106 protein-coding genes, 2 tRNA genes and 1 pseudogene (1 of these 109 only partly in view) are annotated in these 112821 nt (G+C 66.4%); 53 read left to right on the forward strand and 56 right to left on the reverse strand.

Annotated elements, in window-relative coordinates:
* From C4S70_RS19085 to C4S70_RS09595, 3 genes are all read right to left on the reverse strand, one after another.
* Positions 1-297, reverse strand: a 297-nt coding sequence (locus tag C4S70_RS19085; protein WP_235003783.1) for a hypothetical protein, incomplete at its 3' end; no start/stop codon positions are given.
* A gap of 68 nt (positions 298-365) precedes the next feature.
* The gene (locus C4S70_RS09590) at positions 366-1466 is read right to left on the reverse strand and encodes an AAA family ATPase (protein ID WP_104007902.1); all 1101 of its coding nucleotides are present in this window, start codon (positions 1464-1466) and stop codon (positions 366-368) included.
* 313 nt (positions 1467-1779) lie between these two features.
* Positions 1780-4059, reverse strand: a complete 2280-nt coding sequence (locus tag C4S70_RS09595; protein ID WP_104008064.1) for an adenosylcobalamin-dependent ribonucleoside-diphosphate reductase — start codon at positions 4057-4059, stop codon at positions 1780-1782.
* A 119-nt stretch (positions 4060-4178) separates the two neighbouring features.
* Here C4S70_RS09595 and C4S70_RS09600 point away from each other — a divergent pair, with 119 nt between their 5' ends.
* Positions 4179-4610, forward strand: a complete 432-nt coding sequence (locus C4S70_RS09600; protein WP_104007903.1) for a DUF1489 family protein — start codon at positions 4179-4181, stop codon at positions 4608-4610.
* A 141-nt stretch (positions 4611-4751) separates the two neighbouring features.
* Here the strand turns inward: C4S70_RS09600 and C4S70_RS09605 are convergent, their stop codons facing one another.
* Both C4S70_RS09605 and secG read right to left on the reverse strand, forming a co-directional pair.
* The gene (locus tag C4S70_RS09605) at positions 4752-6395 is read right to left on the reverse strand and encodes a CTP synthase (protein ID WP_104007904.1); all 1644 of its coding nucleotides are present in this window, start codon (positions 6393-6395) and stop codon (positions 4752-4754) included.
* A 185-nt stretch (positions 6396-6580) separates the two neighbouring features.
* Positions 6581-6940: a preprotein translocase subunit SecG gene (gene secG / locus C4S70_RS09610; protein WP_104007905.1), complete on the reverse strand. Its 360-nt coding sequence runs from the start codon at positions 6938-6940 to the stop codon at positions 6581-6583.
* Between the two features lie 124 nt (positions 6941-7064).
* Here secG and nthA point away from each other — a divergent pair, with 124 nt between their 5' ends.
* The 10 genes from nthA (at position 7065) to C4S70_RS09660 (ending at position 15126) form a co-directional block, all read left to right on the forward strand.
* Entirely contained in the window at positions 7065-7679 is a 615-nt protein-coding gene (nthA, locus tag C4S70_RS09615) for a nitrile hydratase subunit alpha (protein ID WP_104007906.1), read from the forward strand.
* Positions 7676-8353, forward strand: a complete 678-nt coding sequence (gene nthB, locus C4S70_RS09620; protein WP_104007907.1) for a nitrile hydratase subunit beta — start codon at positions 7676-7678, stop codon at positions 8351-8353. The genes nthA and nthB overlap by 4 nt, the downstream gene beginning before the upstream one ends.
* A complete protein-coding gene (locus C4S70_RS09625; RefSeq protein ID WP_104007908.1) occupies positions 8350-8670 on the forward strand; it encodes a nitrile hydratase accessory protein in 321 nt (106 codons plus the stop codon). Before nthB ends, C4S70_RS09625 begins: the two co-directional genes overlap by 4 nt.
* A 310-nt stretch (positions 8671-8980) precedes the next feature.
* Positions 8981-9769 carry a 3-oxoadipate enol-lactonase gene (gene pcaD, locus C4S70_RS09630; RefSeq protein WP_104007909.1) on the forward strand — a complete coding sequence of 263 codons (789 nt, stop codon included), beginning with the start codon at positions 8981-8983 and terminating at the stop codon, positions 9767-9769.
* On the forward strand, positions 9769-10485 hold the full coding sequence (locus C4S70_RS09635; protein ID WP_104007910.1) for an alpha/beta fold hydrolase: 717 nt from the start codon (positions 9769-9771) through the stop codon (positions 10483-10485). The genes pcaD and C4S70_RS09635 overlap by 1 nt, the downstream gene beginning before the upstream one ends.
* Positions 10486-10581: 96 nt before the next feature.
* The gene (locus C4S70_RS09640; protein WP_104008065.1) at positions 10582-11781 is read left to right on the forward strand and encodes a TCR/Tet family MFS transporter; all 1200 of its coding nucleotides are present in this window, start codon (positions 10582-10584) and stop codon (positions 11779-11781) included.
* A gap of 88 nt (positions 11782-11869) precedes the next feature.
* Positions 11870-12961, forward strand: a complete 1092-nt coding sequence (locus tag C4S70_RS09645) for a Zn-dependent alcohol dehydrogenase (RefSeq protein ID WP_104007911.1) — start codon at positions 11870-11872, stop codon at positions 12959-12961.
* Positions 12962-13072: 111 nt separating this feature from the next.
* Complete coding sequence (locus C4S70_RS09650; RefSeq protein WP_200822748.1) at positions 13073-13372, forward strand: LysE family translocator; 300 nt, start codon at positions 13073-13075, stop codon at positions 13370-13372.
* A gap of 106 nt (positions 13373-13478) precedes the next feature.
* Positions 13479-14711: a mandelate racemase/muconate lactonizing enzyme family protein gene (locus tag C4S70_RS09655; protein ID WP_104007912.1), complete on the forward strand. Its 1233-nt coding sequence runs from the start codon at positions 13479-13481 to the stop codon at positions 14709-14711.
* Positions 14712-14823: 112 nt separating this feature from the next.
* Entirely contained in the window at positions 14824-15126 is a 303-nt protein-coding gene (locus C4S70_RS09660; RefSeq protein WP_104008066.1) for an ArsR/SmtB family transcription factor, read from the forward strand.
* Positions 15127-15135: 9 nt separating this feature from the next.
* Here the strand turns inward: C4S70_RS09660 and C4S70_RS09665 are convergent, their stop codons facing one another.
* Positions 15136-18090, reverse strand: coding sequence for a cyclic nucleotide-binding domain-containing protein (locus C4S70_RS09665; protein ID WP_235003798.1), 2955 nt, complete (start codon positions 18088-18090; stop codon positions 15136-15138).
* A gap of 255 nt (positions 18091-18345) precedes the next feature.
* Here C4S70_RS09665 and C4S70_RS09670 point away from each other — a divergent pair, with 255 nt between their 5' ends.
* A complete protein-coding gene (locus C4S70_RS09670) occupies positions 18346-18738 on the forward strand; it encodes a DUF3307 domain-containing protein (protein WP_104007913.1) in 393 nt (130 codons plus the stop codon).
* 9 nt (positions 18739-18747) lie between these two features.
* Here the strand turns inward: C4S70_RS09670 and C4S70_RS09675 are convergent, their stop codons facing one another.
* On the reverse strand, positions 18748-19209 hold the full coding sequence (locus C4S70_RS09675) for an Lrp/AsnC family transcriptional regulator (protein ID WP_104008068.1): 462 nt from the start codon (positions 19207-19209) through the stop codon (positions 18748-18750).
* 139 nt (positions 19210-19348) lie between these two features.
* On the opposite strand from C4S70_RS09675, the gene C4S70_RS09680 reads away from it, so the two are divergent.
* The gene (locus tag C4S70_RS09680) at positions 19349-22783 is read left to right on the forward strand and encodes an indolepyruvate ferredoxin oxidoreductase family protein (RefSeq protein WP_104008069.1); all 3435 of its coding nucleotides are present in this window, start codon (positions 19349-19351) and stop codon (positions 22781-22783) included.
* 83 nt (positions 22784-22866) lie between these two features.
* On the opposite strand, the gene C4S70_RS09685 is transcribed toward C4S70_RS09680, so the two are convergent.
* The 5 genes from C4S70_RS09685 to C4S70_RS09705 all read right to left on the reverse strand — a co-directional run bounded on the left by C4S70_RS09685 (position 22867) and on the right by C4S70_RS09705 (position 27035).
* Positions 22867-23520 carry an N-acetylmuramoyl-L-alanine amidase gene (locus C4S70_RS09685; RefSeq protein WP_104007914.1) on the reverse strand — a complete coding sequence of 218 codons (654 nt, stop codon included), beginning with the start codon at positions 23518-23520 and terminating at the stop codon, positions 22867-22869.
* A 5-nt stretch (positions 23521-23525) separates the two neighbouring features.
* The gene (locus C4S70_RS09690; RefSeq protein ID WP_104007915.1) at positions 23526-24254 is read right to left on the reverse strand and encodes a hypothetical protein; all 729 of its coding nucleotides are present in this window, start codon (positions 24252-24254) and stop codon (positions 23526-23528) included.
* A 41-nt stretch (positions 24255-24295) separates the two neighbouring features.
* Entirely contained in the window at positions 24296-25783 is a 1488-nt protein-coding gene (gene gatA, locus C4S70_RS09695) for an Asp-tRNA(Asn)/Glu-tRNA(Gln) amidotransferase subunit GatA (protein WP_104007916.1), read from the reverse strand.
* Between the two features lie 4 nt (positions 25784-25787).
* Positions 25788-26075, reverse strand: a complete 288-nt coding sequence (gene gatC / locus C4S70_RS09700; protein ID WP_104007917.1) for an Asp-tRNA(Asn)/Glu-tRNA(Gln) amidotransferase subunit GatC — start codon at positions 26073-26075, stop codon at positions 25788-25790.
* 171 nt (positions 26076-26246) lie between these two features.
* Positions 26247-27035 (reverse strand): C40 family peptidase, encoded by a 789-nt coding sequence (locus C4S70_RS09705; RefSeq protein WP_104007918.1) that lies wholly within the window; start codon positions 27033-27035, stop codon positions 26247-26249.
* A 173-nt stretch (positions 27036-27208) separates the two neighbouring features.
* On the opposite strand from C4S70_RS09705, the pseudogene C4S70_RS19090 reads away from it, so the two are divergent.
* Positions 27209-27647, forward strand: a pseudogene (locus C4S70_RS19090) (transposase); the annotation flags it as partial.
* A gap of 690 nt (positions 27648-28337) precedes the next feature.
* Positions 28338-31646 (forward strand): AMP-binding protein, encoded by a 3309-nt coding sequence (locus tag C4S70_RS09710; protein ID WP_104007919.1) that lies wholly within the window; start codon positions 28338-28340, stop codon positions 31644-31646.
* Between the two features lie 69 nt (positions 31647-31715).
* Here the strand turns inward: C4S70_RS09710 and mltG are convergent, their stop codons facing one another.
* Positions 31716-32876: an endolytic transglycosylase MltG gene (mltG, locus tag C4S70_RS09715; RefSeq protein ID WP_104007920.1), complete on the reverse strand. Its 1161-nt coding sequence runs from the start codon at positions 32874-32876 to the stop codon at positions 31716-31718.
* Complete coding sequence (gene fabF, locus C4S70_RS09720; RefSeq protein ID WP_104007921.1) at positions 32876-34141, reverse strand: beta-ketoacyl-ACP synthase II; 1266 nt, start codon at positions 34139-34141, stop codon at positions 32876-32878. The genes mltG and fabF overlap by 1 nt, the downstream gene beginning before the upstream one ends.
* A gap of 316 nt (positions 34142-34457) precedes the next feature.
* Here fabF and C4S70_RS09725 point away from each other — a divergent pair, with 316 nt between their 5' ends.
* Positions 34458-35318: a PilZ domain-containing protein gene (locus C4S70_RS09725; RefSeq protein WP_146064192.1), complete on the forward strand. Its 861-nt coding sequence runs from the start codon at positions 34458-34460 to the stop codon at positions 35316-35318.
* A gap of 32 nt (positions 35319-35350) precedes the next feature.
* Here the strand turns inward: C4S70_RS09725 and C4S70_RS09730 are convergent, their stop codons facing one another.
* The 4 genes from C4S70_RS09730 to fabD all read right to left on the reverse strand — a co-directional run bounded on the left by C4S70_RS09730 (position 35351) and on the right by fabD (position 38506).
* Complete coding sequence (locus C4S70_RS09730) at positions 35351-36094, reverse strand: 1-(5-phosphoribosyl)-5-[(5-phosphoribosylamino)methylideneamino]imidazole-4-carboxamide isomerase (RefSeq protein ID WP_104008070.1); 744 nt, start codon at positions 36092-36094, stop codon at positions 35351-35353.
* Positions 36095-36322: 228 nt separating this feature from the next.
* Entirely contained in the window at positions 36323-36556 is a 234-nt protein-coding gene (locus C4S70_RS09735; RefSeq protein WP_104007923.1) for an acyl carrier protein, read from the reverse strand.
* A 207-nt stretch (positions 36557-36763) separates the two neighbouring features.
* Positions 36764-37501: a 3-oxoacyl-[acyl-carrier-protein] reductase gene (fabG, locus tag C4S70_RS09740; protein ID WP_104008071.1), complete on the reverse strand. Its 738-nt coding sequence runs from the start codon at positions 37499-37501 to the stop codon at positions 36764-36766.
* A gap of 63 nt (positions 37502-37564) precedes the next feature.
* Entirely contained in the window at positions 37565-38506 is a 942-nt protein-coding gene (gene fabD, locus C4S70_RS09745) for an ACP S-malonyltransferase (protein WP_104007924.1), read from the reverse strand.
* Positions 38507-38654: 148 nt separating this feature from the next.
* Here fabD and C4S70_RS09750 point away from each other — a divergent pair, with 148 nt between their 5' ends.
* Positions 38655-39332, forward strand: coding sequence for a DNA alkylation repair protein (locus tag C4S70_RS09750; protein ID WP_104007925.1), 678 nt, complete (start codon positions 38655-38657; stop codon positions 39330-39332).
* Positions 39333-39355: 23 nt separating this feature from the next.
* Here the strand turns inward: C4S70_RS09750 and C4S70_RS09755 are convergent, their stop codons facing one another.
* From C4S70_RS09755 to C4S70_RS18815, 3 genes are read right to left on the reverse strand one after another with little or no spacing between them, the layout of a single operon-like run.
* Entirely contained in the window at positions 39356-39835 is a 480-nt protein-coding gene (locus C4S70_RS09755) for a DUF2948 family protein (protein WP_104007926.1), read from the reverse strand.
* Positions 39832-41100: a UDP-N-acetylglucosamine 1-carboxyvinyltransferase gene (gene murA, locus C4S70_RS09760; RefSeq protein ID WP_104007927.1), complete on the reverse strand. Its 1269-nt coding sequence runs from the start codon at positions 41098-41100 to the stop codon at positions 39832-39834. The genes C4S70_RS09755 and murA overlap by 4 nt, the downstream gene beginning before the upstream one ends.
* A gap of 5 nt (positions 41101-41105) precedes the next feature.
* Complete coding sequence (locus C4S70_RS18815) at positions 41106-41258, reverse strand: hypothetical protein (RefSeq protein WP_200822749.1); 153 nt, start codon at positions 41256-41258, stop codon at positions 41106-41108.
* An 88-nt stretch (positions 41259-41346) separates the two neighbouring features.
* On the opposite strand from C4S70_RS18815, the gene C4S70_RS09765 reads away from it, so the two are divergent.
* The 3 genes from C4S70_RS09765 (at position 41347) to C4S70_RS09775 (ending at position 45972) form a co-directional block, all read left to right on the forward strand.
* A tRNA-Thr gene (locus tag C4S70_RS09765) sits at positions 41347-41421 on the forward strand.
* Positions 41422-41885: 464 nt separating this feature from the next.
* Complete coding sequence (locus C4S70_RS09770) at positions 41886-45560, forward strand: PAS domain S-box protein (RefSeq protein ID WP_235003784.1); 3675 nt, start codon at positions 41886-41888, stop codon at positions 45558-45560.
* A 22-nt stretch (positions 45561-45582) separates the two neighbouring features.
* On the forward strand, positions 45583-45972 hold the full coding sequence (locus C4S70_RS09775) for a response regulator (RefSeq protein ID WP_104007929.1): 390 nt from the start codon (positions 45583-45585) through the stop codon (positions 45970-45972).
* A 42-nt stretch (positions 45973-46014) separates the two neighbouring features.
* Here the strand turns inward: C4S70_RS09775 and C4S70_RS09780 are convergent, their stop codons facing one another.
* Together C4S70_RS09780 and C4S70_RS09785 are read right to left on the reverse strand one after the other, a co-directional pair.
* Positions 46015-46338, reverse strand: a complete 324-nt coding sequence (locus C4S70_RS09780; RefSeq protein ID WP_160114864.1) for an Hpt domain-containing protein — start codon at positions 46336-46338, stop codon at positions 46015-46017.
* A gap of 53 nt (positions 46339-46391) precedes the next feature.
* On the reverse strand, positions 46392-47420 hold the full coding sequence (locus C4S70_RS09785; RefSeq protein ID WP_104007931.1) for a response regulator: 1029 nt from the start codon (positions 47418-47420) through the stop codon (positions 46392-46394).
* 330 nt (positions 47421-47750) lie between these two features.
* Here C4S70_RS09785 and C4S70_RS09790 point away from each other — a divergent pair, with 330 nt between their 5' ends.
* Entirely contained in the window at positions 47751-49790 is a 2040-nt protein-coding gene (locus C4S70_RS09790) for a sensor histidine kinase (protein WP_104007932.1), read from the forward strand.
* 261 nt (positions 49791-50051) lie between these two features.
* Here C4S70_RS09790 and C4S70_RS09795 read toward each other — a convergent pair whose 3' ends face one another.
* From C4S70_RS09795 to C4S70_RS09825, 7 genes are all read right to left on the reverse strand, one after another.
* Positions 50052-51041 (reverse strand): ABC transporter substrate-binding protein, encoded by a 990-nt coding sequence (locus tag C4S70_RS09795; protein ID WP_104007933.1) that lies wholly within the window; start codon positions 51039-51041, stop codon positions 50052-50054.
* A 64-nt stretch (positions 51042-51105) separates the two neighbouring features.
* Positions 51106-51951, reverse strand: a complete 846-nt coding sequence (locus tag C4S70_RS09800; protein ID WP_104007934.1) for an ABC transporter permease — start codon at positions 51949-51951, stop codon at positions 51106-51108.
* Positions 51948-52880: an ABC transporter permease gene (locus C4S70_RS09805; protein WP_104007935.1), complete on the reverse strand. Its 933-nt coding sequence runs from the start codon at positions 52878-52880 to the stop codon at positions 51948-51950. Before C4S70_RS09805 ends, C4S70_RS09800 begins: the two co-directional genes overlap by 4 nt.
* A gap of 33 nt (positions 52881-52913) precedes the next feature.
* On the reverse strand, positions 52914-53702 hold the full coding sequence (locus tag C4S70_RS09810; protein ID WP_235003785.1) for an ABC transporter ATP-binding protein: 789 nt from the start codon (positions 53700-53702) through the stop codon (positions 52914-52916).
* Positions 53699-54130 carry a VOC family protein gene (locus C4S70_RS09815; protein ID WP_104007936.1) on the reverse strand — a complete coding sequence of 144 codons (432 nt, stop codon included), beginning with the start codon at positions 54128-54130 and terminating at the stop codon, positions 53699-53701. Before C4S70_RS09815 ends, C4S70_RS09810 begins: the two co-directional genes overlap by 4 nt.
* Positions 54127-55578 (reverse strand): dihydropyrimidinase, encoded by a 1452-nt coding sequence (gene hydA / locus C4S70_RS09820; RefSeq protein WP_104007937.1) that lies wholly within the window; start codon positions 55576-55578, stop codon positions 54127-54129. Before hydA ends, C4S70_RS09815 begins: the two co-directional genes overlap by 4 nt.
* A gap of 103 nt (positions 55579-55681) precedes the next feature.
* Entirely contained in the window at positions 55682-56932 is a 1251-nt protein-coding gene (locus tag C4S70_RS09825) for a Zn-dependent hydrolase (protein ID WP_104007938.1), read from the reverse strand.
* 176 nt (positions 56933-57108) lie between these two features.
* On the opposite strand from C4S70_RS09825, the gene C4S70_RS09830 reads away from it, so the two are divergent.
* The 3 genes from C4S70_RS09830 (at position 57109) to preA (ending at position 60603) form a co-directional block, all read left to right on the forward strand.
* The gene (locus C4S70_RS09830) at positions 57109-57720 is read left to right on the forward strand and encodes a TetR family transcriptional regulator C-terminal domain-containing protein (RefSeq protein WP_104007939.1); all 612 of its coding nucleotides are present in this window, start codon (positions 57109-57111) and stop codon (positions 57718-57720) included.
* 176 nt (positions 57721-57896) lie between these two features.
* On the forward strand, positions 57897-59231 hold the full coding sequence (locus tag C4S70_RS09835) for an NAD(P)-dependent oxidoreductase (protein ID WP_104007940.1): 1335 nt from the start codon (positions 57897-57899) through the stop codon (positions 59229-59231).
* Between the two features lie 67 nt (positions 59232-59298).
* Positions 59299-60603: an NAD-dependent dihydropyrimidine dehydrogenase subunit PreA gene (gene preA, locus C4S70_RS09840; protein WP_104007941.1), complete on the forward strand. Its 1305-nt coding sequence runs from the start codon at positions 59299-59301 to the stop codon at positions 60601-60603.
* Positions 60604-60698: 95 nt separating this feature from the next.
* Here preA and C4S70_RS09845 read toward each other — a convergent pair.
* The 5 genes from C4S70_RS09845 to C4S70_RS09865 all read right to left on the reverse strand — a co-directional run bounded on the left by C4S70_RS09845 (position 60699) and on the right by C4S70_RS09865 (position 62893).
* Positions 60699-60783: transfer RNA gene (locus C4S70_RS09845), tRNA-Leu, on the reverse strand.
* Positions 60784-60879: 96 nt separating this feature from the next.
* Positions 60880-61311, reverse strand: coding sequence for a hypothetical protein (locus tag C4S70_RS09850; protein WP_104007942.1), 432 nt, complete (start codon positions 61309-61311; stop codon positions 60880-60882).
* Positions 61304-61540: a thioredoxin family protein gene (locus C4S70_RS09855; RefSeq protein ID WP_104007943.1), complete on the reverse strand. Its 237-nt coding sequence runs from the start codon at positions 61538-61540 to the stop codon at positions 61304-61306. The genes C4S70_RS09850 and C4S70_RS09855 overlap by 8 nt, the downstream gene beginning before the upstream one ends.
* Before the next feature lie 13 nt (positions 61541-61553).
* Positions 61554-62609, reverse strand: coding sequence for a permease (locus C4S70_RS09860; protein ID WP_104007944.1), 1056 nt, complete (start codon positions 62607-62609; stop codon positions 61554-61556).
* The gene (locus tag C4S70_RS09865; RefSeq protein ID WP_104007945.1) at positions 62606-62893 is read right to left on the reverse strand and encodes an ArsR/SmtB family transcription factor; all 288 of its coding nucleotides are present in this window, start codon (positions 62891-62893) and stop codon (positions 62606-62608) included. Before C4S70_RS09865 ends, C4S70_RS09860 begins: the two co-directional genes overlap by 4 nt.
* Before the next feature lie 156 nt (positions 62894-63049).
* Between C4S70_RS09865 and C4S70_RS09870 the strand changes: the two genes are divergently transcribed.
* The 10 genes from C4S70_RS09870 (at position 63050) to C4S70_RS09915 (ending at position 72472) form a co-directional block, all read left to right on the forward strand.
* Positions 63050-63928, forward strand: coding sequence for a TIGR01459 family HAD-type hydrolase (locus tag C4S70_RS09870; protein WP_104007946.1), 879 nt, complete (start codon positions 63050-63052; stop codon positions 63926-63928).
* A gap of 100 nt (positions 63929-64028) precedes the next feature.
* Positions 64029-64472 (forward strand): MaoC family dehydratase, encoded by a 444-nt coding sequence (locus C4S70_RS09875; protein ID WP_104007947.1) that lies wholly within the window; start codon positions 64029-64031, stop codon positions 64470-64472.
* A 162-nt stretch (positions 64473-64634) separates the two neighbouring features.
* Positions 64635-65099: a MarR family winged helix-turn-helix transcriptional regulator gene (locus C4S70_RS09880; protein ID WP_104007948.1), complete on the forward strand. Its 465-nt coding sequence runs from the start codon at positions 64635-64637 to the stop codon at positions 65097-65099.
* The gene (locus tag C4S70_RS09885) at positions 65092-65994 is read left to right on the forward strand and encodes an alpha/beta hydrolase family protein (protein WP_104007949.1); all 903 of its coding nucleotides are present in this window, start codon (positions 65092-65094) and stop codon (positions 65992-65994) included. Before C4S70_RS09880 ends, C4S70_RS09885 begins: the two co-directional genes overlap by 8 nt.
* A 48-nt stretch (positions 65995-66042) precedes the next feature.
* Positions 66043-66975 (forward strand): bifunctional riboflavin kinase/FAD synthetase, encoded by a 933-nt coding sequence (locus C4S70_RS09890; RefSeq protein ID WP_104007950.1) that lies wholly within the window; start codon positions 66043-66045, stop codon positions 66973-66975.
* Entirely contained in the window at positions 66972-67442 is a 471-nt protein-coding gene (locus C4S70_RS09895; RefSeq protein ID WP_104007951.1) for a YcgN family cysteine cluster protein, read from the forward strand. The genes C4S70_RS09890 and C4S70_RS09895 overlap by 4 nt, the downstream gene beginning before the upstream one ends.
* Complete coding sequence (locus tag C4S70_RS09900; protein WP_104007952.1) at positions 67442-68485, forward strand: threonine aldolase family protein; 1044 nt, start codon at positions 67442-67444, stop codon at positions 68483-68485. The genes C4S70_RS09895 and C4S70_RS09900 overlap by 1 nt, the downstream gene beginning before the upstream one ends.
* A 309-nt stretch (positions 68486-68794) precedes the next feature.
* Entirely contained in the window at positions 68795-70573 is a 1779-nt protein-coding gene (gene xsc / locus C4S70_RS09905) for a sulfoacetaldehyde acetyltransferase (protein WP_104007953.1), read from the forward strand.
* A gap of 4 nt (positions 70574-70577) precedes the next feature.
* Positions 70578-71324 (forward strand): sulfite exporter TauE/SafE family protein, encoded by a 747-nt coding sequence (locus tag C4S70_RS09910; protein ID WP_104007954.1) that lies wholly within the window; start codon positions 70578-70580, stop codon positions 71322-71324.
* A complete protein-coding gene (locus tag C4S70_RS09915; RefSeq protein WP_104007955.1) occupies positions 71321-72472 on the forward strand; it encodes an acetate/propionate family kinase in 1152 nt (383 codons plus the stop codon). Before C4S70_RS09910 ends, C4S70_RS09915 begins: the two co-directional genes overlap by 4 nt.
* A 199-nt stretch (positions 72473-72671) precedes the next feature.
* Here C4S70_RS09915 and C4S70_RS09920 read toward each other — a convergent pair whose 3' ends face one another.
* On the reverse strand, positions 72672-73523 hold the full coding sequence (locus C4S70_RS09920; RefSeq protein ID WP_104007956.1) for a phosphate acyltransferase: 852 nt from the start codon (positions 73521-73523) through the stop codon (positions 72672-72674).
* A gap of 36 nt (positions 73524-73559) precedes the next feature.
* Between C4S70_RS09920 and C4S70_RS09925 the strand changes: the two genes are divergently transcribed.
* The 4 genes from C4S70_RS09925 (at position 73560) to C4S70_RS09940 (ending at position 79359) form a co-directional block, all read left to right on the forward strand.
* The gene (locus tag C4S70_RS09925; RefSeq protein ID WP_104007957.1) at positions 73560-74693 is read left to right on the forward strand and encodes a citrate synthase; all 1134 of its coding nucleotides are present in this window, start codon (positions 73560-73562) and stop codon (positions 74691-74693) included.
* An 89-nt stretch (positions 74694-74782) separates the two neighbouring features.
* On the forward strand, positions 74783-77605 hold the full coding sequence (locus C4S70_RS09930) for a molybdopterin oxidoreductase family protein (RefSeq protein WP_104007958.1): 2823 nt from the start codon (positions 74783-74785) through the stop codon (positions 77603-77605).
* An 88-nt stretch (positions 77606-77693) separates the two neighbouring features.
* Positions 77694-78479: a 4Fe-4S dicluster domain-containing protein gene (locus C4S70_RS09935; RefSeq protein ID WP_104007959.1), complete on the forward strand. Its 786-nt coding sequence runs from the start codon at positions 77694-77696 to the stop codon at positions 78477-78479.
* Between the two features lies 1 nt (position 78480).
* Positions 78481-79359, forward strand: a complete 879-nt coding sequence (locus C4S70_RS09940; protein WP_104007960.1) for a dimethyl sulfoxide reductase anchor subunit family protein — start codon at positions 78481-78483, stop codon at positions 79357-79359.
* A gap of 233 nt (positions 79360-79592) precedes the next feature.
* Here the strand turns inward: C4S70_RS09940 and C4S70_RS09945 are convergent, their stop codons facing one another.
* Positions 79593-80405, reverse strand: coding sequence for an alpha/beta hydrolase (locus C4S70_RS09945; RefSeq protein WP_104007961.1), 813 nt, complete (start codon positions 80403-80405; stop codon positions 79593-79595).
* Positions 80406-80410: 5 nt separating this feature from the next.
* Positions 80411-81019 (reverse strand): 2-hydroxychromene-2-carboxylate isomerase, encoded by a 609-nt coding sequence (locus tag C4S70_RS09950; protein ID WP_104007962.1) that lies wholly within the window; start codon positions 81017-81019, stop codon positions 80411-80413.
* A gap of 106 nt (positions 81020-81125) precedes the next feature.
* Between C4S70_RS09950 and C4S70_RS09955 the strand changes: the two genes are divergently transcribed.
* Positions 81126-82145, forward strand: a complete 1020-nt coding sequence (locus tag C4S70_RS09955; protein WP_104007963.1) for a ribose-phosphate pyrophosphokinase — start codon at positions 81126-81128, stop codon at positions 82143-82145.
* A 16-nt stretch (positions 82146-82161) separates the two neighbouring features.
* On the opposite strand, the gene C4S70_RS09960 is transcribed toward C4S70_RS09955, so the two are convergent.
* The 5 genes from C4S70_RS09960 to argH form a co-directional block, all read right to left on the reverse strand.
* On the reverse strand, positions 82162-84783 hold the full coding sequence (locus tag C4S70_RS09960; RefSeq protein ID WP_104007964.1) for a TIGR02302 family protein: 2622 nt from the start codon (positions 84781-84783) through the stop codon (positions 82162-82164).
* A gap of 22 nt (positions 84784-84805) precedes the next feature.
* Positions 84806-86071: a diaminopimelate decarboxylase gene (lysA, locus tag C4S70_RS09965; protein WP_104007965.1), complete on the reverse strand. Its 1266-nt coding sequence runs from the start codon at positions 86069-86071 to the stop codon at positions 84806-84808.
* A gap of 92 nt (positions 86072-86163) precedes the next feature.
* Positions 86164-86487, reverse strand: a complete 324-nt coding sequence (locus C4S70_RS09970) for a DUF2834 domain-containing protein (RefSeq protein ID WP_104007966.1) — start codon at positions 86485-86487, stop codon at positions 86164-86166.
* 6 nt (positions 86488-86493) lie between these two features.
* Positions 86494-86676 carry a hypothetical protein gene (locus tag C4S70_RS09975; RefSeq protein WP_104007967.1) on the reverse strand — a complete coding sequence of 61 codons (183 nt, stop codon included), beginning with the start codon at positions 86674-86676 and terminating at the stop codon, positions 86494-86496.
* Positions 86673-88064, reverse strand: coding sequence for an argininosuccinate lyase (gene argH, locus C4S70_RS09980; protein ID WP_104007968.1), 1392 nt, complete (start codon positions 88062-88064; stop codon positions 86673-86675). The genes C4S70_RS09975 and argH overlap by 4 nt, the downstream gene beginning before the upstream one ends.
* A 22-nt stretch (positions 88065-88086) precedes the next feature.
* On the opposite strand from argH, the gene C4S70_RS09985 reads away from it, so the two are divergent.
* From C4S70_RS09985 to C4S70_RS09995, 3 genes are all read left to right on the forward strand, one after another.
* Positions 88087-88647: a TlpA family protein disulfide reductase gene (locus C4S70_RS09985; RefSeq protein WP_104007969.1), complete on the forward strand. Its 561-nt coding sequence runs from the start codon at positions 88087-88089 to the stop codon at positions 88645-88647.
* A 118-nt stretch (positions 88648-88765) separates the two neighbouring features.
* Positions 88766-89152, forward strand: a complete 387-nt coding sequence (locus C4S70_RS09990; RefSeq protein WP_104007970.1) for a hypothetical protein — start codon at positions 88766-88768, stop codon at positions 89150-89152.
* Positions 89149-90138, forward strand: a complete 990-nt coding sequence (locus tag C4S70_RS09995; protein ID WP_104007971.1) for a sterol desaturase family protein — start codon at positions 89149-89151, stop codon at positions 90136-90138. The genes C4S70_RS09990 and C4S70_RS09995 overlap by 4 nt, the downstream gene beginning before the upstream one ends.
* Positions 90139-90211: 73 nt before the next feature.
* Here C4S70_RS09995 and C4S70_RS10000 read toward each other — a convergent pair whose 3' ends face one another.
* The gene (locus C4S70_RS10000; RefSeq protein WP_104008073.1) at positions 90212-90463 is read right to left on the reverse strand and encodes an accessory factor UbiK family protein; all 252 of its coding nucleotides are present in this window, start codon (positions 90461-90463) and stop codon (positions 90212-90214) included.
* A gap of 97 nt (positions 90464-90560) precedes the next feature.
* On the opposite strand from C4S70_RS10000, the gene lgt reads away from it, so the two are divergent.
* The 5 genes from lgt (at position 90561) to C4S70_RS10020 (ending at position 94656) form a co-directional block, all read left to right on the forward strand.
* On the forward strand, positions 90561-91445 hold the full coding sequence (lgt, locus tag C4S70_RS10005) for a prolipoprotein diacylglyceryl transferase (protein WP_104007972.1): 885 nt from the start codon (positions 90561-90563) through the stop codon (positions 91443-91445).
* Positions 91442-92512 (forward strand): class I SAM-dependent methyltransferase, encoded by a 1071-nt coding sequence (locus tag C4S70_RS10010; RefSeq protein ID WP_104007973.1) that lies wholly within the window; start codon positions 91442-91444, stop codon positions 92510-92512. The genes lgt and C4S70_RS10010 overlap by 4 nt, the downstream gene beginning before the upstream one ends.
* Positions 92509-93264, forward strand: a complete 756-nt coding sequence (gene pgeF, locus C4S70_RS10015) for a peptidoglycan editing factor PgeF (protein WP_104007974.1) — start codon at positions 92509-92511, stop codon at positions 93262-93264. The genes C4S70_RS10010 and pgeF overlap by 4 nt, the downstream gene beginning before the upstream one ends.
* Before the next feature lie 135 nt (positions 93265-93399).
* The gene (locus C4S70_RS19320) at positions 93400-93525 is read left to right on the forward strand and encodes a hypothetical protein (RefSeq protein WP_268807782.1); all 126 of its coding nucleotides are present in this window, start codon (positions 93400-93402) and stop codon (positions 93523-93525) included.
* A gap of 348 nt (positions 93526-93873) precedes the next feature.
* A complete protein-coding gene (locus C4S70_RS10020) occupies positions 93874-94656 on the forward strand; it encodes a Hint domain-containing protein (protein WP_104007975.1) in 783 nt (260 codons plus the stop codon).
* Between the two features lie 2 nt (positions 94657-94658).
* Here the strand turns inward: C4S70_RS10020 and C4S70_RS10025 are convergent, their stop codons facing one another.
* Positions 94659-95159: an Lrp/AsnC family transcriptional regulator gene (locus C4S70_RS10025; protein ID WP_104007976.1), complete on the reverse strand. Its 501-nt coding sequence runs from the start codon at positions 95157-95159 to the stop codon at positions 94659-94661.
* A gap of 216 nt (positions 95160-95375) precedes the next feature.
* On the opposite strand from C4S70_RS10025, the gene trxB reads away from it, so the two are divergent.
* The 3 genes from trxB (at position 95376) to C4S70_RS10040 (ending at position 100069) form a co-directional block, all read left to right on the forward strand.
* Positions 95376-96320 carry a thioredoxin-disulfide reductase gene (gene trxB / locus C4S70_RS10030; RefSeq protein ID WP_104007977.1) on the forward strand — a complete coding sequence of 315 codons (945 nt, stop codon included), beginning with the start codon at positions 95376-95378 and terminating at the stop codon, positions 96318-96320.
* 77 nt (positions 96321-96397) lie between these two features.
* Positions 96398-98074 carry an adenylate/guanylate cyclase domain-containing protein gene (locus C4S70_RS10035; RefSeq protein WP_104007978.1) on the forward strand — a complete coding sequence of 559 codons (1677 nt, stop codon included), beginning with the start codon at positions 96398-96400 and terminating at the stop codon, positions 98072-98074.
* 273 nt (positions 98075-98347) lie between these two features.
* Positions 98348-100069, forward strand: a complete 1722-nt coding sequence (locus tag C4S70_RS10040) for a bifunctional sulfate adenylyltransferase/adenylylsulfate kinase (protein ID WP_104008074.1) — start codon at positions 98348-98350, stop codon at positions 100067-100069.
* A gap of 116 nt (positions 100070-100185) precedes the next feature.
* Here the strand turns inward: C4S70_RS10040 and ribD are convergent, their stop codons facing one another.
* From ribD to C4S70_RS10075, 7 genes are all read right to left on the reverse strand, one after another.
* On the reverse strand, positions 100186-101280 hold the full coding sequence (gene ribD, locus C4S70_RS10045; RefSeq protein WP_327315345.1) for a bifunctional diaminohydroxyphosphoribosylaminopyrimidine deaminase/5-amino-6-(5-phosphoribosylamino)uracil reductase RibD: 1095 nt from the start codon (positions 101278-101280) through the stop codon (positions 100186-100188).
* Complete coding sequence (gene nrdR / locus C4S70_RS10050; RefSeq protein WP_104007979.1) at positions 101277-101744, reverse strand: transcriptional regulator NrdR; 468 nt, start codon at positions 101742-101744, stop codon at positions 101277-101279. The genes ribD and nrdR overlap by 4 nt, the downstream gene beginning before the upstream one ends.
* Before the next feature lie 138 nt (positions 101745-101882).
* Entirely contained in the window at positions 101883-102938 is a 1056-nt protein-coding gene (locus tag C4S70_RS10055; protein ID WP_104007980.1) for a HesA/MoeB/ThiF family protein, read from the reverse strand.
* A gap of 11 nt (positions 102939-102949) precedes the next feature.
* The gene (gene dut / locus C4S70_RS10060) at positions 102950-103411 is read right to left on the reverse strand and encodes a dUTP diphosphatase (protein ID WP_380218735.1); all 462 of its coding nucleotides are present in this window, start codon (positions 103409-103411) and stop codon (positions 102950-102952) included.
* Between the two features lie 45 nt (positions 103412-103456).
* Complete coding sequence (coaBC, locus tag C4S70_RS10065; RefSeq protein WP_104007981.1) at positions 103457-104653, reverse strand: bifunctional phosphopantothenoylcysteine decarboxylase/phosphopantothenate--cysteine ligase CoaBC; 1197 nt, start codon at positions 104651-104653, stop codon at positions 103457-103459.
* Positions 104654-104754: 101 nt separating this feature from the next.
* Positions 104755-105591 (reverse strand): ChaN family lipoprotein, encoded by an 837-nt coding sequence (locus C4S70_RS10070; RefSeq protein WP_104007982.1) that lies wholly within the window; start codon positions 105589-105591, stop codon positions 104755-104757.
* Positions 105588-106466, reverse strand: coding sequence for an RNA polymerase factor sigma-32 (locus C4S70_RS10075; protein ID WP_104007983.1), 879 nt, complete (start codon positions 106464-106466; stop codon positions 105588-105590). Before C4S70_RS10075 ends, C4S70_RS10070 begins: the two co-directional genes overlap by 4 nt.
* A 62-nt stretch (positions 106467-106528) precedes the next feature.
* Between C4S70_RS10075 and cobU the strand changes: the two genes are divergently transcribed.
* Both cobU and C4S70_RS10085 read left to right on the forward strand, forming a co-directional pair.
* A complete protein-coding gene (cobU, locus tag C4S70_RS10080) occupies positions 106529-107083 on the forward strand; it encodes a bifunctional adenosylcobinamide kinase/adenosylcobinamide-phosphate guanylyltransferase (RefSeq protein ID WP_327315349.1) in 555 nt (184 codons plus the stop codon).
* The gene (locus C4S70_RS10085; RefSeq protein ID WP_104007984.1) at positions 107080-107658 is read left to right on the forward strand and encodes a histidine phosphatase family protein; all 579 of its coding nucleotides are present in this window, start codon (positions 107080-107082) and stop codon (positions 107656-107658) included. Before cobU ends, C4S70_RS10085 begins: the two co-directional genes overlap by 4 nt.
* Before the next feature lie 74 nt (positions 107659-107732).
* Here C4S70_RS10085 and C4S70_RS10090 read toward each other — a convergent pair whose 3' ends face one another.
* From C4S70_RS10090 to groES, 4 genes are all read right to left on the reverse strand, one after another.
* Positions 107733-108884, reverse strand: coding sequence for an alpha-D-ribose 1-methylphosphonate 5-triphosphate diphosphatase (locus C4S70_RS10090; protein WP_104007985.1), 1152 nt, complete (start codon positions 108882-108884; stop codon positions 107733-107735).
* Entirely contained in the window at positions 108881-109729 is an 849-nt protein-coding gene (locus C4S70_RS10095) for a DMT family transporter (RefSeq protein WP_327315352.1), read from the reverse strand. Before C4S70_RS10095 ends, C4S70_RS10090 begins: the two co-directional genes overlap by 4 nt.
* Positions 109730-110402: 673 nt before the next feature.
* Complete coding sequence (gene groL, locus C4S70_RS10100; RefSeq protein WP_104007986.1) at positions 110403-112043, reverse strand: chaperonin GroEL; 1641 nt, start codon at positions 112041-112043, stop codon at positions 110403-110405.
* 65 nt (positions 112044-112108) lie between these two features.
* Positions 112109-112420, reverse strand: coding sequence for a co-chaperone GroES (groES, locus tag C4S70_RS10105; protein WP_104007987.1), 312 nt, complete (start codon positions 112418-112420; stop codon positions 112109-112111).
* A 243-nt stretch (positions 112421-112663) separates the two neighbouring features.
* Between groES and C4S70_RS10110 the strand changes: the two genes are divergently transcribed.
* Positions 112664-112821: the 5' portion of an alpha/beta fold hydrolase gene (locus C4S70_RS10110; RefSeq protein ID WP_160114865.1), read on the forward strand. 742 nt of this gene lie beyond the right edge of the window; the window shows 158 of its 900 coding nt (coding positions 1-158); the start codon lies at positions 112664-112666; its stop codon lies beyond the right edge, outside the window.

Below are 112821 nucleotides of genomic sequence, written 5' to 3' on the forward strand. Positions count from 1 at the left end.
TGATCTGTGAACTTCCGGCGTTTCGCCATCTCGTATCCCTCCAATAGGTTTGGGATACACCTTAGCTCGCTGTCCGATTTTCTGGGACCACTTCACCTTGTCTGGAACGAACGCGACAACCGGGAGGCCTGTCGCCAGGGCGAGACGGCACAGAATGTCTTCATAGCGCTCCGCATCCCGATCAGCTTTGTATGGCCATGGCATTTCCGGCACCGGGCAAGACGGCAGAACTGGCGATGTCAGATCCAGGAAGATGGCACGCGGGCGGCTTTTGGGTCTTTCCAATGCGCCAGTCATGATGAATCCCTCTTCCCAAAACTCTCATGTGCGCCCGCCTTGAGTGGCGGCACGTCACAACCATTGCCTCAGTTCAGCATCGGTTTGCGGGCCAGCACCTCTACCCGATCGAGCATCCGGCACACCGTTCTCAGGCTCAGTCGGGCATTTGCGATCGCGCCACCGTCAAACAGATCCTCTAGGGCCGCAATGGCGGGCTCGGGCAACCCGCGCCGCGTCCCCTCGGCCAAGGCAAAATCGCGGAGCTGGTCCTTGGCGAGGTCCGGCAGGTCCAACACCACGCATCGGCTTTGCAACGGCTCGGGCAGGCCTTTCCGGCTGTTCGCCGTCATCACCCAGTTGACCCAGGACATGTCGCACTTGATCTGGAAGAACGGGCATTCCCACTGGGCCGCCGTCATGCGTTCCAGCAGCGGCAGAAGAGCGTCGGTGAGCGTATGCCGCACGCCCTTGTTCGAGTGCATTTCGCCCGCTTTCTCGATCTCATCCACGATCACCAAGGGCCTCGCGTGACGCGCGCTCAGCACGGTCTGCACAAGCTTGCCCGGCGAGGCACTTTCCCAGCCCTTCTGCAAGCCGACCAGGGAGAAAGTCGCCGGCTCTCCCGTCGCTTCGATCTTCACCGTGGGCACGGCGAGATGGTGCGCGAGGCGCCGTGCCCAATAGCTCTTGCCGATACCCGGCGCGCCGTTCAGCACCAGTGGCGCAAAGCGCACGCCGGGCAAGCCGTCGCGGGCCGATGCCCTCAATCCGTGCCAGACCTCCTCGGTCGCGCGCGCCATCCAGGGCATCTCGGCGTGCAGGGCCGCGGCAATCTCGTCGGCCTCGTGTTCGGTCACGATGCGCGTGACGGGCAGCCCACCACGTAGCGGCGTCAACCGCGCGCGGGTCTCCTCGGAGAGGTGATACATGCCGGTCGAAGATTGCACCCGCTCCACGTACCGCGCCGCACGGCGCTTGATCCGGGCGCGGTCATGGTCCTCGACCAGTGAATAGGGATTCACCAGGTCGTCCTCGGAGATCTTGCCGGCTTCATGGTCCCGGTCCTGCCTTTCCCTGCGCAAACCGCGCAAGAACCTGTGCAGTCGGTCTTCGACGTTCCGCAACTTCGGGATGTCGTCAACAAAGGTCAGGTCATGAAACGGGATGGTCGTTGTCGATCGGGTCATGGCGGAGTCCTTTCATCGCGCGGCACGCAGGCCGCACGGCAATCCAGCGCCTTGGGCAACTGGGCCAATGGGGGTGAAAGGTTCCGGAACCTTGAGAACGAATAAGGAACAAGTTTGCCGGTGGATCAAGTCAACCCAACCAGGCCGGCCCTCAACGGAAAGGGGCGGCCTCCTCGAGAGCCGCCCAATTCGAAATCATTGTATTTCAAACGCTTGGATTCTTGTGGCAAATATAGACCCTGTGGGTGGAAGGCAATTCGCCCCAAATGGCACTGAATTGCCTGTCATCTCACGCCCGGTCAGGCGGTCGCGCCTAGCCGCATTTGGAATAGCCGCAGCTGCCGCAGGTCATGCAGCCTTCGACCATGCGCATGTCATACTGGCCGCAGCTCGGACAGGCCCGGCCGCGGGGGGCGTCGGTGTTGACCACCTGCGCCTGCGGGTCGGATTTTAGCCCCATGCCTTCGCCCTCGAGGAAACCGATCGCGATCATGTGCTTCTCGATCACCCCGCCGATCGCGGCCAGGATCGAGGGGATGTATTTCCCCTGCATCCACGCCCCGCCGCGCGGGTCGAACACGGCCTTCAGCTCCTCTACGACAAAGGACACGTCGCCGCCACGCCGGAACACCGCCGAGATCATCCGCGTCAGCGCCACCGTCCAGGCAAAATGCTCCATGTTCTTGGAGTTGATGAACACCTCGAACGGGCGGCGGTGACCGTTGATGACGATGTCGTTGATGGTGATGTAGATCGCGTGCTCGCTGTCAGGCCATTTCAGCTTGTAGGTAGCACCCTCCAGCTCCTGCGGGCGGTCCAGGGGCTCGGACATATAGACCACTTCGCCCCCGTCCGCGGGCGTCAGCTTCGGCGATTCGCCCGGCGCGGCATCGCTCTTTTCGCTGACCGACAGGACCGAACCGGTCACGTCGTTCGGCCGATAGGTGGTGCAGCCCTTGCACCCCGTCTCCCAGGCCATCAGATAGACGTCCTTGAAATCGTCGAACGAGATGTCCTCGGGGCAGTTGATGGTCTTGGAGATCGACGAATCGACCCATTTCTGCGCTGCCGCCTGCATCCGCACATGATCCGCCGGCGTCAGCGTCTGGGCATTGACGAAATAGTCGGGCAATTCGCCATCGCCGAATTTCTCCCGCCACAGCCGAACGGCGTAGTCCACCACCTCTTCCTCGGTGCGCGACCCGTCCTTCTGCAGCACCTTGCGCGTGTAGGTATAGGCAAAGACCGGCTCGATCCCGGAAGACACGTTCCCGGCATAAAGGCTGATCGTCCCCGTGGGCGCGATCGAGGTCAGCAGCGCGTTGCGGATGCCATGCTTCCGGATCGCCTCGCGCACGTCCTCGTCCATATGCTGCATATTGCCCGAGGCCAGGTATTTCTCGGCATCGAACAGCGGGAAGGCGCCCTTGTCCTTGGCCAGATCGACCGAGGCGAGGTAAGCTGCCCGCGCGATCCGGTGCAGCCACTCCTCGGTCTGCGCCACGGCTTCATCCCCGCCGTAGCGCAGCCGCAGCATCAGCAGGGCGTCGGCCAGCCCGGTTACCCCCAGCCCGATCCGGCGCTTGTTGCGCGCCTCTTCCTGCTGCTGCGGCAGCGGAAACTTGGACACGTCCACCACGTTGTCCATCAGCCGCACGGCGGTGCGCACCAGTTCGGTCAGTTCTTCTTCGTCCAGCCGCGCGTCGTCGGTAAACGGATCCCGCACCAACCGCGCCAGGTTGATAGACCCCAGCAGACAGGCCCCATAGGGTGGCAGGGGCTGTTCGCCGCAGGGATTGGTGGCGGCGATCGTCTCGCAATAGGCGAGGTTGTTCATCCGGTTGATGCGGTCGATGAAGATCACGCCCGGCTCGGCATAATCATAGGTGGCCTTCATGATCCGGTTCCACAGATCCCGCGCCGGAACCGTGTGATAGACCTTGCCGTCAAAGACCAGCTCCCACGGCGCATCGTCCTTGACCGCCTGCATGAAGGCATCGGTGACCAGAATGCTGAGGTTGAAGTTGCGAAGCCGCGCGGGATCGGACTTGGCGGCGATGAAATCCTCGATATCCGGGTGGTCGCAGCGCATGCAGCCCATCATCGCGCCCCGGCGCGACCCGGCCGACATGATGGTGCGGCACATGGCGTCCCACACGTCCATGAAGCTGAGAGGCCCCGAAGCATCCGCCGCCACCCCGGCCACCGGCGCCCCGCGCGGGCGGATGGTCGAAAAATCATAACCGATCCCCCCGCCCTGCTGCATGGTCAGCGCGGCCTCCTTCAGCATCTCGAAAATGCCGCCCATGCTGTCGGGGATGGTGCCCATGACGAAACAGTTGAACAGGGTCACGTCGCGATTGGTGCCGGCGCCCGCGGTGATCCGGCCCGCCGGCAGGAACCGGAAATCTTCGAGCGCAGCATAGAACCGATCCTCCCACGCCTCGGGATCCGTCTCGACCGCCGCCATGGCCCGGGCGATTCGCCGCCAGGTATCCTCGACCGTCAGATCCAGAGGATGGCCCTCCTCGTCCTTCAGGCGGTATTTCATGTCCCAGATCTGTTCGGCTATGGGGGCGGCAAAGCGGCTCATCTGTTCCATCCCTGTCTTGGAAGAGGCACCCAAGATACATGCAATGGCCGCCCACCACAACGGCTTGAAGCCCGGTGCGGACGACCTACAATATGGGCCATAACCGGGGAGAAACAGCCGTGTCCGCCAGGATCCACCTCGTCAAACTCTGCGTCGGCGCCGACAGCGTCGAGGATCTGGCCGACTGGCAGACGCAGACGCGCGCGCGCGGCACGGACGGGATGCCGCGCCACGTCACCCGAATGTGGCCCAAACGCGAATCCGAACTTCTGGACGGCGGGTCGCTCTACTGGGTGATCCGGGGCGAAATCCTCTGCCGCCAGAGAATCCTTCGGCTGGACGAGGTGATCGGATCCGACGGCATCCGTCGCTGCGCCATCGTGCTGGACCCGGAAATCCACCGCACCCAGGCCGCCCCGCGCCGCCCGTTCCAGGGCTGGCGCTACCTCAAACCCGAAGACGCCCCGCGCGACCTGTCCCGGGGACGCGACAGCGACGACACCCTGCCCGAAGACCTCAACCGGGCGCTGGCAGAAATCGGCGTAATCTAGACGCGTGACCTCTGCCGGACAGGCATGCGCCGGTGACGCTCAGGCTGTCGCCTTCTTCATCTTGCTTGAAATACTCCGGGGGGCGCGGGGGGCAGCGCCCCCCGCCCCGGTCGGATCGCGCCAGCGATCCGAAACCCTTCCTCACACCAGCCGCGACATCTCCTTGGCCGCGCGGATGAAATCCGCGAACAACGGATGCGGCTCGAACGGCTTGGACTTCAGCTCGGGGTGGAACTGCACGCCGATGAACCACGGATGGTCGCTCCACTCCACGATCTCCGGCAACCGCCCGTCCGGCGACATGCCCGAAAAGACCAGGCCCGCCTTCTCCAGCTTCTCCCGATACTTGACGTCCACCTCATAGCGGTGACGATGGCGCTCCTCGATCCGCGTGGTCCCGTAGACCTGCGCCACCCGCGATCCTTCCTTCAGCACCGCGTCATAGGCCCCCAGACGCATCGTGCCGCCCTTGTCGTCATCGGCACTCCGGCGCACGGTGTAATTGCCCTGAACCCACTCCTTGAGGTGATAGACCACCGGCTCGAACCGCTTCTTGCCGGCCTCGTGGTCGAACTCCTCCGACCCCGCGGCGCTGATCCCGGCGGTGTTGCGCGCCGCCTCGATCACCGCCATCTGCATGCCCAGGCAGATCCCCAGATAGGGCACGTTGTGTTCGCGGGCGAATTGCGCGGCGCGGATCTTGCCCTCGGTGCCACGCTCGCCGAACCCGCCGGGCACCAGGATCGCGTCGAAATTCTCCAGATAGGGCGCGGGATCCTCCGACTCGAAGATCTCGGCATCCACCCATTCGATGTTCACCTTCACCCGGTTGGCGATCCCGCCATGGGTCAACGCCTCGGCGATCGACTTGTAGGCGTCTTCCAGCTGCACATACTTGCCGACGATGGCCACGTTCACCTCGCCTTCGGGGTTGGTGATGCGGTCCATCACGTCCTCCCACCGCGACAGGTCGGGGCGCGGCGCGGGCGAGATGCCGAACGCATCCAGCACCGCCTGGTCCAGCCCCGCCTCGTGATAGGCCAGCGGCGCCTGATAAATCGACTTCAGGTCATAGGCCGGGATCACCGCCTCGGGGCGCACGTTGCAAAAGAGCGCGATCTTGGCGCGCTCCTTGTCCGGGATCGGCTGTTCGGACCGGCAGACCAGAACGTCGGGCTGCAACCCGATCGAGCGCAGCTCCTTCACGCTGTGCTGAGTCGGTTTGGTCTTCAATTCGCCGCTGGCCGCCAGATAGGGCAGCAGCGTCAGATGCATGAAGATGCACTGCCCGCGCGGGCGTTCCTGCGCAAATTGCCGGATCGCCTCGAAGAACGGCAGCCCCTCGATGTCGCCCACCGTGCCGCCGATCTCGCACAGCATGAAATCGACTTCTTCGTCCCCGATGGCGATCCAGTCCTTGATCTCGTTGGTGACGTGGGGAATCACCTGGATCGTCTTGCCCAGGTAGTCGCCGCGGCGCTCCTTCTCCAGCACGTTGGAATAGATCCGCCCCGAACTGACCGAGTCGGTCTTGCGCGCCGCCACCCCGGTAAAGCGTTCGTAGTGCCCCAGGTCCAGGTCGGTTTCCGCACCGTCATCGGTGACGAATACCTCACCATGCTCGAAGGGGCTCATCGTGCCGGGATCGACGTTCAGATATGGGTCCAGCTTGCGCAGCCGCACCGAAAAGCCCCGCGCCTGAAGCAGCGCGCCCAGCGCCGCCGAGGCCAGCCCCTTGCCCAGAGAGGATACAACACCGCCGGTGATGAAGATGTAACGCGCCATATGTCTCGGCAGCCCCCGTGATTTGGTCGATGCGACAGTGGTCGATGCTTCGCTCTGTGATCGAGTCCCTTTGCTGTGACGCACACAGCATCACGGGACTCCATTGTTACGAGATTCGCAGGATCGGCGCAAGAGAACCGCAAGATGCTGTTGCGGCTCTCCTGCCCAATTCAAGGTCTTGTGGATCAGTCCGCGCGCGGAACCTGCGGCGCGGTTTCGCCCGTGGACGGCGGCAGCAGATCGCCGCCGGAGGGAACCGTGGGCACCACCGGTTCGGGCGCGGTTTCTTCTGCCGGGGCCACCCGGTCCAGCACCGAACTGCCAGCGGATTTCTGCGCCGCGATGATGGTCAGCGTCATCGAGGTTGCGATGAAGGCGATCGCCAGAGCCCAAGTCACCTTGCTCAGCGCCGTGGCGGCCTGCCGGCCGCTGACCACGCCGCCGCCGCCCATGCCGAGGCCGCCGCCTTCCGAGCGTTGCAGCAGAACGACACCGATCAGGCCCAGGGCCAGCAGCAGATGGATGATGAGAACGACGTTTTCCATGGGGTCTCGCGGCGTTTGCTTGGTTGGCGGGTATCTATGAGAGTTTGGCGTCCGGGGCAAGCCGCGATTGTCCGCGGCCAATCCGGCTCTGGACAGGGCGGCGTGCGCGGCCCAAACTGTCCCCATGCCACATGACGACCACGACCATCCCCACGCGCTGCTGCCGCCCGACCCGGCGCTCAGGGTGCGCGCGCTGGAAACCATCCTGACCCGCAAGGGGCTGATCGACCCCGCCGCGCTGGACGAGATCATCGACACCTATCAGAACCGCATCGGACCCCGGAACGGCGCGCTGGTGGTGGCGCGCGCCTGGTCCGACTCGGATTTCAAGGCGCGCCTGCTGGAGGACGCGACGCCCGTGGTGGCGGATCTGGGCTTTTTCGGCCGGCAGGGCGAGCATATCGTCGCGGTGGAAAACACGCCGCAGGTGCACAACATGGTCGTGTGCACCCTGTGCAGCTGCTACCCGTGGCCGCTCTTGGGCATCCCGCCCGCCTGGTACAAGTCCGACGCCTATCGCGCCCGGGCGGTGCGCGAGCCGCGCAAGGTGCTGGCCGAATTCGGCGTGACCTTGCCCGAAGGCACGGCGATCCGGGTCTGGGATTCCACCGCCGAGGTCCGGTATCTGGTGATCCCGATGCGCCCCGAGGGCACCGAGGGAATGAGCGTCGAAGAGCTTGCCGATCTGGTCACCCGCGACAGCATGGTGGGCACCGGCCTGCCCAGGGCGCCCGCATGACCCGCATTCACGACATGGGGGGCCGCTTTGGCCATGGCCCGGTCGAACCGGGGCAGCCGGACGATCCGGTCTTTGCACAGGATTGGCATGGGCGCGCGCTGGCGGTGACGCTGGCCGCCGGCGCGCTGGGGCAATGGAACATCGACATGTCGCGCCACGCCCGGGAACGGCTCTGCCCGCGCGACTATGTCAATTTCAGCTACTACGAGAAATGGCTGGCGGGGCTGGCGGATCTGCTGGTGGAAACCGGGGTGCTGACGCGGGACGACCTGCGCGGCGAAGGCGATGACGCCCCCCACCCGCTGGCCGCCCGCCGTCTGCGGGCCGAGGCCGTGGCGGGCGTGCTGGCCCGCGGCGGCCCCGCCGACCGGCCCTGCCCGGCGGAACCTGCCTTCATCGTCGGTCAGGCCGTGCGCGCAATGCGCCCGGCCGCGAACCGGCTGGTCGATGGGGGACATACGCGGCTTCCGGCCTATGCCGCGGGCGCGCTGGGCTATGTCCACCGCGTGCACGGATGCCACGTCCTGCCCGACAGCAACGCGCACGGGCTGGGCGAGGCGCCCGAGCCGCTCTATTCCGTGCGGTTCAGGGCCGGGCAGCTCTGGGCCGCGCCGGAGCACCCGGATGACGAAGTGTTCCTGGACCTCTGGCAATCCTATCTGGTGCCCGCATGACCGACCGCGCGCCCGAGCCCGTATTCACCCAGCCCTGGCATGCTCAGGTCTTTGCGCTGACGGTGCATCTGAACGAATCGGGCCTGTTTTCCTGGCCTGACTGGACGGCGCGGTTTTCGGACACGCTGGCCCGGCACGGACATGCGCGCGAACTGGATGGCGGGGATGACTATTTCAACGCCTGGCTGGAGACGCTCGAGCGGTTTCTGGCCGAGCTTGGACGGGCCGCGCCGGAAGATGTCGAGCGGCTGCGGGCCGCGTGGGAAGAGGCCTATTTGACCACGCCACATGGCGCGCCGGTGCGGCTGAGGGAGTGATACCGGCCGAAGACTGGTTGAACCGGACCTGCCGCAGATCCTGCAAGGGCAGGCCGGAGCGGGCACAGGGTGTTTCGGATTGGCGGAGCCAATCCGACCGAGGCGGGGGGCGTTGCCCCCCGCACCCCCCAGAGTATTTTCAGCAAGATGAAGGGAAAGGGGCGGTTCGTTCCATTGCCGGGAGATGGATCCGGGACGAGGGGCGCGCCTTCGAGCAGCCCGTGCCGGCAGAGTTTGCGGGCGGATCGGGATTTTCAATTCGGCCAAAAGGAGATTACCGTTCCCGCAAAGACAGGGGGAGGCACTACATATGAAAATGGCCGATCTGGGCGATGTCCAGCTTCACTATCGCGTCGACGGCGACCCGCACGGGGTTCCGATCGTGTTCGCCAACTCGCTGGGCACGGATCTGCGACTGTGGGATGCGGTGGTGCCGCTGTTGCCGCCTGGGCTGCGGATCATCCGCTATGACAAGCGCGGGCACGGGCTGTCGTCGCTGCCGCGCCCGCCTTATACGATGGGCGGGCTTGTGCGCGACGTGGAACGCCTGCTGGACATGCTCGAGGTGCGCGATGCGGTGTTCGTGGGGCTGTCCATCGGCGGCATGATCGCGCAGGGTCTGGCGGTCAAGCGGTTCGACATCGTGCGCGCCATGGTGCTGTCGAATACCGGCGCCAAGATCGGCACGCCCGAGATCTGGCAGCAGCGCATCGACGCGGTACGCGAAGGCGGGATCGAGGCGCTGGCCGATGCCACGATGGAGCGCTGGTTTTCGCGCGATTTCCGCGCCAGACCCGAGATGCTGTTGTGGCGCAACATGCTGACCCGGACTCCGGCTGACGGCTATATCGGGTGTTCGCAAGCGATCTCGGGCACGGATTTCTACACCCCCACCAGCGGGCTGCGCCTGCCCACGCTGGGCATCGCCGGGTCCGAAGATGGCGGCACGCCACCGGATCTGGTGCGCGAGACGACCGAGCTGGTGCCGGGGTCGAAGTTCCACCTGATCCGTCGCGCGGGGCACCTGCCCTGTGTCGAAAAGCCCGAGGAATACGCCCAGGTGCTGACCGAATTCCTGCGCGAGGTCGGGCATATCTGATGGCCGATTTCCTGCTGGTGCACGGATCCTGCCACGGCGCGTGGTGCTGGCGCGACGTGATCCCGGCGCTCGCGCGGCTCGGCCATTCCGCCCATGCGATCGACCTGCCGGGCCACGGAGACGACAGCACGCCGGTCGAGCAGATCACCCTGGACGCCTGCCGCGATGCGATCCTGGCCGCCAGCACGCCCGAGACGATCGTCGTCGGCCACAGCTGGGGCGGCTACCCCATCAGCGCCGCCGCCGAGGCCGCGCCGGATGCGATGCGCGGGTTGATCTATCTGTGCGCCTATGTGCCGGTGTCGGGGCTGTCGATGATCGACATGCGCCGGCGCGGACCGCGCCAGACCATCACCGGCGCCGTGATCCGCGACCCGTCAGGGCTGTCCTACAGGTTCGACCCCGCCCAGGCGCCGGATCTGTTCTACAACGACTGCCCGGCCGAGGTGGTGACCTTAGCGCTGCGCCGGCTGGGGTCTCAGGCGATCGACCCGCAGGACACGCCGTTGACGCTGGGCGCGAGCTTCGCGCGGGTGCCCCGGCACTATGTCCGCTGCACCGGCGACCGCTTGATCCCGCCCGAATACCAGGCCGCCATGGTCGCGGACTGGCCGCGGGAAACCGTGCACGAGATGGACACCGGCCATTCCCCCTTTTTCGCCGATCCGCGGGGGTTGGCGGATGTGCTCGACCGCATCGCAGGGGCGATGGGCTGACCTGCGGGGACGAACGGTAATTTCGCCTTTCTTTGGCCGGCGCGGCGCAATAGCCTGCGGCCGATTTGTTCAACCGATACCGGACGAATGCACCGATTGCGCCTGCCTCTTCTCTTTGTTCTCGCCACCGTGGTGATCGACGCCATGGGGATCGGGCTCATCATGCCGATCATGCCCGATCTGATTCGCGACGTGCGCGGCGGGGATCTGGCCGAAGCCGCGTTGTGGGGCGGGATCCTGTCCACCGCTTTTGCCGTCATGCAGTTCCTCTGCGCGCCGGTGATCGGCAACCTGTCCGACTCTTTCGGCCGGCGGCCGGTGATGCTGGTGTCGCTGTTCGCGATGATGCTGGACTATCTGGTGATGGCGGTGGCGGGGTCGATCTGGCTTCTGCTGGCGGCGCGGGTGGTCGGCGGCATCACCGCGTCGACGCAGGCGACGGCCTCGGCCTGGGTTGCCGACATGTCCGCGCCCGAACGCCGGGCCACCAATTTCGGGCTGGTGGGCGCGGCCTTTGGTGCGGGCTTCGTCCTGGGGCCGCTGCTCGGGGGGGCGTTGGGCGAACTGGGCACCCGCGCGCCCTTTTACGCCGCGGCGCTGCTGGTGGCCGCGAACTTTCTGCTGGGGCTTGCGGTGATGCCGGAAACCGTCACGCAGGACAGACGCCGCCGCTTCACCTGGGCGCGCGCCAACCCACTGGGGGCGCTGCGCCAGATGACCCGGTTGCCGGGCATCGCGCCGCTGCTGGCCGCCTATTTCCTCTATTCCGTTGCGCTTTATGTCTATCCGGCGATCTGGCCCTATTTCACGCAGGAAAGGTTCGGCTGGACGCCGCGGACGATCGGCCTGTCGCTGGGGCTGTTCGGGGTGGCGATGGCCCTCGTCCAGGGCGGTTTGATCCGGGTGGTTCTGCGCCGCCTCGGCGAACGGCGCACCGTGGTCTGGGGACAGGTCTTTGACATGGGCACCTTCGCCCTGCTGGCCTTTATCACCAGCGGCACGGCGGCGCTGATCCTGACGCCGCTGGCGGCGCTGGGCGCGGTGGTGTCGCCGGCATTGCAGGGGATCATGTCGCGCAAGGTCGGCGATGATGCGCAGGGAGAGTTGCAGGGCGTGCTGACAAGCGTGCATGCGCTTTCGATGATCGCGTCGCCCCTGCTGATGGCAAGCGTCTTTTCCGCCTTCACCCGCGCCGATGCGCCGGTCCATCTGCCCGGCGCGCCGTTCCTCGTGTCGATCCTGCTGCTGGCGGCCGGGCTGGCGCTGTTCGCGCGCAGCCGAAGTTCCGTAGCGTAATTGCGACGGCGCGGTGCCGTTTTGGCGCTTGCGATGCGGCCCTTGCCGCGCCACGCTGCGAGAAAACGAACGCCGGGAGACCCTTTCCATGCAGACCATCAAGGCAGCCGTTTGCCGCGAATTCGGTGCGCCGCTCGTGATCGAGGAGATCCAGATCGACGACCCCGGAATGGGTCAGGTCGAGGTCACTCTGGACGCGGTGGCGATCTGCCATTCCGACATTTCCTATGCCGAGGGCGCCTGGGGCGGCCACCTGCCCGCCGTCTATGGCCACGAGGCCGCCGGCACCATCACCGCCACCGGCCCCGGCGTAAGCGATTTCGAGGTGGGCGACCCGGTGGTGGTGACCCTGATCCGCGCCTGCGGATCCTGCCCGTCCTGCGCCAGCGGCAAGCCGACCATCTGCGAGAACCCCGCCGATGGGGTCAAGGGTCCGATTCGCACCGCCGATGGCGGGCCCCTGCTGCAGGCGATGGCCTGCGGGGCATTTGCCGAAAAGGTCGTGGTCGATCGCAGCCAGATCGTGAAGATTCCCGAAACAATGGACCGCGCGGTGGCCTGCCTGCTGTCCTGCGGGGTCATCACCGGGGTCGGCGCGGCGGTGAACGCGGCGGGCCTGCGGGCCGGGCAGGACGCGGTGGTGATCGGCGCGGGCGGCGTGGGGCTGAACGCGATCCAGGGCGCGCGGATCGCCGGCGCGCGGCGCATCGTCGCCGTGGACATGACCGAGGAAAAGCTGGAAATCGCGCGGGAATTCGGCGCCACCCACGGCGTGCTGGCGACCGATCCCAAGCCCTGGCGCGCGGCCTACAAGGCGCTGGGCGGGCGCGGTGCCGACGTGGTCATGGTCACGGTCGGGGCGGTTCCGGCCTACAATGACGCGGTGCGCTATCTGGGCTGGGGCGGCAAGGCGATCATGATCGGGATGCCGCACAGCGACGGCGTGGCCGGTTATTCGCCGATGGCCATGTCCTATCAGGGCCAGGGGCTGATCGGGTCGAAGATGGGCGACGTGGTGATCCAGCGCGACATCCCCTGGATGATCGACCTCTACCAGCAGGGGCGGCTGAAGCTGGACGAGCTGATCTCGGGCCGCTGGCGGCTCGATCAGATCAACGAGGCGATCGCCGACACCAAGACCGGCAGCGCCAAGCGCAACGTGATCCTGTTCGAAAGGTAGCGCGATGTTCGACTATTCCCTGCAGCACTGGACGGCCTTTCTGACCGCCGCCATTCTTCTGAACCTGTCGCCGGGGCCGGACGTCGCCTTCATTCTGCGCAGGCCGCCCGCGTGTTCCGGCAGGGGGTTCTCGTCGCCCTGTTCAACCCGAAGGTCGCGGTCTTCTTCCTGGCCTTTCTTCCGCAGTTCGTCGTCCCCGGCGCGGGGCCGGTCCCGGCACAGCTGTTCTTCCACGGGATCCTGTTCATCGCCGTCGCCGGACTGGTGGAGCCGGTGCTGGATCTGATGTTGCACAGGCTGATGGCGGGGCTGAGGCGCAAACCGTCTGTTGGCCAGTGGATAGACCGGGCGCTCGGAACCTTGCTGATCGGGCTGGGGGTCAAATTGTTCCTGTCCGGCAAACCGGAATGACCGGGCGCGGACCGGGGTGGAAAAAGGGGGCCAGCCCCCCTCGGCCCTGACGGGCCTCACCCCCCGGAGTATTTTCGGCAAGATGAAGAAACGAAGGGGCTGTGCGATGAAGCTGCAGGATCTTGATGTCATCGTCACCGCGCCGCCGGCGCCGGGCTGGGGCGGGCGTTACTGGATCCTGGTCAAGGTGACCACCGACACCGGCATCACGGGCTGGGGCGAATGCTATGCCTCGTCGGTGGGGCCCGAGGCGATGCGACACGTCATCCGCGACGTGTTTGACCGGCACATGGCCGGGGAAAGCCCGGAAAACATCGAACTGATGTTCCGCCGCGTCTATTCGAGCGGCTTCACCCAGCGGCCGGATCTGACCGTGATGGGGGCGTTTTCGGGCTTGGAGATCGCCTGCTGGGACATTCTGGGCAAGGACCGCGGGCGGCCGGTCTGGGCGCTGCTGGGGGGGCGGATGAACGGCCGGATCCGGGCCTATACCTATCTGTATCCCCTGCCCCACCAGCCGATGGGCGACTTCTGGACCTCGCCCGAGATGGCCGCGGAATGCGCGACCGAGATGGTGCGCCGCGGGTTCACGGCGGTGAAGTTCGACCCGGCCGGCCCCTACACGATGCGCGGCGGGCACATGCCGGCGATGTCGGACATTTCCGTATCAGCCGCCTTTTGCAAGGCGATCCGAGAGGCGGTGGGGGATCGGGCGGATCTGCTGTTCGGCACGCATGGGCAGTTTTCCACCGGCGGAGCGATCCGGCTGGGGCAGGCGCTGGAGCCCTATTCGCCGCTCTGGTTCGAAGAGCCCGTGCCGCCCGACAACATTGCCGAGATGGCGCGTGTGGCGCAGGCGGTGCGGATCCCCGTTGCCACCGGCGAGCGACTGACGACCAAGGCCGAGTTCGCCGCGGTACTGCGCGCGGGCGCGGCGACGATTCTGCAACCGGCGCTGGGGCGCGCGGGCGGGATCTGGGAGATGAAGAAGGTCGCCGCCATCGCCGAGGCGCACAACGCGCAGATGGCGCCGCACCTTTACGCCGGCCCCGTCGAATGGGCCGCGAACATCCATCTGGCCGCGTCGATTCCGAACTTCCTGCTGCTCGAGACGATCGAGACGCCATTCCACGACCGACTGGTCAAGGGCGCGATCCGGGTCGAGAACGGGTTCGTCACGCCGCCCGAGGCACCGGGGCTGGGCATCGAAGTGGACGAAGACCTGGCCCGCGCCCATCCCTATACCGGCGAGGGGCTGCACCTTCAGATGCAGGAAGAACCCTGCGATTACGTTAACGGGAACGCCTTTGCCGGCGGCGCGCCGCCAAGGGAAGAGTGACTTCACAATTCCGGGCCGCGCGTGATAGCATGGCGAAAATGGAATGTGACAGGGTGTTGCGACCGTGACCGTTGAGCCTTTGCCGAAAATGACCCCGGACGCCACCGACGAGATGGGGACCAGCGCAAGCGACGCCGCCGCCTATCTCAAGACGCTGGCGCATGAGGGGCGGCTGATGATCCTGTGTCACCTGGGCGCAGGGGAAAAATCGGTGGGCGAACTGGAGCGCCTGCTGGGCATTCGCCAGGCCGCCGTCAGCCAGATGCTGGCGCGTCTGCGCGAAGAAGGGCTTGTGCGCACCCGGCGGGACGGCAAGACGATCTATTATTCCCTGGCCGACGACCGGACCGAAAAGGTGATCGGATTGCTCTATTCCCTGTTCTGCGGGGCGGGGAAGGACGGGAAACCCGCCTGACGTCCGGTTTCAAGTCGGCACGTAGCCCGCCACCACCTGCAACAGCTTGAAGGCCACTGCGGCGTCGTTTTCCACGACAGCCATGAATTCCTCTTCGCCGATGCGCAGGCAGGTCAGGTCGGTCTTGGCCACCATGCTGAGCGCGCGCGGTTCCTTGCGGATCAGGCCCAGCTCGCCGACCAGAGACCCCGGCCCCACCACGGCAACCAACTCGTCCTCGCCGTCTTCATGCGGCAGATACAGGCCCGCCTCGCCTTCGATGATCATGTAGGCGCCGTCGGAGGCATCATCATCCTTGCGGAAGATCACGTCGCCGGCCTTGGCCTCGTACCAGCGCGCACCGAAGGCCAGAAGCCGCAACTGACGCCGGTCGAGCCCCGAAAACAGCGGCGTCTGTTCGAGCGCCCGCACCTTGCGCGCCAGATCGGCGCTGGCGGCGCCTTCCTCTTCTTCGCCGCCATGGACTTCTTCCGACACGATCCGCCCCTGCTGAATCTGGACGAACAGGTCGAAGGCCCGTTCGTTCGTCAACTCGGGTTCAAGATAGATCAATGTCGTCTCCGGCAGCAACCTGCGCAGATTCCGAAAGACCGCGATCTTGGTTTCCATGTCGAAACTGGCCAGCGCCTGATCGAGGATCAGGATATCGGGCCGCTTGATCGTGGCCCGGCAAAAGGCCAGCGGTTCGGCAAATGTGGCCGGCAGGTTCTGCCCGCCCAGCGCCACCGGCAGGTCATAGATCAGTTCGATCACCAGATCGCGCGCACCGTTTTCCGCCAGAACCTCCGTCACCAGCCGGCGGAGTTCCTCGGCGCGGGCGCCGGAGAGTTCGGACACCTTGCCGAACAGCGCGTTTTCCAGCACCGTCAGACCCGGTGCAAAGCGGTTGATGTCGAGCGGCTCGAACAGATCCCCCAGGCTCTGCAACAGCCGCGCCGCGTGGGCCTTGCGCTGGGTCAGGATCCGTTCCTTCATCTCGTCGGTGAAGGCCGGGCCGATCTGCTCGGCCGAAATGCGGATCGGGACCATCAGGATCGTGGCCAGATCCTCGTCGCTCAGTTCGGGTTCCTCTTCCTGCCCGTGCTTCTCGACCAGGTCCACGACCTTTTCGTAAATGTCCGCCTCCAGCCCCAGCCGGCGGAACAGCGGGTGGTCGGTGCCGTCGCGACCGAAGATCTGGCGCAGCATCTCGATCACGTCGCGCACGCGCTGCACGATGGCAACGTCCAGCCCCTGGCTGCGCAAGAGCGCCAGAAACTCGGTCTGTCGCGCCAGAACATCCTGCGTGATCGGACGGCGCGCGGTGGCGAACAACAGGTTTTCGGCCAGCGGCAGGGCCGGGTTGTACAGGTCCGGGTCGAAGAAATAGGCGTATTGGTCCAGCCCCGCCTCGCGCACGGCCTGTTGCACCTTGGGCCGCAGTTCGACCAGCCGCTGCGCCAGTTCGGGATGGTTCCTGGGGTCGAACCTTTCATCCAGCCCGCGCCGCAGCAGCGCCGTGGCCGGACCCAGGCCCGAAATCAGCCGCAGCCACCAGCGACGCAGTTCTTCGCTGTCCTCCACCCCGGCGAGGCGCGGATCGGTCCATTCGGCCGGCCAGGGATCGGGGCTGTTGCCGGCGCGCAGCGCCTCGCGGAAGGCGTCCGGGTCGGCCGGGTCGGACAGCGGGTGGAACCGCAGCGGCATCATCACGTTGTCGCCGAACGTGCCGCGAAACAGCACGGGATGCGACGATACATGGCCGATCCGCCGCGCGATCACCTGCTGGTGCAACTGGTTCAGGTCATACCCCGCCACCGTCACCTTGCCCGAAGAGGGCAACACCTCGCGCGTCAGCAGTTCCGCAAGAGCGCGACGGTCCTGCGCACCGGGGGCCGCGATCCCGATGACCGAACCGGCCGGCATGGTCAGGTTCAGATCGTCCAGAACGATATTGCCATCGACATCGCGCACCGAGACATGGTCCAGCACGATGTCGCCGTTCAGGCGCGGGCAGTCCTCGGGCTCGCCCTCGAACAGCTTTTCGTCGATCATGCCCGGCGGCGCAAAACGTTCGATGATCACCTCCCAGCGCACCGCCATGTCCTGGGTCTGGTTGTAATAGGCCAGAAGCTCCTTCCACGGCGAGCTGAGATCCTTGTAGGCGGCAAGTGCGGCCACCAGCGCCCCCAGAGACACCAGCCCTTCGATCACCAGAAAGCCGCCGACCGAATAGAAGAAGAACGGCGTCAGCTGGGTGATGAAGTTGTTGAGGAACTTCATGAAGAACTTTTTCTGGTAGATCTGGAACCGGATGTCGAAGATCCGGCCCAGTCGGTGCGTGATCAGCGCCCGCCGATAGCGCCAGCCGCCGTTCACCCGCAGCGTGCCCACGCCTTCGGCGGTTTCGCCGATTTCCGCGGCCAGGCTGCGCACCTCCTGGATGCGGCGCTTGTTCAGCTGGTTGATCTGGCGCTGCAGGCGCGGGATCAGCCAGGCCTGAAGCGGAATCAGCGCGACCGCCGCCAGCCCGAACCAGACGCTTTGCGCGAACAGAAAGAACAGGATGGTCAGCATCTGCCCTGCCTGCAGCACCGGCTGGCTGATCGCATCGCCCATCAGCCCGCCCATCGGTTCGCTCTCGGCTGTGATCATGCTGACCAGTTCGCCCTGGCTGACGCGCTCGAAATAGGGCTGGGGAAAACGCATGGTCCGCGCGATCAGCTGATAACGGAACCGGCGCAGCATCCGTTCGCTCAGCACGCCCTTCATGGTGTTGATGCGCATCTTGAGCAGCCCATGCGCCAGCACCGCGGCCAGAAAGGCGCCGCACAGCACCCAGAGGAAGGTGACCTGCGGCAGCTCAACGCCGAACAGATCCACCGTCGGGCTGGGCGAACCGATCGCGTCGTTGATGATCCGCTTGGGCAACTCCAGCGTCAGGTAGAGCAGAGGAAACAGCGCGACTGTCACGACCAGCAGGATCAACTGGTCGCGTTTCGAATATTTCCAGATGAAACGAAACAGGTTCTGTTCTATGGCTGACGCCCCGCGCGTTCCTCGTCCGCCGGCCCCCGACCGGCTGCCGCGGCAGCGTATCAAGCCGCGACCTGCAAGCGCAATCGCTTTCCCGCCCGCAAGCCCGGAGAATGCGCATCAGCGGAAAATGGTGTAACGCGTTTGCAGCGCCCCCTGATCCGTCCTAAGCTGCCCCGGTCGGACCGGACGAGGAGGATCGGCGTGCCTGACACGATCGTGACGCTGTTGCTGCTGATCTGCCTGCTGCAGATCAAGCACATGTTCGCAGACTATTTCATGCAGACCCGAAAGATGCTGGAGGGGCGCGGCCAGTATTTCCACATCGGCCGCGCCCAGCATTCGGCGATTCACGCGATCGGTTCGATCCTGTGTTTCCTGGTGATCGGGGCGCCGCTCATCTTTGTCGTGACGCTCGCGCTGGCCGAGTGGGTGGTCCATTTCCACATCGACTGGGGCAAGGCCCGCTATTGCGACGGCAAGGATTTCGATCCCTATCAGGCCGGGTTCTGGCGTGCCGCCGGCGTGGACCAGGCGCTGCATCAGCTGACCTATGTGGGGATGCTCTGGGCCTGGCTGCACTTTGTCGCGATGTAGCCGACGCGCCTAGGGCACCACCTGACCACCTTTCTTGACCATGCGCAGCACGACGTTGGTCTGGGCGCTGGCCACCGCGGGTTGGCGAAACAGGAAATCCTCGAGAAAACGGTTGTAGGCCGCCAGATCCCGGCAAAGCACCCGCATGTGATAATCCGCCTGTCCCGTGGTGGCATAGCATTCCTGCACCTCCGGCCGCTGCTCGACGGCACGGTTGAACTCGACAATGCGGTCGGGATCGTGGCGGGTCAGATGCACATGCACGATCGCCTGAAATCCCAACCCCACGGCCTCGGGGTTCACCACCGCGCCATAGCGTTCGATCACGCCCGCCTGTTCCAGCGTCCGCACCCGGCGCCACAGCGCCGAAACGGACATGCCCACCGACTCGGCCAGCTCGGCATTCGACAGGCGGCAATCCTGCTGCAACAGGGCGATGATTCGCCGGTCGCGTTCGTCCAGATCGTCCATTGCGGATTCGCTTTTCATCAAGTGGCCTCTGGATGAAATGATCTGCCAGTTTGCGTGGAAAATCCAGCAAATATGAAACATCTTTTCGGCTCATCCGCGGCAAACTGCCCGACACAGCCCTGACATGACCGGAACGCCCATGACCCGCCACGACGCGACGCTTCAGACCTATGCCCTTGACGACCGTTACCGCCTGACCCGTGGCCGCGTGTTCCTGACCGGCACGCAGGCGCTGGTGCGGATCATGCTGGATCAGGCCCGCCGCGACCGCGCCGCCGGACTGAACACCGCGGGCTTCGTGTCGGGCTATCGCGGCTCCCCGCTGGGCGGGGTGGACTTGGAAATGTGGCGGGCCAAGGAGAAGCTGGAGGAAAACCGCATCACCTTCATGCCGGCGGTGAACGAGGATCTCGGCGCGACGCTGGTACTGGGCGCGCAGCAGGCCAGCCTTGACCCGAACGCGCAGGTCGAGGGCGTGTTTTCCATGTGGTACGGCAAGGGGCCGGGGGTGGACCGGTCGGGCGATGCGCTGAAACACGGCAACGCCTATGGCTCGGCCCCCAAGGGCGGCGTGCTGGTGGTGGCGGGCGACGATCACGGCTGCGTGTCCTCGTCGATGCCGCACCAGTCGGACGTGGCCTTCATGGCGTGGTTCATGCCCACGCTGAACCCCGCATCGGTCGAGGAATACCTGGAATTCGGCGAATACGGCATCGCGCTCAGCCGGTTTTCCGGCACCTGGGTCGGGTTCAAGGCAATCTCGGAAACCGTGGAATCCGGCCGCTCGGTCGAACTGCGGCCCGACCGCCGGTTCATCCTGCCCAAACTGACCGACCTGCCGCCCGGCGGGTTGCACATCCGCGCCGTCGACCTGCCCAGCCCCGAGATCGAAACCCGCATCCAACACAAGCTGCGCGCCGTCCGCGCCTTTGTCGAGGCCAACCCGATCGACCGGCGGATCTACGACATCGACGACGCGCATTTCGGGTTCGTCACCACCGGCAAGGGGCATCTGGACCTGATGGAGGCACTGCGCCTGTTGGGGCTCGACGAAGCCACCTGCCGCCGCCTGGGCATCGACATCTACAAGGTTGGCATGGTCTGGCCGCTGGGGCTGCGCGACGCCATGCGCTTCGTCAAGGGCAAGCGCGAAGTGATGGTGATCGAGGAGAAACGCGGCATCATCGAGAGCCAGTTCAAGGAGTATTTCTATGACTGGCCCGGCGACAAGCCCGAGCGGATGGTCGGCAAATATGATGAAACGGGCGCGCCGCTGGTGCCCTGGACGGGCGAGCTGTCGCCGCTGCAACTGGTGCCGCTGATCGCACGCCGCCTGCATGCGTTCTTTCCCGAAGAAGGGCTGATGGAAAAGGCCGAGGCGCTGACGCGCGAGCCGCCGATCCTGCTGAACGTGCCGGGCGCGACGCGCACGCCATGGTTCTGCTCGGGCTGTCCGCACAACACGTCAACGCGGGTGCCGGAAGGGTCGCGCGCCAATTCCGGGATCGGCTGCCACGTCATGGCCAGCTGGATGAACCGCAACACCGCCGGTTTCGCGCAGATGGGCGGCGAGGGCGTGCCGCATGTGGCCGCGTCGAAATTCGCCGGGGGCGGTCACGTGTTCCAGAACCTCGGCGAAGGCACCTGGTATCATTCGGGGGCGCTGGCGATCCGGCAGGCGGTGGCGGCAGGGGCCAACATCACCTACAAGATCCTCTACAACGATGCCGTCGCAATGACCGGCGGCCAGCCGGTGGACGGCCCGGTGAGCGTGTCGGGCATCGCCCAGACCTGCCGCGCCGAGGGTGTGCAGCGGATCGCGCTGGTGTCCGACGACATCGGCAAGTTCGACCGCGCCGAATTTCCCGCCGGCACGACATTTCACGACCGGCACGAGCTGGACGCGCTGCAGCGCGAGCTGCGCGAGGTGCCCGGCGTGTCCGTCCTGATCTATGAACAGACTTGCGCCACCGAAAAGCGCCGCCGCCGCAAGCGCGGCAAGATGGAAGACCCCAAACGCTTTGCCGTCATCAACGAACTGGTCTGCGAAGGCTGCGGCGATTGCTCGGTCGCGTCCAACTGCCTGAGCGTCGAGCCGGTCGAAACCCCGTTCGGCCGCAAACGCCGGGTGAACCTGTCGAACTGCAACAAGGATTTTTCCTGCCTCGACGGGTTCTGCCCCAGCTTCGTCACCGTCGAAGGCGCCGAACGTCGCAAACCGCAGGCGGCGGGGTTCGACCTCCCTGCCCTGACCGCCGGACTGCCCACCCCCGAATTGCCACCACTCACGGACCCCTATGACCTGTTGGTCACGGGGGTGGGCGGGACCGGCGTCGTCACCGTCGGCCAGTTGATCACCATGGCGGCGCATCTGGAAGGTGCCGGCGCCACGGTGCTGGATTTCACCGGCTTCGCCCAGAAATACGGAACCGTGCTGAGCTATATCCGGCTCGGTTCGGCACCGGACGCGCTGAACCAGGTACGGATCGACCGTGGCGCGGCGCGGGCGGTGATCGGCTGCGACATCGTCGTGAGTTCCTCGCCCAAGGCGTCGGTCCACTATCGGCCCGGCACGCAGGTCGTGCTGAACCGTGCCGAGATGCCGACGGGCGATCTGGTGCTGCACCGCGACGCCTCGCTCCGCGTGGATGACCGCGAGGCGGCAATCGAGCGGGTGGTGGGAGCGGAGAACCTTTCGGCCTTCGATGCCAACGCGGCTGCGGACAAGCTCTTGGGGGATGCGGTCTATGCCAACGTGATGATGCTGGGGTTCGCCTGGCAGAAGGGGCTGGTGCCGGTCAGCGATGCCGCATTGATGCAGGCGATCCTGTTGAACGGCGTGCAGGTGGAGCGCAACCGCGCGGCCTTTGTCCTGGGGCGGGTGATGGCGGCGACGCCAGAACGGCTGGCGGGTTATCTCGGCCCCGAGCGGCCCGAACCGGAAACGCTAGAGCAGCTGATCGACCGCCGCGCGGCGTTCCTCGCCGACTATCAGGACGCGGCCTATGCCGCGCGTTATCGCCAGACGCTGGAGCGGTTCCGCGCCGCCCTGCCCGCGCCGGCCGACGAGGAGATCCTGCGCGCCGCCGCGCGGTCGCTGTTCAAGCTGATGGCCTACAAGGACGAATTCGAAGTGGCGCGACTGATGACCCGGACCGGGTTCGACGAGCAGCTGAAGGACCAGTTCGAGGGCGATTTCCGGGTGGTCTATCACATGGCGCCGCCACTTCTGTCCCTTGGCCGCGACGGGCGTGGGCGTCCGACAAAGCGTGCCTTTGGGCCCTGGATGGGGCGGGCAATGCGGATTCTGGCGGGGATGAAGCGTCTGCGCAGGACGCCGTTCAACCCCTTCGGCCACCATGCCGAGGCGCGTCTGCACCGCGACCTTCTGCGCTGGTTCGAAGCCGGGCTGGACCGCGCGGCGCGGGCGGTTGCCCAAGGCGAGCGGGACGCCGCGATGACGTTTCTGACCGCCCCGGATGACATTCGCGGATACGGGCCGGTGCGGGCCGAGGCCGCCGCAACGGCGCGGGACGCGGCGGACAGGGCGCTTGCAACGGCGCTTGGGGCCTGAAATCGCGCTGCATCCATCGAGGATGCAGCGCGATGCCTCCGGCGGGAGTATTTTTCGGCAAGATGAAGAGCGCAGGGCGCAAGTCAGGTCGACAGGACGGCCAGATCCTCGGCTCCGAGCGGGCCGAGCGCCCAGGGGCGGTAGCGCAGCCGAACGGTTTCGAGCAGGAGCTCGTCCGGGATCGTGTCGTCGTAGCCCGCGGCGCGGGCAAGACGGCGGAATTCGTCGAATCCGGGCGGCTCGTGCGACGCGGTTGTGCGCCCCGGGTTTCGGGCCAGGCCGAGGCGGGCCAGCCGCGCCCAGTCGAACCTCGGCCCCGGATCGCGTTTGCGCCCCGGGGCCATGTCGGAATGGCCGATGACGCCGTGGGGTGGGATGCTCCAGCGCGTCATGATGTCGGCCAGCAGGCGTTCAAGCGCGGCCATCTGCGGCTCGGCAAAGGGGTGATTGCCGAGATTGTCGAGTTCTATCCCGATCGAGCGGGAATTGACGTCGCCTTGGCCGCCCCATTCCCCGGCGCCGGCATGCCAGGCGCGCTCGCTTTCCTCCACCAGCTGCCACACGGTGCCGTCCATTCCGATCAGGTAATGCGCCGAGACCTCGGCCGCCGGGTCGCAGAGCCGTTCGAGTGCGGCTTCGGCGCCGTGCATGGCCGTATAGTGCAGGACGATCAGCGAGGGCCTTTGCCCGTCGCGGCGCGGGCCGAAATTGGGAGAAGGGCGCCAGCGCGGTCGCATCCGCGTCAGTTGCCGACCACGCGGAACGGGGCGGGATCCCAGCCGCAGGCATAGCCGTCCCCGTCCGGGTCCAGCCCGTGCCGGTCCCGTTCCGGGCCGCCCGCCGCGAGAAAGGCGATCTGCGCCTGATCCGGCGAGGGGTATTTCGCGCAGTTGCGCCGGGCCTTGGCTTCCAGATTGAAACCCGAGCGCGAATAGACCCGGTTGCCCACCGGGTTCGACGTGCCAAGCGCATAGGCCACGATGTTGGGCGTGGCCGCGCCGTTGCGCGCGGGCAAGGGCGTGGGCTGCACCTGCTGGTAGCTGGCCTTGTTGCGCTCGATCAGCGCGGCGTCTTCCTGGATGGAGCGCCGGGCCGTGACGGCGGAGAAGTCGTTTTCGTCCGACAGGCCGGGATTGGCCGTATCGGGCGCGACCGCCCCCGCCGCGTTCCCCGAAGCGGCCGACAGCGCCGCCGCCGTGGCCTGCGCGATATCGGCGGCGTCGTCCGTGGAACTGCTCCCCGCCGTCAGGGGCATCTGCTGCGACGCCCCCGGCGCGATGGTTTCGGATGACATGACCCCGGGCGGGATCAGGGGATCGCCGCTGACCGACGTGCCCTCGGCCAGCGCCGCCTCGCGCGCGCGCTGGGCCTGAGGCGAATTGTCGAACTCCACGCCTGCGGCGCTGTCGGGGATCTGCGGAGAACAGGCCGAAACAAGCGCCAGAGCAATAACCGTTCCCAAAACCCGCATGGCTTTCGTCCCGCCCCTTTCGGTCCTTAAGGTCATCGGTCCTACCACCACTTGGCCGGCTTGGCCGCAAACCCCGCGGCCTGTTCCAGCGCGTAGGCGGTGTTGAGCAGATCGCCCTCTTCCCACGGACGGCCGATCAGTTGCAGGCCCAGAGGCAGCCCCTGCGCATCCAGCCCCGCAGGCACCGAGATTCCGGGCAGGCCCGCGAGGTTGACCGTCACCGTGAACACGTCGTTGAGATACATCTTGACCGGATCTTCCTCGGCCATTTCGCCCAGACCGAAAGCGGACGAGGGCGTGGCTGGCGTCAGGATGGCGTCGATGCCGTCGGCAAAGGCGGTTTCGAAGTCGCGCTTGATGAGCGTGCGCACCTTGCGGGCGCGGTTGTAGTAGGCATCGTAGAAGCCCGCCGACAGCACATAGGTGCCGATCATGACCCGGCGCTGGACCTCGTGGCCGAAGCCTTCGGCGCGGGTCTTTTCGTACATCTCGGTGATACCATCGCCCTTGGCCAGCTTGGCCCGGTGCCCATAGCGCACCCCGTCATAGCGGGCGAGGTTGGACGAGGCTTCGGCCGGCGCGATCACGTAATAGGCCGGCAGCGCGTATTTGGTATGCGGCAGGCTGATATCGACGATCTCGGCGCCGGCATCGCGCAGCATCTCGGCGCCCTGCTGCCAGAGCGTTTCGATCTCGTCGGGCATGCCATCCATGCGGTATTCGCGGGGAATGCCGATCCGCTTGCCGCGGATGTCTCCGGTCAGCATCGCCTCGAAATCGGGCACGGGGATTTCGGCAGAGGTCGAATCCTTGTCGTCGGGACCGGACATGGCCTGCAGCATGATCGCCGCGTCGCGCACCGATTTCGTCATCGGGCCGGCCTGGTCGAGCGAGGAGGCGAAGGCCACGATGCCCCAGCGCGAGCAGCGACCATAGGTCGGCTTGATGCCGACGATGCCGGTAAAGGCCGCAGGCTGGCGGATCGAGCCGCCGGTGTCGGTGCCGGTGGCGGCCAGGCACAGATCGGCGGCCACGGCGGCGGCAGAACCGCCCGAAGAGCCGCCGGGCGTCAGCGGCGTGTCGTCATTGCCGCGCCGCCACGGGCTGACGGCATTGCCATAGACGGAGGTTTCGTTGGACGAGCCCATCGCGAATTCGTCCATGTTGAGCTTGCCCAGCATGACCGCCCCGGCATCCTGCAGCTGCTGGGTCACGGTGGATTCGTATTCCGGGCGGAACCCTTCGAGGATCCGGCTGGCGGCCTGGCTTGGCACGCCCTTGGTGCAGAAAAGATCCTTGATCCCGATCGGAAGGCCGCACATGGATGGCGCATCGCCTGCCCTGATCCGCTCGTCCGCCGCGCGGGCGCGATCCAGCGCGATCTCGGGCGTCTTGTGGACGAAGGCGTTGAGAGCGTCGGCCTCGTCGATCGCCTTGAGGCATGCCTCGGTCAGCTCGACCGAGGTCACTTCGCCCTTGCGCAGCAGGTCGCGGGCTTCGGCCAGCCCAAGCTTGTTCAACTCGCTCATCGTGTCATTCCACCACTTTCGGGACGGCAAAGAAGCCTTCGCGCGCATCCGGTGCGTTGGACAGGATCTTGTCCTGCATGTTGCCGTCGGTCACGACGTCCTTGCGCCGCTTGAGCCGCATGGGGGTGACCGAGGTCATCGGCTCGACCCCTTCCACATCGACTTCCTCGAGCTGTTCGATGAAATCCAGGATCGCGCTGAATTCCGCGGCCAGTGCGGGCAGCGCGTCACCTTCGACCTTGATGCGGGCCAGCTTGGCCACCTTGGCGGCGGTGTTTTCGTCAATCGACATGGGAAAAACCCTCTTATCGCGTCAGGGGGCATTTACCGCCCGGATCGCCGGGCCGCAAGCGCTTCGCCCAGTCGCGAAGGCGCGCAGGGAAGCGCGGCTGCGCCGCGCTGCCTCCGGCGGGGGTATTTCGGACCAGAAAAAAGAAGCAGCGGGCGATGCCGGCCGCCAGTGCTATCGGGCCGGCGTTTTGCGATCATGGGCCCATTGCAGGCGTCGGTAGTCGAACCCGTCGGCAAGGGTCGGCTTGACGATGGCGAAGAACGGAGACAGGTCGAAATCACGAGGCGCGAAGAGCGAGTGATGGCGGATGTGATAAATCTCGCGCTGGACGTATTCATCGCACTCTTTGGTGATGTCGGGCAGGATCGGGTAGCCTATGGACTGAAAGGCCTGCGCGATCAGCGAGGAACAGATCGCGCGGGTCGGATCGCCGGAGCCAACGGCCAGCATCCGCCGCCGCCAGCGGACCGGGACCGGCGGCGTGGGAAAGAAATAGCGCAGCAGATCGAAGATGTTGCGCATGTCGTAGCGCAGGCCGATCTTGTCCACCATGAACCGGACGATCCGGTCCCGATCGTCAGGGGTCAGGCCGACGGGCCGGCAGATCCTCGTGTTGTAGGTGGCGTATTTCGACAGGGGCACCGCGATGCAGCCGTCGCCGAGGTTGACCTCGACGAGTCGGGGACGTTCGGAGCCATCCGCCGGGGCGCTCAGCACGTCCCCCACGTAGAAGGCCGCATGCGACCAGGTCGATTGCGTGAGATACTTGATCGCATTTGCCAGACGCTGGTTCCCCTCCACCAGGACAACGTCACCGGGGCGCAGCGTACGGCACAATGTGTCGAAATCAGAGGGCGTGAACGGCCGGTAGCCGGAGGATTCTTCTTGCAGGCGGGCAGCGAGTTTCCCGCCGATCCAGTCCAACGCCCTGTCGAATGCGGTATCGCGTCTTGCGGTCATCCCCTTGCTCCCCGGATTCAATCTGGAGCAAAGGACGTTTCCGGAGCAAGGGACCGCCCCTGATCGCACAGGATTATGATTGCTCGTGTGCGGTTTGTCGTAGGCGTTGCCCTGACCCCACCTTCTCTGTGGGCGCTTGACCTTTGAATTGTCCCCCATGATGACCGGACACCTTGGCCTGCCCAAGAAGGCTCAAGGCCGACCTTGGGCATGTGCTTGTGTCCGGGATAGAAATCATCACCGATGGTGGCCGCCGTCGGCGTTGGGCCGCATCCGAGAAGCTTCGGATCGTGGTGGGGGCCCCGTATGGCCGCAAGAGCATTTCCGATGATGCCCGCCGAAATGCTGTGGCGCCCGATCTTCCGTATAGCTGGCACGAACTGATGCTGGAGCGGGCAGTATCGCCGAGACGGGGGATGACGGCGTGACCGGCAACAAGACCGACCGGGAGATGAAATCCCGCATTCGGGAACTTGAATGCCAACTCGGGGGCAACAGCCTTGAAGTGGAGATTCTCAAGGAGGCGCGGGATAAGAACCGGCCAAATAAACCGACCTTGCTTGCCCGGTCGCTGAAACGGGGCAATTTGCCGTGAAAGTCATCACCGAAACTCCGGCCTGCCGAAACCAGGGCCGCCGGCCCATCGAGTCGGCCATGGTTATCGTCAAGCAAGAAGGTCAAGTGAACATGCCTGGGGTATGGAAACCCAGACCATGGCCGCGCAACTTGAACCGACCAGCCTCCGGCAGACCCGGCGCGGTTCAACGCCGGTTCCTGCAACTCACGCCGGTTCGCATGAGCTGCGACGATGCTTTGGAGAAGAGACCTGACCACAGCCTGCGCCAGAGGTCTGACGATCGCCGGGGCACCATGTTTCTGGGCCTGGGGCCGAACCCGTGGGCCGGCGCGCCTCACGAGTGGTTCGGTTCGATCGCAGGTGCTTCCCGATCGCGGGCCTTGTCCCGTTTCCGGCGCTGACCTCGTGCTTTCCCTCGGATTTCGTTCGCTCGGGCCGCCAAATCGCTCGGCGCCGGGTTTCATGGGGGACAAGGCCGCCGATCAGCCCGGACCAGTTGCGTCGTTTCATTGGCGGCGTCGTTCCACGGGCGGGCGACGGCTGCCGGCCGGGTTGGATGCGCGCCCTGTTCCGCCTGGGCCGGCAAGATCGTTGCCCCGGCCGATTTGTCGCGCCATTCTCGCTTTGAGGTTTGATTAACAATGGTCGCAAATGAAAATGCATTGGCCTGCCGCAACGTCCCCAGACGCGTTGGCGCGGTCATGACGCGAAGCGGGGGGTGAAGCATGTCCGCCAAGGAACGAAATGTCACCTGCGATATCTTCGACGCAGGAAAGGCCGATCCGGCCTGTCCGGCCCTGATCGTCGGGAACCGCGAAGTCGGTTTTTCCGACCTCGATTCCGCCGTGTGGGGCGCCGCCCGTCACCTGCACCGCCAGGGCGCCCGCGCGGGGATGGTGGTCGCGCTCGTCTTTCGGGACCAGGTTCTGCTGGCCTGCGCGCTGCTCGGGGCGATGCGCATGGGCGCGACCCCTATCGTGCTGTCGCCGAACCTTGCCGCCCGCGAAAGAGAAGACCTGATTGCCGCAGCCGACGCGGGCTTTCTCTTCACCGACGACCGCCGTTTCGTCAGCGCCACGGTGCCGTCCTTCGGGTTCGATGCGGCAAGCACCCAGAACGGAACCCCGGCCGACGAACTGTTCTGCGAATACCCCGACGGGTTCGGCCAGATCATCGCCGGTTCGGGTTCGACCGGAAAACCGCACCTGATGCCGCTGACCCACCGCATGCTGCGGGCGCGGAACCAGACCCTTGCCAGCCTGTTCCCGGTTGGTCCCGGCCGGCGCTTCATGCTGGTATCGCCGCTGTATTTTGCCACGCCGATCGACCGGATGCTGGGCAGCCTGTCCGCCGGCGCGACCTGCGTCGCGTGGGACCAGAAAACCGACATCGCCGAGGCGATCGAAGGGGCGCGTCCCGATTTCCTGCACCTGTCGGTCCTGCACGCCGAACTGATCCTGCGCAGTGCGGCCAGACGCCCCGGTTTCGATCTGTCAGCGATCGAGATGGTGTCGATCGGCGCCTCGACCGTCACCGAAGATCTGCGCCGCCGGCTCAGGGACGACCTGAAGGCCAACCTTCACATCAATTACGGCACCAACGAAACCGGCACGGTGACCTTTGCCTTTCCCGACGACCTGCGCGCGGCCAGGGGCGTGGTCGGCCGGCCCGCCCCCGGCAACAGAGTGGAGATCGTCGTCGACGACGACGCGCCGGTCGCCCCGGGGCAGATCGGGCAGGTCCGGGTGCAAAGCCCGGGGCAGATCGAGGCCTATGTCGGCAACGCCTCGCCCGACAGGTTCCGCGACGGCTGGTTTTATCCGCGCGACCTCGCCACCTGGTCAGAGGACGGACAGGTGATCCATTGCGGCCGGTCTGACCACATGATGATTCTCGACGGACTGAACATATACCCCGTCGAGATCGAAGGCGCGCTGGAGGAACACCCCGCCGTGCGCGAGGCGGCGGCGTTCTCGCTGCCTCATCGCGTTCGTCAGGACATTCCCGTCTGCGCCGTGGTCCTTGCCGACGGGCATACCGCGACCGAGCAGGAACTGCGGGACTTTGCGCGCGAGCGGCTGGGCGTGCGGTATCCGCGCCACGTCCTGATCCTCGATGCCCTGCCGCGCAACCCGCAAGGCAAGGTGATCCGGGGCGAACTCGACCGGCTCTTGCGGGACAAGCTGGCAATCGGGACCGCCCCAGCGCAGCCGACCGCCGACGATTTCGTGTCGATTCTGGCCAGGGTCACGGACAACAAGCGACGCGGAGTCGCGGCGTTGAAGTTCAAGCCACCCGCCTCCCCCCGGCTCGAACGGCTGACGCAGTGGCGGCCCCACTTGGAAAGCCGGGCCTTTCCCTGCCCGCCGCGCGCGGACCTTTTGACCTTTCCGCCCGACATCGCCGACAAGGCGGCGTGGATACAGCATGTTCTGGACATTGCGCGCGACATTCTGCTGCTGGCGGCCTTTCCCTGTTTCGATCACTTTCACCTGATCGCGTGCAGCCCGAACCCCGACGACGAGGGGATCATGAAGACCCTCGTCCTGCTGCCCGGACTGGAAAACCTCTTTCCCGGCACCATCGATCAGGCCCTGCGCGAAGCAACATCCTGCGCCGGCGCGATGGCGGCGCGCCCGCCGACCGAGGAAAACCGCGAATGGCTGTTGGACCGGATCCGGCGCCAGTCGCTGCCGCGCCTGTCCCGGGGCAACCGCACCAACACCTCCTCGGTGGCGGTGCTGCATGCGGCGCGGCAGAAGGGCATCCCGTTCCGCCATCTGGGCATGGATGTCCATCAACTCGGCTGGGGCGCACAGGCGAAGATCATCAACCGCAGCAGCACCGCATCGGATCCCGCGCTTGCCGTGCGACTGACCACCAACAAGCGCGTCACCACGGCCCTGCTGCGCCAGGCGGGTCTGCCCGCCCCGGTTCACCATGTGGTCGCCGACACGGCCGGGGCGCGAGCGGCGGCCGAGCAGTTGGGATGGCCGGTGGTCGTCAAGCCCGCCGACCTGGAACGCGGCGAAGGCGTCGAGGTGGACGTGACCCCCGATCGTATCGACGCGGCGGTATCGGCCGCGCTGGAGCTTTCGCCCGGCAAACAGGTTCTGGTCGAACGGCAGGTCAGCGGCGTCTGCCACCGACTGTTCGTCGCCTTCGGGCAACTGCTCTATGCCGTCAAGCGGCTGCCGATCGGCGTTTACGGCGACGGCACGTCCACCGTGGCGCAACTGGTCGCCGCGGCGGTCAGGGCGGACCGGCAACTGCTGCCGTGGGAGCGCAGCAAGATCCGGCCCATCGACGATCTGGCACGCAGGGCGCTTGCCGCCAACGGCCTGACCGAAGAGTCGGTGCCCGAGGCGGGCCGTTTCGTGCCGCTCCGGCGGATCGAAAGCACCCGGTGGGGCGGCGTGGACGAGGACGTGACGGACTGCGTCCACCCCGAGAACCTGCGTGTCGCGCTGCAGGCCGCGCGGCTGTGCCAGCTGGAGGTCGCCGGGATCGACATCATCACCGACGACATCTCGGCGTCGTGGACCGAAACCGGCGCGGTGATCAACGAGGTGAACTTTTCCCCCCTGCTGGGAGGCGGGGACATCTCGCGCAGCCGGCTTGGCGAATACGTTTCGCGGCTGATGGAGGGAACGGGGCGGATCCCGGTCGAGGTTTTCGTTGGCGATGAACGGGCAATGGAGGCCGCGCGGACCTGGGTCGCCACGCTCAAAGCAGGCGGCACGGCCGCGTTCCTGACCGGCGACACGGTGACGCTGGGCCCCGACGGAGAGGACATCCCGGTGGCAGTAGATGGTCTGCCCGGCCGCGCCGCCGCGCTGATCCTGCGGCGGGATGTCGAGGCGCTGGCGCTGGTCGTACAAAGCGATTCGTTGCTGAACGCCCCGCTGCCGCTGGAAGGGGTCGATGCGGTCCACCATGTCGGCGACCCGGCCACGACCCTTGCCGGTGCCATGCCTGCACAAAGGATCGCGCAACTGCAAAACCTGCTGTCGATCTGGACATGGCCCGACTGACCGCGGCCTGACCGCGATACCGCGTTCCCCGGATGGCCCGGTTCCGCGGCGCTCGCGGCGGGTGTCGGATCAGTTGTCCGAAGCCTTCCTTTCGGCTTCGATCTTGCGCCAGGCGGCGACGTTGCGGTTGTGTTCGTCAAGCGTTGCGGCAAAGGCGTGTCCGCCGGTCCCGTCCGCCACGAAGAACAGATAGTCCGTATCCGCCGGGTTCGCCGCGGCCTCGAGGCTCTCCTTGCCCGGATTGGCGATGGGGGTCGGCGGCAGACCCTCGATCACATAGGTATTCCAGGGCGTTACCTTGCGAAGCTCGCTCTGCCGCAGCCCGCGCCCGAGGCTCCCCTTGCCCTTGGTGAGGCCGTAGATCACCGTGGGATCGGTCTGCAGGCGCATGCCCTTGCGCAGACGGTTGACGAAGACGCTGGCCACCTGCGCGCGCTCTTCTGGCACGCCGGTCTCCTTCTCCACGATCGAGGCCAGGATCAGCAGTTCCTCGGGGCTTTCCAGCGGCAGCCCCGTCTGACGGTTCTCCCAGGCCTCGGCCAGCCGCGCGGCCTGCCTTTTCTGCATCTCGGCCAGAAGCGCCTCGCGCGTCATGCCGGGGCGGATCTCGTAGCTGTCGGGCGCCAGCATCCCTTCGGGCGGCGGCGCGCCGACCTCACCCGTCAGCACGTCGATGGCCTTGACCGCCTCGATCACCTGCCAGGTCGTCACCCCCTCGGCCATCGCGATGCGAAAGCGCGTGTCGGGCTCGGACCGTTTCGCCTGATAGATGTCGGGCGCCTGCCCGTCACCGGGATCGAAGGCGGCCCTTTCCACATAGGCCTGGCTGGCGGGGTCCATTTCGCGCACCTGAACCTCGGTTCGCGCGATGCCGATGCGATAGACGATTTCGGTGCCGCAGGTGCTGGCCCCGCCACGGGTGATGGTATCGACGATCTCCCGCATGGACGCGCCTTCGGGGATCAGAAAGCTGCCCGCCTTCAGATCGTCGGCCTTGTCCGAATAGTTCGCGCCGATGCGAAAGATCGCGCCGTTGCGGATCGCGCCCTGTTCCTCAAGCTCGCGGCTGACGCGGGTCAGATTGGACCCCCGCTCGACCCGCAGGCAGATCGGGGCCTCCAGCGGCCCCCGGGCGGTGTATTGCGACTTACCCCACAGGATCACGCCCGCCAGCAGGAACAGCCCCACCGCCAGGATCGTGATGAAATTGGACGCAAGCGCCCGCCACATCAGCGAACTTTCCCGAAGATCAGGCTTGCATTGGTTCCGCCGAAGCCGAAGGAATTCGACAGGGCCACGTTGATCTCGCGCTCGCGCTTGGCGTTCGGCGCCAGATCGATCGGCGACTCGACGGCGGGGTTGTCCAGATTGATCGTCGGCGGGGCGACCTGATCGCGAATGGCAAGGGTGGAAAAGATCGCCTCCACCGCGCCGGCGGCCCCCAGAAGGTGCCCCACCATCGACTTGGTCGAGGACATGGTGGCTTTGGCCGCCGCGTCGCCCAGAAGGCGTTCGACCGCGGCCAGTTCGATCGTGTCGGCCATGGTCGAGGTGCCGTGCGCGTTGACATAGTCGATCTGTCCCGGCTCGATCCCGGCATCGGCCACGGCGGCGCGCATCGCCCGCTCGCCGCCTTCGCCGTCTTCGCTGGGCGCGGTGATGTGATAGGCATCGCCCGACAGACCATAGCCCAGAACCTCGGCATAGATCTTGGCGCCGCGCGCCTTGGCGTGCTCATATTCCTCCAGCACGACGACACCCGCGCCTTCGCCCATGACAAAGCCGTCGCGGTCGGCGTCATAGGGGCGGCTGGCCACCTTCGGATTGTCGCCGAACCTGGTGCTCAGCGCCTTGCAGGCGTTGAAGCCTGCAATGCCGACCTCGCAGATCGCGGCCTCGGCGCCGCCGGCCACCATCACGTCCGCATCGCCATGCTGGATCAGCCGCGCCGCGTCCCCGATGGCGTGGGCGCCGGTGGCACAGGCGGTCACCACCGAATGGTTCGGCCCCTTGAACCCGTAACGGATGCTGACCTGCCCCGAAATCAGGTTGATGAGCGCGCCGGGAATGAAGAAGGGCGAAACGCGCCGGGGCCCGCGTTCCTTGATCATCACCGCCGTTTCGGCGATCGAGTTGAGTCCACCGATCCCCGAGCCGATCATCACGCCCGTGCGCAGCCGGTCGGCCTCGTCCTCGGGCGTCCAGCCGGCGTCCCGCACGGCCATGTCGGCGGCGGCGATGCCATACAGGATGAAGTCGTCGATCTTGCGTTGTTCCTTGCGCTCGACCCAGTCGTCGGGGTTGAAGCTGCCGTCGCTGCCATCGCCCCGCGGCACTTCGCAGGCATAGGTGGTGGCCAGCCCCGCCTCGCTCGCGTCGAAACGCTTGATCGTGTCCGCCCCCGACTGCCCGGCCAGCAGCCGCGTCCAGGTTTCCTCGACTCCACAGGCCAGCGGCGTGACCATCCCGAGCCCGGTTACGACAACTCTGCGCATGAAGTGCCCTCTTGCCCTGAAATTCGTCGCACGCTCTTAACCTGCCCGGGGCGGCGGGGGCAAGGGCATCGCGCACGGGCCGCCTTGCCGCGCGGCCCGCCGCCAAACGCGCCAGCCTGCACCGGGAAAACCGCGCGCGCTTAATCAAGTCTTAGGTCCGGATCCGAAAACTCACCCTGACACTTCAGGGATCCAGCCCGTGATTCGAGATCTGACATTCATCGCAGTCCTTGCGGTCACACCCGTCACGGGTCTTGCCGAACATGACTGCCAGTCCCTTGACTGGCTGGTGCGCCTTTATCATGCGAGCCTCGTGGTGACCGGCAGCGCCTCTGACGGCTCTGCCAACGGGGCGGCTGTCTCGGACTTGCGCGAGGGGATTCCCATCGACCAGCTCGACGACAGGCTGGCGGCGGCCGGGCTGAGCGATCAGGCCCCCAAGATCACCGCGTTCCTGCGCGACCTGAATGAGGCCATCGCCGACGGCCGGGAAAACCCGGCCGAAAACGCGCTGCCGCCTGGGCTCGCGGACCGCATCCGCCTGCATGCGAAAGCGATCGGGGCCTTGCTGGACTCGCTGCGATGCGACGTCGATCCGGCCTTTCGTGCCGAATCGGTGGCCGAAAGACCGGCGTTGCCTGCGGAAAGAGCCCCGGCTCCGGCGTCTCCCCCGGCTGCGGTCCGCGCCGGCTCGCCAACGGCATCGGCCGACCGGCCGCGCCCGCGCGGCCAGATGGAGGCCTGGGCGTTCCCGGAACCGCCCCTTTGGCTTGTGGTGTTGGGCCTGCTCCTGGTTCCGGTCACCATTTTCGGAGGCCGCATTTACCATCAGTGGACAGCGGTCAGAAAACGACGATGGCGAAGATTTTACTGCCATATCGAATGCGCGGTGCTGCTCCCCGGAACCGGTCCGGGCCGATTCGTGAACGGCACATTGGTGGACATCTCGCAAATGGGGGCCAAGGTTTTCATCGGCCGACCGCTTTCGCCGGACGAACGGTCCGTGGATATTCTGTTTTCCGGCCACCGCAAAAGCGCGCGGGTGGTCTGGTCCAACACCCTCTATTTCGGGGCCGTGTTTCAAAGCGCCCTGCCGCGCAGCGATCTTCTGGCGCTGCTGCGCGAAAATCGCGACGCGCGACGCGCGCAGCGCGCCCGATCCCTGAGGATTTCATGACCCGATCCCTGACCGGTGACCGGTACCCCTTTTCACAAGAAATCGGCAACCGGCTCGGCCTCGGCCCGGGCGGCGCGGAGCGCCTCGGACAGGCTGAACGTCTTTTGAAACAAGGCCCTCCCGACGATCGCCCCGGCAATGTTGGGGATGTATTTCAACCGGGAGATGTCATCAAGCGTGCGCACCACGCCACTGGCGATCACCGGCACCCGAGCAATTTCGGCCAACGCCGAAATCAGGCCCAGTGAGCCATCCACTTCATCCACGTCGGCGTCGATATCGGTGACGATGATGCCGGCAAAGGGGGTATCCCCGAAGGCCTCGATGTAGGCAGCGGGTGACAACGCCCCGGTCTGGCGCCAGCCCTCGGTCATCACCTGCCCGCGCCAGACGTCCACCGCCAGCACGATCTGATCGGGGTGATGTTCGGCCAGCTCCCGCACAAGATGCGGCTCGAGCGCCGCCAGCGTGCCGACCACGATGCGCCCCGCCCCGCGGTCGATCCAGCGCTCGATCCGGTCGCGGCTTCGCATCCCGCCCCCCAGTTGCACCGGGATTTCGGCCTTGCGGATGATGTCCTCGACCAATTCCTCGTTGGCTTCGCTGCCCTCGACGGCGTCGAAATCGGTCAGGTGCATCCACTCGGCGCCGGCCTCGGCAAAGCCGCGCGCCGTTGCCACCGGATCCACGTGCCAGATCATCGGTTCGTCCAGACGGCCGCGGCGCAACGACACGCACCGGCCCTTCTGCAACTCGATCGTGGGGTAGATGATCATGTTCGCCTCCCTGCTGTCGCGCTCATGCAATGGAGTATAACGCGGAGGAGGCGGAAATCACGGAACGGGCCGTTTTGCATCCGTCTTGCGCCGGCGTGCCGGATAAGCCGGCGCCCGGGGCAGATCGGCGACCGGGGCAAGGGCGCGGCTCGGCAAGCCACGAAAGACATGCAATAAAGGCGCCTCCCCGCGGGAAGCGCCTTTCCGAAAAAAACCGTGGTTCGCCGATTACGACGCTTCGGTGATGAACTTCACGGCGTCGCCAAAGGTCTGGATGGTTTCGGCCGCATCGTCCGGAATCTCGATGCCGAACTCTTCCTCGAAGGCCATGACCAGCTCGACCGTATCGAGGCTGTCCGCGCCCAGGTCGTCGATGAACGAGGCGCTCTCGGTCACCTTGTCCTCTTCCACGCCCAGATGTTCCACAACGATCTTTTTCACGCGATCTGCAATGTCGCTCATGTCTCTTCCTCGTAATTCGGGGCGCCTGGCCCGCTTCTGCCCGGCCCGCAGGGGGCCATGATGATGCCCGATGCCGGGCTGTTCCGCCCCGGGCGACCCCGGGTTTGACAAGGCGCGACCCCGCGGCCGCGCCAATTCGCTCTGCGCCGCCTATAGCATACACGGCGACGGAGGCAAACGCTTTCCCGCCGGCACGCGGATTGCGGCTCAGATCATCGCCATGCCGCCGTTCACATGCAGCGTGGCCCCGGTCACATAGGCGGCCTCGGGGCTGGCCAGATACAGCACGGCGGCGGCGATCTCATCGGGCGTGCCCATCCGGCCGGCCGGGATCTGGGCGTTGATCTTGTCCTTCTGGTCGTCGGTCAGCGCGTCGGTCATCGCCGTGCGGATGAAGCCCGGCGCCACCGCGTTCACAGTGACTCCCCGGCTCGCCACCTCGGCGGCCAGCGATTTCGACATGCCCACCATGCCGGCCTTGGAGGCGGCATAATTCGCCTGACCCGGATTGCCCGTGGCGCCCACCACCGACGAGATGTTCACGATCCGGCCCCAGCGCGCCTTCATCATGCCGCGCAGCACGCCCTTGCACAGCTTGAACGTGGCGGTGAGGTTCACGTCCAGCACGTTCTGCCACTCTTCGTCCGACATGCGCAGAACCAGATTGTCGCGGGTGATGCCCGCATTGTTCACCAGAATGTCCACCCCGCCCATCGCGTCGGCGGCCTGTTTCGGCAGGGCCGCCACGGCTTCGGCATCGCCCAGGTTGCAGGGCAGGACATGGGCGCGCTCGCCCAGTTCGGCGGCCAGCGCCTGCAGCGGCTCGACCCGCGTGCCCGAAAGCCCCACGGTCGCCCCTGCCCCATGCAGCGCGCGCGCAATCGCCCCGCCAATACCGCCCGATGCGCCGGTGATCAGCGCGTTTTTCCCCGTCAGATCGAACATCGTTCCCTTTCTCCCGATCGGCGCCGCCACGCGGCGCATGTGATTTGCAATGAACCGGTCCGGTCAGCCGTTCAGCGACGCGGCCGCGGCCCTGACCTCGTCGGGCGTGCCCACGGCGCGGCAGGCGATCACGCGGTCGATCCGCCGGATCATGCCCGATAGCGCCTTGCCGGCGCCTATCTCCCAGGCCTCGGAGACACCGGCGGCGGCCATCGCCAGAACGCTTTCGCGCCAGCGCACCGAACCGGTCACCTGCTCGACCAGCAGCGCCCGGATCTCGTCGGGGTCGGACACGGGGGCGGCGCGGACATTGGCGATCAGCGGCACGGCGGGAGCCTTGATCTCGACCCCGGCAAGCGCCTCTTGCATGACCTTCGCGGCGGGCTCCATCAGGGCGCAGTGGAACGGCGCGCTGACCGGCAGCATCACGGCGCGCTTGGCGCCCTTTTCCTTGGCGATGTCCACGGCACGTTCCACCGCAGCCTTGTGCCCTGACACCACAACCTGCGCGGGGTCGTTGTCATTGGCGGCCTGGCAGACCTCGCCCTGGGCGGCCTCGGCGGCCACGGCGGTGACGGTATCGAAATCCAGCCCCAGGATCGCGGCCATCGCGCCCTCTCCCACCGGCACGGCGCTTTGCATCGCCCGGCCGCGCGTGCGCAACAGCCGCGCGGTATCGGACACGCTCAGCGCGCCCGCCGCGGCCAGCGCGGAATATTCGCCCAGCGAATGGCCCGCCACGAAGGCGGCCGTGGTCACCGGGACACCTTCGGCTTCCAGCGCCCGCATCGCCGCCATCGAGGTCGCCATCAGCGCGGGCTGGGCGTTCTGCGTGAGCGTCAGCGTCTCGATATCGCCGTCCCAGATCAGATTGCTGAGGCTTTCCCCCAGCGCCTCGTCCACCTCGTCGAAGACGGCCTTTGCCTGCGGGTAGGCCTCGGCCAGCGCACGGCCCATGCCGATGGTCTGTGCCCCCTGCCCCGGGAATACGAATGCGATACTCATGCTGTCCCTCAGTGGTTCACGGTTTGCCGTGGTGTAAACCGCACCGCCCGGCGGCACAAGCCGCGCCGGTGCCTGCCCCGCGCTCTTTACCGGGGCGCCGGATGCGGTAGAAGACGGGCTTCATGCAGAACAGGAGCGCGCCCGCCCCATGCCGACAGAGTATCTGGATCAGATCCGCGCCCATGCCGACCCCGACCGCGCCGAGGGACAGGCCGCCTATCACAAGGTGCCGCGCACCTATCTGGGCGTGCCGAACCCGGTGCTGAACGAGCTGGCCACGCAATGGCGGCGGTCGCTGGATCTGGCGGACCGGGTGCGCGTCGCGGACGGCCTGTGGCGCACGGACATCTTCGAGGCGCGCATTGCCGCGGCCAAGATGCTGACGCAGGCGCGCATCCGCCCCGACGGCGCGGTGTGGGATCTGCTGCAATCCTGGTTGCCGGATTTCGACAGCTGGGCCATCGCCGATCACGCCTGCGCCGCGATCCAGCGACGGCTGGCGGCCGATCCGGAGCGGTTGAACGCGGTCGAAGGCTGGACCCGTTCGGATCACATGTGGACCCGGCGCGCGGCGCTGGTGGCGACTCTGCCCTGGGCCAGGATGCCCCACCCCAAACCGCAGGACATTGCCGCGCGCGACCGCATCCTGGGGTGGGCGGCGGCCTATGTCCCCGACCGCGACTGGTTCATCCAGAAAGCAATCGCCTGGTGGGTGCGGGATCTGTCGCGCCACGACCCCGCGCGGGCACGCGCCTTTCTTCAGGCGCACGGGGCGGGACTGAAAGCCTTTGCGCGGAAAGAGGCGGCGCGGCATCTGACCCGCTAGATAGCCGCCTGCCGGGCGCGCGCCTACAGGGGATGCTGCGGTGCACGTCCCGAAGGCGCGCGATAAGGGCGCGTCACGTCCTTGAGCGTGACCTCCAGCGCCTCGACATCCAGCCGGATCGCGCCGTCACCCGCCAGCGTCAGCAGGACCACGCCCGCGCCGTCATCCTCGGGCAGAAAGGCGATATCGAGCAGCGACAGAACCAGATCCTTGTCGCGCGGATCCACGCCCTGACTGGCAACCTTCAGCACATTGTCCACCACCAGCAGCGACCGCACCCGCTCGAAATCTCGGCCCCTGCGGCGCGCGGCGTCTTCGTCTTCCCAGCGAAAGCGGTTCAGTAGCACCGCGAACCGGCGGCGTTTCGGCTGCCATGAGATTTCGGTGACCGGAAACACCGAGTCCTGGACCAGCGCGGCGATGACCTTCAGATCATCTTCATCCAGTGCGCCAAGATAAAGCGGCGCTTCACGGCCTTCTTCGAATGTCGCGTCGCGTGTCATTGTCCCTTGATCCGTTCGATCCTGGCGCCGACGCCTTCCAGCTTGCGCACCACATGCTCATAACCCCGGTCGAGGTGATAGACCCGGTTCACCAGCGTTTCGCCTTCGGCTGCCAGTCCGGCAAGGATCAGCGAAACGCTGGCGCGCAGGTCGGTGGCCATGACGGGCGCGCCCTTCAGCCGCTCAACCCCGGTCACGGTGGCGGTGCCGCCGTGGACGTCGATCCTGGCGCCCATCCGCATCAGCTCCGGGGCGTGCATGAAGCGGTTCTCGAAGATCCGCTCCTCCAGCACGCTGACCCCGTCGGCGGTGCACAGCAGCGCCATCATCTGCGCCTGCAGATCGGTGGGAAAGCCGGGAAAGGGTTCGGTGACCACGTCCACCGCCTTGACCCGGTCGCCGCGGCGCTTGACCTTCAGCCCGGCCTCGGTCTCGGTCACGTCGATCCCGGCGGCGTCGAGCTTTTCGACGAAGGCACGGACCAGGTCGATGCGCCCGCCCAGCAGTTCCACCTCGCCGCCGCAGATCGCGGGGGCCAGCATGTAGGTGCCCAGCTCGATCCGGTCGGTCACCACCGGATGCGTTGCCCCGTGCAGACGGTCCACCCCTTCGATGGTGATGGTCGAGGTTCCCGCCCCGTCGATGCGCGCGCCCATCTTGACCAGGCATTCGGCCAGATCGACGATCTCGGGTTCGCGCGCGGCGTTCTTCAGCACGGTCGTGCCGCGCGCCAGCGTCGCCGCCATCAGCGCGTTTTCCGTCGCGCCGACCGAAACGAAGGGGAATTCCACCTGCCCGCCCTTCAGCCCGCCCAACGCGCGCGCATGCACATAGCCGTCGCGCAACTCCATCTCCGCGCCCATCGCCTCGAGCGCCTTGAGGTGCAGATCCACCGGCCGCGCGCCGATCGCGCAGCCGCCGGGCAGCGACACCACCGCCTGCCCGTGGCGGGCCAGCATCGGCCCCAGCACCAGGATCGAGGCGCGCATCTTTCGCACGATGTCGTAATGCGCGGTCAGGTTCTTGAGGTCGTGGCCGGACATGGCCAGCACCTTGCCGTCCTGAAGGCTTTGCACCTCCGCGCCCAGCGATTCCAGCAGCGCCGTCATGGTGCGGATGTCCGACAGGCGCGGCGCGTTGGTCAGCGTCAGCGGTTCGTCGCTGAGAATCGCCGCCGGCATCAGCGTGAGGCAGGCATTCTTGGCCCCCGCGATCGGGATCTGCCCGTTCAGAGGGCCGTTGCCCGTCACCAGAATCGAATCCATTCGCCCTAATCCTCGCTCTTGCCTGTCTTGCCCGCGGCACCACGCGCACGCGCCTGCGCCTTGCGCCGGGCGAGATTCGCCTTGAGCGCGGCCTTCAGCCGTTCGTCGCGGCTCTGGCCGGTTTTCGCGTTATTTCGCGGAGATTTTTTCTCTGCCATGCCCCTGTGTATCCCAAGGCGAAAAAAGGGTCCAGATTGCCCTTGCATGCCCCGGCGTTTGCGTCTAATGACGCGCCCACAGAACGGGGCTGCCGTAGCTCAGGGGTAGAGCACTCCCTTGGTAAGGGAGAGGTCGAGAGTTCAAATCTCTCCGGCAGCACCATGAAACCAAGCCCGAAATCAATGACTTGACCGCAGCCGACCGCCCGTCGGCCGGGCGCGCGGTATCGCCCTCTTGCGGGCGTCCCATCTCTCGAAGGCGACGGCCGCGCATCGCTGGAACGCCCTTGCGGATGCGCGGGCGGACCCGCCGCCGCCAAACCGGCTTTGGCAGGCCGGACCGGCTGCCCCATTCGGGTAGCGAAACGGTCGGCTTGCCGCCCAATTCATGCCAAATTCGTATTCTAGAAAGGATCACGCGCGAAAGAGAACCTCCGAAGAGAGCGGATTCGCGTGGGCCGGTGCAGGCGCCAGGCTGAATGAGGGGCAGGTTCGATGTGGACAGCACTGAAGACGCATTTTTCGATGCTTCCCGTTGGGCGGCAGACCGTCCGCGCCCGGCGCGGCGTGTTCTCTCCGAACCAGAGGCCGGCCCGAAAGGCACCGGCGCGACGATCCGGCACGGCTGTGATCGCCGCGACCCTCTCTCTGATCATGCTGATGGCCGGGGCAGCGGCCGTGCGGGCACAGACGCTTGCCGCGCCGCAGCCGGCGGAAATCACCATCGGGGTTCGTGCGCATCTGGGCCGGGAACAGGCGATCGCGCGCTGGCAGCCCACTGTGAAATATCTGAACGCGAATTTCCCGGACAAGACTTTCCGCCTGCGCACCTATGACAGCCCGGAGGCCATCGAACAGGCCGCTGCAGAGGGTGAATTCGACTATGTGATCACCGATCCCGGCTCCTTTGCCGTCATGGACGTAAAATACGGCGTCGAAGAACGCCTGACCCTTGTCAACGCCTGGCAGGGCCGCCCGGTGACCCGGTTCGGATCGGTCATCTTCACCCGTGCCGACAGAACGGACATTCGGGGCATCGATGATCTTTCCGGGCAGGATCTCATGGCGGTGTCGCCCCGCGCCTTTGGCGGATGGTTGGTCGCCGTGCCCAGCCTGCAGCGAGCCGGCCGGAACCCAGACGATTTCCACGGCGGCATCTCGTTTGCGGGTGGGAACCAGCAGACCGTCGTGCGCGCCGTCCTGTCGGGCCGCGTTGACGCGGGCGTGGTGCGCACCGGCACGCTGGAACGCATGGCCCACCAGGGGCTGATCGATCTGAACGAGGTTCATGTGATCGGCGCGCGAACCGTTCCCGGTTTTCCCTTTGCCCTGTCCACCGAACTCTATCCCGAGTGGGCCTTTGCCGAGAGCCCGAAGGCGCCGGATTCGCTCCGGGCGCCGCTGCTGGCGGCGCTGACCGCGATCACGCCCGATCACCCGGCGGCGATCGCGGGCAGCTATATGGGCTGGCAGAACGTCGCCGATTACTGGCCGGTGCATGAATTGCTGAAGGAACTCAAGGCCCCGCCCTATTCCTTGCCTGAAGAGGCCCGGCTCGGCGACGTGCTTCGGCGGAACAGCCGCTGGATCGCCCTTGTCGCCCTTGGAATTCTGGCGGGATATGGCTTGCTATTGTTTCTTCTTCGGAAACGATCCATCGCCGTGGATGAACAGACCGAGCTTGCGCGGCTCGCGGATTCCGAACGCCTTGTCTACCGGGAGGCCCTGGACCGGCATGCGATCGTGTCGCTGAGCGACGCAAACGGCATCATCACCGATGTCAATCAACGCTTCGTCGAGGTCAGCGGTTTTACCCGCGAAGAGATCGTCGGCCAGTCCCATTCGATCCTGCGCACCGAGCTTGTCCCGCCCGAAACCTACGAAGAGATGTGGGCCACGCTTCGCCGCGGCGAAATCTGGAGCGGAGAGCTTGCCAACCGCCGCAAGGATGGCGGCGTCTGGTGGGTCCAGACCACGGTCGCCCCGCGATTCGACGCCAAGGGCAGGATCCGGGGCTTTGTCTCGGTTCGCACCGACGTCACGGCGCTGAAGGCCGCGCAGGCTGAAATGAACCTGCGGCAATATCTGGAATGCACACCGGGCGAGGTGTTCATATTCGCGGCGGACAGCTACCGGATAACCTTTGCAAACGGCACCGCGCAAAAGGTTGCGGGAATGTCCGATGCGGATCTGACGGGACGGACGCTGTTCGATTTCATGTCCGACGAAGATGCCGCCCGCCTGCGCCGGCTGTTGCAGATGCTGGCCAAAGAGAACGGCGCGCCGATTTCGTTCGCATGTGAGCGGATCATGCCCGACGGGCGCCGGATCGAGACGAGCTATCACATCCAATATCTGGCCCCGCACGGCATCGCACCGCGTTTCGTGGCGAATCTGCACGACATCACCGACGAAACCGATGTCAGGAACCTGGTGACCGAGCTGTCCAACACGCTGGATACGGTCAGCGACCAGATCTTCATGTTCTGGCCGGACACCAAACGGTTCTTCTATGCCAACCGGGCCGCGAAACTGCATTTCGGCCTGGCCGACGAGGATATTCGCCAGTTGACCCCCAGCGATCTGGTGGTCGGGCTCAGCCCCGAAGAATGCGACGCGGTGCTGAAACCGATCCTCGAAGGCGACAGCAAGCAGAAGATCTTTCGCCGCGAGATCGACCTGCCGGACGGCTCTGTCCGCGTGATGGAATACGACATCCGCTATGTCCAGCCCAAGGGACGCAAGCCGCGCTTTATCGCGATACTGCGCGACCGCACCGAGCAGGCACAGGCCGAGGCGGAGCTGAGACAACTGAGGGTCTCTCTCGACCTGATCGAGGACGAGATCTACATGTTCTGGCCCGGCAGCTATGCCTTTACCTACATGAGCCGGAACGCGCTGGAACGCGTCGGCTGGGGCGCGGACGGCTGGCGCGGCCGCCACACCTGGGACTACATTACCGACAAGCAGCAGAAATGGCTCGAAGAAAAATGCGCGGCGCTGATCCGGGGGCCGGAAAGGTCGATGGTCTTTGAAACCCGGGACCGCGATGGCCGCAACCTCGAGGTCTATCTGCACCTGATCAAGCCCGAAAACGATCGGCCGCGTTTCCTGTCGATCTATCGTGACATCACCGAAAAGAAGCAGGCCGAAACCGCCAAGTCGCAGTTCCTGGCAACGGTCAGCCACGAGTTGCGCACGCCGCTGACCTCGATCAAGGGCTCTCTGGGACTGATCAAGGCCGGCATCGACAAGATGGATCCCGACCGCCTGACCCGGATGCTGGACATTGCCTACATGAACGCCGACCGGCTGCATGCGCTGATCAACGACATCCTCGACTGGGAAAAGATCGAGGCCGGCGAAATGACCTATGCGCTCGACGATCTGGACCTTGGTTCCGCGCTGCGCGAAGCAGTCGAGATGAATCAGGGCTATGCCCGCCAGCACGGCGTGACCTTCCGGCTTGCGGCGCCGCGTTCGCAGGTGATCTGCAGGGCGGACAAGCTGCGCATTCAGCAGGTCGTTTCGAATCTTCTGTCCAATGCCGCCAAGTTCTCGGGGGCGGACAAGACGGTCGAAGTCACCCTGACCTGCGAGGGCGCCGAAGCCGAGGTGGCGGTGCGCGACCACGGCGACGGCATCCCCGAAGAGGCCCGCCCGACCATCTTCAACCGGTTCACGCAGGCGGATTCGTCGGATGTGCGCCGCAAGGGCGGCACCGGGCTGGGGCTCAGCATCTCCAAGGCCATCGTCGAGGCGCATGGCGGAACGATCGGATTCGACTGCCCCGGCGACGGCGGCACCCGGTTTTACTTCCGCCTGCCGCTCAAACAGCCCGAGCAGCGGCCTGAAACGCCCAAGGACCGCGACAACGGCCCCTGCGTTCTGATCTGCGAACGCGATGCAGAGCGGGCGATGGAAATCTGGTTCGCGCTGGAGCGGGCCGGCCTGAAATGCAGCGTCGCGCGCTCTCTGGCGCAATTGGACGAGCAGGCGGACACGGACGCCATCGATTGCCTGGTGCTGAACCGCGACCTCGGCCCGGCGGCGCAAAGCTGGATTGCCGAGGCGGTGCAGTATCAGCGGGTGCGCGGCGACCGCGTCGTCTTTTATTCGGACGGTGAAACCGTTGACGATCTGACCCGGAAGGTCGTTGGGGCAACAAGTCTACGTAGTGAAGGGCTCCGCCCGGCCCGGCGCGTCGAAGGCGCGCACGCAGCCGGAACCGCCAGTGCCCGAAAGATGCCGAAGACGGACGGGGCCGCGCCGACAAACCCCGCCGAAACCGCACGAAACTGAATGAAGAAAGAGGAATAATCCCATGAAGCCACTGACAAAGATCCTCCATGTCGAGGATGACAAGGACATCCTCGAAATCGCCGGCCTCACGCTGGAGCAACTGCACGGCTTTCAGGTGGCCTCGTGCCTGACATGGACCGAGGCGATCGAAAAATGCGCGGCATTCCAGCCCGATCTGTTCCTCCTTGACGTGATGATGCCCAAGAAGACCGGTCCCGAACTGCTCAAGGATCTCAGAAAGATCGACGGCTTCGCGCACACGCCGGCCATCTTCATGACAGCCAAGGTGCAGAATGCCGAGATTCAGTCCTTCCTTGATGCTGGCGCGATCGCGGTGATCACCAAGCCGTTCGATCCGATGACCCTGGGCGATCAGATCCGCGCGATCTGGGCCGAAGCGGAAGCCGCCTGACCGCGGGCCGGCAGGGCATGTCCGCCCTGCCCCGCCGCGGCCTCATCCGATGTCGCCCAAGGCTTCATCGATCCGGCCGATCAGCTGCGTGGCAACCGCAAGCATGGGGTCCACATGCGCCTGCGCCTCGAGGCAGACGTTTGCGCGCTGCTCGCACAAGGCGGCCGTTTCCCCCAGCGACTGAAAGCCCAATGTGGCGGCCGTGCCGGAAATCTTGTGCGCGCGAAACCTGATCTGTTCGATCGCCGCCACCGGGTCAGGTCCCTGCCGCGCATCTTGCACGAGGTTGGACAACTGCGCTCTGTGATCGTGCAGGTGATCGGCATAACGGCGGCGAATCCCTTTCAGGGCGTCCTGAATACTCATCCGCACTCCTCCTCCGAGCATGAGTGGCTACTCTGAGAGTTTATCGACCGGCATCACCAGGCGATGGCGGTCGCGTCGGGTCTTTCTTCTTGCGTTTGCGCGCGCACCGCGCCCCCCAGCGGCTTTTTCGTGGCCAGCCGCGGGCGGTGCATGGCCTTGAGTTCGGCATCATCGATGGCGACCTGAATCATCGCCGCGACCGAACGGCCCTTGAAAAGCCCCGGATAGCTGGGCGAACCGACCGCAATGTCGATCGGGATCGGCGTTCCGTCGTCGAACATCGGGGATATCTCACTCAGCGCGGCGGGCAGGCTGGTCCTGAGTTCCTCTTGCACCGCCTCGGCCACGCGGCGGTCGACCGAAATCAGGAAAATTCCGTTGCCAAAGCAGCACATCAGGAACGGCCAGCGCCGCAGGCTGTCAGCCAGGGCGTCGGACATGTCCTCGAGAAAGAATCGGAAGCTCCGTCCCGAGCAGCCCTGATAGATGCCGGCGATATTGGCCACCTTCACCGCGATCACGGCGGACATGAACTGTTGCACCCGCCCCAGTTGCAGCAAGTAGTTCTCGAACGCCAGAGGTTCGATCATGCCGTCGACATCAGCCACGGTCACCGGTTCGGAAAGCGGCGGGCGTTGTTGTTCGGTCCCGTCCTGCTTTTTCAGCGACATCAGCGCGAGATTGCTCTCGGCGGCGCGGCGGCGCTCTTCGACGATCTGCTCGGCGGTGCGGATCCGCGCCTCGAACTCGACCATGTCAAACGGCTTGGTGATGTAGTCCGACGCGCCGGCCGCGAATGAGCGGTCGATATAGGACTTTTCGGACATCGCCGTCAGCATGAGGATCGGCGAGCGCGCATATTGCGGCATCGCACGGATGCGACCGCACAGTTCGACCCCGTCCATTCCGGGCATCTGGATATCCAGCAGGAAGCAATCGAACTGCTCGTCCGCCCCGGCGAGCATCGACAGCGCTTCTTCCGCCGATTCCGCGACCGAAACCTGCCTGTGCGCATCAGTGGACAGGACTTCCTTGAGGATCTCGAGGATGATCGGATCGTCATCGACCGCAAGAATTCTCATTGCTCGCCCGCTTTCAGCTTATGGCTGTTTTCTGTTCTGTTTCCAGTTTAGCAACAATTTTGACGAAATTATGGCGAACCCCGAGCGCGGCGGGAGGCAGCGGCCCCTGATGATGCAAGCCTGCAAGACCTTCGACCGTGTTGTCACGTCCGGTGTTGTCAGGGTCTCGGGGCATGCTAGTCTTTGCAAAAAAGGCGACCGATAGTTGCACCGACACGAGCAGCCACCCCCGCACCATGCTCCGAGCCAAGCCCGGAGGTCGGCCCCGTTTACGCCGCCGCGGGCTTTGGGAACTTCGGTGATGGCGTGGGGCCGAAACGGGAGCAGGACATGACGGACCGGCAATCCCGCACGCCCCGCCAGCCAGCGACGGGCAGGCCCGATCCGAGGCGCGCGGTCTGGAACGCGGTTTATGTCTGCCTCGTCCTATTGATCGTCGGAGGGGCCATCTTCATAGGGCTGCGGGCGCAGGCTTTTCGACTGGAGGAAGCCCGCGCCAACGCCAGAACCGAGGCGCAGCGGGTTACCTCACATCTGGTTGCGCAGCTGGCGTCGGTCATGAACGAACACGCGCTGACGGTGCGCGCCGTGGCGGCAGTGGTCCGCCGCGAACCCGATATCTCGCAGAAGGCATTCGAAGAGGTCGCCGGCGACATCACCGGCAGCAGGCGGGACGGCATTCTCAATATCGCCCTGCTGAAAGGATCGGTGATCACGCGCGTCTACCCCTATGAGCGCAACGCCAGGGCGGTCGGCGCCGATGTCACCTATGTCCATGCGCAACTTCCGGGGCTGAACCTGACGCGCCGAAACCGGACCGTGACGCAGTCGGGCCCCTACAAACTGGTTCAGGGCGGCAAGGGATTGATCTACCGCGCACCGGTCCTGATCCGGGATCCCGAAACCGGACGCCAGCGCTACTGGGGCAGCACCGCAGTGGTCGCCAGTCTTGACGAGATCATGACCTCGGAGGAGATCGCCGCGATCACGCACGGCTACCACATTGCGCTGCGAAAGCTCGATCAGGCGGGCCAACCGAAGGCGGTGGCCCATGGCGATCCGGCTGTTTTTCAAGAGAACCCCGAAGCGGTCGCCCTGCGTCTGCCCTTTGCCACCTGGGAAATCGCCGCCGTTCCCGTAGGAGGATGGCCGGCCCGGTCATCCCACGAATCGCGCATCTGGGCGCTGACTTCGGTTCTGACCGGGATGCTGCTGCTGCTGATCTACGTGTTCCAGCGCATTTCGCGGCAACGGGAAGAGGCCCAACGCCACCTGATCAAGGCGATCAACTCGCTGAACGATGCCTTCGTGATGTTCGATGCCAACAACCGGCTGGTCCAGTGCAACAGGCGATACAGGGAACTTTACAACCTGCCGGACGGAGCGGTGCGGGCGGGCACGCCCCGACAGGACGTCATCCGCGCCATTCTCGAGCGAAATTCCATCGCGGACGCGGAGGGGAAAGAAGCACAATGGCTGGCTCGGCGGTTGCGCGAGACGCGACTGCCGTTCTCGGAAACCCTGCGCCATCTCTCGGACGGACGGCGGCTGCGGGTGACCGACGTGCGCATGCCGGACGGGTTTTCGGTCGGGCTGCATACGGATATCACCGATCTCGAAAACGCGCGCCTGCGCGCCGAAGAGGCCAGCCAGGCCAAATCGGCGTTCCTGAGCACGGTCAGCCACGAGTTGAGAACGCCTCTGACCTCGATCAAGGGCGGGCTGGGGCTGGTGCTGAGCGGCAAGCTGGGCACGCCCGACGCTCGGCTGCGCCGCCTTGTCCAGATCGCCTATGAAAATTGCGACCGCCTGACGCGGCTGGTGAACGACATCCTCGACATGCAGAAGATCGAGAGCGGCCGGATCGAATACAGCCCCGAACCGCTGGAGCTGATGAAGATGGTCGAGCGGGCGATCGAAGCGAACCGCCCCTACGCGCAGCGGTTCGGTGTGCGTTATGTCCTGGAGGCCACACCGGCAGCCGGCGCGATGATCGAAGCGGACCGGGGGCGGTTTCTGCAGATCATGGACAACCTTCTGTCCAACGCGGCCAAGTTTTCCAACCCCGGTGAGACGGTGGAGGTCACGGTCGATTGCGACGACGAAGAATGCCGCATCGGCGTGCGTGATCACGGCCGGGGAATTTCGCCGGAGCAACAGGAGAAGCTGTTCGTGGCGTTCTCGCAGGTCGATGCCTCGGACCAGCGGGAAAGAGAGGGCAGCGGGTTGGGGCTGGCGATTGCCAAGCGGCTGGTCAAGGACATGGGCGGCCGGATCGGGCTGACCAGCGCGCTGGGCGAAGGCAGCGAGTTCCATGTGATTTTTCCGCTCTACCGGCAGCCCCAGGCCAAAGGGGCGACCGCGGCCTAAGCGCGCGGCCGAGCGAAGCGCCATGGGCGCGCGCCCGGCTGCAGCGGGCCCGGCTTCAGACCGCCTGGCTTCAGGCCGCCTGGCGGCGGTTTCGGATCGGCCTTCGCCGATCCGACCGGCCGGGGGCTCTGCCCCCGGACCCCCGGAGTATTTGCAGCAAGATGAAGAGAACGGTTTCGGCCCGATCCGGAGGCGCCGGCGCGAACATGCCGGCGGCCCCGCTTCGGGGGACGCCGCGTTTCGCGAAGAGGGATCGGAATTCTATTTAAGAGCCTTGTCGGTGATCGCGTGGGTCCAGGCGCCTTGCGGCTCTTTCGTGATCACCGGATCCGAGCCGCCGGCCAGCAGGATCCTGACCGTGCGCTCGTAATCGGCCGGGTCAAGCGTGCCGTCCGATCCGGAGGTCAGCTTGGCGATCTCGCCCATCATCCGCTTCTGGTGCTTTTCGGTCTGCGCGCCGGTCTGGTCGTTGTCCAGAACGATCATCGCGGCCTCGTCGGGGTTTTCCTCGGCCCATTTCCAGCCCTTCATCGAGGCGCGGACAAACCGCACCATCTTGTCCACGAAGGCGGGATCCTCGAGGTTTTCCTCGAGCACGTAAAGCCCGTCCTCCAGCGTGGCCACGCCGTAGTCTTCGTACTTGAAGGTGATGAGGTCATCCGGCGACACGCCCGCGTCGATCACCTGCCAGTATTCGTTGTAGGTCATGGTCGAGATGCAGTCGGCCTGGCGCTGCAGCAACGGGTCAACGTTGAAGCCCTGCTTCAGCACTTCGACGCCGTTTTCGGACTTGCCGTCGGTCGAGATGCCAAGTTGGCTCATCCAGCTGAGGAAGGGATATTCGTTGCCGAAGAACCAGACCCCCAGCGTGTGGTTGGCCAGATCCTCGGGCTTGGAGATGCCGGTATCCTTCCAGCAGGTCAGCATCATGCCCGATCGTTTGAAGGGCTGGGCGATGTTGACCAGCGCCAGACCGCGTTCGCGCGCGGCAAGGGCTGCCGGCATCCAGTCCACGATCACGTCGGCACCGCCGCCGGCGATCACCTGTTCGGGCGCGATGTCGGGCCCGCCGGGCAGGATCGTGACGTCCAGCCCCTCTTCTTCGTAGAAGCCCTTGTCGGCGGCGACGTAATAGCCTGCGAACTGGGCCTGGGTCACCCATTTCAGCTGCAGCTTGACCGGATCGGCGGCCCAGGCCGGCAGGGCGGCCATGGACAGCGCCATCGCGGCGGCGGTCAGGATTTTCTTCATCTTTACCTCTCCTTGTTGAACATTATTGCTCGGCCCCAAGGGTCGTGATTGTTGTTCGTGTCCGTCACCCCCGTTGCGAGGGATGCCAGAAGGTCACCAGCCGCTCCGCCCAGGCGACCAGCCCGTAGAACACGGTGCCGGCCAAGGCGGCGACGGCGATTTCGGCCCAAACGAGGTCGATGGACAGGCTGCCCACCCCGGTAGAGATGCGGAAACCCATGCCATAGATCGGCGAGCCGAAATATTCCGCCACGATCGCCCCGATCAGCGCCAGCGTGGTGGCGATCTTGAGCCCGTTGAACACGAAGGGCATGGCCGCCGGCAGGCGCAGCTTGACGAGCGTCTGGAGATAGCCCGCCGCATAGGTGCGCATCAGGTCGCGCTGCATCGGATCGGTTTCGCGCAGACCCTGCACCGTGTTCACCAGCATCGGAAAGAACACCATCACCACCACCACCGCGGCCTTGGAGTGCCAGTCGAAGCCGAACCAGCTGACCAGGATCGGCGCTATGCCGACTATGGGCAGGGCGGCCACGAAATTGCCGATCGGCAACAGCCCGCGCGTCAGGAAGGACGACCGGTCGATGGCGATGGCGGTCAGAAAGGCCGCGATGCAGCCGATCAAGTAACCCGACAGCGCCCCCTTCAGCACCGTCTGTCTGAAGTCCAGCCACAGCGTGTCGGTCGAGACGACGAAGGTCTGCGCCACGCGCGACGGCGCGGGCAGGATCACCGGCGACACGTCCAGCCCGCGCACGATGCCTTCCCACAACACCAGCAGCGTAACGCCGAACAGGACCGGCACGAAGATGCGCACCGGGCGCGTCGCGTGCCAACGCGACCGGGCCAGCGCGGCATTCAGCGCCCAGGCGCCCAGCCAGAAGACAAGAGCGAAAACCAGCGCGTTCATTGCCGGAACCCCATGCGTTTCAGCGTGATCTTCTGAAGCAGATCAAGCAGCGTGACCAGAACGCCGGCCAGGATCGCCGCCGCCACCAGAGCCGCCCAGATCGCCAGTGGCGTGCCGAACTGGTCGCCGATCAGAATCCGCGCGCCAAGGCCCGAGATCGCGCCCGTGGGCAGCTCGCCCACAATGGTGCCGACCAGCGCCGCCGCGATCCCCACCTTCAGCGAGGTAAAGAGATAGGGCAGCGAAGCCGGAACCCGCAGCTTGAGAAATCCCTGCAAGGCCGAGGCGTTGTAGGTCTTGAGCAGGTCGATCTGCGACACGGTGGGCGCCCGCAGCCCCTTGACCATGCCCACCAACACCGGGAAATAGCACAAGTAAGCCGAGATGATCGCCTTGGGGATTGCCCGCCCCTCGATCCCGATCTGCGCCGAGACCACGATGATCATGGGCGCGAGCGCGACGATGGGCACGGTCTGGCTGATGATCGCCCAGGGCATGAGGCTCATGTCCATCACCCGCCAGTGCACGATCGCCACCGCGCCCAGGATGCCGACCGCGGTGCCCAGCAGGAACCCCCACAGCGTGGCCTGCAACGTCACCCAGCCGTGATAGATAAGCGACCGTTTCGACATGGCGCGACCCCGCAGGGCCATGCCGACGGTGCTCTTCCACAGCTCCTCGCCCACCTGAACCGGGGTCGGCAAGCGCGGCCGGTCCAGGCTGTAACCGGCGGCGATATGGTCGGGATTGTCGATCATCAGCCGCCAGACCGAAACCTCCTGACGGGCCTTGGGCGTCTCTGGCGCCACCACCGCGCCGGCGCGTTCGGCCTGATCCAGCGCGCCGCGGATGTTCATCGGCGCCACCGCGAGATACCACAGCGCGGCAATCGCGCCGAGCACCACGAGAACGGGCCAGGTGTTTCTCATGGTCGGCCCTCCCCGTCGCTTTTCACATAGGCGTCAATCGTCATAGGCATGTCCCGCGCGCAGACCTTCGCGCACCCGGTGCGCGATTTCCAGAAATTCCGGCGTGTCCCGGATGTCCAGCGGCCGCTCCTTCGGCAGCGGGCTTTCGATCACGTCGGTAATCCGCCCGGGCCGTGGGCTCATCACCACGATCTTGGTGGAGAGATACACCGCCTCGGGGATCGAATGGGTGACGAAACATATCGTCTTGCCGGTCCGCTCCCACAGCGCGAGCAACTGTTCGTTCAGGTGGTCGCGAACGATCTCGTCCAGCGCGCCGAAGGGTTCGTCCATCAGCAGGATGTCGGCGTCAAAGGCCAGAGCGCGGGCGATGCTGGCGCGCTGCTGCATGCCCCCCGACAGCTGCCAGGGGTATTTCTCGCCGAACCCGTCCAGATCGACGAGCTTGAGCACGCGCTCCACCCGCTCGTCCTGTTCGGCGCGGGAAAAGCCCATGATCTCCAGCGGCAGCTTGATGTTGCGCGCGATCGTGCGCCACGGAAAAAGCCCCGCCGCCTGAAACACATAGCCATAGGCGCGCTGCCGCCGGGCCTCGTCCGGGGTCATGCCGTTCACGGTGACGGTGCCGCCAGTGGGGTGCTCCAACGCGGCGATCACCCGCAGAAATGTCGTCTTGCCACAGCCCGAAGGGCCGATGAAGCTCACGAAGTCGCCCTTTTCGATGTCCAGCGCGACATCCTTGAGCGCCTGCACCGGCCCGTCATTGGTCTGGAATACCAGATCCAGATTCCGGGCGCTGATGACCGGGTTCGTTTCCGTCAATTCGACTGCTCCCACAATTTCGGTTCGGCGAATTCCACACTGTTGCCCGAGGGATCGCGCACATAGACCGACCGCGCCCCGTTGGGCCAATGGAAATCCGCCTCGATCTCCACCCCTGCCTCTGTCAGCCGCCGCACCCAGCCGTCAAGCGCCTCGGCGCCGGCGGCGAAACAGATATGCCCCGGCCCGTCGGCCCCGTGCGTGGGCACCGGCAGGGCGCCCTCGCCCGGTGGTTTCCGGGTCTGGTCGGCCCGAAACAGCAGCACGATGGTCGATCCGCAGCGATAGAACACATGGCGCGGATCCTGCCGGATCACCTGTTCCAGCCCCAGCACGCCGCCGTAGAAGGCCGCCGCCGCGTCGAGATCATCGACATAGAGCGCGGCCTCCAGCACGCCGTCGAGGGCCGGTCGCGGCGCGTTGCTCATACCCCGGTCGCCGGGATCCCGCTGCGCTCCACCGGCCGCGGCGCGGTCAGTTCCTTCCAGGTGGACAGCGCCCGGTTCACCGGCGCGTTGGCCTCGCGTGCGACGAACTTCCCGTGGCCTTCCTGCGTGCGGATCTCGCCGTCATGCACCGCCACATGGCCGCGCGTCAGGGTGAACCGCGGCAGGCCCTTCACATGGTGCCCCTCGAACACGTTGTAGTCGATCGCCGACTGCTGGGTCGCGGCCGCAATGGTCTTTTCCTTCTCGGGATCCCAGACCACGATATCGGCATCCGCCCCGACCATGATCGCACCTTTCTTCGGATAGCAGTTCAGGATCTTGGCGATGTTGGTCGAGGTCACGGCCACGAATTCGTTCATCGTCAGCCGCCCGGTATTCACCCCATGCGTCCACAGCATCGGCATCCGGTCCTCAAGCCCCCCGGTGCCGTTGGGGATCTTCGAGAAATCGCCCACGCCCATCCGCTTCTGCTCGGTGGTAAAGGCGCAATGGTCCGTGGCCACCACGCTCAGCGACCCCGACATCAGCCCGGCCCACAGGCTGTCCTGATGCTTCTTGTCGCGGAACGGCGGGCTCATGACCCGCCGCGCGGCATGATCCCAGTCGGGGTTGAAATACTCGCTCTCGTCCAGCGTGAGATGCTGGATCAACGGCTCGCCCCAGACCCGCTTGCCCTGCATCCGCGCCCGCCGGATCGCCTCGTGCGCCTCCTCGCAGGACACATGCACCACGTAAAGCGGCACGCCGGCCATGTCGGCGATCATGATGGCGCGGTTGGTCGCCTCGCCCTCCACCTGAGAGGGGCGCGAATAGGCATGCGCCTCCGGCCCCGTGTTGCCCTCGGCCAAGAGCTTCGCGGTCAGCTCTGCCACGACGTCGCCGTTCTCGGCATGCACGAGCGCGATCCCGCCCAGCTCGGCCAGCCGGCTGAACGAAGCGAACAGTTCGTCATCGTTCACCATCAGCGCGCCCTTGTAGGCCAGGAAATGCTTGAACGTGGTGATGCCGCGCTTCACCACTTCGGGCATGTCGTTGAACACCTGTTCGCCCCACCAGGTCACCGCCATGTGGAAGGAATAGTCGCAATTGGCGCGGGTGGACTTGTTGTCCCAGCGCTTGAGCGCATCCAGCAGGCTCTCGCCCGGATTGGGCAGCGCGAAATCCACCACCATCGTGGTCCCCCCGGCCAGAGCCGCGCGGGTTCCGCTCTCGAAATCGTCCGACGAATAGGTGCCCATGAAGGGCATCTCCAGATGCGTATGCGGATCGATCCCGCCGGGCATCACGTAACAGCCGGTCGCATCCAGCTCCGTCCCGCCCTTCAGATCGGGGCCGATCTCGGTGATCACCCCGTTATCCACCCGCACATCCGCCTTGTAGGTCAGATCGGCGGTGACGACGGTGCCGTTCCTGATGACTGTGCTCATGTCTGATCTCCCTGTCGGACCTTCGCGGCCCTGTCTTCTTCCTCTTGCTTCAAATATCCCGGGGGAGTCCGCGCGCCGCCGCGCGGACGGGGGGCAGAGCCCCCTATTCCACGACCTCCGCCGTCTCGACGACCGCGTGGAAAAGCACGTCCGCCCCGGCACGGGCCCATTCCGGGCTGATCTCCTCGGCCTCGTTGTGGCTCAGCCCATCGACACAGGGGCACATCACCATCGCGGTCGGCGCCACCCGGTTGATCCAGCACGCGTCGTGCCCGGCGCCCGAGATGATGTCCATGTGGCTGTAGCCCAGCCGCTCGGCCGCCGAGCGGACCCGCCCCACCAGCGTCTCGTCAAAGGCCGGCGGGTCGAAATGCCCGACATCCTCCCATTCGAAGCTGCAGCCGAGATCTGCGCAGATCTTCGGCGCCTTTTCCAGCAACTCGGCGACCATACCCTCCAGTGTCTCCAACTGATGACTGCGGAAATCCACCGTGAATACGGCCTTTTCGGGGATGATGTTGCGGCTGTTGGGATAGATGTCGATATGCCCGATCGCGCCCACCGCCGCGGGCTGATGCTTCATCGCGATCTCATGCACCAGTTCCGTGATCTGCGCCAATCCACGCCCCGCATTGCGCCGCATGTACATGGGGGTCGATCCCGTATGCTGCCCCTTGCCGGTCACTGTGCACTGGATCCAGCGCAGCCCCTGCCCGTGGGTCACCACGCCGATTTCCTTGCCCTCGGCCTCGAGGATCGGGCCCTGTTCGATGTGATACTCGAAAAAGGCGTGCATCTTGCGCGCGCCCACCTTTTCGTCACCCTTCCAGCCGATCCGCTCAAGCTCGTCGATGAACCGCTTCCCCTCGGCATCGGTACGATTGTAAGCGTAATCCTGATCGATCACCCCGGCAAACACCCCCGAGGCCAGCATCGCCGGGGCGAAACGGGTGCCTTCCTCGTTGGTCCAGTTCACCACCACGATCGGGTGCCGGGTCTTGATGCCCAGATCGTTCAGCGTGCGCACGATCTCCAGCCCGCTCAGCACGCCCAGCACGCCGTCATACTTGCCGCCGGTGGGCTGGGTGTCCAGGTGACTGCCCACATAGACCGGCAGGGCGTCGGGATCCGTGCCCTCGCGGCGGAAGAACATGTTGCCCATCTCGTCCACGCCCATGGTCATCCCGGCCTCTTCGCACCACTTTTGAAACAGGGCACGGCCTTCGGCGTCCTCGTCGGTCAGGGTCTGGCGGTTGTTGCCACCCGCCACGCCGGGGCCGATCTTTGCCATCTCCATCAGACTGTCCCACAGCCTGTCGCCATTGATCCTGAGATTCGCAGCCGGTGCGCTCATCGCCGAACTCTCCCTGTGTCGTTCCGATCCGTGTCGGTTCGCTCTTGTCTGATTTGACCATCTGGTCAAAGCTACGCTATCACGGGCTCGCGGTCAGTCAAGAAAATGCGTCTGCCATTCGGGCGCCGGTCGGTGTAGATGCGCAAAACACAGGCAGAGCAGGAACGGATCCGAGGATGACCAAGACACGCCGACCGACCCGAATCCAGGCCCGGAACCGGGCAGCGATTCTGGATGCCGCGCTCGAGGTGTTCTCGGCCCACGGCTTTCGCGGCGCCACCGTCGATCAGATCGCGGCGGCGGCGGGGCTGTCCAAGCCGAACCTGCTCTATTACTACCCTTCCAAGGAGGCGATCCACGAGGCGCTGCTGTCACGGCTTCTGGACACCTGGCTGGATCCGCTGCGGGCCATGGATCCCGCGGGCGAGCCGCTGGAAGAGATCCTCGCCTATGTCCGCCGCAAGCTCGAGATGAGCCGCGACTATCCCCGCGAAAGCCGACTCTTTGCCAACGAGATCGTCCAGGGCGCGCCGCGAATCCTCGGCTTCCTGACCTCGGACCTCAAGGCGCTGGTGGATGAAAAGGCCGCGCTTCTCGAATCGTGGATGGATGAGGGCCGAATCGCACGGGTGCATCCCTATCACCTGATCTTTTCGATCTGGTCCCTGACCCAGCACTATGCCGATTTCGACGTGCAGGTGCGCGCGATTCTGGACGGCGACGATCCCTTTGAGACGGCGCCTGCCTTTCTCGACAACCTCTACCGGCGCCTGCTGACGTCCGCCTGAGCGCGACCGCCCGTTTTCCGCCGATTCTTTAGGCCATCCGCCAAAAACACGCCGGATCCGCGCGCGTCCTGCGCGGAACTGACATGCCATCTGTCGCCACCAAAAATTTACCAATTGATAAAATTTCTGGATGTGGCACTCTGGATGCAACGACAAGACCAGACAGGGAGACTGACATGCCTGACGGAGTCCACGCCCCCGGCATAACCACGGGACGGCTGCCGAAAGAGCAGATCGAGGCGAATTTCGGCGATCTGCACCCGCCGCTTTCGCCGCACGAGGCCGCGGTGGCGGCGGATCGCTGCTATTTCTGCCACGACGCGCCCTGCGTCGCGGCCTGCCCGACCGAAATCGACATCCCGTTGTTCATCCGCCAGATTCAGGCGGGCAATCCGAAGGGCGCGGCGCGCACGATCCTGAGCCAGAACATCCTGGGCGGCATGTGCGCGCGGGTCTGCCCGACAGAGACGCTGTGCGAAGCCGATTGCGTGCGCAACACCGCCGAAGAACGCCCCGTCGAGATCGGCCGCCTCCAGCGATTCGCCACCGATACGCTGATGGCGGGCAACGAACACCCCTTCACCCGCGCGGCGCCGACGGGCCGGCGCGTGGCGGTGGTCGGCGCGGGGCCGGCGGGGCTGGCCTGCGCGCACCGGCTGGCGATGCACGGCCACGACGTGACGATCTTTGAGGCGCGGGACAAACCCGGCGGGCTGAACGAATTCGGCATCGCCGCCTACAAGACCGTGGACGGATTTGCCGCACGCGAGGTGGACTGGCTGCTGCAGATCGGCGGAATCACGGTGCGGACCGGCCAGAGGCTGGGCGACGGGCTGACGCTGGAGGCGCTGCTCGGGTCGCATGATGCGGTGTTCCTGGGCGTCGGCCTGGGCGGGGTTCACGCGCTGGGCATCCCCGGCGAGGATCTGCCGGGCGTGCGCGACGCGGTGGACTTCATTGCCGATCTGCGACAGGCGCGCGACCTTTCCGCCCTGCCGGTGGGACGCGACGTGGTGGTGATCGGCGGCGGCATGACGGCGGTGGACGCGGCGGTGCAGTCAAAGCTGCTGGGGGCGGAAAACGTCACCATCGCCTATCGCCGCGGGCGCGAGGAGATGCCGGCCAGCCGCTATGAGCAGGATCTGGCGGCGTCAAAGGGCGTTCGGCTGATGTTCAATGTCCGCCCGACCCGCATCCTGGGCGACGGCGCCGTGCAGGGGGTTGAACTGGAATACACCGACACCTCGGGCGGTCGCGTCGAGGGCACGGGCGAGCACGTCACGCTGGTCGCCGATCAGGTGCTGAAGGCGATCGGCCAGACGCTGGACGGCGCGCCCGAGGGCGTCGAGGTCACCGGCGGCAAGATCGCCGTCACCGGCGCGGGCCGGACCTCGCGCGATCGTGTCTGGGCCGGCGGCGACTGCGTGGCGGGCGGCGAGGATCTGACCGTGACCGCCGTGACGCAGGGGCGCGATGCGGCCGAGGACATCCATGCCAGCCTGACCGCCTGAGGCGGGCGGCGCGCATGGGTATTTGTGACCAGAAAGAAGCAGCAATCGCTGACAGGGAGGCCGGTTCATGGCTGATTTGACGACAGAGTTTCTGGGGATACGCTCCCCCAACCCGTTCTGGCTGGCTTCGGCGCCGCCGACGGACAAGGAATACAACGTTCGCCGCGCCTTCGAGGCCGGTTGGGGCGGCGTCGTATGGAAGACGCTGGGCGAGGAAGGCCCGCCGGTGGTGAACGTAAACGGGCCGCGCTATGGCGTGATCCACGGCCCCGACCGGCGGGTGCTGGGGTTGAACAACATCGAGCTCATCACCGACCGGCCGCTGGAGATGAATCTGGAGGAGATCGCGCGGGTGAAGGCGGACTATCCGGACCGCGCGGTGATCGTGTCGCTGATGGTGCCCTGCGAAGAGCAGGCGTGGAAAAGGATCCTCCCGCGGGTGGCCGAAACCGGTGCCGACGGCATCGAGCTGAATTTCGGCTGCCCGCACGGGATGAGCGAACGCGGGATGGGCTCGGCCGTGGGCCAGGTGCCGGAATACATCGAAATGGTGACCCGCTGGTGCAAGGAGAATTACGACAGGCCGGTGATCGTGAAGCTGACGCCCAACATCACCGACATCCGCTATCCGGCGCGGGCGGCGAAGAATGGCGGCGCGGATGCGGTATCGCTCATCAACACGGTGAGTTCGATCACCTCGGTCAATCTCGACACGTTCAGCCCCGAGCCGTCGATCGACGGCAAGGGCAGCCACGGGGGCTATTGCGGGCCGGCGGTCAAGCCGATCGCTCTGAACATGGTGGCCGAGATCGCCCGCGATCCCGAAACCGCCGGGTTGCCGATCAGCGGCATCGGCGGCGTGACAACTTGGCGCGACGCTGCCGAGTTCATGGCGCTGGGGGCGGGCACGGTGCAGGTCTGCACCGCGGCGATGACCTATGGCTTCAAGGTGGTGCAGGAAATGGTCTCGGGCCTTTCGGACTGGATGGACGCAAAGGGCTATGCGTCGGTGTCCGATTTCGTCGGCCGTGCCGTGCCGAACGTGACCGACTGGCAGTATCTGAACCTGAACTACGTCGCCAAGGCGCGGATCGATCAGGACAAGTGCATCAAGTGCGGCCGCTGCTATGCGGCTTGCGAGGACACCAGCCACCAGGCGATTCTGATGAAGGAAGACCGGGTGTTCGAGGTGGACGATTCCGAGTGCGTGGCCTGCAACCTGTGCGTGGATGTCTGCCCGGTCGAGGGGTGCATCGACATGGTGCGCCTGCAACCCGGCGAGGTGGACCCACGCACCGGCCGCGTGGTCGAGGCCGAATACGGCAACTGGACCACGCACCCCAACAACCCGATGGCCCGGGCGGCGGAATAGGCCGTTCAACCGGCGCCCTGCCCTCGTATCCTCGGGTCGGCGGGGCGCCGAAATGGATCCCGGGCGCCCGGTCGGGATTTGTCCCGTTCGTCAGGTGGTGCGGGCGGAGGGACTTGAACCCCCACGCCTTGCGGCGCTTGGACCTAAACCAAGTGCGTCTACCAATTTCGCCACGCCCGCGTCACCGAAGCTGTGTATGAAACCGAATGTCCGGGGTCAATCCTTGTCCACGCGCATGGAGAGCACTCCCGGGGCCCCTTTGGCCACAACGGCGGGTCAGCGGCGCCTGAACCATCCGCGTTTCTCGGACCGGGTGCCGCCCGCCGAGAGCTGCGCGGGCGGTATCCGGCTTAGGATATAGCGGGGCCGCGTGGCACCTCCGCCCCCGCCACAGGCGGCCATGCCGTAGGGATCGAAGATCTTGACCAGCGCGGGATCGCCGGGATCGTCCACATAGACCGCCCCGCACCAGGACCGGCTGCGCGCGTGGGCGAAAATTTCTTCGGCACGGTCGAGTGCTGCGGCGAATGCCGCAGGGGTCGCTGCGTGCGCGGGTGGATCGGCTTCGGTGTCGTGGACGAACCATCCCGCGGGCGCGGAACGCAGCCGCGCCCAGAGCGCGTCGAAATCGGGCCAGGTCAGGATCCCCTCGAACCGTCCGTTCAGCGCGGCCTGATAGACCCCGGCCCGATCGGTCGGCTCAGCCATTTTGCAGCCAGCCTTCCAGTTTGGCCGGATCCGGCAGGCCCCCGGCATGAACCAGCTTGCCGTTCACGGCGATGCCGGGAGTGGACATGACCCCGGCCATGGCGATCTGGCGCGGGTCGGTGACCTTTTCCACCTGCGCCTCGATCCCCAGTTTCGCGGCCGCCTCGCGCACCATCTGTTCGGTCGTCTCGCAGCGTTTGCAGCCGGGGCCGTAAACCTTGATGTCCATTGTCTTTCCTTTCTCAGAAGATTGCATTGAACAGAAAGCCCACGGCCAGGATGCCGCTGCCCACCACGCCGACGAAGACGGCGATCAGGCGCAGGGTCAGCACCTGCCGCAGGATGAGCATTTCCGGCAGGCTGAGCGCGATCACGCTCATCATGAAGGCCAGAACCGTGCCCAGCGCCGCGCCCTTGGCCAAGAGCGCCTCGACGATCGGGATCACGCCGGCGGCGTTGGTGTACATCGGGATGCCGATCACCACCGCGGCGGGCACCGACCACCAGGCATCCACGCCCATGATGCGGGCCATCAGATCCTCGGGCACATAGCCGTGGATCAGCGCGCCCAGCGAAATGCCGAGGATGATCCAGACCCAGACCTTGCCGACGATCTCTCGGACCGCCTCGATCCCCATGCGATAGCGGTCGGGCATCGACAGGTTTTTGTCGGGAATGTCCAGATCCGCGGTGCCGGCGTGAATGTCGCGCACCCAGTCCTGCAGCCAGCCTTCAAGGTGGAACCGCCCGATCATCCAGCCGGCGACGATCGCCACCATGAGGCCGAAGACCAGATAGATCGCCGCCACCTGCCAGCCGACGAGGCCCCACAGCAGGAACACCGCGACCTCGTTCACCATCGGCGCCGCGACGAGAAAGGAAAACGTCACCCCCAACGGCACGCCGGCCGAGACGAAGCCGATGAACAGAGGCACCGCCGAGCAGGAACAGAACGGCGTGACGATGCCCAGCGCGGCGGCCATCACGTTGCCGACGCCCTCGCGTTTGCCCGACAGCAGCGCGCGGGTCTTTTCCGGGCTGAAAAAGCTGCGCACGACCCCCATCGCAAACACGATCAGCGTCAGCAGCATCATCACCTTGGGCGTGTCGTACAGGAAAAAGGCGATCGCCTCGCCGGCATGGCTGTGCCGGTCCACCGGCAGAAGCGACGTCAGCCATTCCGAAAACGGGATCAGCTGGCGATAGATAAGCCACCAGCCGACGACGAAGGCGGCGACGCCCGCGTGCCAGAGCCAGTCGGGACGGCGTTCGGGCAGATGTTGGGTTTCGGTGGTCATGCGACGTGTTCCTGTTCCAGCGCCTCGGCGGCAAAGACCGCATCGATAACGGTTTCATACGCGGCGGGCAGATCGGGGTTGCGGCGATAGCGCACCCACTGCGCATCGCGCCGGTCCACCACCAGCCCGGCCTGTTTCAGCGTCTTCATGTGGCGCGACATGCGGCTTTGCGTGACGCCCAGAATCGCCATCAGCTCGCACACGCAATGTTCCTGCCCGTCCCACAGGATCCGCAAAGCATCGCGCCGCACGGGTTCGGATATGGCCGAAAGAATCGCTTGCACCGGAACGCCTCATCATATTCGATATTCCGCATATGCGTCTTTCTGCATATAATAGCACCCCCCAATCGTGTGCCGGATGGCCGAAGGTCGGAAAGCGGTGGAAAACCGGGGCACGGCCTGACATAGCTGGGCGCGACCAAGGACCAAGGAGTGCCCATGACCCGCATCATCAACGCCCTTTCCGAGATCTGGGACAAATACGACGCGCTGCTCGTCGATCTCTGGGGCTGCGTGCACAACGGCGTGACCGCCTATCCGGAGGCGGTCGAGGCGCTGCGCGGCTATCGCGCGCGCGGCGGGACCGTTTGCCTGCTGACCAATTCGCCCAAACCCCGCAAGGGCGTGGCCGAGCAGATCGAAGCCTTTGGCGTGCCGCGCGATGCCTGGGACACCATCGCCACCAGCGGCGACAGCGCGCGGGCGGCGATGTTCCGCGGAGTCGTGGGGCAAAAATTGTTCTTCATGGGCGAATGGGAGCGCGACGAAGGCTTCTTCGAGCCGATACATGTGGTCGAGAACCCGGTCTCGATCGAACTGGTCCCGCTGGAAGAGGCCGAAGGCATCGTCTGTTGCGGCCCGTTCGACCCATATGCCGACCCCGAGGTGAACCGGCCCACCTTCCTTTACGCCAAGCAGAAGGGGATGAAGCTTCTCTGCGCCAATCCCGACATCGTGGTGGACCGGGGCGAGCGGCGCGAATGGTGCGCGGGCGCGCTGGCGCGGCTTTACACCGAAATGGGGGGCGAGAGCCTCTATTTCGGCAAGCCGCACCCGCCGATCTATGACCTTGCCCGGCGGCGGCTGGCCGAGATCGGCCGGCTGGTGCCGGACTCCCGGATCCTCGCCATCGGCGACGGGATCCACACGGATGTCGCCGGCGCCATGGGCGAAGATATCGATTCCCTCTTCATCACCGGTGGTCTGGCGCGGGCCGAGACGAAAACCGACAGCCAGCCCGATCCGGACGCACTAAGCGATTATCTGGAAAAGGAAAAACTGGATCCGACCTATGCCATCGGGCAATTGCGCGGATAAAAAAGGGACTTGATTTTCTGCGCCTGCAAAGTAATAAAGTTTCGAACGGGCAGCGAGATGCTGCACAAATATTGCTTTGCCGACGACCCGAGAGGACGACATGCTGGACAATCTGCCCCGCGGCACGATCTGCATCGAAGACATCGAGATGGGCATGACCCGCTATCTGCGGAAGGTCGTGACCGACGAGGATATCGAGATGTTCGCGCAGGTTTCGACCGATCGGAACCCGGTGCATCTGGACGACGATTATGCCCGCGACACGATCTTTCAGGGCCGCATCGCCCACGGGATGCTGACGGCGGGGCTGATCTCGGCGGTGATCGGCGAACAGCTGCCCGGCCACGGCACGGTCTACATGGGGCAGTCGCTGAAATTCCTGGCCCCCGTGCGCCCCGGCGACACCGTCCATGCCGAGGTCAAGGTGATCGACATCGACATGGCCAAGCGGCGGGTCAAACTGGACTGCCACTGCTCGGTCGATGGCAAGAAGGTGCTGGTGGGCGAGGCGATGGTGCTGGCGCCAAGCCGCAAGTTCGACTGATCGCACTCCTGACGGATTGGAAATTCCAAACCGGCCGGGCTGGCTGACCGCCCGGCCGGTTTCGTTTGCATGCCGTTGCGCCGCAACGTCATGTCCGCTCCGTGTTGCGCCGGCGCATTTGGTTCATATACGAACCAATTAGTCCATATGCGAACCAATTCAATGCCCCGGAGTTTCCGCGTCTTTCACCTGCTACAGGTCGCCCACAGCGCCCTGTTCCGAGCCGCCGACAAGCGGTCGCGCCGCATGGCCGGGCTGACCACGACGCAGATCGCGATCCTGCTGATCCTGCGCAAGTCCGACGGCCTGCCGATCTCGGCACTGGCGGCGCAGCTGGCGATGGGCAAGTCTTCGTTGACCGGGCTGATCGACCGGCTGGCGGACAAGCGGCTGGTGGAGCGCCGCCCCTGCCCCCGCGACGCCCGTGTGACCCTGATCCGGCTGACCGAGGCGGGCCGCGCCGCCGCCGCAACCGCCCTGCCCGACACGCGGCGCCACAACGCCGCTCTGCTGGAGCCGTTCTCGGACGACGAACGCGCGGTGATCCGGCGCTTTCTGCAGCACCTGACCGACAACGCCGAAACCATCATCAACGGCCCCGACGACGAGGACTCCGCCCATGACTGACGTCTCCGTGAAAACCCTGCGTTTTGCCGCCTCGGACGGATGGGAACTCGAGGGCGACCTCTTTTCCGGGTCCGAGCAGCGGCTTGCCGTGATGATCTCGGCAGGCACCGGGTTTCCGCGCCGCTTCTACCGCCCGCTCGCCGATTGGCTGGCCGGGCGCGGCGCAGTCGTTCTCGCTTATGACTATCGCGGCATCGGCGGGTCGCGGAACGGGGTGGAACTGGCCACCAGCGGGATCGACTACCCCGACTGGGGCCACTACGATCAACCGGCGGCGCTGGCAGCGCTGGAACAGGCCGCGCCGCCGGGGCTGCCGGTCACCCATGTCGCGCACAGCGTCGGCGGCCATTTCATCGGGCTCATGCCGAACCACGACCGGATCGCGCGGCATGCCTTCATCTCGGTCGGAACCGGCTATTTCGGCGGACATCACAAGCGGAACTGGCCGCTGGAGATGTATTTCTGGTGGGGCATGGGCACATGGTCGCTGTGGCGGCACGGGTTCATCGCCAACACCGGCGGCTGGCAGGGCGAGCCACTGCCGCCGCAGCTGTTCCGCACCTGGCGGCGCTGGAGCCATCGGCGGGCCTATTTCCGCCCCGATCTGCCGCGCATGCAGCCCAATTTCTACGAAGACGTCCGCGCCCCGATCCGGTCCTGGATCTTCCCCGACGACCCGATCGCCACGCCCTCCACCGCCCGCGACATTCTGGAATGCTATCCCAATGCCCCGCACGAAATCGTCCTGCGGGCGCCGGCCGATCTGGGCCTGAAGCGCATCGGCCACGAGGCTGCCTTTCGACCGGGGCGCGAGACGCTCTGGGCGGAGATATTCGACTGGCTGGAGGGCGCGGCAGGCGGCGGCCGGACCGACCGTCTGGAAGCCGCGCGGTAACAGCAGGCGCGTCTTGCGGATGGCGGCGCGGAGGGATAGGCAAGCGCCATGCACATTATTCGCGACTATCAGTTCGTAGATCCCGGGGACCGCGGCGCCAGCGCGGCGATCGGCAATTTCGACGGCGTTCACCTGGGCCACCAGTCGGTGATCGCGCTTGCGCGCAAGGTCGAACCCGACGCGCCGCTGGGCGTGGTCACATTCGAGCCGCACCCGCGCGAATATTTCGCCCCCGACGCCCCGCCCTTTCGCCTGATGCGTGCCGAGGCCCGCGCCCACCGGCTGGAAAAGCTGGGCGTCGAAAAGCTTTACGAGCTCAACTTCAACGCAGCGCTCGCCGGCATGAGCCCCGAAGAGTTCGCCCGCATCGTGATCGCCGACGGGCTGGGGCTGAAACATGTGGTGGTCGGAGCCGATTTCTGTTTCGGCAAGGGCCGCGCCGGCAACGCCCGCGATCTGGTCCGCTTCGGGCGGGAAATGGGCTTCGCGGTCACTATCGCGCCGCTCATGGAAAAGGGCCCGAACGTGGTGTCGTCCACCGCGATCCGGCTGGCGCTCAGCGAAGGCCGCCCGCGCGATGCCGCAGCGATGCTGGGCCACTGGCACCGGATCGAGGGCCGCGTCGAGGGCGGCGAACAGCGCGGCCGCGAACTGGGCTTTCCCACCGCGAACCTGTCGCTGGCCGGCCTGCACCGCCCCGCCTTTGGCGTCTATGCGGTGCTGGTGGAGGTGCTCGACGGGCCGCACGCGGGCAGCTACCACGGCGTGGCGTCCCTGGGCGTGCGGCCGATGTTCAACGGCGAAGAGCCGAACCTGGAAACCTATGTCTTCGACTTTGCCGGGGACCTGTATGGCGCGATGCTGTCGGTGGGGCTGGTCGAATATCTCCGGCCCGAGGCCAAATTTGACAGCCTGGACGCCTTGATCGCGCAGATGCACGACGATTCCGCCCGCGCCCGCGCCATTCTGGACGCCCAATGACCGACCCGATTGACCGTTCGGGCCTCGCGCCCGAATTCTGGATGCGCAAGCCGCTCTCCAGAATGACGCGCCGCGAATGGGAGGCGCTCTGCGACGGCTGCGGCAAATGCTGCCTGAACAAGCTCGAGGATGCCGAAACCGGCGAGGTTGCGCTGACCCGCGTCGCCTGCCGGTTGCTGGACGATGAAAGCTGCCACTGCGCGCAATACGACATCCGCCACCAATTCGTGCCCAACTGCATCGTGCTGACGCCGGGCAACATCGCCGAACATGCCTACTGGATGCCCGAAACCTGCGCCTATCGCCTGTTGTGGGAGGGCAAGCCGCTCTTCTGGTGGCATCCGCTGGTGTCAGGCGATCCCGAAACCGTGCATCAGGCCGGGGTCTCGGTGCGCGGTATCACGGTCAGCGAGTTCGACACGCCCGAGGATGAATGGGAAGACCACATCATAGAGGAGCCCGTCTGATGTTTTTCGCCTCCGACAATTCCGGCCCCGTGCATCCGCGCATCATGGAGGCGCTGATGGAAGCCAACCAGGGCCATGCCATGGCCTATGGGGCGGATGCACTCATGGACGAGGTGCGCGCCCGCATCCGCGACATCTTCGAGGCGCCCGAGGCCGCGGTCTATCTGGTGGCGACGGGCACGGCGGCCAATGCGCTGGCGCTGGCCACGCTGGCGCAGCCCTGGCAGACGGTGTTCTGCTCGCCCGTGGCGCATATCCACGAAGACGAGTGCAACGCGCCGGAATTCTATACGGGCGGGGCCAAGCTCACCTTGGTGGGCGACACCGACCGGATCAGCGCGGAGGCGCTGCGCGCGGCGATCGAAGCCGAAGAAACTCGCGGCGTGCACGGCCCCCAGCGCGGGCCGGTCTCGCTCACCAGCGTCACGGAACGGGGCACGGTCTATGGGCTGGACGAATTGCGGGCCGTGACAGCGGTGGCCCGGGACTACGGGCTGCCCGTGCACCTGGATGGCGCGCGTTTCGCCAACGCACTGGCCGCGCTCGACTGCTCCCCGGCCGAGATGACATGGAAGGCAGGCATCGACGCAGTCTCCTTCGGCGGAACCAAGAACGGCTGCATGGGGGTCGAGGCGGTGATCTTCTTCGATCCTGCCCACGCCTGGGAATTCGAGTTGCGCCGCAAGCGGGGCGCACACCTGTTCTCCAAGCACCGCTACCTGTCGGCGCAGATGGCGGGATACCTGCGCGACGGGCTGTGGCTGGACATGGCCCGGCAGGCCAATGCCAACTGCGCACGCCTGGTCGCGGGGCTGCGCGCGGCAGGCATGGAATTTCTGCATGACCCGCAAGCCAACATGGCCTTCCCGATCCTGCCCCTCCGCACGCATCGGCGCCTGCACGAGGCCGGCGCAGCCTATCACCTCTGGAACGGCACGCTGGACGGCGACGACCCCGACCAGCCGATCGCTGCGCGACTGGTCTGCGACTGGTCCATTTCCTCGGACGAAATCGACTGCTTCCTGAACCTGCTGCGCGCCTGAGAAACGGGCAACGCCCGACCCATCCCAGAACGCCGGACGCACAGCCCGCGCCCTTCATCTTGCTACAAATACTCCGGGGGAGCGCGAGGGGGCAGCGCCCCCTCGCATCGGTCGGATCGCGCAAGCGATCCGAAACATACATGCCCACGCTCATTATTCCGGGCCTGCCCTTGCCGGGGCGCCAAAAGTGGACCTAACCCGACGCCAAAACTGGCCCTAACCGCCCCTTGCCGCCCGCCCTAAACCCGAAACAAAGCCTGGCCCTTGTCGGCCGGCCCGAACAGCTGCGCATCATGGGAGTGTCCGCACATGAAAATGACCACCGAGGAAGCCTTCGTCAAAACCCTGCAGATGCACGGGATCGACACCGCCTTCGGCATCATCGGATCGGCCTTCATGCCGATCTCCGACCTCTTCCCCAAGGCGGGGATCCGCTTCTTCGACTGCGCGCACGAAGGCTCGGGCGGCATGATGGCCGACGGCTATACCCGCGCTTCGGGCAAGATGTGCATGATGATCGCGCAGAACGGCCCCGGCATCACCAACTTCGTCACCGCCGTGAAAACCGCCTACTGGAACCACACGCCGCTCTTGCTCGTCACCCCGCAGGCGGCGAACAAGACCATGGGTCAGGGCGGCTTTCAGGAGGTCGAGCAGATGGCCGCCTTCCGCGACATGGTCTGCTATCAGGAAGAGGTCCGCGATCCCTCGCGCATGGCCGAGGTTCTGAACCGCGTGATCCTCAAGGCCAAGCGCGCCTCGGCGCCTGCCCAGATCAACGTGCCGCGCGACTACTTCACCCAGGTGATCGACATCGACCTGCCGCAGATCGTGAATTTCGAACGCCCCGCCGGCGGCGAAGAGGCCGTCGCCGAGGCCGCCCGCCTGCTGAGCGAAGCAAGGTTTCCCGTGATTCTCAACGGCGCGGGCGTGGTACTGGCCGGCGCCATTCCCGACAGCATGGCACTGGCCGAACGGCTGGATGCCCCGGTCTGCTGCGGCTATCAGCACAATGACGCCTTTCCCGGCAGCCACCCGCTCTTTGCCGGGCCGCTGGGCTATAACGGGTCCAAGGCGGGCATGGAGCTGATCGCGCAGGCGGACGTGGTGCTGGCGCTGGGCAACCGGCTCAACCCGTTCTCGACCCTGCCGGGCTATGGCATCGACTACTGGCCCAAGGAGGCCAAGCTGATCCAGAACGACCTCAACCCCGACCGGATCGGCCTGACCAAGCGGGTCGATGTCGGCATCGTCGGCGATGCGGGCAAGGTGGGGCGTCAGATCCTCGCTGCCCTGTCGGACACCGCCGGCGACGAAGGGCGCGAGGAACGCCGCGCGCTCATTGCGAAAACCAAGTCCGCCTGGGCGCAGCAGCTGGCGTCGATGGACCATGAAGAGGACGATCCCGGCACCACATGGAACGAACGCGCCCGCGCGGCCAAGCCCGACTGGATGAGCCCGCGCATGGCCTGGCGGGCGATTCAGGCCGCGCTGCCGAAAGAGGCGATCATCTCCTCCGATATCGGCAACAACTGCGCCATCGGCAACGCCTACCCGACCTTCGAGGCGGGCCGCAAATACCTGGCGCCGGGCCTGTTCGGCCCCTGCGGCTATGGCCTGCCCGCCATCGTCGGCGCCAAGATCGCCTGCCCCGACACGCCGGTGGTCGGTTTTGCCGGCGACGGCGCCTTCGGCATCGCGGTGACCGAGCTGACCGCGATCGGCCGCCCGGAATGGCCCGCGATCACCCAGGTGGTGTTCCGCAACTATCAGTGGGGCGCGGAAAAGCGCAACTCGACGCTCTGGTTCGACGACAATTTCGTCGGCACCGAACTGAACGAGCAGGTGTCCTATTCCGGCATCGCCCAGGCCTGCGGGCTCAAGGGCGTGCAGGCGCGCACCATGGATGAACTGACCGAGGCCCTGAACCAGGCGATCAAGGACCAGATGGAAAACGGCGTCACCACGCTGATCGAGGCCCTGATCAACCAGGAACTGGGCGAGCCGTTCCGCCGCGACGCGATGAAGAAGCCGGTCACCGTGGCCGGGATCGACCCGGCGGACATGGCCACGCAGCAGGTCGGGTAGGCCGTTGGATTTGCCCTTTGCGCTCCTCCCCGCCCAAGGGGCATTCCTGGCCGCCGCGCTCTTTGCGGCGGCCTTCATTCGCGGGTTCACCGGTTTCGGCTTTTCCGCGATCTTCATCATCCTCGCCGCGCAGGTCGCCAATCCGCTGCCGCTGATCCCGGTGGTGTTCGCCTGTGAAATCGCCATGACCGCGTTCCAGGCGCGCGGCATCCGGACGCATATCGACTGGCGCCGCGTGGTGCCGCTGGGGCTGGGCGCGGCGCTGGCCACGGTGCCGGCGGTCCATGTCATGGCGCGGCTCGACGAGGATCAGGCGCGGCTGGTGATTTCGGCGCTGGTGCTGGGGCTCAGCCTCGTTCTGCTGGGCGGCTGGCGGATGCCGCGCCCGGTCAGAGGGCCGGGCCATCTCGGCGCAGGGCTGGTCGCGGGCATGGCCAACAGCGCAGGCGTGGGCGGACTGCCCACGGCGGCGTTCCTTGCCGCGCAACCCATGGAGCCGACCGTCTTCCGCGCCACGATGATCGTGTTTCTGACCGTGCTCGACCTGATGGCGCTGCCGGCAATGGCGGCGAACGGGCTGGTGGGGCCGGATACCGTGACGGGCGCCGCAATCGCCTTTCCGATCCTGGGGCTGGGCATCTGGGCCGGCACGCGCCGGTTCTCGGCCGCCTCGGGCGCGCAATTCCGCCGCGCGGTGGTGATCCTGCTGGCCGCGCTGGCGGCGCTCAACATCGCAAGGGCAGCGGCATGACGAAGAATGGCAACATTCTGGTGCTGAACGCGGGATCGTCGTCGATCAAGTTCGCCCTGTTCGACGCCGATCTGACCCAGTGCCTGTCCGGCATGGCCGAGGCGATCGGCGGCGCTTCGCGCCTGCGGGTGGGCGAGGAGGTGACCGAGACCCCGTTCATCGACCACCGTGCCGCGCTGCGGGCGATCCTGGCCGCATTGGAGGCCCGCGGCATCGCGCCGGGCGATCTGACGGCGGCGGCGCACCGGGTCGTGCATGGCGGGCGCAAGCTGACGGGACCGGTGAAGATCACGCCCGAGGTCATTGCCGAGATCGCCAGTTGCACGCCGCTGGCGCCCTTGCACAATCCGCACAACCTGGCCGCCATCGAAACGCTGGCTGAGATCGCCCCCGACCTGCCGCAATATGCCAGCTTCGATACCTCGTTCCACGCCACCAACCCCGAGGTGGCGACCCGATATGCCATCCCGAAGATGCAGGAAACCAAGGGCATCCGTCGCTACGGATTCCACGGGCTCAGCTATGCCTCGCTGGTGCGGCGCCTGCCCGAGGTGTCGGGCGTGCCCCTGCCTTCGCGCCTGCTGGCCTTCCACCTGGGCAACGGCGCGTCGCTCTGCGCGATCCGCAACGGGCAGTCGATCGCCACGACGATGGGCTATTCGCCGCTGGACGGGCTGACCATGGGCACGCGGTCGGGCGGGATCGACGCCAACGCGGTGCTGCGGCTGGTCGAGGAAAACGGGCTGGAGCGCACCAAGGCGATCCTGAACCACGAAAGCGGTTTGCTGGGGCTGTCGGGGGGCAAGTCCGACATGCGCAACCTGATGCTGGACCCCTCCGCCGACAGCGCCTTTGCGGTAGAGCATTTCTGCTATTGGTCGCTGCGTCATGCGGGGTCTCTGATCGCGGCGCTGGAGGGGCTGGACGCCATCGCCTTTACCGGCGGGATCGGCGAGAACGCGGTGGGCGTGCGCGCGCGCATCCTGCGCGGCCTGGAATGGATCGGCGTGCGCATGGACCCCGACGCCAACCACCGCGGCGGCCCGCGCCTGCATGCGGACACGTCCAAGGTCGCGGTCTGGGTGGTGCCGGCGGAAGAGGAACGCATGATCGCCGCCGATGCCCTGTCGCTGATGCGGGCGGCATGAGGGGGGCGAGGGCATATGCGCAAGGGCCGCGCCCGACCCTTGGTGGGCGCGCCGCGACGTGGCCGTCAGGCGCTGAGCGCGACAAATCCACCACAGTCAAGGTTTTGCCCGGCATCGCCAAAGCGCCCTCCCGGGGGGAGGGTCGGGCGTGGCCCGGGCTTTCAGCCCGCGCCAGTTGCCGACAAAAAATTTTCCTGTCTCAGGCCTGCGCCGCCGTCAGCACCGCCGCCGCCACGATGTCTTCGGCGGTCGCGCCCCGGCTGAGGTCGCAGACCGGCCGCGCGAACCCTTGCAGGAACGGCCCCAGCGCCTGCGCGCCAGCGAGTTCCTGGCACAGCTTGTATCCGATGTTGCCCGCATCCAGAGACGGAAAGACCAGCACGTTGGCGTCGAGCGGCTCGATCCCCTTCTGCCCGGCGATCCGCGCATTCAGCGCCGCATCCGCCTGCACGGGGCCCGCGAACCCGGTGGCCTGCGCAGCCTCGCGCACCACGCGTACGCTCTCGCCCTCGCCCGAATTGCCGGTGGAGAACGACAGCAGCGCCACCCGCGCCTCGCCGAGAAGCGACCGCGCCGAGGCCGCCGAGGCCCGCGCGATCGCGGCCAGACCGTCGGCATCCGGCGCCACGTTCACCGCGCAGTCGGCAAAGATCATCTCGCGCCCGTCGGGAAACAGCATCAGAAAGAACGACGACGGCAACGCCACGCCCTCGGCCAGACCGATACCGATGCTGGCGGCCTCGATCACGCGGCGCGTGGGCGCATCGGCGCCGGCCACCATCGCGTCGGCCTCGCCGCAGGCCACCATCGCAGCGGCGCGATACAGGGGCCTCGCCACCATACGGCGGGCGATCGCCTCCTTCATGCCGCGCGCCTCGACCAGCGCCGCGACATGCGCCTCGGACGGCTCGGAAACGGGCAGCGGCTGGCACAGCCCCTCGCCCTCCAGCACCGAGGCCGCCGTCGCCACGCGCGGCTCTTCTATTTCGGGGAACACCACCCGCGCCTGCCGCCGGATCGCGGCCTCCCTGGCTTTCTCAAGAACCGACATGTCCACCTCTTTTTTGCCTATGGGAAGGGTTCAGCAATGACCGACACCGTCAAGATCAATCGCGGCCTCAAGGGCATCCATTTCGAACGCTGCGGCGTCTCGGACATTGACGGCGCCCGGGGTGAACTGAGCTATCGCGGCTATTCCATCCACGATCTGGCCACGCAATCCACCTTTGAAGAGGTCGCCTATCTGCTGATCTTCGGAGAGCTGCCCACGGCCGCGCAACTGGCCGATTTCGACGCACGCCTGCGCGCCGCGCGCGTCCTGCCCCAGCCGATTTACGACATCATCGCCGCCTGCAAGGACGGCCACCCGATGGACGTGCTGCGCACCGCCGTCTCGGCGCTGGCCGCGCTGGAGCCGCAGGCGCAGCAGACCGGCGAAGAGGCGTTCATCGAAAACGGCATCCGCCTGACCGCGCAGGTGCCGATGATCGTTGCCGCCCATGACAATATCCGAAACGACCGCGCGCCGGTCGCCCCCGATCCCGACCTGTCCCACGCCGCCAACTGGCTGTGGATGCTCAAGGGCGAAAAGCCAGACGCCGAAACCGCGCGGCTGGCGGATGTGGATTTCATCCTGCATGCCGAACACGGCTCGAACGCGTCGTCCTTTGCCGCCCGCGTCACCATCAGCACCGAAACCAACCTGCATGGCGGCATCGTCACCGCGATCTCCACACTGGCCGGCCCCGCCCATGGCGGCGCGGCCGAGGACGTGATGAAGATGGTGCACGAGATCGGCAAGCCCGAGAACGCCGCCGCCTACGTCAAGGCCAAGCGCGCCAACCGCGAGGCGGTGATGGGCTTCGGCCACCGCGTCTATCGCAAGGAAGATCCCCGCGCCCGGCACCTGCGCGAAGGCGTGCGCCGTCTGGGTGAAAAGATGGGCGCGCCCGAATGGTATGAAATCCTGCAGGCCGTGGTCGAGGCGATGAAACCCTATTCGCGTCACGGCTTGAACGTGAACGTCGATTTCTATTCCGGCGTCATCTACCAGCTGCACGGCATCCCGATGGACCTTTATGTGCCGATCTTTGCCATCGGCCGCATGCCCGGCTGGGTGATCCAGTGCATCGAGCAGCAGCGCAGCAACATTCTGATCCGGCCGCTCACGCTCTACGACGGGCCGGAACCGCGCGCCTATGTGCCGATCGGCGATCGCTGACACACATTCAAAAAAACAGTCGCAATTTTTTGAATGTTAATTTAACGTCCCCGGAAAACGGGGCCGCCAACCGGGAGGAGAAAGAGCGGATGGGATACCAGCAACCGGTCGTGAACACGTCGCCTGAGGTCTCGGACGAGGTGCGCAAGACCACCTGCTACATGTGCGCCTGCCGGTGCGGCATCAATGTCCACATGAAGGGCGGCAAGGTCGCCTATATCGAGGGCAACCGCGATCATCCGGTGAACAAGGGCGTGCTGTGCGCCAAGGGTTCGTCCGGCATCATGCAGCACAACGCGCCGTCGCGCCTGCGCGCGCCGATGCGTCGGGTGGGGCCGCGCGGATCCGGCGAGTTCGAGGAAATTTCCTGGGACGAGGCGCTGGAGGTGGCGGTCGCATGGCTGAAACCCCTGCGCGAGCAAGCCCCTGAAAAGCTGGCCTTCTTCACCGGCCGCGACCAGTCGCAATCCTTCACCGGCTTCTGGGCCCTGCAATTCGGCACGCCGAACTACGCCGCGCATGGCGGGTTTTGTTCGGTCAACATGGCCGCCGGCGGCATCTACACGATGGGCGGATCGTTCTGGGAATTCGGCCAGCCCGACTGGGACCACACGAAACTGCTCATGCTGTTCGGCGTGGCTGAGGATCACGATTCCAACCCGATCAAGATGGGCTTGGGCAAGATCAAGGCCCGTGGCGCCCGCGTGATCGGCGTGAACCCGATCCGCACCGGATACAATGCCGTGGCCGACGACTGGGTGGGAATCACCCCCGGCACCGACGGGCTGTTCATCCTCTCGCTTGTGCATGAACTGCTCAAGGCGGGGCGCGTCGATCTCGACTATCTCGCCCGCTTCACAAACGCGCCCTGCCTGGTGAACGCGGCCGAAGGCGCGGAAAAGGGCCTGCTGCTGCGCGACGATGACGGCAAGCCGCTGGTGATCGACCGCGCCACCGGCCGGCCCGCGCCCTTCGACCGGCCCGGCGTGCGCCCCGACCTGGGCGCCACGCTCGACCGCGACGGCGCCACCCATCGCACCGTGTTCCAGTTGATGGTCGAGAAATATCTCAGCCCCGACTACGCGCCCGAAGCCGTTGCCGACCGCTGCGGCGTGCCGGCCGCCAGGATCCGCGCCATCGCCGCCGAACTGGCCCGCGTCGCCTTCGACGAGGCCTTCGAGATCGAACGCGAATGGACAGATTTCCGCGGCGAAAAACACGCCCGCATGATCGGCCGGCCGGTCAGCTTCCACGCCATGCGCGGCATTTCCGCCCATGCCAACGGGTTCCAGACCTGCCGGGCGCTGCACACGCTGCAGATCGTGCTGGGCACGGTCGAAGTGCCGGGCGGCTTCCGCTTCAAGCCGCCCTATCCCAAGCCGGTTTCCGCCCACCCCAAGCCGCATGCCGGCGTGACGCCGGGCCAGCCGCTGGACGGCCCGCATCTGGGCTATGTCACCGGCCCCGACGACCTTCTGTTGCGCGAAGACGGCTCGGCCGCCCGCATCGACAAGGCCTATACTTGGGAAAACCCGATGTCGGCGCATGGGCTGATGCACATGCTGATCTCGAACGCGCATGCGGGCGATCCCTACCGGATCGACACTCTGTTTCTCTACATGGCCAACATGTCGTGGAACTCATCGATGAACACGCGCGGCGTCATCGATATGCTGACCGATACCGACGAGTCCGGCGAATACGTGATCCCGCGGATCATCTATTCGGATGCCTATTCGTCCGAGATGGTCGCCTATGCCGACCTGATCCTGCCCGACACCACCTATCTGGAGCGGCACGACTGCATCTCGCTGCTCGACCGCCCGATCTGCGAGGCGGACGCGGCGGCGGATTCGATCCGTTGGCCCGTGGTCGATCCCGACCGCGACGTGCGCCCGTTCCAGTCGGTCATGATCGACCTCGGCGCCCGGCTGGGCCTGCCTGCTTTCGTGAACGAGGACGGCAGCCCGAAATGGAAGGACTACGCCGACTACATCGTCAACCACGAACGCAAACCCGGCATTGGCCCGCTGATCGGCTTCCGCGGCAAGAACGGCGACAAGGTGGGCCGGGGCGAGCCCAACCCAGACCAGCTCGACCGCTATATCGAAAACGGCGGCTTCTTCGAGGCCCACATCCCCCCCCACGCCGCCTATTACAAGCCGTGGAACGCGGCCTACCAGGACTGGGCGGTTGCCTTGGGCCTCTACGACAGCCCGCAGCCCTATATCTTCGACCTCTACAGCGAACCGCTGCGCCGCTTCCAGCTGGCGGCCGAAGGCCACGGCGACCGCCAGCCGCCCGACCACCTGCGCCAGCGCATCCTCGACACGATGGACCCGCTGGCCACCTGGTACGAACCCGACCAGACCGGCAACGAGGGCTACACCATCACCGCGCTGACCCAGCGGCCGATGGCGATGTATCACAGCTGGGGGTCGCAGAACGCCTGGCTGCGGCAGCTGCATGGCCGCAATCCGCTCTACGTCTCCTCGAAGATCATGCGCGAGGCCGGCCTCAAGGACGGCGACTGGGCGCGCGTGACCTCGCCGCACGGGTCGATCATCGTGCCGGTGATGGAAATGGCCGCGCTCAACGACAACACGGTCTGGACTTGGAACGCCATAGGCAAGCGCAAGGGCGCCTGGGCGCTCACCCCCGACGCACCCGAAGCCACGAAAGGCTTCCTCTTGAACCACATCATCAACGAACTCCTGCCGCGCAGGGGCGACGGGCTGCGCTGGGCCAACTCGGACCCGATCACCGGCCAGGCCGCCTGGTTCGACCTCAAGGTAAGGATCGAAAAGGCCGCAAACCCCGAAGAGCGCACCGAATGCGACCCCGCCTTCCCGCCGATCAAATCACCCGTGGGCACGGGACCGAAGGAACTCCGCTGGAAGGTGGGCCGATGACCCGCCCCCTTCCTCTTGCGAGAAATATCCCGGGGTCCGGGGCAGAGCCCCGGTCCCGCCGACACCACATGCGCCAAGGGCTGACGGAATGACACAACTCCCCGCAAAGACAGAACGGAAGCTCGGGCTGGTGATCGACCTCGACACCTGCGTCGGCTGCCATGCCTGCGTGATCTCCTGCAAGGGCTGGAACACCGAAAACTACGGCGCCCCGCTCAGCGATCAGGATCCCTCCGGCGCCAACCCGCGCGGCACCTTCCTCAACCGCGTGCATTCCTACGAATGCCAGCCCGATGACGGCCCGGCCCAGCTGATCCACTTCCCGAAATCCTGTCTGCACTGCGACGATGCGCCCTGCGTCACCGTCTGCCCCACCGGCGCCAGCTACAAGCGGGTCGAAGACGGCATCGTGCTGGTCAATGAATCCGACTGCATTGGCTGCGGGCTCTGCGCCTGGTCCTGCCCCTACGGCGCGCGGGAACTGGATGCCGCCGAAGGCGTGATGAAGAAATGCACGCTCTGCATCGACCGGATCTACAACGAAAACCTGCCCCAGGAGGACCGCGTCCCCGCCTGCGTGCGCACCTGCCCGGCGGGCGCGCGCCATTTCGGCGACTTCGCCGACCCCGAAAGCAACGTGTCCAGACTGGTGGCCGAACGCGGCGGCATGGATCTGATGCCGGAAATGGGCACCGCGCCGGTCAACAAGTATCTCCCGCCCCGCCCCAAGGACCGGATCGAGGACAAGGCCGCCACGCTCGAAACCGTGGCCGAAGAACCCACCGGCTTCTTCGCCTGGCTCGACCGCGCGCTGGACCGCCTTCCCGGCGGACCGACCGGCAACAGGACGCAGAAAGAAACGGAGACCCTCTGAGATGCACCCGGCCCCCTCCGTCATCCTCTTCACCACCTTTTCCGGCCTCGGCTTCGGCCTGCTGTTCTGGCTGGGGATCGGCTATCCGCCCGTCACCGGCATGACCGCCTTCGTGATGTTCGCGATCGCCTATCTCTTCGCCGTGGGCGGGTTGCTCGCCTCAACCTTCCACCTCGGACACCCCGAACGCGCCATCAAGGCCTTCACCCAATGGCGGTCGAGCTGGCTCAGCCGCGAAGCCTGGGCCTCGGTCGTCTCGCTGATCCTGATGGCCGCCTACGGGGCAGGTCTGGTGTTCCTCGGCCAACGCTGGACGATCCTGGGCCTGCTCGGCGGCGTGATGAGCCTCGTCACCGTCTTCACCACCTCGATGATCTACACCCAGCTCAAGACCGTTCCGCGCTGGCACACGGCCCTGACGCCGGTCCGCTTCCTGGCCTTTTCGCTCGCCGGCGGCGCGCTTCTGGCCGGACAGATCCGTCCGGCGATCCTTCTGCTGTTGATCGCGGGCCTGGTGCAGATCATGCACTGGATGCGCGGCGACGGGGCGCTCGCCGCCTCGGGCACGTCGCTGGCCACTGCCACCGGCCTGGGCCGCATCGGCCCGGTCCGCGCCTTCGAGCCGCCCCATACGGGAACCAACTACCTGCTGGATGAATTCGTCCATGTCGTGGGTCGCAGGCACAGCCTCCAACTGCGCGTGATCTCTTTGATATTAATGGTGGCGATCCCGGTTGCCCTGCTGATGATGCCCTTCAATCACGTCATCGCCTTCCTGGCCGTGGCAAGCCACATCCTCGGCGTCCTGGTCGCCCGCTGGCTGTTCTTTGCCGAAGCCGAACACGTCGTCGGCCTCTACTACGGCAAGCGCCACGCCTGACCGCTGCCGCACGCGATAGCGGCGCCCGGAACCCGCCCCGGGCCCCCTCCCAAGCCGTGTCCCGGTCCGGATGCCGCCGGGGATCCCGTTCCCGCCACTCCTGAAAATCCCGGCCATTCGCTTCTTTCTGGTCGGAAATACCCCGGGGGAGCGCGAGGGGGCAGCGCCCCCTCGCCCCGGTCGGATCGCGCAGGCGATCCGAAACCCCTCCAACCGGGGCGCGAGTACCGATTTCAGGCCTCCGGCACCGCGCGCAGAAACGCCCGGACCCGCTCCGCCACCTCGCGCGGGTTCGAAATCGGCAGCATGTGCCCCGCCCCTTCGACCACCTCCGAACGCGCCTCGGGCAGCCGCCGCGCCAGACCGTCATTCACCACCTCGATCACCGGGTGGCTGGCGCTGCCCCTCAGCAGCAGGACCGGAACCCGCACCCGGTCCAGAACGCCGGGCTTCAACAGCCCCGGCCGGTCTTCCATCACCGCGCCGTGGCTCGCGGGCACATAGTCGATCGCGCGGATCATCGCGGCGCGGGTCTGCTCGGGCAGATCCGGCCAGCGCGGGCCCACGCCCCCGCCCCACATCCGGTTGAACAGCCGCGCCGCCAGTTCCCTGTCGCCGCGCGCATGGGCCTCGGCAAAGGGGCGCGCTTCTTCGTCATGCCGGGCGCGGATTTCCGGCGCGTCCTGCGCGGCCACCGCGAACAGAACCGGCTCGATCAAAATCAGGCTGCGCACCCGTTCGGGGTGTTCGACCGCCATCCGCAGCGCAACGGTCCCGCCAAAGGAATGGCCCATCACGTCCATGCGCCCCTCCATCAGCGGCAGCACCGCCGCCAGCGTGCGGTCCTGGATGTCGCCCTGGCCGTCCCAGTCCGGGCTGCGCCCATGCGACAGCATGTCGGGCGCGGTCAGCGTCACCTCCTCGGCCAGTTCGGCCGCCAGCCCGCGCCAGGCGCCGGAATGGGCCAGCGTGCAATGCAGCGCCAGAACCTTGCGGGGTCCATGCCCGAAATGGCGCACATGGAGCGGCTGGGGAACGTTGCCCATGTCCTTCAACGCTTCGCCCTTTCGGCCAGGTATGCATCGAGATCCTCAAGCCGGTCCTGCCCCCAGAACCGTTCGTCATCCGCATTGACGATGTAAAACGGCGCGCCGAACACGCCCCGCGCCACGGCCTCTTCGGTATTGGCGGAATAGATCTCGGCCCCGGCCAGAAGCCCGCTGTCGGCCAGCGCGGGATCGAACCCGGCCTCCTCCAGGCAGGCGCGGATCACAGCGTCATCGGCGACATCCCTTTCGTCCGCCCAGACCGACCGCGTGAAGGCGTGAACCAGCCGGCCAAGGTCGCCACCGCCGGCCCTCGCTGCTGCGACGACCGCATAGGAGGACGGCGCAGGATTGGTGGGGAAATGCGCCGGCGCAACATTGATCGGCAGCCCCCGCTTGCGCGCCTGGCGCCGAAGCTCCTGCAACCGGTATTCCTGCCGCGCCGGGGGGCGCTGGGCGGGCGGCGTGCCGCCGGTGCGGGCAAAGACGGCAACGATGTCAATCGGCTTGTAGGCGATCGTCACCCCATGCCGCGCCGCGATCTCCTCCAGCCGGGTGCCGGCGAGATAGGTAAAGGGTGAAATCGTCGAGAAAAAGTAATCGATATCCACCATGCATCTTTCCCCGCCTTGACCTTTGCGCGACCCTAAGCCCGTGCTAAGCGGGGTTCAACATCGCGAATCGCTCTTTTCAGTCACCGCTGCCCGGGGAAACCAGAAAATGCCGCCTCGCAACGACCCCAAGCTGATCGCTGGGAACGCCAACCTTCCGCTGGCCAAGGCCATCGCCCGCCGCATGTCGATCCACCGCGGAATCTCGGTGGGTCTGGTCGATGCCCGGGTCGAACGGTTCAATGACGGAGAAGTCTTCGTCGAGATGTTCGAGAACGTCCGGGGCGAGGACATGTTCATCATCCAGCCCACGTCGAACCCCGCCAACGACCACCTGATGGAGCTGCTGGTGATGACCGACGCGCTGCGCCGGTCTTCGGCGCGTCGCATCACCGCCGTGATCCCCTATTTCGGCTATGCCCGCCAGGACCGCCGCGCCCGCGCCCGCACGCCGATCACCGCCAAGCTGGTTGCCAACATGCTGACCGGCGCCGGCATCGCGCGGGTGCTGACGCTGGACCTGCACGCAACCCAGATCCAGGGGTTCTTCGACATCCCCGTGGACAACCTCTATGCCTCGCCCGTGTTTGCGCTGGACATCAAGACCCATTTCCGCGACCGCCTGGACGAGCTGATGGTGGTCAGCCCCGACGTGGGCGGGGTGGCCCGCGCGCGCGAACTGGCCAAGCGGATCAACGCGCCGCTGGCCATCGTGGACAAGCGCCGCGAGAAACCCGGTGAAGTGGCCGAAATGACCGTGATCGGCGACGTGACCGGCAAGACCTGCCTGATCGTCGATGACATCTGCGACACCGCCGGCACCCTGTGCAAGGCCGCCGAGGTGCTGATGGAAAGCGGCGCCAGCGAAGTGCACGCCTATATCAGCCACGGCGTGATGAGCGGCCCGGCGGTCGAACGCGTCAGCAATTCGGTGATGAAGTCGCTGGTCCTGACGGATTCGATCAAGCCCAGGGCCGAGGTCGAAAACGCCCCGAATATCCGCATCGTGCCGACCGCACCCCTCTTTGCCCAGGCGATCCTGAACATCTGGAACGGCACCTCCGTGTCGTCGCTGTTCAACGACGAAACGCTGGGTCCGATCTACGAATCATTCTACGCCGCCGCCTGATCCGTCCCGCGCGCCGTCATGGCGCGCCGGGTCCGCCGAACTGGTCCAGCAGCCGTCTGAGGTAGTCCCTCTCGATCCGCGGGCGGGCGCCTTCGCCGGCGCGGCGGCGGATCTCGTCCAGAAGCTCCCGCGCGCGGCGATAGACGTCCTCGCCCTGCAAGAGCCCCTCGTCCGTGCCCAGCGCGCCGGTCGAGCCGATGCTGCGGCCCAGCGGGTCGCGGTTCTGTCCGCCCTGCGCGGTCTCGCTGTTGCCCTGCCCCTGCCGGTCCGGCTGGTTCTGGGCCAGCGCCTCGCCCAGCGATCGCATCCCTTCGCGCAGGGCATCCATCGCCTCGGCCTGACGGTCGATCGCGCCGGGCAGATCGTCATTGCGCAGAGCGTCCTCGGCTTCGCGCATCGCGCGCCCGGCGCGGTCCAGAGAATTGCGCGCGGCATCGCCTTCCGGCCCCAGCCCCGGCAACCCCTCCTGCTGGCGGCGCAACTCTTCGCGCAGCGCCTGCTGGCGATCGGCAAGCGAGCCCTGCTCTTCGCCGCCCCGCCCGCCGCGATCCGCCTGCCGGTCGCCCTGGCCGCCGCCCTGCCCTTCACCGTTCAGGCCCTCATGGCTCTGGCCCCGGCCTTCGCCGCCGTTGCGACCTTGGTTCTGGCCGCTCTGGCCCGATTGCGCGCCGTCGTTGAACTGCTCCTGCAGATCGCGGAAGGCCTGATCGCTCAGCCCCTGCTGGCGGCGCAGGGTTTCCGCCAACCCCCGCATCGCCCGGTCGCCTTCGGATTCGCCCTGCTGGCCCTGGCCCTGCGTGACGCGCATGTTTTCCATCATCTGCTGAAACTCGCGCAGCGCCTCCATCGCCTCGGCCATGCGGCCCTGTTCCATCAGTTCCTGGATGCGGTCCATCATGCGCTGCAGGTCCTCCTGCGTCATCTGCATGGTGTCGCCCTGCGGCTGGTCGTCCTGCTGCTGCCCGTCCTGCTGGGCCTGCCGCGACAGCTGGCGCAGGTAATCCTCGGTGGCGCGGCGCAGCTCGTCCATGAGCCGGGCAATTTCCTGATCGCTGGCGCCGTTCTTCATCGCCTGTTCCAGCCGCTCCTGCGCCCGCCGCATCCGTTCCAGCGCATCGCCCAGATCGCCCTCTTCCAGCTGGATCGCCAGATCCCACAGCGCCTTGGCGATCTCGTCCTGCCGCTCGGTGGTCAACCCGTAGCGGGTGAAGGTTTCCAGCCGCCGCACGATGAAGCTCAGGCGCATGTAGTCGGTTTCCTTGCGGAACACCTCGCCCGGCCGGTGCGACACCGCCCGCAGCACCTTCGCCACGCGCGGCGCATTGGCGCGCGACCACAGCAGGTCGCGCCGCTGTTCGGCCACCGCCGCCGCCAGCGGATCAAAGAACCGCCGCGCCGCGAGTCGGGTCGGGAACGGTTCGGCCCGCGCCTCCTGATCGGCGGCATCGACCACCGACAACGTGACCGTCACCGGCAGGTTGGCCCAGGGATGCTGCGAGAAATCCTCGACCAGCTTTTCCTCGAATTCGCGCCGGTCGCCGGTAATCGGCATCGGCAGATCCAGCGTCACCGGATCGCGCGGATCGGGCGCGGCCGCCAGCCCGTGGCGGCGGTCCACGGCCTCCAGATCCAGAGTCACCACCGCCCGCCCCGCGACAACACCATAATCGTCTGCGGCGGCAAAGGGCAGCACGAATTCGCCATTGGCCCGCGTCGTCGCTTCTCCGGCTACCGCGACGCGCGGGGCGTCGTCCGGGATCACGGCGACGCGCCACGCCCGCCCGCCGGGGCCGTCGATCCTCAGTTCGCCATCGCGTGTCACGGTCAAGTCATGTTCGGTGGCCGGGGGCGCGTCGGGCGCGGGCGACCGGCCCGACACGGTTTCGGTCAGCGCGAGATCGCCCACCTGCCCGTAGAAGCGCAGCAATATCCGGCTGCCGGCGGGAACCTTCAGCTCTTCGCCCTTTGCGTCAGCCAGATAAACCGTCGGCAGCCCGGTGTAGCGCGGCGGCTCCACCCAGCCTTCCCAGGACGGCCCGGCTGCGGCCGATGCGCCGCCGGGGCCAAGTTCGGCCACCGATCCGATCCGCCAGACCGAGCCAAAGACCAACGCCACCGCCAGCGCCAGCGCCGCCGCATAGCGCAGGGCATAGGGATCCTGCCGCGCCACCCGCAGGTCGGGCTTCACCGGTCGCGCGGCGCGGGCGCGTTCGGCCATGCGTCTCTGGTGTGCCTCCCACACCGCGCGCGAGGCCGGATCGCCCGCCCCCACCGCCTGCGCATCCAGCACCGCGCTGATCGGGTGGCCCGTCAGCGTCGCGTCCAGCCGGGCCAGAGCCTGCATGCGTGACGGCCAGCGGAACCGCCGCACGCCCCAGCCGAAGGTGATCAGAGCAGCCAGCGCGGCCATCGCGCCCGCGCCCCAGACAAGTTCGATCGCGATGAGATCGTGCAGCCCCAGCATCAGCGCGGCCAGCACCGCCATCGCCACCGAGATCAGCGGCCAGAAGGCCCGCCAGGCCCGCTCCGCCACCATCCCCGCGCGGGTCAGCCGCAGCGGCCAGCGCAGGCGGTGCAGGATCGTCTCCGGTCGGGGCGTATCAGAGGTCAAATCAATCTCCCGGCGGGGCCAGTTCATCAGCCCCGCGCGGCAGATCGCGTCAGAGCCATTCGGGGATGGTATCGCGGTTTATGATTTCGTCAAAGCTCGGCCGTCGGCGGATAACCGCGAATTGATCCCCGTTCACCATGACTTCGGGCACCAGCGGGCGGGTGTTGTATTCGCTGGCCATCACCGCGCCATAGGCCCCGGCGCTGCGGAACGCGATCAGATCGCCCGCGTGAACCGGCGGCATCAACCGGTGCCGGGCAAAGGTGTCGCCGGTTTCGCAGACGGGCCCTACGATGTCGAACGGATGTTCTTCGACCCCCGGCGCGGGTTCATCGACGGGGATGATGTCGTGATGCGCCTCATACATCGCCGGGCGGACCAGATCGTTCATGGCGGCGTCGAGGATCAGGAAATCCCGTCCCTCGCCCCGCTTGACATAGATCACCCGCGACACCATCAGCCCCGCGTTGCCCGCGATCAGCCGGCCCGGTTCGATCTCGATCTCGCAGCCCAGATGCCCCACCGTGCGCTTGATCAGCGCGCCATAGTCGAAGGGCAGCGGCGGCGCCTCGTTCGACTGCGTGTAGGGAATGCCCAGGCCTCCGCCCAGATCCAGCCGGCGGATGTCATGGCCGTCGGCGCGCAGGGCATCGGTCAGTTCCGCCACCTTGGCAAAGGCCAGCTCGAACGGCTCCAGATCGGTCAACTGGCTGCCGATATGGACGTCGATGCCGACGACCTCCAGCCCCTTGAGACCGGCGGCGCGGGCATAGACCTCGCGCGCCCTCGCGATCGGGATGCCGAACTTGTTTTCCGACTTGCCCGTGGCGATCTTGGCGTGGGTGCGCGCGTCCACGTCCGGGTTGACCCGCACCGCGATCGGCGCGACTACGCCCAGATCCAGTGCAACCGCGTTCAGCACCTCCATTTCCGGCTCGGATTCCACGTTGAACTGACGGATCCCGCCCCGCAGCGCGGTGCGCATTTCCTCGGCGGTCTTGCCGACGCCGGAAAACACGATGCGCTCGCCCGGCACGCCGGCGGCGCGGGCGCGCAGGTATTCGCCCATCGACACCACGTCCATGCCCGCGCCGGCCTTGGCCAGAGCGGTCAGGATCGCCTGATTGCTGGCGGCCTTGACGGCAAAGCAGACCAGGTTGTCCAGCCCCGCCAGCGCCTCCTTGAACAGCTGGTAGTGCCGCAGCAGCGTGACCTGCGAATAGACGTAGAACGGCGTGCCGACCGCGGCGGCGATTTCGGCCACGGGCACGTCCTCGGCGTAAAGCTCGCCATTGCGGTAGAGAAAATGGTCCATGGGCCGCGATTAGGCCAAAGGCGGGCGCAGATCAAACATTATCCGCAAGGCGTTGATGCAGGACACTCTTTCGCGGCGTCATGTCACGAGATTCAAGTCACGGGCCGCGTGCGCAGGAAAAGGTAAAGCGGCAATCCCGAGCTCGGCCCGATCACCCAGGTCGCGGGAACCGCCCACAACGCCGACCAGTTCCGCCGCACCGCGACCTCGGCCAGGATCCAGACGGTGAGCGTCAGCGCCACCACGACCCAATCCCAATGAACCGTGACCAGATACTGGTCGGCATAGGCGCTCCAGCCGGCCCGATCCCACGGGATGGCCCGGATCGCGGGACCGGGCTCAGAGACGATCCGCCACACCGGCAAGGCCGTGCCGACCACCGCCAGCGCCAGATAGGTCATCCGCAACAGCGACATGGGGCTTCAGAACCCCGGAGCCCGGGGCGTTTCCACGCCGCGGCTGACCGAGGCCCCGACGCGGGCATAACCCGAAACCGACACGCCCGATTTCGGCGCCTCCTTCGGCGCGGGCGCAGTCGGCGGCCCATCCGCGCCACAGGCGGCAAGGCCCAGAAGGCAGATCACCGCCAGCGCCGCGTTCCTCATCCCACGATCCCCTTCCACCGTTCGATCTGTTCGCGCACCCGCGCAGGCGCGGTGCCGCCATACGACATGCGCGAGTTTACAGAGTTTTCCACGCCCAGCACAGTGTAGACGTCCGCGGTGATGCCCGGATGGACCGACTGCATGTCCTCAAGGCTCAGCTCGGGCAGGTCGCAGCCCTGTCTTTCGGCCATCGCCACCAGCGCACCGGTGACGTGATGCGCCTCGCGGAAGGGAAGGCCCGGCACCCGCACCAGCCAGTCGGCCAGATCGGTCGCGGTGGAAAAGCCCGAGCCCGCCGCCGCCGCCAGCGCCTCGCGGTTGGCGGTCATGTCGCGCACCATGCCCTCCATCGCCGCCAGGGCCAGCATCCAGTTGTCGGCGGCGTCAAAGACCTGTTCCTTGTCCTCCTGCATGTCCTTGGAATAGGCCAAGGGCAGCCCCTTCATCACCATCATCAGCGCGGCATTGGCGCCGAAGATGCGGCCCACCTTGGCGCGGATCAGCTCGGCAGCGTCGGGGTTCTTCTTCTGCGGCATGATGCTGGAACCGGTCGAGAACCGGTCAGAGAGCGTCACAAAACGGAACTGCGCGCTGGACCAGATCACCAGTTCCTCTGCCAGACGCGACAGGTGCATGGCGCTGATCGAGGCGACCGACAGGAATTCCAGCGCGAAATCGCGGTCGCTGACCGCATCCAGAGAATTGGCGGCGGGGCGGTCGAAGCCCAGCGCCCGCGCGGTCATCTCGCGATCAATGGGAAAGGACGTGCCCGCCAGCGCCGCCGCGCCCAGGGGGCATTCGTTCATCCGGGCGCGGGCATCGCGCACGCGGGACAGGTCGCGGCCGAACATTTCCACATAGGCCATCATGTGATGGCCCCAGGTCACCGGCTGCGCGGTCTGCAGATGGGTAAAGCCCGGCATCACCCAATCCGCGCCCGCCTCGGCCTGCGCCAGTAGCACCCGGATCAGCGCTAGAAGCCCCGATTCGGCGGCATCCAGCTGCTCGCGCACCCACAGCTTGAAATCGGTCGCCACCTGGTCGTTGCGCGACCGCGCGGTGTGCAGCCGCCCCGCCGGTTCGCCGATCAGCTCCTTCAGCCGCGCCTCGACATTCATGTGGATGTCCTCCAGCGCGGTGGAAAAGCTGAACGTCCCGCCTTCGATTTCTGACAAGATCGTGAGAAGCCCTTCCCTGATCGCCTCGGCATCGCTATCGCTGATGATGCCCGTCGCCGCCAGCATCGCGGCATGGGCCCTCGACCCGGCGATGTCCTGCGCCGCGAGCCGCTGATCGAACCCGATCGAGGCGTTGATCGCCTCCATGATCGCGTCCGGTCCCGCGGCGAAACGGCCGCCCCACATCTGGTTCGAGGTCTGATCTGCCATGTCGTGCCCCTTCGGAGGAAAAATGCGCCTGATACGTTTCGCTCTCCTTTATCTGGCCCTTTCGCTGGGTGCAAACGCCGCCCTCGCAACGGATGCCGCGCGGCTGAAAGGGATGGCCACGGGCGACATGCGCAAGCTGGTCTTCCATGACCAGCCGAAACCGGTTTCCGAAGCGACCTTCTTTCTGGAAGACGGCAGCGAGGCGACGCTTGCCGATTTTCGCGGCAGATATGTGCTGGTCAATTTCTGGGCCACCTGGTGCGCCCCCTGCCGGGCCGAGATGCCGACGCTGGTCGCCCTGCAGGACGAATTCGGCGGCGACCGGTTCGAGGTGCTGACGCTGGCGACGGGCCGCAACCGCGCCGCCGCGATCGACAGATTCTTCGACAAGGCCGGCGTGACCAACCTGCCCCGGCACACGGACCCGAAGATGGCCGTGGCGCGGGACATGAACGTGCTGGGACTGCCGGTTTCGGTGCTGATCGACCCCGAAGGCCGCGAAATCGCCCGGCTGACGGGCGAGGCCGACTGGCATTCCGACAGCGCCCGCGCGATCGTCGAGGCGCTGCTGGAGGGGGACTGACCGCGAACCCCGAGGGCAACCGCGCCGAGCGGCACCGTTCGCCGAGACCGGTTGACCCAACGCCAGGTTTGACAGAACCGCCCTGTCTTCGCCAACACTATGCGGCAAGGAGGATTCCATGCCGCTAACCGTTCTGCTGGCCCTCGTGGTCGGGGGCATTTCCGGCATCGCGCTGCTGCTGCACCTGACCGGGCGGTCGCGGCTTGCGGTGCTCGACCCCGAAACCGCCGCGGCCGCCTGGACGCGTGAAAACCCCGGCGACGAGGTGGTCGAGGCCACCGTCAGCGCCGATGGCCACGCGGCCCTGATCCTCACCCCTCAGGGCAAGGGGCTGGTCTGGGCCGTGGGCGCGGATACCACGGCCCGGCCGTTGCGCGACTTCGACCTGATGGAAACGCCGCAGGGCCTGACCGTGCTGTTTCACGACTTCACCGCCCCGCGCGCAAAGATCCGCCTTGCTGATGTCGAACGCCGCCACTGGCTGAACCTGATGGATCCCACATGACCGATACGCTGCATTACCCGGACGTCGTGCAATGGGCGGTTCCGCTCTTCATCGCCGCGATCCTGTTCGAATTCTTCTGGATCCAGGCCAGGGGCCGCGGCGGGCGGTATGAAACCCGCGATGCACTGACCTCGCTGGTCATGGGGGCGGGCAACGTGGCCGAAGGGCTGATCCTGGGCTTCGTCACCTGGGGCTTCTTCATGTGGCTGTGGGAACTGACCCCGCTCGATCTCGGCGCCTCGATCCCGGTGGTGTTCCTCTGCTTCGTGCTCGACGACCTGCGCTATTACTGGGTGCACCGCTTCGGCCACCGCATCCGCTGGGTCTGGGCATCCCACGTCAATCACCACTCCTCGCAGCACTACAACCTGACCACGGCGCTGCGGCAGACCTGGACCGGCACGTTCACCTTCATGATGGTGGTCCGCGCGCCGCTGATCCTGCTGGGCTTTCACCCGGCGGTGGTGCTGTTCGTGGGGGGGCTGAACCTGATCTACCAGTTCTGGATCCATACCGAAGCGATCGGCCGGATGCCCCGCTGGTTCGAAGCGATCTTCAACACCCCCTCGCACCACCGCGTCCACCACGGCCGCAACCCGCGCTACCTGGACGCCAACTATGCCGGCGTCTTCATCATCTGGGACAAGCTCTTCGGCACTTTCGTCCCCGAGGACGACGCGGAAAAGCCCGACTACGGCCTCGTCCGCAACCTCGGCACCTTCAACCCGCTCCGGGTCGCCTTCCACGAATGGATAGGCATCTTCCGCGACATCACCCGCCCCGGCCTGACCCTGCGCCAGCGGCTGGCCTATGCCTTCGCCCCTCCGGGCTGGAGCCATGACGGCTCGCGCATGACCTCCGATCAGATCAAGTCCCGCTTCGCCGCGCCCCGGCCGGGGCCGGACACGCCCCGCCCTCTTCATCTTGCGGAAAATACTCCGGGGGGGTCGCCGCAGGCGACGGGGGCAGCGCCCCCGCCCCGCTGAAAGACGCAAAGGCCCGGTCCACCGACCGGGCCTTTTCCGCCGGCGAACCACCTGCCGCAATCACTTGCCCGGCTCACTTGCCCGCGATCTTTTCTTCCAAGGCCGCGATCCGCGCTTCCAGCGCCGCGTTCTCCTCGCGCGCCTTCTGCGCCATGGCGCGCACCGCGTCGAACTCTTCGCGGGTGACGAAATCGCGATCCGCAAGCCAACGGTCGATCAGCGACTTCATCGCGTTTTCGGCCTCTTCCCGCGCGCCCTGGGCCACGCCCATCGCGTTGGTCATCAGCTGCGCCATGTCGTCCAGGAACTTGTTGCGGGTCTGCATGGACCATTCTCCGATTTTCAGCCTGCCCCCTATATGATCCAGTCCCTCCCGTTCAGCAAGGTTGACTTCGCCCCGGATTCGCGGGCACTCAGCCTCCATGCAGGCCGCCATCCAGTTTCCCGACATCTCGCCCGAGATCTTCTCGATCACGCTCTTCGGCGCGGAGTTCGCACTCCGTTGGTATGCGCTGGGCTATATCCTCGGCTTCCTGATCGCCTGGCGCATGGCCCTGCGCGCGATCAGCCGCCCCGCGCTCTGGCCCGACGGAACGTCGCCCATGACAGCCCGCCAGATCGAAGACCTGCTGACCTGGATCATCATCGGCGTCATCGTCGGCGGGCGGCTCGGCTTCGTGCTGTTTTACCAGCCCGGCTACTACCTGCAGAACCCCGCCGAGATCCCGCAGGTCTGGCACGGCGGCATGTCCTTTCACGGCGGCTTCCTCGGCGTGGTCATCGCAAGCTGGCTCTACACCGCCCGCCACGGCATCCCGAAACTGGCCGCCGCCGACCTCATCGCCCATACCGTCCCGCCGGGGCTGTTCCTGGTCCGCATCGCCAACTTCATCAATGCCGAGCTCTGGGGCCGCCCCACCGACCTGCCCTGGGGCGTGATATTCCCCGGCCCCGCCGCGCAGTTCTGCCCCGGCGTGACCGGCCCCTGCGCCCGCCATCCCTCGCAGCTCTACGAGGCCGCGCTGGAGGGGCTGGTGCTGGGCGCGGTTCTGCTGTGGCTTTCCTACAGGCGCGGCGCCTTTCACCGCCCCGGCCTGATCACCGGCACCTTCCTTGCCGGTTACGGGCTGGCGCGGTTCCTGGTCGAATTCCTGCGCCAGCCGGATGCTCAGTTCGTCTCGCCCGGCAACCCGCTGGGGCTGGCCGTTCACATCGGCGGCTACGGGCTCACCATGGGTCAGATCCTGTCGCTGCCGATGCTCGCGGTGGGGCTCTGGCTGATCTGGCGATCGCGAGGCATGGCGTGACGCTGAGGGACGCAATCGCGGCCCGCATCCGCGCCGGCGGGCCGATCTCGGTGGCCGACTACATGGCGGAATGCCTGCTGCACCCGACCTTGGGCTATTACACCACCCGCGACCCGCTGGGCGCGGCCGGCGACTTCACGACCGCCCCGGAAATTAGCCAGATGTTCGGAGAGCTGATCGGTCTGGCGCTGGCGCAGGCCTGGCTGGATCAGGGTCGCCCCGCCCCCTTCACCCTTGCCGAACTGGGCCCCGGGCGGGGCACGCTGATGGCGGATCTGCTGCGCGCCGCAGGCGCGGTGCCGGGGTTCCTGGAGGCCGCCGAAATCGTGCTGGTCGAGGCTTCGCCCGCGTTGCGTGCCGCGCAGGCCCGGGCGCTGTCGGGCCACGCGCCGCGCTGGCTGGAGAGCGCCGCGGATCTGCCCGACCAGCCGCTCTTTCTGATCGCCAACGAATTCTTCGACGCCCTGCCGATCCGCCAGTTCCAGCGGGCCGAAGGCGAGCTGTGGTCGGAACGCCTGATCGGGCTGCGGGGCGATGCGCTGACCTTTGGCCTGGGCGCGCCAACCCGCCAGCCGGCTCTGGATGGGCGGCTGGGCGACACCCGCCCCGGCGAGATCGTCGAGATCTGCCCCGCCGCCGCGCCGATCACCGGCGAGATCGCCCGCCGAATCGCGACCCGTGGCGGGGCGGCTCTGATCGCCGATTACGGCGGCTGGCATTCGATGGGCGACACGCTGCAGGCCCTGCGCGGGCACGCATTCACCGATCCTCTGGCCGACCCCGGCCAGGCCGACCTGACCGCGCATGTGGATTTCGAGCCGATCGCCCTGACCGCCCGCGATGCAGGCTGCGCCCATACCCGGTTGACGCCTCAGGGCGTTTTCCTCGAACGGCTTGGCATCACCGCCCGCGCCCGGGCGCTGGCGCGGACCGCGCAGGGGGCGGCGCTGGAGCAACTGGTCGCGGCGCATCGGCGGTTGACGCATCCCGAGGAAATGGGAAACCTGTTCAAGGTGCTGGGGCTTCATCCTCCCGGCGCCGCACCTCCGCCCGGACTCGACCCATGACGCTGGAAATCCTCACCTCCGACCGGCTGGCACCGTTGATGCACGGGTTCTTTACCCGGCGCGGCGGGGCGTCGTCGGGGGTGTTCGAGGGGCTCAACTGCGGCATCGGTTCGTCGGACCTGCGCGAAGTCGTCGAGATCAACCGCGCCCGCGCCGCCCAGGCGCTGGGGGTCGCGCCCGACCGGCTCGCCGCTGTCCACCAGGTCCATTCCGCCGATGTCGTCGCGCTGACCGAACCGCCCGCCGAACGGCCCAAGGCCGACGGGATGGTGACGGCGACGCCGGGGCTGGCGCTTGCGATTCTGACCGCCGACTGCCAGCCGGTGCTGTTCGCCGACCACGAGGCGGGCGTGATCGGCGCGGCCCATGCCGGCTGGCGCGGCGCGCTGGACGGCGTGCTGGAGGCCACCATCGACGCGATGGAGGATCTGGGCGCGCGGCGCGACCGCATCGTTGCGGTGATCGGGCCGAGCATCTCCCAGGACGTCTACGAGGTCGGGCCCGAGTTTCGGGCACGGTTCCTGGATCAGGATCCCGACAGCGACCGCTTCTTTGCCCCCGGTCAAGGCGACCGTCAGCATTTCGATCTGACCGGCTACGGCCTGCACCGTTTGCGCCGCGCCGGCGTGTGGCACGCGGAATGGACCGGTCACTGCACCTATTCCGACCCCGACCGGTTCTATTCCTTCCGCCGCAGCACCCATGCGGGCGAAGCCGATTACGGGCGGCTTCTCTCGGCCATCCGGCTCTGACGCCGCGGCGCCCCTTTCCTGCCACGCTCGCCCACCAATTTTCCCCGGCCCTGCCGCATCGCTGCCCAAATCGGCGGTCAGTCTGAGACCATCGAATGACCGGCCACAGGCCACCATCCAGGCAGGAGCAGCCCAATGAAAACCCGTTTCATCAAGTCCGTGATCCAGGCCGCCCGCGATTGCGACACCGACATGCCGTGGAGCCGCGCCGCGAAAAAAGGCAAGCCGGCATCGCGGAAAAAAGCGGCACGTTCCGCCTGATCCCCCCATATCCTGGGTCCACATACCGCATGTGGAATCCGAAAGCCCGGCCGGGGCTGCCCGATCGCCGGCCGGCAAGAGACCCCGCTTCGCCGTCATGGCGAGGCGGGACCAAAATCGACGAATCTATGACGAAATCATGACCGACTGTTGAGCAAACCCAAGGCAATGCCAGCCGATGTTCAGGATTGATGCACAAATGATGGACATTATCCTCAGATTTTTGACAAGTTCGGCGCATTTTCGCCATGTTTCGACTCGTGCAGATGCAGACCACGTTTCCGTTGTCCGTCTGACGTTGTCGGTGGGGGCCGACGCAGATGCGACCCGATTTGAAAGGGTAGCCCTATGACGATCCCCGCCTCTCTTGCGCGTGCCGCACGCAATGCGGTCGCCACCAATGCGCTCATCTCCGATCCGGCTGCCCTGCGCGCCCACAACCGGCCACAGATGCGCCGCTATGACGTGATGGCGCTGGCGCCCAACGGGGACATCATCGAAACCCGGCATGTCGCCCCGGCCCTGCCCATGTTCGAAGGCGCATTTTGCGCGTTTACCCGTGGCTCGCTGATCGAAACCGACTGCGGCCCTGTGGCGATCGAGGATCTGCTGCCCGGCGACCGGATCCTGACCGATGACGGCGAAGCGCGGCCGGTGCTGTGGAAAGGTCGCGTGACGCTGGTGCCGGGCCGCCCCGACGCCAAGGGACGCGTGCACAAGCTGACCCGGATCAATCCCGACAGCTTTGGCCTGCAACGGCCGATGTCCTGCCTGATTGCCGGTCCGACGGCGCGAATTTTCCGCCAGTCCGAGAAATTCCGCAAAAGCTATGGCCGCCGCTCGGTCCTGGCGCCTTTGCAGGAATTCATCGACGGCATCAACGTGACCGAAACGGCGCCGCCGACCTCGGTGGAGCTGTTCCACCTCTGCTTGGACCGCCATTCACTGATCCGCATCGGCGGCATGCAGTTCGAAACCTATCACCCCGGGTCGGACGCGCCGCGCACTTTCGGCCACGCGCTGCGGTCTCTCTATCTGAGCCTCTTTCCGCATGTCAGCCAGCTCGCCGATTTCGGCCCGCAGCTCTTTCCGCGCCTCGACGATCCGCGGCCGCAGCCGATTTCAGCCTGATCTCAGGCGCTACGGTTCAGCCGCTCCTCGAGCACGTCGAAGGGCACGCCGGGTTCATCCTTGGCGCAGCGGATCACGAGCGAGGTCTTGACGCTGGCCACGTTCGGCGTGGTCAGCAACTCCCCGGTCAGGAAGTTCTGAAAGGTGGACAGGTCGGGGGCGACGCATTTCAGGATGAAATCCACCTCGCCGTTCAGCATGTGGCATTCCCGCACCAGTGGCCAGTTGCGGCAGCGTTCCTCGAACGCGTCCAGTTCCGCCTGCGCCTGGCTGTCCAGCCCCACCATGGCAAAGACCTGCACCTCGAACCCCAGTTCGCGGGCATTCACGTCGGCATGATAGCCGCGGATCAGCCCAGCCTCCTCAAGCGTGCGGACCCGCCGCAGGCAGGGGGGCGCGGATATCCCGACCCGCTTGGCCAGTTCGACATTGGTCATCCGGCCATCGGCCTGCAGTTCGGCCAGAATCTTGCGATCGATCGGGTCCAGTCGTGCGGCGACCATGAAGAGCTCCTTTGATTTGCGTTTCTTATAGCAGCGCGCAGGCGGTGCGCAATATTGTTTCGCGGCGGCGCAACAATCTTTTCCGCGCCGCCCGGCATTGCCCGGCAGGCATGGCGGTCCTGCGTCGAATCGGGGGTTTCCGAGCGCGGGTGGCGTGGTTATATCCCTGCCCGACCGGCCGCAATGGCCGCCTGACAAACCTGACGGGGGAAGACCATGGCCGACACGCGCAACACCAGGGTTCTGATCATCGGCTCCGGCCCGGCCGGCTATACCGCGGGCATCTATGCCAGCCGCGCCATGCTGAATCCGATCCTCGTGCAGGGCATCGAACCCGGCGGGCAACTGACCACCACCACCGAGGTCGAGAACTACCCCGGCTTTACCGAGATTCAGGGCCCCGAGCTGATGATGAAGATGCAGGAACACGCAGCCGCCATGGGCTGCGAGATCGTCGGCGACATCATCACCGAGCTCGACCTCAGCGAACGTCCCTTCCGCGCCAGGGGCGACAGCGGCACCACTTATGTCGCCGACGCGGTGATCCTGGCCACCGGGGCACGGGCCAAGTGGCTGGGCCTGCCGTCTGAGGAAAAGTTCAAGGGCTTCGGCGTTTCGGCCTGCGCCACCTGCGACGGATTCTTCTATCGCGGCGAGGAAATCGTCGTGGTCGGCGGCGGCAACACAGCGGTCGAAGAGGCGCTGTTTCTGACCAATTTCGCCTCCAAGGTCACGCTGATCCACCGCCGCGACGAGCTGCGCGCCGAAAAGGTGCTGCAAGAGCGGCTTTTCAAGAACCCCAAGATCGAGCCACTGTGGTTCCACACGCTGGAAGAGGTGGTCGGCACCGAGGATCCGCTGGGCGTGACCGGCGTCAGGGTCAAGAACGTGAAAACGGGCGAGATCGCGGAAATCCCCTGCAAGGGCGTGTTCATCGCCATCGGCCACGCGCCGGCGAACGAACTGGTCAAGGACCAGCTCGAGCTGCACCACGGCGGATACGTCAAGGTCGAACCGGGCAGCACGCGGACCTCTGTCCCCGGCGTGTTTGCCGCGGGCGACCTGACCGACCATGTCTATCGCCAGGCCGTGACCAGCGCCGGAATGGGCTGCATGGCCGCGCTGGATGCCGAGAAGTTCCTGGCCGAACAGGACGGCTGACCGCGCACGGGGGCGTGACTTGACCCGCCACGCCCCCTGCCCGCACAGTTCCGGGCAGGACTGACGGGGAAACGCGGGTGCACATTCTCTTTCGCGGCAACTGGACGACGCGGGCGCGGCTTCTGTCGGGGCTGGTTCTGTTCGTCTTCGTCCTGTTCCATTTCCTCAACATCGGGCTGGGGCTGATCTCGCCCGAGCTGATGGAGCGCGCGCAGGACTGGCGGCTGGCCGTCACCCGCAGCGCCCCCGGCACGGTGCTGATCCTGGGCGCGATGGTGACGCATTTCCTGCTGGCGCTGGCGCGGCTGGCGGGACGGCGCACTCTGCGCATGCCGCTCTGGCAAGCGGTGCAGATGATTTCGGGACTGCTTGTGCCGCCGCTTTTGATCGCGCATGTGGTGCATGTCCGGCTGGCCCACGAATTGTTCGGCGTGAACGACCGGATGGGGTATCTGGTGGCGCTGATCTGGGGTTCGCCCAGCGCGTGGAAACAGGCGCTGCTGCTGCTGATCGTCTGGACCCATGCCTGCGCAGGGCTGCATTTCTGGCTGCGCCTGCGCCCGTGGTGGCACCGGGCATTACCGGCGATGACCGCGTTGGCGGTGCTGGTTCCGGCCTTCGCGCTGGCGGGGTTCGTCGCCGAAGGGCGCCACATCTCGGCCCTCCTGGCCGACGCGCAGGCCCGCGCGGCCCTGGTGGAGGCCTGGAACTGGCCCGACTCGGATGCGTTCGCGCAGCTCGCCCGGATCACGGACTGGGCGCTGTGGGTGTTCTGGGCGATGGTGGGGCTGGCGCTGGCGGACCATGTCGGGCGGCGGCTGGTGAACCGGCTCGGCCACCGGGTCACGATCCGCTATGTGGACGGCCCCGAGGTGACCGCACCCGAAGGCCCCACCCTTCTGGAAATCTCCCGTATGACCGGAGTGCCGCACATGTCGCTGTGCGGCGGGCGCGGGCGCTGCACCACCTGCCGCGTGATCGTCGAGGACGGCGCCGAAAACCTGCCGCCGCCGTCCCCTGCGGAACAGGTCAGCCTGAACGTCGTCAACGCCCCGCCCGGCGCGCGGCTGGCCTGTCAGCTGCGCCCCTGCGGCCGGATCACCGTGTTCCGCGTCTTTCGCGCAGACGGGCGTCGCCGCCGCGCCCATGCCACGCAGGGACAGGAGCGGCGGCTTGCGGTGCTGTTTCTCGACATGCGCGGGTTCACCGAGCGCACGACGGGGCAGCTGCCCTATGACGTGGTGTTCCTGCTGAACCGGTTTTTCGACGCCATCGTGCCCGCCATCACCGCCGCCGGGGGGACGGTGGACAAATACCTGGGCGACGGGCTTCTGGCCGTGTTCGAAACCGAGGGCACAGCGGGTTCCGCCCGCGCGGCGCTGCATGCGGCGACCGGCATTGGCACCGCGCTCGAGCAGTTCAACCACGACCTTGCCGCCGAGCGCGCCCCGCCGGTGCGGATCGGCATGGGGCTGCATCTGGGCACGCTGGTGCTGGGCGAGATCGGCGCCGCGGGCGCGGCCCCGCGCACGATCATCGGCGACACGGTGAACATCGCCAGCCGGCTCGAGGCCAAGACGAAGGAGCTGGACGCGACCGCGCTGGTGTCGCGCGAGCTGCTGGAGGCCGCCGGGGTGGACTGCCACGCGCTGGATCTGGTCACGGTCGAACTGCGGGGCGTCGCGGGGCCGGTGCAGGCCCTTCCGGTGCGCTCGCTGCCCTCGCTGGCGGCCCTGCCCGGCCTGCCGGACTGACCGCTTGGCCCGCCCGTTTGCCGCCGTCATGCGCGCGGCAAATACCGGCTATCGCCATGGCTCATGCCAATCGCGGCAGCGGGCCGGAACATCTGCCTCAATCTTGCCGAGATGCCGGAAAACTGGTGCATTTTCGCCCTACCCGCGTGGCAATCCGTTCCCTTTTGCGCCCTGCCTCACCGCAGTTTCTGGACATTGCAACCGCTTCGGGTCTATCCCCCCGGCAACCCGGCCGGCGCAGCCGACGCAAACCTGACCATCGAGAGATTTGACATGACGATGCTTGCCAATCTGGCTCCGATTCCGGAACTCTACGTTTCCTACGATTCCGCCCAGAAACTGAAGGTCGAGGCCGCCAACCTGAAAAGCCACGACCTGACCCCGCGCCAGATCTGCGACCTGGAATTGTTGATGAATGGCGGGTTCAACCCGCTCAAGGGGTTCCTGTCGGAAGAGGACTATGACAACGTGGTCGAGAACATGCGGCTGGCCGATGGCACGCTCTGGCCGATCCCGATCACGCTGGACGTGTCCGAGGAGTTCGCCGAGGGGCTTGAGATCGGCGAGGACATCGCCCTGCGAGATCAGGAAGGCGTGATCCTGGCCACCATGACCGTCACCGACCGCTGGACCCCGGACAAGTCGCGCGAGGCCGAAAAGGTCTTTGGTGCCGATGACGTGGCGCATCCGGCGGTGAACTACCTGCACCACACCGCGGGCAAGGTCTATCTGGGCGGCCCGGTGGTCGGCATCCAGCAGCCGATCCACTATGACTTCCGCGCCCGCCGCGACACGCCCAACGAGCTGCGCGCCTTTTTCCGCAAGCTGGGCTGGCGCCGCATCGTCGCCTTCCAGACCCGCAACCCGCTGCACCGCGCGCATCAGGAACTGACCTTCCGCGCGGCGCGCGAGGCGCAGGCCAACCTGCTGATCCACCCCGTCGTCGGAATGACCAAGCCCGGCGACGTGGACCATTTCACCCGCGTGCGCTGCTACGAAGCGGTGCTGGACAAATACCCCGCCGCCACCACCACCATGAGCCTTTTGAACCTGGCCATGCGCATGGCCGGCCCGCGCGAGGCGGTCTGGCACGGGATCATCCGCCGCAACCACGGCTGCACCCATTTCATCGTTGGCCGCGACCATGCCGGCCCGGGCAAGAACAGCGCCGGCGAGGACTTCTACGGCCCCTATGACGCGCAGGATCTGTTCCGGCAATACCAGGACGAGATCGGCATCGAGATGGTCGATTTCAAACAAATGGTCTATGTGCAGGAGCGCGCCCAATACGAACCCGCTGACGAGATCGCGGACCGCGAAAACGTCACGATCCTGAACATCTCGGGCACCGAACTGCGCCGTCGCCTGCGCGAAGGGCTGGAAATCCCGGAATGGTTCTCCTTCCCCGAGGTGGTCGAAGAGCTGCGCCGCCGCTTCCCGCCACGCTCCAAGCAGGGCTTTACCGTGTTCTTCACCGGCTTTTCCGGCTCGGGCAAATCCACCATCGCCAACGCGCTGATGATCAAGCTGATGGAGATGGGCGACCGGCCGGTGACGCTGCTGGACGGCGACATCGTGCGCAAGAACCTCAGTTCCGAACTTGGATTCTCGAAGGAGCACCGCGACCTCAATATCCGCCGCATCGGCTATGTCGCCTCTGAGATCACCAAGAACGGCGGCATCGCCATCTGCGCGCCGATCGCCCCCTACGCGGCCACCCGTCGCGCGGTGCGCGAAGAGATCGAGCAATATGGCGCCTTCGTCGAGGTGCATGTCGCCACCTCGCTGGAAGAATGCGAACGGCGCGACCGCAAGGGGCTCTACAAGCTGGCCCGCGAGGGCAAGATCAAGGAATTCACCGGCATCTCGGACCCCTATGACGTGCCCGAGAACCCCGAGCTGCGCGTCGATACCGAAGGCGTGGACGTGGATACCTGCGCCCACCAGGTGCTGCTGAAGCTCGAGAGCATGGGGCTCATCGCCGGCAGCCGCTGAGACACGACAAAAGCCCCGTCGATTGCCGTCGGCGGGGCGCAATTTCATTTCCGAACAACCATTTTCTTGCCCCGGCTGCCACTTCGGGGGCTGCCGCCCGCCCGTGATGCGCCAATTCAGACGCGCGTCCAGTATTGCACCACGTCGTTGTCGGCCCGCGCGACCTCCACCAGCCGGAACCGCGGCGCGGACTCGAGCCGCTCCACCCCCATCGCGCCGATCGCGGGGATGCCTTCGCCGCCGATCGCCAGCCCGGCCGAGAATACCACCAGTTCGTCCACCAGATCCGCCGCCAGCAGCGAGGCCGCCAGCGACCCGCCGCCTTCGCAGAATACCCGTGTCAGGCCGGCCTCGCCCAGCTGACGCAGGATGTCCCCAGGATCAAGCTGGCTGCCCTGTTCCGCGCAGGGGATCAGCCGCGCGCCCAGCCCTTCCCACGCGTGGCGGCGTTCGGGATCGGCGCCAAGACCGTGACACAGCCAGACCGGCAGCTCGCGCGCCGTCCGCGCAAGCTGGCTGAGCAGCGGCAGGTCAAGAAACCGCGACACCACGATGCGAACGGGCTGGCGGTCGATGCCCAGATCACGCACCGTCAACGACGGATCGTCCGCCCGCGCCGTGCCGCCACCCACCATCACCGCGTCATGCCGCGCGCGCATTCCATGCACCAGCCGCCGCGCCTGCGGCCCCGTGATCCATTTGCTCTGGCCGGTCGCCGTGGCAATCCTCCCGTCGAGGCTCTCGGCGAGTTTCAGGGTGACAAGGGGACGACCCTGTTCGGTCCTGAGGAAAAACCCGGCATGATCGCGCGCGGCGTCGTCGGCCAGAACGCCTGTCGTCACCGCGATGTCATGCCGCCGCAGCATCTCGAACCCCAGCCCCGACACGCGCGGATCGCTGTCGGCCAAAGGCGCGACCACCCGCGCCACCCCGGCCGCAATCAGCGCCTCGGCGCAGGGCGGGGTCTGGCCGTGATGGGCGCACGGCTCGAGCGAGACATAGGCCGTCGCCCCCCGGGCCGCCTCGCCCGCCTGCGCCAGCGCCACGGTTTCCGCATGAGGCCGCCCGCCGGGCTGGGTCCAGCCCCGCCCTACGATCCGCCCGTCGCGCACGATCACGCAGCCCACCGCCGGGTTGGGCCAGCAATTGCCCATGCCGCGCCGGCCCAGCGACAGGGCCAGCGCCATGAAACGGATGTCGTCGGCGCTCACTCTTCGGTCGGTTGTTGCGGCCGCAGCTCGTGGACGAAGCTTTCAAAATCGTCCGCGGCCTGGAAGTTCTTGTAAACGCTGGCAAAGCGCACATATGCCACGGTGTCGATCCGGGCCAGCGCCTCCATCACGATCTCGCCGATCTTGCTGGACGGGATATCGGTTTCGCCCATGCTTTCAAGCCGGCGCACGATGCCGGAAATCATCTGGTCGATGCGTTCCGGTTCGACGGGCCGCTTCTGCATCGAGATGCGGATCGAGCGTGCCAGCTTGTCCCGGTCGAAATCCTCGCGCCGGCCGTTCGACTTGATCACCACGAGATCGCGCAGCTGCACCCGTTCATAGGTGGTGAACCGCCCCCCGCAGGCCGGACAGAACCGCCTGCGCCTGATCGCCACATGGTCCTCGGCCGGACGCGAATCCTTCACTTGGGTGTCAATATTTCCGCAAAACGGGCAGCGCATGGGCCCATCCCTTCATTGATTACCGCCTCAATTTGTGGGCGCTTCCCCCCACTTACCCACAAGTATATGGGAGCCTCCAGAATTTGGGTAGGGGAGAATTTCGACCCCAATATGCGCGGTCCACCTGCGGCGCCCGTGTCACACCGGCGCGTCAATGCCGCAAACCGGGCAGTCCTCGCGCCGCTTCAGCCGGATCTTGCGGCATTCTGCGTAAAGCGCGTCATAGATCAGCATCTCGCCGCGCAGGGCCTGGCCCGCACCGGTGATGACCTTGATCGCCTCCAGCGCCATCATCGCCCCGACGACGCCCGGCAACGGCCCGATCACGCCGGCCTCGGCGCAACTGGGCGCCAGCCCCGGCGCGGGCGCCTGCGGAAAAACGCATTGATAGCAGGGGGTGCCACGGGCCGGATCGAACACGCTGACCTGGCCCTCCCATTGCGACAGCGCGCCCGAAATCAACGGCTTGCCCAGCGCCGCCGCCACCCGGTTCGACAGATAGCGCGTGGCGAAATTGTCGGTGCCGTCCAGGATCACGTCATAGTCTGCGAAAAGCTCCGCCGCGATCTCCTCCTCCAGCCGCCGGTGATAGGGCTTGACCACCACCGCCGGGTTCTGCGCCTCCAGCGCCGCCTGAGCCGAAAACACCTTGGGCACGCCGATATCCGCCTGCCTGTGGATCACCTGCCGCTGCAGGTTGGCGTTTTCCACCACGTCGTCGTCGATCACCCCGATCGTGCCGACGCCCGCGGCGCCCAGATACATGAGCGCCGGAGACCCCAGCCCCCCCGCGCCGATCACCAGCACGCGCGCCTGTTTCAGCTTCTTCTGCCCCGGCCCGCCGATTTCCCGCAACACGATGTGGCGGGCATAGCGGCCCAGCTCCATTTCCGAAAACGTCTCTGCGCTCACCCGCGCCTCCTGCCTGACCTCGACCGGCCTCGCCCGCCGCTTCAGCGCGCAAACCCCGGCCGCATATGCAGCGACGATGCCCGCACCCCCCAGAAGATACAACCACGGCATCACCGACCCGCCGGTCGCCGCGCGCATTGGATGGCCGTCGGGCAGGGTCAGCTGCACCGCGATCACGATGCCGAACAGGATCGCCTGCGTGCCCAGCCGCGCCCGCACCGGCACCCGCATCAGCGCCCCCATCGCCCAGAGCGCCGCGGCCATGCCCAGAACCAGCAGCATCAGCCCAAACCTCAGTCTTGGCCGGTCGATCCGAACCCGCCGCTGCCGCGCGCGGTTGCGCCCAGCTCGTCCACCAGCACGAACCGCGCCCGCAGAACCGGTGCCACGACCATCTGCGCGATCCGGTCGCCATGCCGGACGACGAAAGGCTCCTGACCGGCATTCATCACGATCACGCCGAGCGGCCCGCGATAGTCGCTGTCGATCGTCCCCGGTGCGTTCGGCAAGGTCACCCCATGCTTCAGCGCCAGCCCCGACCGGGGCCGGATCTGCACCTCATACCCGTCCGGAATCTCGATCCTGAGCCCCGTCGGCACCAGCGCCCGCGCCCCCGGCGCCAGCACCATCTCGCCGCGATCGGGCAGGTTCGCCCGCAGATCCGCCCCCGCCGCGCCCGCGGTCGCATAAGATGGCAGCGGCACGGACCGATCCGCCCCCTCGTCATGCACCACCCGGATCGGGATCACGCCCATTCCTGCTTCTTTCTGGTCAAAAATACCCAATTCCCGATCCCTGCCTCACGCGCCCAGCGCCGCGGCAATGCGCGCCGCCAGCCACCGGGCGACCTCTTCCTTGCCCATGCGCGGCCACTCCTCGACCCCCTCCTCGGTGATCAGCACCACGGCATTCTCGTCCCCGCCCATGATCCCGGTTTCGGGGCTCACGTCATTGGCCACGATCCAGTCGCACCCCTTGCGTTCCCGCTTGGCCCTGGCATGGGCGATCACGTCGTCGGTCTCGGCGGCAAAACCCACCACCAGCGCCGGACGCCCCTCTTCCATCCGGGCCACGGTCTTCAGGATGTCGGGGTTCTCGGCAAACTCCAGAACGGGCAGACCGTCGCGGCTCTTCTTCAGCTTGCGATCGCTGGCCTGCGCCACCCGCCAGTCGGCCACCGCCGCCGCGAAGACCGCCGCCTCCACCGGCAGCGCCGCCTGCACCGCCTCGAGCATCTGCTGCGCGGTTTCCACCCGCACCACCTGCACCCCCAGCGGCGGGGGCACCTCGGCCGGGCCGGTCACGAACACCACCTCGGCCCCCAGTTCCGCCAGCGCCCGCGCCACCGCCGCGCCCTGCGCCCCGGACGAGCGGTTGGCGATATAACGCACCGGGTCGATCGGTTCATGGGTCGGCCCCGAGGTCACCAGCACCCGCCGCCCCGCCAGCGGCCCGGCGCCCAGCGCCGCCTCGATCGCCGCGACGATCTCCAGCGGTTCGGCCATCCGTCCCGGGCCGTATTCGCCGCAGGCCATGTCGCCTTCGTTGGGGCCAACGAACAGCACGCCGTCGCGCCGCAGCGTCTCGACATTGCGCCCGGTCGCGGGATGTTCCCACATCCGCACATTCATCGCCGGAGCCACCAGCACCCGCTTGTCCGTTGCCATCAGCAGGGTCGAGGCCAGGTCATTTGCCAACCCACCGGCCATCTTCGCGATCAGATCGGCTGTCGCGGGCGCGACCACCACCAGATCCGCGCTGCGGCTCAGCTTGATATGGCCCATCTCGGCCTCGGCGGTCAGGTCGAACAGATCCTGATGCACCGCGTGCCCGGCCAGCGCCGAAACCGAAAGCGGCGTCACGAACTGCGCGCCCCCCGCCGTCAGCACCGGCACCACGGACGCCCCCCGTTCGCGCAACCGGCGAATCAGATCCAGCGCCTTGTAGGCGGCGATCCCGCCACCGATAATCAGCAAAATGCGCCTGCCCTGCAGCATCCCCGCGCCCCCTGATGCGAAAACCATTTCGACAATAGGTCGATGCGAACGGAACTGCCAGAGACCAGATCGCCCCACCCGGCACCCGACCGGCCAAAGCGCTATCCCTTGTTTTCAAACACCGCACAAGGGTCCGGCCGCTCGACCGGGGGGCTGTCCAGAACCGCGTCGAACCTGCCCCGAATCCGGCCGCCTTCGGACTGGCCCAGGGAAAACACCCGCAGCCCCGGCCGCACCCGGCGCAGCACCTCGGGCACGCCCCGATCCGTCCGCGCGTGCCCGTTGCCGGTGATGACGACGACGGGTCCGCCCGTATCCTCCACCGCGCGCACCGCCGCTCGGGCCAGAATCGCATCGCGCAGACGCTGGAAATCCACCATCATCTTCAACTGCTCCTTCGGCAGGGCATGGCAATGCGCCTCGTCCTGTTCGTCCAGCCGCGCGGCCAGTTCATCCTCCGGCAGCGGCACCATCAACCCGTATTCCGCGGCAGCCGAGCCGAACACCACCGCCATCCCCTGCTTGCGCAGCACCGGCGCGGCCTCGCGCGGCAAGAGCCCGCCATAGATCGGCAATCCTTGCGTCGCCTCCAGCAAGGGCACATACATGTCGAAATTCGGCCATCCCTTGCGCGCCGCCGCGACCGCCTGCGCCAGGTGTCCCTCGCCCTCAAGCCAGCCTGCGTTGATCCGCGCCGCCGTCTCGGGCGAAATCATCTCCCACACGACGGCCTTGGGCCGCAGCGCGCGAATTGCCGCCAGCTGCACCGCGTGATGGCGCGGGTTGTCATGCACCTCGCCCAGAATTACCACGTCCGCGACGCGCATGCGATCCAGCACTTCCGCCGGGATTTCGGCCTCGGGCAAGGACTCGGCCGCCCGCAGCGGGACGGCCCACAGCGCCAGAAGGGCGCAGACCAGAATCGTGAATGCTTTCATGAAAGGAAGTGATGCACCTCGCGCGACCGCGCTTCAAGGCTCTTGCGCATCTTGGCCAAGGCCTGCGCCTCGAGCTGCCGCACCCGCTCCTTCGACAGGCCCAGTTCGTTGCCCAGACTTTCCAGCGTGCGCGGCGCATCACGCAGCTTGCGTTCGCGCAGGATGAACCGTTCGCGCCGGGTCAGCCCCTTCATCGCGTTCAACAGCCATTCGCGCAGCTGCGCCTTGTCCAGTCGGTCGACAACGGTCTCTTCGGTTCGCGCGTCCTCGTCCACCAGCGCGTCGATCCATTCGCGCCCATCCTCGTCCGAAGACTGCACCGCGTTCAGCGACAAATCCGAGCCCGCCAGACGGCCCTCCATCATCTCCACGTCGCGCAGCGGCACGCCAATCTCGGTCGCGATCAACTGCCGCAGCTGTTCGCGATCCAGCGTCGCGCCCTCCGCCTGCGCCTCGCGCTCGAGCCGCGCCTGCACCCGGCGCATGTTGAAAAACAACGACTTCTGCGACGATGTTGACCCGGTGCGCACCATCGACCAGTTGCGCATGACGTAATCCTGAATGCTCGCCTTGATCCACCAGACGGCATAGGTGGAAAACCGCACCCCCCGGTCGGGATCGAACTTGGACGCCGCCTTCATCAGCCCAAGGCCGGCCTCCTGAATCAGATCGCTCATCGGCGCACCATAGCGGCGATAACGCCCCGCCATGGAAACGGCCAGCCGCATGTAGGCGGTGATGAGCCGATGCAGGGCGGCTTCGTCCTGATCGTCCCGCCAGGCGCGCGCCAGCCGCAATTCGGTTTCGGCATCCAGCATCTCGGCCCGCATCGCCTGCCGCGGCAACCTTCTGTCGGACCTGTCCCGAGCACTCATAGGATCCTCCCCCGTCGCCGCACCTTCGACGACCTTGCCATTCTGACCAGAATACGCAGAACTTGGCGCGGCGGATGAAAAACAGGTTACAAAAAGTGTCTTCAAGAGTCACATTCATTCTGGGCGGCGCGGCATCGGGCAAGTCCGCCTTCGCCGAGGAAATCGTTGAAAATTACGTAAAATCAAAGGTTTATCTGGCGACATCACAATATCTCGACGACGAGATGCGCGCCAAGGTGGCGACCCACCGCGCCCGCCGGGGGCCCGACTGGACGACGATCGAGGCTCCGCTGCACTGCGCCGCGGCCCTTGCCCGCCTGGGCGCGGACCAGGTCTGCCTTATGGATTGCGCAACGATGTGGCTGACCAATCACCTCCTGTCCGGCAGCGACATCGACGCCGAACAGGCCGCGCTTCTCTCCGCCATCGATGCCTGCCCGGCCGATCTGGTGATCGTCTCGAACGAGGTGGGCCAGGGCATCGTGCCCGAAAACGCTCTCGCCCGCCGCTTTCGCGAAGCTCAGGGACGGCTCAACATCGCGCTCGCCGGGCGCGCCGACCGCGTGATCCTCATCGCCGCCGGCCTGCCGCTCGCCATCAAGGGGGCTCTGCCATGACCCGCCTCTTTCTGGTTCGCCACGGCCCCACCCACGCCAAGGGCATGGTCGGCTGGACCGACCTGCCCGCCGATCTCAGCGAAAGAGCCGCCATTGCCCGCCTTTCGGCGCACCTGCCCGGGAACGCCCGCGTCGTCTCGTCCGACCTGACCCGCGCCATCGCCACGGCCGACGCCATCCAAGGCCCCCGGCCCCGCCTGCCGCACCTGCCCGACCTGCGCGAAATCCATTTCGGCCAGTGGGAAATGCGCCGCTTTCCCGACATCGAGGCCGAAGACCCCGTGCTCGCCCACGCGTTCTGGGAAACTCCCGGCGACGTGCGCCCCCCCGGCGGCGAAAGCTGGAACGACACCCGCGCCCGCGTGGATGCCGCCATCGACCGCCTCGTCACGGAATACCGCGGCGCGAATCTCGTCGTCGTCGCCCATTTCGGCGTGATCCTGACCCAGGTTCAGCGCGCCCTGCGAACCACGGCGAACGACGCTCTCGCCCACCGCATCGACAACCTCTCGGTTACCGAACTCGCGATGGACGCCAACGGCTGGGCCGTGCTCCGGATCAACCACCGCCCGTGACGCGCGCTCCTCTTCCTGCTTCTTTCTGGTTCCAAATACCCACTGCCGAACGGCGCCGCCCGCGGCACGGCCGATCAGGCGAGAAACCGCTCGGCCACAGCCCCTGACAGGAAACTCACGCGCCCGCCCGCAATGGTCGCGCCAACCCGCCCGGTTTCGGCGTCCAGAACCACCAGATCCGCCCGCTTTCCCGGCTCCAGCCGCCCGCGATCATCCAGTCCCAGCACCCGCGCCGGCCCTTCCGAGATCAACGCCCAGGCCTGTTCCAACGTCAGCGCCTGTTCGCGCACCAGCCGCAACGCCGCCAGCCGCAACGCCGGATAGTGATAGTCGGACGCCAACGCATCGCATAGCCCATCGGCAATCAGCGCCGCCGCTCCGACATTGCCGTTATGCGACCCACCCCGCAGCACGTTGGGCGCCCCGAGCACGATCGCGTCGCCCCCCGACCGCGCGGCCTGCGCCGCCGCGCGGGTTTCGGGAAATTCCGAAATCCGCACCCCCCGCGCCCGCCACACGGTGCGCATCTCGGCGGACCGGTCGTCATGACTGCCCATCCGCACCCCGCGCGCCGACAGTTCCGCGCACAACGCCTCCAGCGCGGCGGGCACCTCTTCGGCGCGCGCATGCAGCGCCCGCATCCGTTCCAGATGCGCCTCGGGGCTGCGCCCGGCTTTCAGTGCCTGCCCTGTCAGACGCGGCGGCCGCCGCCCCTGCGCCAGCCGGTCATGCGGCAGATGGTCGTTGAAAACGACGTAGTCCACCCCCCACCCGGCCAGCCGATCGGGCAGGGAGGGATAGTCATCGAGCATATGCGTCTCGAACCGCAACTGCCCGATCAGGTCGGTCGCCACCTTGTCCCGCAGCCCCGCCAGCGCATGGAACAGCCGATCCGCGAAATCCGGTCCACGCAAACCGCCCTCCCAGCTCCAGAACTGGGCCAGAACGGCGGACGTGATCCCGTTCGCCGCCAGTTCGGCCTCGGCCGCCGCCAGCCCTTCGGCCAGATCACGCACCGCCCCCCGCCGCGGCGCAACGTGGCGCTCGAACCCGTCGCCATGCGCATCGATGATCCCCGGCAGCACCCGGAACCCTGACAGGTCCACCGCCCGCCCAACGGGAGGCTCGACAATGCGCCCGTCGGCAAAGGACAGCCGGTCCCGCACCAACCCGGTGCCCGGTCGCAGCACCTGCCCGCCGACAAGATCCAGCGCCAGCCCGGTCATCGAGCTCGCCGCGGCGCGATTCCAAAGGCGATGCCGCCCAGAACCAGCACGGCCCCGGCCAGAAACTGCGGGCTCGGCACCTCGCCCAGAAGTGCAGTGCCGCCCGCCACGGCGATCACTGGGGCACTGAGCTGCACCAAGGCCGCCGTCGCCGCCTCGATCCGCGGCAGAACCGCATACCAGAGCGCATAGCCCAGCCCGGACGTCACCGCCCCCGAAATGATCGCCAGCCAGAATCCCGTCCAGTTGCCAGCCGCATCAAACCCACCCGAGAAACGCGCCGCCAACGCCACCATGGGCAGCGTCAGCAGAAAGTTCGCCCCGGTCGCCGCCAAGGGATCGGCCGCGCCCCGACCGGCCAACGTATAGACGCCCCATCCAATCCCCGCCGCCACCATCAGCGCCGCGCCCACGGGCTCGGCCTGCCATCCGGCACCGGGCCAGAGGATCAAGGCCAACCCGGCAAAGGCAGCCGCGGCCCCCGCAACCTGTCGCACTGACGAGCGATGCCCCATGGCCGCCGCGATCAGAAACATCGACATCTGCACGGCACCAAACAGGATCAGCGCGCCCACGCCGGCGTCCAGAGTCCGGTAGGCCAGCGAAAAACCGATCATGTAAACCGCCAGCGCCGGGGCGCCGACCAACTGGCGCCGCCCCATCGGCAGCCGCGTGCGCCGCACAAGCGCAAGAAGGGCCAGTATCAGTGTGCCCGAGGCCACGCGAAGATAGGCGAAAGTTTCCGGCGTGATCCCGCCGCTGCCCACCGCCATCCGGTTCAGGATTGAATTGGCGGCAAAGGCGGTCATGGTCAGGGCAAGCAGCAGGGCAAGGCGCAGGGTCATGGGCAAAGGTGATGACGCAGCGGCCCCGCGCGGTCAACCGTGGCCTGCGCGGGCCGGGCGGTCATTCGGCCATCGGCCGACTCTGCCAAACCCCGGGCGATCCGGCAAAGACTTTGGTGCCACAGCAATCTCGCGGCCGCAGGCCTGGCTCGCCCCCGGGAATGCTTCGAACGTCCCGCGCACAGGCGCCGCCCGGTTTCACTCACCGAAGGCGTCAGCACATCGGAAACCGTTCTTCCAGTGTCGACAGGGAAATCGTCCCGAGACGCGCCCCGCCCCGGACCCTTCATCTTGCGAAAAATACTCCGGGGGAGCGCGAGGGGGGAGCGCGAGGGGGCAGCGCCCCCTCGCGCCGGTCGGATCGCAAAGACGATCCGAAGTCACCATTCTTGCCGGCCGGTTCCACTTGCAGCACGATCTCGGAAGATTGCTCGGCCTGCGCGGGGTCAGGCCGCGACGGTGAAGCACCTGCCAAGGAATCCGAAGGATGAGCAAACCGCGCAGGACCGCCCGCCTGACCGCCCGAGGCCCGGCACAGAACTTCTCCCCGACCTCCCGCCAAGGCAGCCGGAGCATCTGGTGTCCCGGTGCGCATGACGCGCAAGCGGCTGGCGCGGCCCATACGAAAAAGGCCGCCCCGAAGGGCGGCCTCAGTCGTGCCTTTGGGCGTCGATTACATCATGCCGCCCATGTCCGGCATGCCAGCGCCGGCGCCGGCAGCCGCGCCTTTCGGCTCGGGCTTGTCGGCCACCATCGCCTCGGTGGTGATGAGCAGACCGGCCACGGACGCGGCGTCTTCCAGCGCGGTGCGGACCACCTTGGCCGGGTCGATCACGCCATAGGCGAACATGTCGCCATATTCTTCGGTCTGCGCGTTGAAGCCGAAGGAAATGTCGTCGCTTTCCTTGACCTTGCCGGCAACCACGGCACCGTCAACACCGGCGTTCTCGGCGATCTGACGCAGCGGAGCCTCGACGGCCTTGGCCACGATGGCGATACCGGCGTCCTGATCCTCGTTGGCGCCCTTCAGATCCTTCAGAACCCGGCCGGCACGCACCAGGGCGACGCCGCCGCCGACCACGATACCTTCCTGAACGGCGGCACGGGTCGCGTTCAGGGCGTCATCGACGCGGTCCTTGCGCTCTTTCACCTCGACTTCGGTCATGCCGCCGACGCGGATCACGGCAACACCGCCGGCCAGCTTCGCCACGCGCTCCTGCAGCTTTTCGCGGTCGTAGTCGCTGGTGGTTTCCTCGATCTGCTGACGGATCTGGTTGACGCGGGCCTCGATCTCGGCCTTGTCGCCGGCACCGTCGATGATCGTGGTGTCGTCCTTCTTGATAACGACCTTCTTGGCCGAACCCAGCATGTCGATGGTCACGTTCTCGAGCTTCATGCCGAGATCTTCCGAGATCACCTGGCCGCCGGTCAGGATCGCGATGTCCTGCAGCATGGCCTTGCGACGGTCACCAAAGCCCGGCGCCTTGACGGCGGCAACCTTCAGACCGCCGCGCAGCTTGTTGACCACCAGCGTGGCCAGGGCTTCGCCTTCCACGTCCTCGGCGATGATCAGCAGCGGCTTCTGCGACTGGATCACGGCCTCGAGCAGCGGAACCATCGGCTGCAGCGAGCTCAGCTTCTTCTCGTGCAGCAGGATGAGGCAGTCTTCCAACTCGGCCGACATCTTGTCGGCGTTGGTCACGAAATAGGGCGACAGATAACCGCGATCGAACTGCATGCCCTCGACGACCTCGGTTTCGGTCTCGAGCCCCTTGTTCTCTTCGACGGTGATGACGCCCTCGTTGCCGACCTTCTGCATCGCGTCGGCGATCTGGCGGCCGATTTCGACTTCGCCGTTGGCCGAGATGGTGCCGACCTGGGCGACCTCGTCGCTGTCCTTGACTTCACGGGCCATCTTCTTGATTTCCTCAACCACCTTGTCGGTGGCCAGGTCGATGCCGCGCTTGAGGTCCATCGGGTTCATGCCGGCGGCCACGCGCTTCATGCCCTCGGTCACGATGGCCTGGGCCAGCACGGTCGCGGTGGTGGTGCCGTCACCGGCTTCGTCGTTGGTGCGGCTGGCCACTTCCTTGACCATCTGCGCACCCATGTTCTCGAACTTGTCCTCAAGCTCGATTTCCTTGGCGACCGACACACCGTCCTTGGTGATGCGCGGCGCGCCGAAGGACTTGTCGAGAACCACATTGCGCCCCTTGGGGCCGAGGGTCACCTTCACCGCGTCGGCGAGGATGTTGACACCGTGAAGCATCTTGTTGCGGGCTTCGGTGTCGAACTTGACGTCCTTTGCAGCCATTTTCAGTTACACTCCTGATTTCGTGCGTTTCTTGTTCAGCTCATGCGATCCGGCAATCGGAACGATCAGGCGGCCTTGGCGGCGGCCTCGTCCTCGATGATGCCCAAGATGTCGCTTTCCTTCATGATGAGCAGCTCTTCACCGTTGATGGTGACTTCGGTGCCCGACCACTTGCCGAACAGGATCTTGTCGCCTTCCTTGACCGACATCGGGATCAGCTCACCCGAGTCCTTGCGAGCGCCCTCGCCGCAGGCGACCACGATGCCTTCACTGGGTTTTTCCTTCGCGCTGTCGGGGATGATCAGTCCGCCGGCGGTCTTTTCTTCGCTTTCCACGCGGCGCACCAGCACCCGGTCATGCAGAGGTTTGAAAGCCATCTTTGCAGCTCCTTGAGGCTCAAAGTCCGTTATCCATCTCCTCCCGCGCTCCTCGGCGGGAGATATTATCACTCACCGCTGGCGAGTGCTAACGGGGCTTAGCTAGGAGCAGACACGGATTCTGTCAACAACCCCGAAGCATTTTTTTGCCCGGCCCCGGCCCGAAGCAGCGCCATGCAGAGGTTTACTTTGCCGCCTCCCCGACGGACAGTCGGGATGAAGGCCACAGGGGAACAGATCCGCATGCAGATCGACGCGAACGGGATACGGCTTGAGGTGGAACTGCACGGCCCGGGTTCGGGTGCGCCCATCATCCTGATACGGGGCCTCGGCACGCAACTGGTCCATTGGCCGGCCGCGCTGACCGAGGGCCTTGCCGCGCGCGGGTTCCGGGTTGTCAT

Origin of the sequence: Jhaorihella thermophila, from assembly GCF_900108275.1 — a bacterium.
GTDB lineage: Bacteria > Pseudomonadota > Alphaproteobacteria > Rhodobacterales > Rhodobacteraceae > Jhaorihella > Jhaorihella thermophila.

Excerpts from the sequence above, each read along its gene's own strand:
- C4S70_RS09590 (WP_104007902.1), bottom strand. The coding sequence starts at position 1,466 with ATGACCCGATCGACAACGACCATCCCGTTTCATGACCTGACCTTTGTT.
- C4S70_RS09595 (WP_104008064.1), bottom strand. The coding sequence starts at position 4,059 with ATGAGCCGCTTTGCCGCCCCCATAGCCGAACAGATCTGGGACATGAAA.
- C4S70_RS09605 (WP_104007904.1), bottom strand. The coding sequence starts at position 6,395 with ATGGCGCGTTACATCTTCATCACCGGCGGTGTTGTATCCTCTCTGGGC.
- secG (WP_104007905.1), bottom strand. The coding sequence starts at position 6,940 with ATGGAAAACGTCGTTCTCATCATCCATCTGCTGCTGGCCCTGGGCCTG.
- nthA (WP_104007906.1), top strand. The coding sequence starts at position 7,065 with ATGCCACATGACGACCACGACCATCCCCACGCGCTGCTGCCGCCCGAC.
- nthB (WP_104007907.1), top strand. The coding sequence starts at position 7,676 with ATGACCCGCATTCACGACATGGGGGGCCGCTTTGGCCATGGCCCGGTC.
- C4S70_RS09625 (WP_104007908.1), top strand. The coding sequence starts at position 8,350 with ATGACCGACCGCGCGCCCGAGCCCGTATTCACCCAGCCCTGGCATGCT.
- pcaD (WP_104007909.1), top strand. The coding sequence starts at position 8,981 with ATGAAAATGGCCGATCTGGGCGATGTCCAGCTTCACTATCGCGTCGAC.
- C4S70_RS09635 (WP_104007910.1), top strand. The coding sequence starts at position 9,769 with ATGGCCGATTTCCTGCTGGTGCACGGATCCTGCCACGGCGCGTGGTGC.
- C4S70_RS09645 (WP_104007911.1), top strand. The coding sequence starts at position 11,870 with ATGCAGACCATCAAGGCAGCCGTTTGCCGCGAATTCGGTGCGCCGCTC.
- C4S70_RS09655 (WP_104007912.1), top strand. The coding sequence starts at position 13,479 with ATGAAGCTGCAGGATCTTGATGTCATCGTCACCGCGCCGCCGGCGCCG.
- C4S70_RS09660 (WP_104008066.1), top strand. The coding sequence starts at position 14,824 with ATGGGGACCAGCGCAAGCGACGCCGCCGCCTATCTCAAGACGCTGGCG.
- C4S70_RS09675 (WP_104008068.1), bottom strand. The coding sequence starts at position 19,209 with ATGGACGATCTGGACGAACGCGACCGGCGAATCATCGCCCTGTTGCAG.
- C4S70_RS09680 (WP_104008069.1), top strand. The coding sequence starts at position 19,349 with ATGACCCGCCACGACGCGACGCTTCAGACCTATGCCCTTGACGACCGT.
- C4S70_RS09685 (WP_104007914.1), bottom strand. The coding sequence starts at position 23,520 with ATGCGACCGCGCTGGCGCCCTTCTCCCAATTTCGGCCCGCGCCGCGAC.
- C4S70_RS09690 (WP_104007915.1), bottom strand. The coding sequence starts at position 24,254 with ATGCGGGTTTTGGGAACGGTTATTGCTCTGGCGCTTGTTTCGGCCTGT.
- gatA (WP_104007916.1), bottom strand. The coding sequence starts at position 25,783 with ATGAGCGAGTTGAACAAGCTTGGGCTGGCCGAAGCCCGCGACCTGCTG.
- gatC (WP_104007917.1), bottom strand. The coding sequence starts at position 26,075 with ATGTCGATTGACGAAAACACCGCCGCCAAGGTGGCCAAGCTGGCCCGC.
- C4S70_RS09705 (WP_104007918.1), bottom strand. The coding sequence starts at position 27,035 with ATGACCGCAAGACGCGATACCGCATTCGACAGGGCGTTGGACTGGATC.
- C4S70_RS09710 (WP_104007919.1), top strand. The coding sequence starts at position 28,338 with ATGTCCGCCAAGGAACGAAATGTCACCTGCGATATCTTCGACGCAGGA.
- mltG (WP_104007920.1), bottom strand. The coding sequence starts at position 32,876 with ATGTGGCGGGCGCTTGCGTCCAATTTCATCACGATCCTGGCGGTGGGG.
- fabF (WP_104007921.1), bottom strand. The coding sequence starts at position 34,141 with ATGCGCAGAGTTGTCGTAACCGGGCTCGGGATGGTCACGCCGCTGGCC.
- C4S70_RS09730 (WP_104008070.1), bottom strand. The coding sequence starts at position 36,094 with ATGATCATCTACCCCACGATCGAGTTGCAGAAGGGCCGGTGCGTGTCG.
- C4S70_RS09735 (WP_104007923.1), bottom strand. The coding sequence starts at position 36,556 with ATGAGCGACATTGCAGATCGCGTGAAAAAGATCGTTGTGGAACATCTG.
- fabG (WP_104008071.1), bottom strand. The coding sequence starts at position 37,501 with ATGTTCGATCTGACGGGGAAAAACGCGCTGATCACCGGCGCATCGGGC.
- fabD (WP_104007924.1), bottom strand. The coding sequence starts at position 38,506 with ATGAGTATCGCATTCGTATTCCCGGGGCAGGGGGCACAGACCATCGGC.
- C4S70_RS09750 (WP_104007925.1), top strand. The coding sequence starts at position 38,655 with ATGCCGACAGAGTATCTGGATCAGATCCGCGCCCATGCCGACCCCGAC.
- C4S70_RS09755 (WP_104007926.1), bottom strand. The coding sequence starts at position 39,835 with ATGACACGCGACGCGACATTCGAAGAAGGCCGTGAAGCGCCGCTTTAT.
- murA (WP_104007927.1), bottom strand. The coding sequence starts at position 41,100 with ATGGATTCGATTCTGGTGACGGGCAACGGCCCTCTGAACGGGCAGATC.
- C4S70_RS18815 (WP_200822749.1), bottom strand. The coding sequence starts at position 41,258 with ATGGCAGAGAAAAAATCTCCGCGAAATAACGCGAAAACCGGCCAGAGC.
- C4S70_RS09775 (WP_104007929.1), top strand. The coding sequence starts at position 45,583 with ATGAAGCCACTGACAAAGATCCTCCATGTCGAGGATGACAAGGACATC.
- C4S70_RS09780 (WP_160114864.1), bottom strand. The coding sequence starts at position 46,338 with ATGAGTATTCAGGACGCCCTGAAAGGGATTCGCCGCCGTTATGCCGAT.
- C4S70_RS09785 (WP_104007931.1), bottom strand. The coding sequence starts at position 47,420 with ATGAGAATTCTTGCGGTCGATGACGATCCGATCATCCTCGAGATCCTC.
- C4S70_RS09790 (WP_104007932.1), top strand. The coding sequence starts at position 47,751 with ATGACGGACCGGCAATCCCGCACGCCCCGCCAGCCAGCGACGGGCAGG.
- C4S70_RS09795 (WP_104007933.1), bottom strand. The coding sequence starts at position 51,041 with ATGAAGAAAATCCTGACCGCCGCCGCGATGGCGCTGTCCATGGCCGCC.
- C4S70_RS09800 (WP_104007934.1), bottom strand. The coding sequence starts at position 51,951 with ATGAACGCGCTGGTTTTCGCTCTTGTCTTCTGGCTGGGCGCCTGGGCG.
- C4S70_RS09805 (WP_104007935.1), bottom strand. The coding sequence starts at position 52,880 with ATGAGAAACACCTGGCCCGTTCTCGTGGTGCTCGGCGCGATTGCCGCG.
- C4S70_RS09815 (WP_104007936.1), bottom strand. The coding sequence starts at position 54,130 with ATGAGCAACGCGCCGCGACCGGCCCTCGACGGCGTGCTGGAGGCCGCG.
- hydA (WP_104007937.1), bottom strand. The coding sequence starts at position 55,578 with ATGAGCACAGTCATCAGGAACGGCACCGTCGTCACCGCCGATCTGACC.
- C4S70_RS09825 (WP_104007938.1), bottom strand. The coding sequence starts at position 56,932 with ATGAGCGCACCGGCTGCGAATCTCAGGATCAATGGCGACAGGCTGTGG.
- C4S70_RS09830 (WP_104007939.1), top strand. The coding sequence starts at position 57,109 with ATGACCAAGACACGCCGACCGACCCGAATCCAGGCCCGGAACCGGGCA.
- C4S70_RS09835 (WP_104007940.1), top strand. The coding sequence starts at position 57,897 with ATGCCTGACGGAGTCCACGCCCCCGGCATAACCACGGGACGGCTGCCG.
- preA (WP_104007941.1), top strand. The coding sequence starts at position 59,299 with ATGGCTGATTTGACGACAGAGTTTCTGGGGATACGCTCCCCCAACCCG.
- C4S70_RS09850 (WP_104007942.1), bottom strand. The coding sequence starts at position 61,311 with ATGGCTGAGCCGACCGATCGGGCCGGGGTCTATCAGGCCGCGCTGAAC.
- C4S70_RS09855 (WP_104007943.1), bottom strand. The coding sequence starts at position 61,540 with ATGGACATCAAGGTTTACGGCCCCGGCTGCAAACGCTGCGAGACGACC.
- C4S70_RS09860 (WP_104007944.1), bottom strand. The coding sequence starts at position 62,609 with ATGACCACCGAAACCCAACATCTGCCCGAACGCCGTCCCGACTGGCTC.
- C4S70_RS09870 (WP_104007946.1), top strand. The coding sequence starts at position 63,050 with ATGACCCGCATCATCAACGCCCTTTCCGAGATCTGGGACAAATACGAC.
- C4S70_RS09875 (WP_104007947.1), top strand. The coding sequence starts at position 64,029 with ATGCTGGACAATCTGCCCCGCGGCACGATCTGCATCGAAGACATCGAG.
- C4S70_RS09880 (WP_104007948.1), top strand. The coding sequence starts at position 64,635 with ATGCCCCGGAGTTTCCGCGTCTTTCACCTGCTACAGGTCGCCCACAGC.
- C4S70_RS09885 (WP_104007949.1), top strand. The coding sequence starts at position 65,092 with ATGACTGACGTCTCCGTGAAAACCCTGCGTTTTGCCGCCTCGGACGGA.
- C4S70_RS09890 (WP_104007950.1), top strand. The coding sequence starts at position 66,043 with ATGCACATTATTCGCGACTATCAGTTCGTAGATCCCGGGGACCGCGGC.
- C4S70_RS09895 (WP_104007951.1), top strand. The coding sequence starts at position 66,972 with ATGACCGACCCGATTGACCGTTCGGGCCTCGCGCCCGAATTCTGGATG.
- C4S70_RS09900 (WP_104007952.1), top strand. The coding sequence starts at position 67,442 with ATGTTTTTCGCCTCCGACAATTCCGGCCCCGTGCATCCGCGCATCATG.
- xsc (WP_104007953.1), top strand. The coding sequence starts at position 68,795 with ATGAAAATGACCACCGAGGAAGCCTTCGTCAAAACCCTGCAGATGCAC.
- C4S70_RS09915 (WP_104007955.1), top strand. The coding sequence starts at position 71,321 with ATGACGAAGAATGGCAACATTCTGGTGCTGAACGCGGGATCGTCGTCG.
- C4S70_RS09920 (WP_104007956.1), bottom strand. The coding sequence starts at position 73,523 with ATGTCGGTTCTTGAGAAAGCCAGGGAGGCCGCGATCCGGCGGCAGGCG.
- C4S70_RS09925 (WP_104007957.1), top strand. The coding sequence starts at position 73,560 with ATGACCGACACCGTCAAGATCAATCGCGGCCTCAAGGGCATCCATTTC.
- C4S70_RS09930 (WP_104007958.1), top strand. The coding sequence starts at position 74,783 with ATGGGATACCAGCAACCGGTCGTGAACACGTCGCCTGAGGTCTCGGAC.
- C4S70_RS09935 (WP_104007959.1), top strand. The coding sequence starts at position 77,694 with ATGACACAACTCCCCGCAAAGACAGAACGGAAGCTCGGGCTGGTGATC.
- C4S70_RS09940 (WP_104007960.1), top strand. The coding sequence starts at position 78,481 with ATGCACCCGGCCCCCTCCGTCATCCTCTTCACCACCTTTTCCGGCCTC.
- C4S70_RS09945 (WP_104007961.1), bottom strand. The coding sequence starts at position 80,405 with ATGGGCAACGTTCCCCAGCCGCTCCATGTGCGCCATTTCGGGCATGGA.
- C4S70_RS09950 (WP_104007962.1), bottom strand. The coding sequence starts at position 81,019 with ATGGTGGATATCGATTACTTTTTCTCGACGATTTCACCCTTTACCTAT.
- C4S70_RS09955 (WP_104007963.1), top strand. The coding sequence starts at position 81,126 with ATGCCGCCTCGCAACGACCCCAAGCTGATCGCTGGGAACGCCAACCTT.
- C4S70_RS09960 (WP_104007964.1), bottom strand. The coding sequence starts at position 84,783 with ATGAACTGGCCCCGCCGGGAGATTGATTTGACCTCTGATACGCCCCGA.
- lysA (WP_104007965.1), bottom strand. The coding sequence starts at position 86,071 with ATGGACCATTTTCTCTACCGCAATGGCGAGCTTTACGCCGAGGACGTG.
- C4S70_RS09970 (WP_104007966.1), bottom strand. The coding sequence starts at position 86,487 with ATGTCGCTGTTGCGGATGACCTATCTGGCGCTGGCGGTGGTCGGCACG.
- C4S70_RS09975 (WP_104007967.1), bottom strand. The coding sequence starts at position 86,676 with ATGAGGAACGCGGCGCTGGCGGTGATCTGCCTTCTGGGCCTTGCCGCC.
- argH (WP_104007968.1), bottom strand. The coding sequence starts at position 88,064 with ATGGCAGATCAGACCTCGAACCAGATGTGGGGCGGCCGTTTCGCCGCG.
- C4S70_RS09985 (WP_104007969.1), top strand. The coding sequence starts at position 88,087 with ATGCGCCTGATACGTTTCGCTCTCCTTTATCTGGCCCTTTCGCTGGGT.
- C4S70_RS09990 (WP_104007970.1), top strand. The coding sequence starts at position 88,766 with ATGCCGCTAACCGTTCTGCTGGCCCTCGTGGTCGGGGGCATTTCCGGC.
- C4S70_RS09995 (WP_104007971.1), top strand. The coding sequence starts at position 89,149 with ATGACCGATACGCTGCATTACCCGGACGTCGTGCAATGGGCGGTTCCG.
- C4S70_RS10000 (WP_104008073.1), bottom strand. The coding sequence starts at position 90,463 with ATGCAGACCCGCAACAAGTTCCTGGACGACATGGCGCAGCTGATGACC.
- lgt (WP_104007972.1), top strand. The coding sequence starts at position 90,561 with ATGCAGGCCGCCATCCAGTTTCCCGACATCTCGCCCGAGATCTTCTCG.
- pgeF (WP_104007974.1), top strand. The coding sequence starts at position 92,509 with ATGACGCTGGAAATCCTCACCTCCGACCGGCTGGCACCGTTGATGCAC.
- C4S70_RS19320 (WP_268807782.1), top strand. The coding sequence starts at position 93,400 with ATGAAAACCCGTTTCATCAAGTCCGTGATCCAGGCCGCCCGCGATTGC.
- C4S70_RS10020 (WP_104007975.1), top strand. The coding sequence starts at position 93,874 with ATGACGATCCCCGCCTCTCTTGCGCGTGCCGCACGCAATGCGGTCGCC.
- C4S70_RS10025 (WP_104007976.1), bottom strand. The coding sequence starts at position 95,159 with ATGGTCGCCGCACGACTGGACCCGATCGATCGCAAGATTCTGGCCGAA.
- trxB (WP_104007977.1), top strand. The coding sequence starts at position 95,376 with ATGGCCGACACGCGCAACACCAGGGTTCTGATCATCGGCTCCGGCCCG.
- C4S70_RS10040 (WP_104008074.1), top strand. The coding sequence starts at position 98,348 with ATGACGATGCTTGCCAATCTGGCTCCGATTCCGGAACTCTACGTTTCC.
- nrdR (WP_104007979.1), bottom strand. The coding sequence starts at position 101,744 with ATGCGCTGCCCGTTTTGCGGAAATATTGACACCCAAGTGAAGGATTCG.
- C4S70_RS10055 (WP_104007980.1), bottom strand. The coding sequence starts at position 102,938 with ATGCTGCTGGTTCTGGGCATGGCCGCGGCGCTCTGGGCGATGGGGGCG.
- dut (WP_380218735.1), bottom strand. The coding sequence starts at position 103,411 with ATGGGCGTGATCCCGATCCGGGTGGTGCATGACGAGGGGGCGGATCGG.
- coaBC (WP_104007981.1), bottom strand. The coding sequence starts at position 104,653 with ATGCTGCAGGGCAGGCGCATTTTGCTGATTATCGGTGGCGGGATCGCC.
- C4S70_RS10070 (WP_104007982.1), bottom strand. The coding sequence starts at position 105,591 with ATGAAAGCATTCACGATTCTGGTCTGCGCCCTTCTGGCGCTGTGGGCC.
- C4S70_RS10075 (WP_104007983.1), bottom strand. The coding sequence starts at position 106,466 with ATGAGTGCTCGGGACAGGTCCGACAGAAGGTTGCCGCGGCAGGCGATG.
- C4S70_RS10085 (WP_104007984.1), top strand. The coding sequence starts at position 107,080 with ATGACCCGCCTCTTTCTGGTTCGCCACGGCCCCACCCACGCCAAGGGC.
- C4S70_RS10090 (WP_104007985.1), bottom strand. The coding sequence starts at position 108,884 with ATGACCGGGCTGGCGCTGGATCTTGTCGGCGGGCAGGTGCTGCGACCG.
- C4S70_RS10095 (WP_327315352.1), bottom strand. The coding sequence starts at position 109,729 with ATGACCCTGCGCCTTGCCCTGCTGCTTGCCCTGACCATGACCGCCTTT.
- groL (WP_104007986.1), bottom strand. The coding sequence starts at position 112,043 with ATGGCTGCAAAGGACGTCAAGTTCGACACCGAAGCCCGCAACAAGATG.
- groES (WP_104007987.1), bottom strand. The coding sequence starts at position 112,420 with ATGGCTTTCAAACCTCTGCATGACCGGGTGCTGGTGCGCCGCGTGGAA.